Origin of the sequence: Pseudomonas sp. YH-1 (assembly GCF_051990045.1) — a bacterium.
GTDB lineage: Bacteria > Pseudomonadota > Gammaproteobacteria > Pseudomonadales > Pseudomonadaceae > Pseudomonas > Pseudomonas nicosulfuronedens.
Window position 1 is genome coordinate 5166754 of sequence record NZ_CP178184.1, and the last position, 113325, is coordinate 5280078.

Consider the following 113325-nt stretch of genomic DNA (forward strand, 5'->3'; position numbering starts at 1 on the left):
GCTGACGCCGGAGGAGCTGCAGCGCTACCGCCTGGGCGCAACACCCAGCCAGATCAGCGCCCGCTGACGTTCAGCGGCCACTGGTCGGCATCGATGTAGCCGAGCAGGCGCGGGCTCTTGTCCGTTTCGCTGAGCACGAACAGCGTCGAGGCGTAGTCCGGAGTCGCCGGGTCGTCCACGCTCACCGAGTGCTCCAGGTCCTCGATGCATTCGCTGTGGGTCACCAGGATCAGGTTGCGGTGCGCGATCTTGTGTTGCAGCGCCTGGCGCAACATCGATCCTTCACAGTTGTACAGCCACTCCTGCTCTTGCGGCGCCTGCCCGAACATCGAAGTGGCGGTCTGTACCGCACGCACCTGCTCACTGCTGAGGATGTCGGCATTGGCCAGGCCGAGGGCGGCGAAGTCCTGTCCGATGGCGTGGGCACTCAGGCCACCCCGCACGGTGATGCCGTCGACGTTGCCCAGGCAGGGGGCGCTGGAACGGTCACACCGTTCGGCATGGCGCACCAACACGATCAGGTCGCCGTTCTGCCAGTGCTCGCGCAGCTCGGCCTGGCGCTTGGCATCGCCGACCAGCGGTGCGGGACGGGAGAAGTCCAGCGGCAGGAAGCCACTGAGCAAGGCTATGAGAGGGAGGATCGCCAGCAACGACAGCCAGCCGCGAGGCAGGGAACGGAAGAACTTTGGGATGGGCATGGGCTCGGCCGTACTGCTGGTAGAAGGGAAAGCCCGACCCATCCCTGGGGTGACCATCGCACTGCGGGTTGTCAGATGGCGGGCAGGCAAACCCTATCGCCGCATTCGTGAAGAACCCGTTATGAATTGCTGAAGAAACCGTATCCGTCAGAAACGACCGTCTGTCGCCCCGCAGCCTTCGAGGTGCCAACTGGCGCGATTGGCCCGCTTTCGGTCATCGCACTGTGGTAGAACAAGGCACAGTGCCATCAGAGAGCCGCCGCCATGCCGTACGACGCCTCCCCGGAAAATCCCGTCTACCAGACCCTCCTCGAATCCACTCGCGCCATCCCGTGGAAAATCGACTGGCGATCCATGACCTTCGCCTACATCGGCCCGCAGATCGAAGACCTTCTAGGCTGGAGCCAGGCCAGCTGGGTCAGCGCCAACGACTGGGCCGAACGCATGCACCCGGAAGATCGCGACCGCGTGGTGAACTTCTGCGTGTCGCAGTCGCGCGAGGGCACCGACCACGAGGCGGACTACCGCGCCCTCACCTCCTCCGGTGACTACGTGTGGATCCGCGATGTGGTGCACGTGATGCGTGACGAGAACGGCGAAGTGGACTCGCTGGTCGGCTTCATGTTCGACATCAGCGAACGCAAGCGCGCCGAAGAGCAGCTGATCATGCTGCAGCGCCAGTTGGAGGAGTACTCGTACAAGGACGGCCTGACCGGCGTGGCCAACCGGCGCATGTTCGACTCGGTGCTGGACACCGAGTGGGGCAGCGCCCAGCGCAGCGGCCAACCGTTGTCCCTGGTGCTGCTGGATATCGACTACTTCAAGCAATTCAACGATCACTACGGGCACATCCAGGGCGACGACTGCCTGCGCACCGTCGGCAAGGCGCTGGCCGGCGCGCTGCACCGACCGCGGGACTTCATCGCCCGCTTCGGTGGCGAGGAGTTCGTGCTGGTGCTACCGGAGACCGACAGCGAGGCCGCGCGGCAGATCGCCGAGCGTTGCCGCAGCGTGCTGCGCGAGCAACAGATCAGCCACGAGAAGTCCAATGTCTCGTCGTTGCTGACCATCAGCCTGGGCGTCGGCACTGCCGTGCCCTCCTCCAGCGACCGTCCGCTGGACTTCGTCGCGGCGGTGGACCGCCTGCTCTACCAGGCCAAGCAGGCCGGGCGCGACCGCCTGGTGGCCGCACAGTGGAACCGTGGTGACGACCTGCGGCGTGATGCGGTGCGCTGAGGCGACTGCGACGTCCTGACTCGATATCCCGACGGGCACCGGCGCCAGAGCTGTCTAAGCTCTATAGCCACACGCGCGTGCCGGCGGCAGCGCGGCGGCCTCACGAGGGTCGCCGCCCACTGCGCCAACTCCATGAAACCCCTGGCCAGGAGCCGGCATTGCGTAGAGCCGACCCCGTAACCAGGACCCCTGACCATGCACGATATCGACCCCGTCGAAACCCAGGAATGGCTGGACGCGCTGGAATCCGTACTGGAGAAAGAAGGCGAAGACCGCGCCCACTACCTGATGACTCGCCTCGGCGAGCTGGCCAGTCGTACCGGCACGCAGCTGCCCTACGCCATCACCACGCCCTACCGCAACACTATTCCGGTAGGCCACGAGGCCCGCATGCCGGGCGATCTGTTCATGGAGCGACGCATCCGCTCACTGGTGCGCTGGAATGCGCTGGCCATGGTGATGCGCGCCAATCACAAGGACCCGTCGCTGGGCGGGCACATCTCCACCTTCGCCTCCTCGGCAACCCTCTATGACATCGGCTTCAACTACTTCTTCAACGGCCCCACCGAGGAACACGCCGGGGACCTGATCTACTTCCAGGGCCACGCCTCGCCCGGTATCTACGCCCGTGCCTACATCGAGGGGCTGCTCACGGATCAGCAGCTGGAGAACTTCCGCCAGGAGGTCGACGGCAAGGGCATTTCCTCCTACCCGCATCCACGGCTGATGCCGCACTTCTGGCAGTTCCCCACGGTGTCCATGGGCCTGGGGCCGATCCAGGCGATCTACCAGGCGCGCTTCATGAAGTACCTGGAAAGCCGTGGGTTCATCCCCGCCGGCAAGCAGAAGGTCTGGTGCTTCCTCGGCGATGGCGAGACCGATGAGCCCGAATCCCTCGGCGCCATCTCCCTGGCCGGGCGCGAGAAGCTCGACAACCTGATCTTCGTGGTCAACTGCAACCTGCAGCGCCTGGACGGTCCGGTGCGCGGCAACGGCAAGATCATCCAGGAGCTGGAAGGCGTGTTCCGCGGCGCCAACTGGAACGTCATCAAGGTGATCTGGGGGCGCTTCTGGGACCCGCTGTTCGCCAAGGACCACGCCGGCCTGCTGCAGGCGCGCATGGACGAAGCGGTGGACGGCGACTACCAGAACTACAAGGCCAAGGACGGCGCCTTCGTCCGCGAGCACTTCTTCGGCGCGCGACCGGAGTTGCTGGAGATGGTCAAGGACCTCTCCGACGAAGAAATCTGGAAGCTCAACCGAGGCGGGCATGACCCGTACAAGGTCTATGCCGCCTACCACGAAGCGGTGAACCACAAGGGCCAGCCCAGCGTGGTGCTGGCCAAGACCATCAAGGGCTACGGCACCGGCACCGGCGAGGCGAAGAATATCGCCCACAACATCCACGAGATCGACGTCGAAAGCCTGCGCGCCTTCCGCGATCGCTTCGACATCCCGATCAAGGACGCGGACCTGCCCAAACTGCCCTTCTACCGCCCTGACGAAGGCAGCGCCGAGGCACGCTACCTGAAAGAGCGGCGCGCCTCCCTGGGCGGCTTCATGCCTCATCGCCATGGCAACAGCCAGGCCATTCCCGCTCCGCCGCTGGAGACGCTGAAGGCCTTGCTGGACGGCTCGGGAGACCGCGAGATTTCCACCACCATGGCCTTCGTGCGGATCATCTCGCAACTGGTGAAGGACAAGGAACTGGGCCAGCGCATCGTGCCGATCATTCCCGACGAGGCCCGCACCTTCGGCATGGAAGGCATGTTCCGCCAGCTCGGCATCTACTCCTCGGTGGGCCAGCTGTACGAGCCGGTCGACAAGGAACAGCTGATGTTCTATCGCGAGGACAAGAAGGGCCAGATCCTCGAGGAAGGCATCACCGAGGCGGGCGCGATGTCCTCCTTCATCGCCGCCGGTACCGCCTACAGCAACTACCGCCAGCCGATGCTGCCGTTCTACATCTTTTATTCGATGTTCGGCTTCCAGCGCATCGGCGACCTCGCCTGGGCGGCCGGCGACAGCCTGACCCGCGGCTTCCTGCTCGGCGGCACCGCCGGGCGCACCACCCTCAACGGCGAAGGCCTGCAACACGAGGACGGCCAGAGCCATGTGCTGGCCTCGGTCATCCCCAATTGCCGCACCTACGACCCCACCTACTCTTATGAGCTGGCGGTGATCATCCAGGAGGGTGTCCGGCAGATGATGCAGGAGCAGCAGGACGTCTTCTACTACATCACCGTGATGAACGAGAACTACCCGCACCCTGCTCTGCCCCAGGGTGTCGAAGCCGGCATCATCAAGGGCATGTACCTGCTCTTCGAGGACCGCCGCGCTGCCTCGCACCACGTACAGCTGCTCGGCTCGGGCACCATCCTGCGCGAAGTCGAGGCCGCGGCGAAGATCCTGCGCGAGGACTTCGGTATCGGCGCCGACGTCTGGTCGGTGCCCAGCTTCAACGAACTGCGCCGCGACGGCCTGGCGGTGGAGCGCTGGAACCGTCTGCATCCGGGGCAGAAACCCCGGCAAAGTTACGTCGAGGAATGTCTGGGCGGTCGCAAGGGGCCGGTGATCGCGTCGACCGACTACATGAAGGTCTACGCCGAACAGATTCGCCAGTGGGTGCCGACCAAGGAATTCAAGGTGCTGGGCACCGATGGATTCGGCCGCAGCGACACGCGCGCAAAGCTGCGCCACTTCTTCGAAGTGGATCGTCACTGGGTCGTTCTCGCGGCGCTGGAGGCGCTGGCCGACCGCGGCGATATCGAACCCAAGGTCGTGGCCGAGGCCATCGCCCGGTTCGGCCTCGACCCGGAAAAAACCAACCCGCTGGACTGCTGAGGAGAGGCACCGTGAGCGAGACCATTCGCGTACCCGACATCGGCAACGGTCAGGGCGAAGTCATCGAACTGCTGGTCAAGGTCGGGGATCGTATCGAAGCCGAGCAGAGCCTGCTGACGCTGGAGTCCGACAAGGCCAGCATGGAAATCCCCGCGCCGAAAGCTGGCATCGTGAAGGCTATCAAGGTGAAGGTCGGCGACACCCTCAGGGAGGGTGATGACATCCTCGAACTGGAGACCGAAGGCGGCGCCGAGCAAACCAAGACTGAGGCAAAGGCCGAGTCGCCTGCCAAGACCGCCGCAGCAGAACCCGCACCGGTCGCTGCGCCTGCGCCACAACCTGCACCGCCTAGCAGTGGCGGAGTGGAAACCATCAAGGTGCCGGACATTGGCAACGGCCAGGGTGAGATCATCGAGCTGATGGTCAAGGTGGGCGACCGCATCGAAGCCGACCAGAGCTTGCTGACGCTCGAGTCCGACAAGGCCAGCATGGAGATTCCCGCGCCCAAGGCCGGCGTGGTGAAGGCCATCAAGGTGAAGATCGGCGACACGCTCAAGGAAGGCGATGACATCCTCGAGCTGGAGGTCGTCGGCGGTGCTGCTGCGCCGCAGGCCACGGCCGAGAAGTCCGCAGCCGCCCCGGCGGCACAAGTCGAACCTGCCAGGGGCTCGGAAGCCACGCCCGTGGGCGCGCCCAGCCGCGACGGCACCCGGGTGCACGCCGGGCCCGCCGTGCGCATGGTTGCCCGTGAGTTCGGCGTCGACCTGGCGCAGGTCACCGGCACCGGGCCCAAGGGCCGCATCCTCAAGGAGGACGTGCAGCTGTTCGTGAAGGAGCAATTGCAACACGGCAAGTCCGGCGCGACGGCAAGCGGCAGTGCGGGCATTCCGCCGATCCCGGAGATCGACTTCAGCAAGTTCGGCGAAACCGAAGAAGTGACGATGACCCGCCTGATGCAGGTCGGCGCTGCCAACCTGCATCGCAGCTGGCTGAACGTGCCTCACGTGACCCAGTTCGAGTCCGCCGACATCACCGAGGTGGAAGCCTTCCGCGTGGCGCAGAAGGCGGTGGCGGAGAAAGCCGGGACCAAGCTGACCATCCTGCCGATCCTGCTCAAGGCCTGTGCCCACCTGCTGCGCGAACTGCCCGACTTCAACAGCTCACTCGCTCCCAGCGGCAAGGCGCTGATCCGCAAGCAATACGTGCACATCGGCTTCGCCGTGGATACACCGGACGGTCTGCTGGTACCGGTGATCCGCGACGTGGACAAGAAAGGCCTGCTGCAACTTGCCGCCGAAGCCGCTGAGTTGGCGGAGAAAGCCCGCACCAAGAAGCTCAGCGCCGACGCCATGCAGGGCGCCTGTTTCACCATCTCCAGCCTGGGGCATATCGGCGGCACCGGCTTCACCCCCATCGTCAACGCACCGGAGGTGGCCATTCTGGGCGTGAGCAAGGCAGCGATTCAGCCAGTGTGGGATGGCAAGGCCTTCCAGCCGAGGTTGATGCTGCCGTTGTCGCTGTCTTACGACCATCGCGTAATCAACGGCGCGGCGGCGGCTCGCTTTACCAAAAGGCTGGGTGAAGTGCTGGGGGAGATTCGAAGTCTTTTGCTGTAGTTGCTTTTCTGGAAACCACTATATTGCCCGGCACACCTCGCGCTGCCGGGCAATATACCCTCACTGAAACTGAACACTCCACAAATAGAATTCAACCACTCAGAAAGCGAGACAAAACAACAAAAACTCGCATCTAAATAATAGGTATCAAGCATACCCTCATGCCATTAAGCCAAATCATTCACACCCCTTAACCGATGGGAAATCGCCTACTCGTCAAGTCGCCATATCATAATTGATCTCTTCAGGGACCATTCCCAAGAATCCAGTCGACTTCCGTTCCCCGAACCAATCCGGAGCCTCTAGGCAGAGGCTTTCATCAACAAGGGAACACCACGGAAGTCCTGCCGGAACGTATTTCGGCAGACATCTGCTGACAGGATTCAACAATGAAAAAATCAAGAAAATTCAGCCGCAACAAAATCTCACTGGCCATTTCGTTCGCTGTCGCCAGCGCACCTCTCTACGCCCAGGAGACACGCACTTCTTATAACCAACAAGGAACCGCTGTATTCGAGACCCGTTTTTTCGATATCGGTGACGGCCCCTATATGGGGGACACGGAGGAACCGGAATACTCGACGTGGAACCTGAGCGCTGAACAGAAGGACAAGATAGGAAAAGCGATCGACTATTGGGCAACCGTCATTCAACCATCCACGGGAGTCAGTGCTGCCATCGTAAACGTAGGAACCTACAACGGTGCCAATGCATCAGGTTCTAGCGCTCCCGTCATGATCGACGTGAAGCGATACGAGACTGCATTACAGGTAATTCTCTCCGGAGAATACATTCTACCCCCCGAATTATTGACCTTTGGGTCACACGCGCAATTCCGTATGGGGAGCGGCCTCAGCTACGACACCATTCCATACGTACCCTCCCAAATACCTCGCGCCTCAACTGGAATGGATATCAATGCTACGGCCCTGCACGAACTGGCGCATGGATTGGGCATTACCACCTATGTTAGCGACAAGGATGGAAAAGGTAGCAATACCCCCTACTTCCCTAAGTCTGGCCTCTCTGAATGGGATCAGCATCTTCGCGATGACAATGGCAACCCCGCAAAGGCGGGGCAGGCCGTGCTCTGCACCGACTGCAGCAATGCCTATGATCCTGACGGATTCGACTTGCGCAAGGACCAGGGCTACTTCACCGGCGATAATGTAACCGAAGTTCTGGACGGCGCCATGCCGGGCGTTCCGGTGAAAATCCTGGGCGTGGAAGGCTATGTGGACACCAACTACATGTCTCACAGCGAGTTGAAGAACAGCCTGATGAGCCATCAGAACTACCGCAACTACACCACCTTCATGGAGGCCGAGCTGGCGGTACTACAGGACATGGGCTATGAGATCGACCGGCGCAACTTCTTTGGTTTTTCGGTGTACGGTAACGGCCAAACGCTCTACAACCAGAACGGCTATTTCAAGCGCGACGAAACCGGTACCGCTTACCTTACCGGCGCCTACAACGAAACGTCTCTTGGCGTCGGCCTGCACGTCTACGGCAGCGACAACCTGATCTACCAGCAGGCCGACCTCCTCACCCGCGGAGCAGGAGCCGTCGGCGTCCGCGTCGATGGTGAGGGTAACACCCTGGTGATTGATCCCGGCACCCGTATCCACGCCGACGGCCTGAACGGCCAGGGCATCCTGTTCGCCTACGGCAAGGACCACGATCTCGTGCTGCGCGGCGATGTGCAGGCCATGGGAGAAAGCGGCGTCGGCGCCCGGTTCAGCTTCGGCCAGAACCTGCTGGGCAGCTTTGGAGACAGCGTACTCGGCACGGAGTATCGCGGCTCCTACTTCCAGATCAAGAACAATGAGGTACAGGACAACCCCCTGCCGGAGCTCATGGGCGCCCTGGTCGACACGGTCAACATCAGCGGCCGTCTGGCCGGCTCGGCGGCGGCGATCCAGATCGACGACTCCGCACTGGTCAACCAGATCAATATCCTGGCCGGGGCCCAGTTGGAAGGCGGCATCTACTCGGACTACAACCGATGGGAAGGGGGTGGCATCGAGAAACGCTTCACGCAGCTGAACTTCGGCTTGCTGAACGATGGCCAGGGCCGCGCCCTGGACCAGGCCGACCCGAACTTCCGCATGACCTACAACGGCGATATCCAGGGTATCCGCAGCCTGGTGCTGAACCTGCGGGGCGGCGAAACCAGCCTCAACAGCCAGAACAACCAGCTCTACGCAGTGAACGTCGAAGAAGGCGCCACCCTGCGTGGCAACGGCCAGTTCCAGCTCAACCCCAACGGCGAATTCGTCAACCGCGGTACCGTCGCGCCGGGCAACTCGCTGGGTAGCATCACCGTCGACGGCGACTATCGCCAGACCGATACCGGCCAGTTGCTGGTGGAGGTGAACGACAAGCGCCAACACGACAGCCTGCTGGTCACCGGCAACGCCGATCTCGCCGGCCGCCTGACCGTGGCGCCCGCACGCGGCTGGTACTCGCCGCAGTGGACGGTCAGCTCCAGCCAGTTGCTCAAGAGCGCCAGCACCACCGGCAGCTTCGACGCGGTAGAAAGCCTGCCGGTTTCGCCGACCCTGTCCCTGCTGGCTACTCCGAAGGCCGACGGCAGCTACCTGCTGAAGTTCGAACGCAGCAGCGATGCCTACGCCCAGTACGCCCTGAGCCAGAACGGCCGCGAAGTGGGCGAGGCCCTGAGCGAAACCGCCTCCGAGGTCAAAGCCGGCGACACCGACCGCCAGAAGCTCTACACCGCCCTGGACTTCTCCGCAGCGGACGGCAGCACCATCGGTCGCGCCCTCGAACAGCTCTCGCCCTCGGCCTACAGCGCCATGCTGGCCAGCTCGTTGCAGCGCGAGCAGCAGGTCGCTGACGCCATCAGCGCCCGCGAGCCCGGCAAGCTGCGCGACGATGAGTGGCAAGCCTTCATCCAGCCCTTCGGCGGCAACACCCGGCAGAACAGCGACAGCCACACCGTCGGGTTCAACAGCGACAGTTCCGGTGTGATCTTCGGCGCCGAGACCGCCGCCACCAGCGACGGCAACCTGATCGTCGGCCTGCACGGTGCGGCCAGCAAGCAGAAGGTCAACCTGAAGGACCCGCTGCACGGCGACGGCAATACCACGGCCCTGGAACTGGGTGTGCACGCCCGCTATGCAGCAGATCCGATGGCCGGCAGCTACATGCTCGGCAGCGCCCGTATCGGCTACGAAACCGGTGAACTCAAGCGCAAGCTCGACTTCGCCGACTACTCCGCCGAGAACAAGGCTGACTGGACCGGCAAGAGCGCGTCCCTGGTCGGTGGTGGCGGCTACCGCTTCAAGCTGAACGAAAACGTCAGCCTGGGCCCGATCGCCACCCTCACCTACACCAGCCTGTGGCGCGACGGCACCCACGAGAAAGGCGCCGATGGCTCCACCCTGAAGCTGAAGTCCCAGCAGTTCGATTCACTGCGCTCCAGCATCGGCCTGAACAGCGCCATGAAGTTCCCGCTCGACGGTGGCAAGGCCATCAAGGCGGAGGGCCAGATCACCTGGAACCACGAGCTGCTCGACACCGACCTGATCCAGGACGCGACCTTCGCCAACTACCAAGGCGTGAAGTTCAAGAGCAAGAACACCGTCATGGACCGCGACTCCATGGGCCTGCGCGGCAGCGTGCGTTACCAGCTCAGCGAAAACGTGGACATTGGCGCAGGGGTAGCAAGCGACCTGTTCCGCACCGGCTACAACTCGGTGTCGGGCAACCTGTCGCTGGACTGGCGTTTCTGATCCACCCTCCCCGCGCCTGGCGTGGGGAATCCCCATTCATCCGTATTAGCCGCCCCATGGGGCGGCTTCTTTACATCTGGTCCAGCGGTATCCGCAGATAGCGCACGCCGTTCTCCTCTACCGCAGGCAATACACCACCGCGCATGTTGACCTGAATCGACGGCCAGATGAGGGCAGGAGCCTGGAGGGTCGCATCGCGCTTGTTACGCATGAGGACGAAGGCATCCTCCGCCACCCCTTCATGCACATGCACGTTGGCCTTTCGCTCCTGCGCCACGCTGGTCTCGTGCTGATGCTCCTCGCGGTCCGCCGTCAGGTAGTCATGGCAGAGGAACAGACGCGTCGTCTCTGGTAGTGCGAACAGGCGCTGGATGGAGCGGTACAGCTGTCGCGCATCGCCGCCAGGAAAGTCACAACGGGCGGTGCCGTAGTCGGGCATGAACAGGGTGTCCCCGACAAAGGCGGCGTCGCCGACGAGGTAGGTCATGCAGGCCGGCGTATGGCCGGGTGTGTGCAGCGCCTCGGCCTGCAGTTCGCCGATGCAGAAGTGCTCGCCGTCAGAGAACAGGTGGTCGAACTGGCTACCGTCGCAGGGAAAGCCCTCCCCCAGGTTGAGTATCCCGGCAAAAGTGCGCTGCACCTGGGCAATGCTCGAACCAATGGCCAGGCGCCCGCCCAGCTCGGTCTTGAGCCAGGCAGAAGCAGACAGGTGGTCGGCGTGCAGGTGCGTCTCCAACAGCCACTCCACCGTCAGGCCCTGTTCGCGCACATAGTCGACGATGCGCCGAGCGCTCTCGTGGCCGATACGGCCGGCAGCGGCATCGTAGTCCAGCACGGGGTCGACAATGGCGCAGCGTCGGCTCGCCGGGTCGGCAACCACGTAGCTATAGGTGAACGTAGCGGTATCGAAGAAGTGCTGGATGCGGGCGGTCATGCCAGGTTCCTTTCTGTCTGCACCGGGGTACCGAGGGTTTTCTCGTAGCGCCAGGCGTCGCTGCCGTCTTCGTAGAAGCCAGGGCTGCGGGCGAAGCGCAGGTAGCCGCTGCGCTCATAGAGACCGATGGCGCTGGCGTTGTCCAGGCGCACTTCCAGACGCAGCCGTTGGCAACCGCGCTCACGCGCCCACTGCTCGCAGCGCTCCAGTAGAGCGCCGCCCAGGCCCTGCCCTCGCCCCTGCCGGGAAACCGCCAGGGAGTATAGGCGGGCAATGTCGGAGCCCCTGCGCAGCAGCATCAACGCATAACCCAGCAACTCGTCCTCACGCTGTGCCACCAACAGGATGGCGCTGGCCGCGCCAATCAGTCGGCGAAAGCTGCGGGCACTGATGCGGTCCTGGTCGAAACACTCCTCCTCCAGCCTCGACAATCTTGGTAAATCGTCCGACGCGGCAAGGCGGTATAACAGCGGCATGGGTTCTCCGTAAAACTATCGTAATGAACCGGGACATTTCCTGAAGTTACTGCTTAATAGACACACGGCAACTTTCAGACAGGTCCGTGAACAATGTCTTCGCTACACACTAACTTTCATGAAAAGTTCAATGCAAGCGCGCTCCAGGTTGTCACCGACGCTTCTGGCGAGCCACCTTCAGCCCGCTCAAGCCAGGTTCTGATCATCGTCGAGCGCAAGGAAGACTGGGCGTCCTATATCCCCAGCGAGGATATGCTGAGTGCACGCGAATACCTGGAAGATTCTCATCAATTCGAATCGGGACAGCGCTTTCAGGTCATCAACCTGTGCCGGAATTATAAATACCTCGGCCACGGTTATTATTGTTCGCTGCTGGCCGAAGCACGTGGCCACAAGGTAATTCCGTCAGTACGCACGATCAGCGAACTGGCGAAGAAATCCCTCTATGGTCTCGCCCTGGACGGCCTGGAAAAGTCCCTGGAAAGGGCCCTTGCCCAACATCCCTGCGCCAGCACGGACGGCTTCACCCTGCGCCTGTACTTCGGCCACACCGATCTCGCGCCGCTGCAGCCCATCGCCCGTCAGCTGTTCGAGGCGTTCCCCTGCCCGATCCTGCTGGTGGACTTCCGCCGCACCGATGCCTGGCACATCGCCGGCGTGCGCCCCGGCGCCCTGCACAAGCTGCGGGAAAATCAGGAAGACCAGTTCGCCGAAGCCCTTGACCGCTTCAGCCGGCGCGTCTGGCGCCAACCCAATTCACGACGCCTGGCGCGCTACGACCTGGCCATCCTGCACAACCCGGCCGAGAGCCTGCCGCCGTCCAACACCGGCGCGCTGGCAAACTTCGTCCGCGTCGGCCGGCAACTGGGCCTCGATGTCGAGCTGATCGAGAAGAAGGACTACGCGCGTCTGGCCGAGTACGACGCCCTGCTGATCCGTGAGACCACCAGCGTCGACGACCACACCTACCGCTTCGCCAAAAAGGCAGAAAGCGAGGGGTTGATCGTGATGGACGATCCGGCCTCAATACTGCGCTGCACCAACAAGGTCTACCTGACCGACCTGCTGCGCAGCCAGGGCCTGGGCATGCCGGACACGGAAATTCTCTACAAGGACACTCCCCAGGAGCTGGAGCGCGTCGGCGTGCGGCTGGGCTTTCCGCTGGTGCTGAAGATTCCCGATGGCTGCTTCTCCCGTGGCGTCTACAAGGTCGAGGATGCCCAGCAGTTGCGCAGCGTCAGTGCCGAGCTGTTCGGGCATTCGGTGCTGTTGCTCGCCCAGGAGTATCTCTACACCGAGTACGACTGGCGCATCGGCATCCTCAATCGCAAGCCGGTGTTCGCCTGCCAGTACTTCATGTCCCGCGGGCACTGGCAGATCGTCGAGCACAGGGCCGGCGGCGAGGTGATCGGCGAATGCCGCACCTTGCCGGTGGAAAATGCGCCACCGGCCGTAGTGGAGCTGGCGCTGAAGACCGCCAACCTGATCGGCGACGGCCTCTACGGTGTGGACCTCAAGGAGGTGGACGGCGAAGTGGTGGTGATCGAGGTGAACGACAACCCCAACCTCGACGCCGGTATCGAGGACGCCTGCCTCAAGGACGATCTCTACCGCCTGGTGCTGGAGGAATTCATCCGTCGCCTGGAACTCAAGCGGCGCGGCCAGGCGCTGTGATCCATCCCCTCAAGGAGAACCCCATGGAAGCCACGCACATAGGCCTGACCATCCTGATCGCCATCGTCGTATTCGGCACCGCGATCAACTATTTCGATCGCCGCATGAAGCCACGCGAGGTGCGCGAACAGGCCAGGCGCAAGAATCAGCCAAAGCGCACGCAGTAGATCGGCGGCAGATTCATCGACAGGCACTGCCAATGATCGCCACCGTTCTCCGACAGCCACAGCCCGCCGGTGGTGGAGCCCATCGCCAGGCAAGCACCATCGTCGTCCACCGCCAGGCCGTGGCGGTACACCAGGTCGAAGGCCGCTCCCTGTGGCAAGCCGCTGTCCAGCACCTCGAAACTGGCGCCACCGTCGCGGGTACGGGTGACGACAAAACGGGCGTCCACCGGAATCCGGCAGACGTCCTTCACCGCCGGAACGAACCAGGCCGTGTCCGGCTGGGTCGGGTGGACGGCGACAGCGAACCCGAAGCTCGAGGGTTCGACCTGTACGTCGTTCCAGCGCGTGCCGCCGTCGGTCGAGGTGAAGATGCCGTTGTGATGCTGCACCCAGAGGCGATTCGGCTGTGCCGGGCAATGCAGCAGGCGGTGCGGGTCCTGGATGGCGCCCTCTTCACGCAGCTCCGGCGGCATGTAGTCGGCGTACATGCCGTTGGTGGTGACGCGCCAGCTGGCCCCGCCATCGTCACTCTGCCATACCCCACCACAGGACACTGCGACGGTCAGGTGCTGGCTGTCGCGCGGGTCGACGCTGACCGAGTGAATGCCCGGCCAGTCGTAACCGCCGCCCATCCAGCGCGAGCGCTCCGGGCGGTCCCAGAGCGAGCGATTGAGCTCCCAACTATCGCCACTGTCGGCGCTGCGGAACAGGCCACCGGGAATGGTGCCCGCCCAGAGCACGCCGGGCTCGGCGGCGCCGCCGGTCTCCAGGCACCAGATCTGTTGCAGGACCCAGGGCGCGGGCGGGGCTTCGTCCTCTTTAGGCTCGGGCAGAGGATCAGGCTGTGGCGGGTAGGTCGGCACGGCAATTTCCTGCCAGTCCTCACCGGAGCGCTGACGCCACAGCTTGCAGCCGAAATGGCCAAGGTTCAGGGCGGCGTAGAGGGTCTCATCGCGCGGGTCGGCGAGCACCGTGCTCAGCGGTTCGCCGATGAAATCCCGGCGGGTCTCCTGCCAGCCGTCGGCACTTCGCCGGAAGGTGAACAGGCCCTTGCGGGTCGCTACCAGCAGTCGATCATCCATTGTGCTCTCCTCGATTGCTGCCGGGTCCTCAACCGCCGCTCAGGGCCTGCACCACGTACACCTCGCTATCCGCCGCCAATGCATCGCTGAGGCGGGCACGGTCACGCAGGCGCAAACCGTCGATGAAGACCGTCAGGTGGCGGCGCAGGCCGCCCTGGTCATCCAGCAGGTAGCCACGCAGTTTCGGCGCTTCGATGAACACCGCCTCCAGGGCACCCGCCAGGGTATCGGCCGTCAGTTCGCGCTCCTCGATGGGAACGTGACGCTGGATCGACGGTGCGAAGACGATGCGGCACATGGAGCGGCCCATGACAGACACTGACTGCCCCAGTCTACGGCAGACGCGGCAGGCGCTCCGACTGGTTCGACGGGCTGCGTGAAGGCAGCTGGAACGGCTCTGGTGCGGCCTTCGCGGTCATCCGAGTGGCGCAATCAGTTTCGATCCAGCTAAACCAAAGGTCGTGAAAATCACATTTAACAAACCAATCCGCCGTGCGAGTCTCAGGAAATCGTCAGCCAAATCCTTCGACATGCACCTGCTCGTTTCGCCCGCACCGCTGGAACCCGTCGCCGCCCGCAAGGCCGGCAGCGCTGTCCGCCTGCCGCGCAAACATGCCCGCTGGCTCGAACTGCAACCGCTGACCCTGCCTCTGGAACTGGCCTTCTGGGCGCTCTGGCACTGCCGCCACGCGCGTCCACCGGATAGCACCTCTCGCTGACCGGGCACCCCGCCCGAATTCCTTCGACGGAACTACGCTCAGGATTGGCAAAACGCCAATCTCGAACAAGACGTAGCCCGTTGCATCGCTTGCCTGCCTTATACCCCCGTGCCCGTCGGCGCGGCCCTGGCCTGCAGGTCGTCAGCGCATCCGCCTGGATGCTAACGAGAGCCCCATGAATTTCGCCCCCGTGCAAGAAGCCCAGACTTTCCTGGCCAACAACCCCGATATCGAGATGGTCGAGCTGTTCATCCTCGACGCCAACGGCGTGCCGCGCGGCAAGCTGCTGCACCGCGAGGAGCTGCTGGCCGTGTACCAGTCCGGCCGGCCGCTGCCCAGCACCATCCTCGGCCTCACCGTGCACGGCGAGGATGTCGAGGATTCCGGCCTGGTCTGGGACGTGGGTGACATCGATTGCCGCGCCTATCCGCTGGAAAACAGCCTGGTGCGCCTGCCCTGGCGGCAGATTCCCACAGCGGCGGTGCAGGTCAGCATGCACCCAGTGGAAGGCAAGCCCGCCGACATCGCCGACCCGCGCCACGTGCTGATCCATGTGATCGATGGGCTCAAGGCCGATGGCTTCCACCCGGTGATGGCCTGCGAGCTGGAGTTCTATCTGCTGGATGCCAAGCGCGACGCCAATGGCCGCCCGCAGCCGGCGCTGGATGCAGACGGCGGTCGCCCGCGTGCCACGCAGGTTTATGGTCTGCGTGAGCTGGAGCAGATCGAGCCGTTCCTCGCCGACCTCTACGCAGCGTGCAAGGCTCAGGGCATTCCGGCGCGCACCGCCATTTCCGAGTACGCGCCCGGCCAGGTGGAAATCACCCTGGAACACGGCGACGCACTGCTCGCCATGGACCAGGCCGTACGCTACAAGCGCCTGGTGAAAGGCGTGGCACACAAGCACGGCATGCAGGCGTGCTTCATGGCCAAACCGTTCGATGACCTGGCCGGCACCGGCATGCACATGCACGTATCCCTGGCCGACGCCGAAGGCAACAACCTCTATGCCAGCGAAGACCCGGCAGGCACTCCGCTGCTGCGCCGGTCCGTAGGCGGCATGCTGAAAAGCCTGCTTGACTCGCTGCTGCTGTTCTGCCCCAACGCCAACTCCTACCGCCGTTTCCAGGCCAATAGCTACGCGCCGCTGGCGCCGACCTGGGGCTGCGACAACCGCACCGTGAGCCTGCGTGTGCCCGGCGGCCCGGCCCATACCCGCCACGTCGAGCACCGCATCTGCGGCGCCGACGCCAACCCCTACCTGGCCGCCGCCGCCATCCTCGCGGGCATCCATCGCGGCATCCGCGAGGAGATCGACCCGGGCGCGCCGGTGGAAGGCAACGGCTACGCCCAGGCCAAGGAGCTGCTGCCCACCGACTGGCTCACCTCGCTGCGTGCGCTGGAACGCTCCAGCTGGGCGCGCGATGCGCTGGGACATGAATTCCTCGGCGTCTACCTGAAGGTCAAGCAGGCCGAGTACCGCCAGTTCATGGGCGAAGTCGGCGAGCAGGACTGGCGCTGGTACCTGACGCAAGCGTGAAGTTGTGATGGAAGAACTGAAGAACCCCTCACCCCAGCCCTCTCCCAGAGGGAGTGGGGGCCGTTCGTGCCGAGATGAGCCTTTCGCTCACTGAAGCCATCGGCGGAAACCGAATTTTCAGCCCGCTCCAATCATCTCCCTCTCCCTTCAGGGAGAGGGCTGGGGAGAGGGAAAGCGAACAACAACAGGAACACCGAAATGAACGCTGCACTGAACCCCGTCACTCCCGCCCCCGAGCGCGCGAAGTCCTACTACTCCGCGAGCCTCAACGAAGAGACCCGCTACCCCACGTTGCAGGGCGAAGTGAACGTCGATATCGCCATCATCGGCGGCGGCTTCACCGGCGTCGCCACCGCCGTGGAACTGGCGGAGCGCGGCTACAAGGTCGCCATCGTCGAGACCAACAAGGTCGGCTGGGGTGCCAGCGGGCGCAACGGCGGGCAGGTCACCGGCAGCCTCTCCGGCGACTCCGCCATGGAAAAACAGATGCGCCAGTGGCTGGGCGACGACGTCGACGATTTCATCTGGCATCTGCGCTGGCGCGGCCACGAGATCATCAAGAGCCGCGTGGAGAAATACGGCATCCAGTGCGACCTGAAGTTCGGCCACCTGCATGCGGCGATGAAGCAGTCGCACATGGACGAGCTGAAGGCCACCTTCGATGACGCCAAGCGCCGTGGCATGGGCGACGAGATCACCCTGCTGGACGGCGCCGGCGTGCGCGCGCACCTGGAAAGCGACCTCTACTGCGGCGCCATCAAGAACACCCGCAACATGCACCTGCACCCGCTCAACCTGTGCATCGGCGAGGCCAAGGCCGCCGCCAGCCTGGGTGCGCTGATCTTCGAACACTCCGAAGTGCTGGACATCATCCACGGCCCGCGCCCGGCGGTAGTCACCGCAGGCGGGCGGATCAACGCCGCGCAGGTGATGCTGGCCGGCGACGTCTACCACAAACTGGAGCGCAAGCAGCTCAAGGGCATGATCTTCCCGGCCATGGGCGGCATCGTCACCACCAAGCCGCTGGGCGAACTGGCCAAGCGCATCAACCCGCAGGACCTGGCGGTCTATGACTGCCGTTTCGTACTCGACTACTACCGCATGACCGGCGACGGCCGCCTGCTGTTCGGCGGCGGCGCCAACTACTCCGGCCGCGACTCGCGCGACATCGCCGGCGAGCTGCGCCCGTGCATCGAGCGCACCTTCCCGGCGCTCAAGGGCGTGGACATCGAGTTCCAGTGGAGCTGCGCCATGGGCATCGTGATGAACCGCATCCCGCAGCTGGGCAAGCTGTCGGAGAACGTCTGGTACTGCCAGGGTTACTCCGGCCACGGCGTGGCGACCACCCACATCATGGGCGAGATCATGGCCACGGCGATGACTGGAGACCTGGAGAAGTTCGACACCTTCGCCCAGTGCAAGCACATCCGCGTGCCCATGGGCGACGTGTTCGGCAACCCGATGCTGGCGGCGGGCATGTGGTACTACCAGATGATGGAGAAGCTGCGCTGATAGGCGTCCGATGCGGAGATCGGCATAGGGCGGATGACGCGCCAGCGTTATCTGCCACATGAGCAGCGGCGAATAACCTGTTCCAGGTTATTCGCCCTACGGTCGGACAGACTCCGGCGCGAACTCTTCGTAGGACCGAGGGGGACGCCTGGTCCTTGCTCGCGAATAGCACTCTGCCGGCCCCCCGGCAAATGCCCATGTAGGATGGCGTGGAGCGCAGCGATACCCATCGATGACCGGGCACCGGCAGCATGGGTATCGCAAGCTCCACCCATCCTACATTTGTGCTTCGCCGTGATCTCGACGTAGGTGGGGAGTCCGACCGTAGATAAGAACAGCCCCTACAATCCGGCAGCGGTGCCAAGGGGAAACACCTCGAAACCCCCACCCGCTCCGCCCGTACCCGCAACCACTCGACACCACCGCCGCGCTCAGGGATAAAGGCTCCACTTCGCCGTTGGAGTGAGCCATGCGTTTCCCCTCGATGACCGCCCTGCGCGTGCTGGACGCCGTTGCCCGCCTGGGCAGCCTGTCCGGTGCGGCCAGCGAGCTGAGCCTGACCCGCAGTGCCGTCAGCCACCAGTTGCACAGCCTGGAAGACTGCCTGGGCATCCCTCTCACCGAGCGGGTCGGCCGTGGCATCGCGCTGACCTACCACGGCGAATGCTTCGCCCGCGAGACCCAGCGCGCGCTGGCGATCCTCAACGAGGCGCGACGCTTCGCCAATGCCGAGGAAGTCTCCGGCCGCCTGTGCGTGAGCTGCACGCCAGGCTTCGCCACCTACTGGCTGTGCCACCAGATCGGCAAGTTCCAGCGCGCCCACCCGCAGGTGGAGCTGAACCTGGTCTCGCCACGGGTACCCGACGACGTCAGCGACCGCGATGTCGACCTGTTCATCGCCTACGGCGTGGGCGACTGGACCGACCTGCACGTCGACCTGATCGCCACCCTGGACACCTTCCCGGTGTGCAGCCCCTCGCTGATCAACTCGGTGGGTGGTCTCGACTCCCCCGAGGACCTCTCCAGCCTGCCCTTCCTGCACATGGTCGATCACTCCGACTGGCTGCTGTGGACGGCCGCCGCCGGGGTGAAAAACCTCAACGTGCGCAACGGCATCGTCTTCTCCGATGCGCACCTGGTGCAATCGGCGGCCATCGCCGGTCAGGGCGTGGCCATGGGTGATGCGCTGGTGAGCGGCGACGCCATGGCCAAGGGGCAACTGGTGCGTCTGTTCAACGTCGCCATCGAGCCGCCCAACCGCTACTACTTCGTCACCGACCCGGCCAAGTCCGAGCGCCCCGACGTCCGGGCCTTCAAGGCCTGGATGAAAGCCGAACTGCGGATGTCCGAGCAATTCCGCCAGGGCTCGCGCCACGCACTGATTGGTGAGTGATTTCGAACAATGAGGGCAAAAAAACGCGATTGAAGCGGAGAGAGATTTGACAATACTGCGTTAAAAAAAGGCCGCTGATTTTTACCGGTTCCTCACCCGGCGGCTGCTCGAACAAGAACAAGAAATCGAGGTAAGTGCAGTGGAGCAACAGCCCCAACTCCGTGCCATCAGCATCGGCAAGAGCTACGGAAGTTTCAACGCGCTGGATGGCGTGAACATCGATATCCAGCAGGGTGAGTTCCTCACTCTTCTGGGCCCGTCGGGCTCCGGCAAGACCACCTTCCTGATGATCCTTGCCGGCTTCCAGGACCCGTCCCGTGGTCGCCTGGAGGAAGGCGGCGCCGACATCACCAAGCGCCCCGCCGAGAAGCGCAACTTCGGCATGGTGTTCCAGGGCTACGCCCTGTTCCCGCACATGAGCATCGAGGACAACGTCGCCTTCCCGCTGAAGATCCGTGGGGTGAAGGCCGAGGAGCGCAACCGCCGCGTGCGCCACATGCTCGACGTGGTAGGCCTCGGCGAGCATCTGGGCAAGCGCCCCGGCGAACTCTCCGGTGGACAGCAGCAACGCGTGGCCATCGCCCGCGCACTGGTGTTCGAACCGGACATGTTGCTGCTCGACGAACCGCTCTCGGCGCTGGACAAGAACCTGCGCGAACAGCTGCAGGCGGAACTGCAGCGCATCCACCGCCAGGTCGGCACTACCTTCGTCTTCGTCACCCATGACCAGAACGAAGCCCTCGCCCTGTCCACCCGCATCGCCATCTTCAACCGCGGCCAGCTGGCCCAGGTCGATGATCCACAGACCATCTACAACCAGCCAAACAACCGCTTCGTCGCTGAGTTCCTCGGCAAGATGAACCTGTTCCCGCTCAGCCAGGTGGGCCGTGCCGGCGAACTGGCCTGCGGACGCTTCGGCGAAGCCGAACTGCGTGCCGGCTACTCCCCGGCGATACAGGCCGACGCACCGCTGTTGGCCGTGCGCCCGGAACACATGCAGCTGCACAGCGCCCCGCCGCAGGTGAATGGCCACAACGTGGTGCAGGCCGTGCTCACCGCGAAGACCTACCAGGGCGCCAGCACCGAGCTGTGCCTGGGAGCCGGCGCCGAAGGCAAGTTGCCGATGAGCCTGGCCGTGCACGCCGACCATCAAGCCTCGCGCCTGGAGCACGGCTCGAAGGTCTGGCTGAGCTGGCCCATCGAGAAAAGCCTGCTGCTGGCCTGAACCACCGAATGCGTTAGTCCCCTTTTCGCCATCCCACCTGATCGGGAGCTGCCCCCATGTTCAATCCGAAAGAGTTCAATCCGCACCAGCAAGACTGCATCGAAGTCCTCATCGAAAAGACCCGTCGCGGCCAGATCGACCGCCGTACCTTCCTCAAGGGCATGGGCCTGATGGCCGCCCTGCCGCTGGCCCTGCGCAGCGGCGTGAGCTTTGCCGCAGGCGACAAGCCGCTGGTCGTCGTGAACTGGGGCGGCGACGCCATCAAGGCGTTCGGCAAGGCCTGGACCGAGGGCTTCTCCAAGGCCACCGGCATCCCCACCAAGATCGACGGCAGCGGCCCCACCGAGGGTGCCATCCGCACCCAACTGTCCAGCGGCCGGGTGAGCTGGGACGTGGTCGACGCGGAAAGCTCGATCCTGCAGAACCTGGGCAAGGAAGGCCTGGTGCAGCCCATCGACTACAACGTCGTATCCAAGGACAAGGTGCTGCCGGGCTTCGCCTACGAGTACGGTATCGCCGACTACATGCTCAGCTACGTGATCGCCTACGACAGCGAGCGCTTCGGCGACAAGGCGCCCAAGACCTGGGCGGACTTCTGGGACGTGAAGACCTTCCCTGGCAAGCGCACCCTCTACAAGTGGATGAACGGCATGCTCGAGGCCGCCCTGCTGGCCGACGGCGTGGCGCCGGACAAGCTCTACCCGCTGGACGTGCCGCGCGCGCTGAAGAAGATCGAAGAGCTGAAACCCCACGTGCTGGCCTTCTGGGGCTCGGGCGCGGAGACCCAGCAATTGCTGATCGAAGGCGAAGTGTCCATGGGCGCCATCTGGAACACTCGCGCCCAGGTGATTTCCGAGGACAGCGAAGACCGCATCAAGTGGACCTTCGACAACGCCCTGCTGGGCTGCAGCAACTGGGGCGTGCTCAAGGGCAACCCGGCCGGCACCGAGGCGGCCATGAAGTTCATTGCCTACGCCCAGGACCCGCAGTCCCAGGTCGAGCTGTTCAAGATGTTCGGCAACGGCCCGGCCAACCCCGCCGCCGCCGCGCTGATCCCGGACGACCGCAAGCACCTGAACTGCACCGACCCGGCGAACCTGCCCAAGCAGATCATGCTCAGCCACGAGTGGTACACCGACCACTACGCGGCGACCCTGGAGCAGTACCTGACCCACATTTCCAAGTGACGCGGAGCGCAGGTCATGGCCGATAACGCCCCCTCGCGGCTGAAGCTGGGCGCCCTGCTGCTGCCGCTGCCGCTGGTACTCTTCGTGTTCTACGTACTACCCTTCCTCGGTGTGCTCGGCTGGAGCGTGACCCTGCCGGAGCCGGGGATCGAGCAGTACCAGCGGATCATGACGGACCCGGCGATCCACGACGTGCTCTGGCGGACCTTCCGCCTTTGCACCACGGTCAGCGTGATCTCCCTGGTGATCGCCTACCTGATGGCCTACTGCTGGGTCTATAGCCCGCCGTTCTGGCAGCGCGTGGTGGAAATCTGCGTATTCATCCCGTTCTGGCTGTCGGTGCTGGTACGCGCCTTCGGCTGGCTGATCGCCTTGCGCAGCAACGGCCTGCTCAACGACTGGCTGCAGTACCTGGGCATCACCAACGAGCCTTTGCAGCTCACCCGCAACGAACTGGGCGTGGTGATCGGCATGGTCCACTTCATGGTGCCCTTCGCGCTGTTCCCGCTGGTCTCCACCATGCGCCGCCTCGACCCGCGCGTGCTGCTGGCCGCACGCGGCCTGGGTGCGGGACAGCTGCGTACGTTCTGGAGCATCTTCGTGCCGCAGACCATTCCCGGCATCCTCGGCGCCTTCATCATCGTCTTCGTGTTCTGCCTGGGCTTCTTCATCACCCCGGCGATCCTCGGTGGCGGGCAGACCGTGATGGTGGCCGAGTACGTCTACCTGCAGATGTTCCAGACCAGCAACTGGGGCCTGGGCGCGGCGCTATCGGTAGTGCTGCTGGCACTGGTGAGCGGGATGATCTGGGCGCTGCTGCGCATGACCCGCGTCGACAAGCTGGTGGGCTGAGGACTCAAGAATGAACGCACACGAAACCAAAGCCCCCAGCCGCCTGCTGGCGACCATGGCGATGATCTTCATGGTCTTCCCGCTGCTGGCGGTGATCCCGGTGTCCTTCACCAGCAAGCGCTTCCTGTCGATGCCCAACGGCAACTGGTCGCTGCGGCATTACCAGGCGCTGCTGGACAGCCCCGAATGGCTCTCGGCGATCGGCCAGAGCCTGATCGTGGCGACCGCCACCTGCATCATCGCCACCGCCCTGGCGGTGAGCTTCAGCCTGGGCATCTGGTACCTGCGCTCGCGCCTGGCAACCCTGCTGATCGGCCTGGTGCTGCTGCCCATGGCGATCCCGCCGATGATCTCGGCGATGGTCCTGTACTTCATGGAGACCAAGGTCAGCCAGTTCGCCCCAGGCATGGGCTACGACACCCTGGTCGGCCTGACCATCGCGCACATCGTGATGGTCGTGCCCTACGGCGTGGTGACCATGCTGGTGGCGCTGAGCCAACTGGACCGGCGCATCGAACTGGCCGCGCGCAACCTCGGTGCGAGCCTGGGCCAGACCACCTTCATGGTGGTGCTGCCGAACCTCAAGCTGGGCGTGGCGAGCACGGCGCTGCTGTGCTTCGCACTGAGCTGGGAAGAAATCGCAGTGACCCTGTTCGTCACCAGCACCGAGGTGAACACCTTGCCCCGGCAGATCTGGTCCGGCCTGCGCGACAACATCGACCCGGCCGTGGCGGCCATCTCGGTGGTGCTGATCGCCCTGACCTTCGTCGCGCTGATCGGGCGGATGGTTGCCCAGAAGATTGCAGCACGACCGGCAGGCAGCTGAAGCCGCACTGTCGGCGTGACCAGCTTGCACCACCGTAGGATGGCGTGGAGCGCAGCGATACCCATCGATGCCGTGCACGAACAGCATGGGTATCGCTGCGCACCACCCATCCTACATAGCGCTCTTCCGGCGAAAGCGGTGCAAGCGAATCACTCCGCCTTCTTGCGAATCCAGTACAGGTAAGTCCCCGCTTCTTCCTGCTGCTCCACCAGCTCGTGGCCGAGGAAGACGCAGAACTTGGGGATGTCGCGGCGGGTGGAAGGGTCGGTGGCGATCACCTTGAGCAGGCCGCCGGCCGGCAGGTCACGCACCTTGTTGTGCAGCATCATGACCGGCTCGGGGCAGTTCAGGCCGGTGGCGTCGAGGATTGCGTCGACAGGCTGGGACATCACGTCGCTCCAGAAAAACAATGGCGCATTGTCGCGCAAAGGGCACCATGCGGTCACCCCGCGTCCGTCCGGGTCACCGAACCTTGGTTGGGGGTAGGCGCTGCGGGCGCCGGGCATGCTGGCGCATCCGCCCAGCCCCTGATCGACAGGAATGACGATGCGCGCCCTCCTCTGCCTATGCCTCGCGCTGCTCGCCGGCTGCGCCGCTCGCGACCAGGTCCCCGACTTCAACGCCAGCATCGGCCAGGACCTGCCGGCCACCTGGTTCGAGGCGGTGATCACCGCCCGCGACGGCACCAAGCTTTCCGCCACCGTGTTCCAACCCGCTCTGAAGGCTGGCGAAACAGCGCCACTGATCGTCCACACCCACGGCTGGGGCGGCTGGCGGGTCACCGGGCCGGGTGGTTACTACGGCAAGAACATGATGTCCGGACGTGCCGCGCTGCGTGCCTGGAAAGCCGGCTTCTGGGTGGTCAGCTACGACCAGCGCGGCTGGGGCGGCAGCGACGGACGCATCGAGATGATGAACCCGCAGTTCGAGGTGCGGGACGCCAGTGCAGTGATCGACTGGGCCGCCACGCACCTGACCCGGCTGGACATGGACGGCCCGAACGACCCGCGCGTGGGTATGCTCGGCGAAAGCTACGGCGGCGCCGTGCAGCTGCTGGCCTCGGCGGAAGACCCGCGCATCGACGCCATCGTCCCCATCGCCACCTGGTATGACCTCGCCGCCGCCCTGGCGCCGGACGGCCAGCTGAAGATCGGCTGGGGCGGCGTGCTGGTGAGCCTGGGACTGGCCACTGGCTACGACCTGGGCAAATTCGTCCAGGCCGACTACCTGCATACCGCCGGCGGACGCATGGCCGCACCGGTGCAGGCCGAGTTGCACGCCAACAGCCTTGCCAGCTATTGCGCGGCGGGTCGCCTGCCCCACGCCGACACCCTGCTGATCCAGGGCCTGCGCGACACGCTGTTCCCGCTGGACCAGGGCCTGCAGATCCGCCAGTGCCTCAAGCAGGGCCCCGCCGACGTGCGCCTGCTAGGCATGCAGGGCGGGCATATCCTGCCGCCGCCGTTGCAGGCCTGGAGCGGGCTGCCGCCGTTCAACAACGAGCCGGTGATCCATTGTGGTTCGCGGGCGATCAACCTCTACACCGGCATAGTCGCCTGGTACGAGGAAAAGCTGCGCAAGCGCCCCGGCGCCGCCGACGGCGTGCCGGACCTGTGTATCAGCCTCGATCTCGACCAGGGCGTGGCACTGGACGAGCTGCCACCACCCGGCCCGACCGTGACACTGCCTGCCACATCCATTCGCCCGGCGGTGAGTGGACTGGTGCAGCCTTCGCGATTCCTCGGCTTGCAACGGGTGAGCGAGCCCAGCGCCCTGCTGGGCAGTGCCGAGGTGCGCCTGACCCAACCGCTGACGGAACGCCCCGACGCACAGGTATTCGCGGCCCTGGCAATCCGCAGCGCCGATGGCCGCTTGCGCCGCCTGGATGAACAGGTGAAACCGCTGGCGAACCGGGGTAACACTCGTCTGAACGCCGTCAGCACCAGCCTTGCACCAGGGGATGAGATCGGCCTGCTGCTCAGCGGCTTCAGCGACCAGTACCTGTTCAACAGTTCCTGGCGGATGGCGCCAGTAGAATTGCAGGGTGAGGTGCAATTGCCGAGCCTGGTGCCGTTGCAGCCTCGCGTCGCCGAACTTCGGTAGGTACGTACCTATCGGCGAACCGTAGGATGGCGTGGAGCGAAGCGATACCCATCGACGAGTCGGCAAATCGCAAGCTCCACCCATCCTACGAAGAGCACTGTGCCGTGCGATTCGCGAGCAAGGACTAGGCCCCCCTCGGCCCTACGAAGGGCGAGCCAGTGCCAACCTGTAGGAGCGAGCTTGCTCGCGAACAGAGCCGCACCCACACTTCTCAGCAGAACGACTAGCGCAACGGGCCGTCCGGCGCCTCGTCCAGCTGTGCCAGCAACATCGGCTGGCCATCGCCCTCGGCGGACAGCAGCGCCCACTGCTCTTTCTTGCCCAGACGCCGATACACCTGCTTCACCTGGCTACCCAGGGGCAATGGCGCCTTGAAGTGCGCATCCAGGCGGACGTTCTCCGCGAGGCGGCGGCCGGTCAGGCTGCGTGCCAGGCCCCACATGCCGTGGGCAAAGGGCTTGCCGAATCCATAGTGCGAGGCCATCAGCCGAGACAAGTGCAGCGGGTTGAAGTCGCCGCTGAGCCCGGCATAGCGCCAGCCGACGATCTTCGGCACGCGCCATTGCACACCGGAGTGCGCCGGCGCCTCCAGGGTGTGCCACTGGGCACGCTCGGGCAATGGATCGGGCTCTCGCCCCTCATCGAGAAAGTCGCCACGACGCAGGTAGGTGGTGATCGACTGCCAATAGAGGATGTCGTGGTGCCAGGCCTCGGTGACCACATCCACCTCCAGGCCCAGCTCGCTGCGACGGCTGGTGAGAATGCGGCAGTCGAACTGCAGCGGCTCGTTCTCGTCGAGCAGACGGTAGCGCTGGATATGGCTGCGCAGGTGGATCAGCCCGACTACCGACAGTGGCATGCGCGAGCGGCTGAGCAGACGCAGGTGCAGCGGCAGGCTGATGACCTGCGGATAGAGCAGCGGCACGCCCAGCGCCGGATCGAGGCCGAAGTGCTGGCGATACGCGCGCAGGTGGCGCAGGTCGAATTTCAGGGTGCGGCTGTCCATCGCCAGGTAAGGCACGCGCTCATCACGGCCGAGGCCGCGGCGTGGCAGCAGCATGCGGCTGTAACTGCCCAGGAGGGAGGGCAACTTTCGCTTCACGAAGGTCTCCGGAGGATCTCGCGCCGCACAGCATGGGGCAATGCGCGGCGGCGCGGCAAGTCACCGAAGGTCGGGTGGCGCTACCAGGCGCCTGCAGGTCGCTAGCGCTCGCCCTTCTCGATGCGGCGCAGGTGGCAGGTCACTTCCTCGCGGTCGTGGTAGAGCTGCTTGCAGCCGATCTGCACCTTCAGGCCGCGTTCGCGGAAGGACTCCTCCAGGCGGTCGAGGATGCGCCGCACCTCGGCGTAGCGCTGTTTCATCGGCAGCTTGAGATTGACGATGGCCTCGCGGCACAGCCCTTCACCGATCCAGGTTTCGATCATCGCGCCGGTACGCGCGGGCTTCTCGACGATGTCGCAGACCATCCAGTCCATGCGCTGGCGCGGCCGGAAGGCGTAACCGTCGACGCGCTGGTGCTCGACCAGCCCGGAGTACATCAGGTTCTCCGCCATCGGCCCGTTGTCCACGGCGACGACACGCATCTCGCGGTTCACCAGCTGCCACGTCCAGCCGCCGGGCGATGCGCCCAGGTCCACGGCGAGCATGTCCGGCGCCAGGCGGCGGTCCCAATCGGCGCGGGGAATGAAGTGATGCCAGGCCTCTTCCAGCTTCAGCGTCGAACGGCTGGGCGCCTCGCGGGGGAACTTCAGGCGCGGGATACCCATGGGCCACATGGCGCAGTTGCGCGCCTCGGCCAGGCCAATGAATGCCTCGCGGCCGGAGCGGAAGGTCAGCAGCAGGCGCGGCAGGCTGGGGTCTTCCACCAGCTTGCCGGCTTTCACCAGCGCGGCACGCAGCGGCTTCTCGAACTTGCGGCAGAAGGTCGAGAGCTCCTTGCCATCGTTGGTGTCGAACACCTCCAGCCAGAGGCTACCGCATTGCGGAAAAGCGGCCAGGGCCTCGAGGATCGCGCCGATGCGGTCCGTCTCCGGCAGCGCGGTGAAGTCGTTACCACGTGCCCACTGGCGCGGGAAGATCAGCTCGGAGAAGCGCATCTGACGCATCAGGCGGTCAGCGCCGTCGGCGTCCATGCAGATGAATTCGGCGTAGGCGGTGGCCGGCTTGGCTCGGGCGTAGCCGGGGATGTCCAGGCGCGCGGCATGTTCGGACAGTTCGGCGCAGACCTCGTTCTCGAAGCCGGGACGGCAGTGTAGTAGCAGGGTATTCATCGGGGTGTCTCCTCGGCCGCGCACTATAGAGGCTGCCCGCGAAGGTTTCATGCAGATTCGCAGGAATAGTCCCACAGCCAGCGTCATTTGTTCTGAACCCACCCGCAAGACGAACGGTCCAGAACAGATGGCAAGACCCCGTCGGGCGGTCTAGCTTGAGTGTTCTGGCCTAACCGCCCAGAAGACTGCCCGATGATTGCCCTGCATGGCGAAGATGGCCGCCAATCGCGCTTTTTCTGCGATGGATCAGCTCGGTTGATCGCTCTTTCGCCAAGTATCGCGGGTGCACTCGCGTCACCGCCGTGCCGCCCTGTCGATCACGAGCAGAATCCAAGCCTGAGGAGAATGTCATGCCCGCAGTGGATAGCCTGAACAGCCTGCGCACCCTGGAGGTCGCCGGCAAGACCTATCACTACTACAGCCTGCCTGAAGCGGCGAAGAGTCTGGGGGACCTGGGCAAACTGCCCATGTCCCTGAAAGTCCTGCTGGAAAACCTGTTGCGCTGGGAGGACAACAACACCGTCACCGGCGACGACCTCAAAGCCCTGGCCGCCTGGCTGAAGACCCGCAGCTCCGAGCGCGAGATCCAGTATCGCCCCGCCCGCGTGCTGATGCAGGACTTCACCGGGGTACCAGCAGTGGTCGACCTCGCCGCCATGCGCGACGCCGTGGCCAAGGCTGGCGGCGACCCGCAGAAGATCAACCCGCTGTCTCCCGTCGACCTGGTCATCGACCACTCGGTGATGGTGGACAAGTTCGCCAGCCAGTCGGCCTTCGCCCAGAACGTCGAGATCGAGATGGAGCGCAACGGCGAGCGCTACGCCTTCCTGCGCTGGGGGCAGAACGCCTTCGACAACTTCCGCGTGGTGCCGCCGGGCACCGGCATCTGCCACCAGGTCAACCTGGAGTACCTGGGGCGCACCGTCTGGACCAAGGACGAGGACGGCCGCACCTACGCCTTCCCCGACACCCTGGTCGGTACCGATTCGCACACCACCATGATCAACGGTCTCGGCGTGCTCGGCTGGGGCGTGGGTGGCATCGAGGCGGAAGCAGCCATGCTCGGCCAGCCGGTGTCGATGCTGATTCCCGAGGTGATCGGCTTCAAGCTGACCGGCAAGTTGAAGGAGGGCATCACCGCCACCGACCTGGTGCTGACCGTCACTCAGATGCTGCGCAAGAAAGGCGTCGTGGGAAAATTCGTCGAGTTCTATGGCGACGGCCTCGCCGACCTGCCGCTGGCCGACCGTGCCACCATCGCCAACATGGCCCCGGAGTACGGCGCCACCTGCGGCTTCTTCCCGGTGGACGAGATCACCCTGGGCTACCTGCGCCTGTCCGGTCGCCCGGAAGATGCCGTCAAGCTGGTGGAGGCCTACAGCAAGGCCCAGGGCCTGTGGCGCGAGAAAGGCCACGAACCGGTGTTCACCGACTCCCTGCAACTGGACATGGGCGATGTCGAGGCCAGCCTCGCCGGGCCCAAGCGGCCCCAGGACCGCGTTGCCCTCGGCCATGTCAGCCAGGCCTTCGATGACTTCCTCGGCCTGCAGATCAAACCGGCCTCCACCGAGGAAGGCCGCCTGCTCAGTGAAGGTGGCGGCGGTGCGGCTGTCGGCGCCTCCCCTGCGTACGGTGAAGCGGATTACCAGCATGACGGCCACACCTACCGGCTGAAGAATGGCGCCGTGGTGATCGCTGCCATCACCTCCTGCACCAACACCTCCAACCCCAGCGTGATGATGGCCGCCGGCCTGCTGGCGAAGAAGGCGCTGGAAAAAGGCCTGCAGCGCAAACCCTGGGTAAAGAGCTCACTGGCGCCCGGCTCCAAGGTGGTGACCGATTATTTCCGCGCCGCCGGCCTGACCCGTTACCTGGACGAACTGGGCTTCGACCTGGTGGGCTATGGCTGCACCACCTGCATCGGCAACTCCGGCCCGCTGCTCGACCCCATCGAGAAGGCCATCCAGCAGGCGGACCTCACCGTCGCCTCGGTGCTCTCCGGCAACCGCAACTTCGAGGGCCGCGTGCATCCGCTGGTGAAAACCAACTGGCTGGCTTCACCGCCGCTGGTGGTCGCCTATGCGCTGGCCGGCACCGTGCGCACTGACCTGACCAGGGACCCGCTAGGCACCGGCAAGGACGGCAAACCGGTTTATCTGAAGGACATCTGGCCGACCCAGCAGGAAATCGCCGACGCCGTTCAGAAAGTCGACACGGCGATGTTCCACAAGGAGTACGCCGAAGTCTTCCAGGGCGACGAAAAATGGCGTGCAATCCAGGTGCCGGACGCCAAGACCTACACCTGGCAGGACGACTCCACCTACATCCAGCATCCGCCCTTCTTCGAGCACATCGCCGAGGCGCCGCCGAAGGTCGAGGACATCAATGGCGCCAGTATCCTCGCGGTACTGGGTGACTCAGTGACCACCGACCACATCTCCCCCGCCGGCAACATCAAGAAGGACAGTCCGGCCGGGCGCTACCTCAGCGAGCACGGCGTGGCCTACGCGGACTTCAACTCCTACGGTTCGCGCCGTGGCAACCATGAGGTGATGATGCGCGGCACCTTCGCCAACATCCGCATCAAGAACGAGATGCTCGGTGGCGAGGAAGGCGGCAACACGCTTTACGTCCCGACCGGCGACAAGCTGGCGATCTACGACGCCGCCATGCGCTACCAGCAGGACGACACCCCGCTGGTCATCGTCGCCGGCAAGGAATACGGCACCGGTTCGTCCCGCGACTGGGCGGCCAAGGGCACCAACCTGCTGGGTGTGAAAGCGGTGATCGCCGAGAGCTTCGAGCGCATCCACCGCTCCAACCTGGTAGGCATGGGTGTACTGCCGTTGCAGTTCAAGGACGGCCAGGACCGCAAGGCGCTGAAGCTGACCGGCAAGGAAGTGCTGAGCATCAGCGGGCTGTCCGGCGAGCTGAAGCCGCACATGAACCTCAAGGTGTCGGTGAAGCGCGAGGACGGCAGCCAGGACAGCTTCGAGGTGCTCTGCCGCATCGATACGCAGAACGAGGTCGAGTACTTCAAGGCCGGCGGCATCCTCCACTATGTGCTGCGCAGCCTGATCTGACGACTACCGCAAGACAGCGCGGCGGCCTGCAACGGGCCGCCGCCCGCTCCTTTCGTTTTATTTCGGTGACCAGTGGCGATACGCTATCGTCATTCTCTCGGCGTCACTCTTCTGACATTTTTCTGTGATCGCTATCAAATTTCCGATCCGGCGGCCGATAAGCTGGACAGATGTACCAATTCGTCTTTCTCCCGAGATCCGAGCCTGATGCGCAACAACCAGCCGATCACCCAGCGTGAACGCACCTTCCCCGCCGAACAGCGGCTGATCTCCACGACCAACGCCCGCGGTGTCATCAGCTACGTCAACGATGCCTTCAGCGCCATCAGCGGCTTTTCCCGTGAAGAGCTGGTGGGCGCGGCACACAACCTGGTACGCCATCCGGACGTGCCGCCGGCGGTGTTCGCGCACATGTGGACGACCCTGAAGAAGGGCCGCCCCTGGATGGGCATCGTCAAGAATCGCTGCAAGAACGGCGACCATTACTGGGTCAGTGCCTATGTCACGCCGATGTACGAGCACAACGAGATCGTCGGCTACGAATCGGTGCGGGTGAAGCCCACCGCGGAACAGGTGCGTCGCGCCGAGGCCCTGTATGCGCGGATCAACGCCGGCAAGTCGGCCATCCCCGCTCGCGACCGCTGGTTGCCGGTGCTGCTGGACTGGCTGCCGTTCATCCTGATCGGCCAGATCGGCTTCCTCATTGGCGCCTGGCTGAACTCCCACTGGGGCTTCCTGCTGGCCGCCCTGCTCTCGATCCCGCTGGGCCTCGCCGGCCTGGGCTGGCAGCAACGCGGGCTGAAGCGCCTGCTGCGTCTGGCCGAGCAGACCACCTCCGACCCGCTGATCGCACAGATGTACACCGACAGCCGAGGCGCCCAGGCACGCCTGGAAATGTCGATTCTCAGCCAGGAAGCACGGCTGAAAACCTGTCTGACCCGTTTGCAGGACACTGCTGAAACACTCACCGAGCAGGCCCGCGAGGCCGACTCTCTGGCCCACCACAGCTCCGCCGGGCTGGACCGCCAGCGCCAGGAAACCGAGCAGGTAGCCACCGCTGTCAACCAGATGGCTGCGACCACCCAGGAAGTGGCCGACAACGTGCAGCGCACCGCGGACGCCACCCGCCAGGCCAACAACCTGACCACCGAAGGCCGGCAGATCGCCGCCGAGACCCGCGAGGCCATGCAGCGTCTCTCCAGCTCCGTGGGCGAAACCGGTGAAGCGGTCAGCCAACTGGCCCGCGACAGCGAGCAGATCGGTGGCGTAGTGGATGTGATCAAGGGCATCGCCGACCAGACCAACCTGCTGGCCCTCAACGCCGCCATCGAAGCCGCCCGTGCCGGCGAGATGGGCCGCGGCTTCGCCGTGGTGGCCGACGAAGTGCGCCAACTGGCCCAGCGCACCGCCGAGTCCACCGGGCAGATTCACCAGCTCATCGCCAACCTGCAGAACACGGCCACCGAGGCGGTGCGTGCCATGGACTCCGGCCGTCGCCAAGCTGACGAGGGCGTCGAGCGCGTAATGCAGGCTGACAACGCGCTGGTGGGCATCAGCGACGCAGTGGCCAACATCACCGAAATGGCCACCCAGATCGCTGCCGCCGCGGAGGAACAGAGCGCTGTGGCCGAGGAGATCAACCGCAATATCAGCACCATCGCCAACCTGGCCGATGAGACCTCCGGCGAAGCCCAGCGCACGGCCCTGCTCAGCGAGGAGCTGACGCAGACCGCGCACCGCCAGTACTCACTGGTGGAGCGGTTCAACCGCTGAGGCCAGACAACGCGTAGGGCGGATATCGCGCCAGCGTTATCCGCTGTGACCTGAAACGACGAATAACCCGGAACGAGTTATTCGCCCTACGGCCCAGCGCAAAAGGCTTTTCGTAGGAGCGAGCTTGCTCGCGAACCGGGCCCCGCCGCGAAGCGGTTCGCGAGCAAGCTCGCTCCTACAGGTCCTGCCACCGCGTCAGACTACTTGAAGTCCCACTGCATCTGAGCCGGGATGCTGACATCCCGCGAGGACTGCACGCACACGTCCACGTAGTCGGTGAAGCGCGGCGGCGCGGCGATACCTTCGTCGAGCAGGCGCTGGTTGTCGAACAGGTAGTTGAGGTCGGCGAAACCGCTGTACAGACGCAGCGCACGCAGCACCAGACGCGGGTTGGCCTTGCCGATACGGCTCTCGAAACTGCCGGCCAGCTCGCGCAGATCCTCCGAACTGACCTTGCGATAACGCTGGCCAACTGGCGCTTCGCCTCGGGCATCGGCATACGCCTGGTCGATTTCGCCAAAGGTGCAGGCGGAACCGTGGCCGGCGGAGATGTGGTAGAGGCTGTGGTTGAGCGTCGGCTTGAGTGCCAGCGCCACCAACGCTTCGGCGCAGTAGTCCACGGGGATCACGTCGATCTGCTCATCCAGGCTGCAGGTGAAGCTCTCCAGGGCAAAGCCCATGCGGAACACCCAGAAGATACTCCCCGAGGCGCGGCAACCCAGTTCACGATGCCCGACCACGATGGATGGCCGCGCCACCACCAGGGGCAGCGACGGCAGTTCCTCGCGCATACGCCGCTCGATCTCGGCCTTGGAGGCGGTGTAGTCCACCAGTTGCTCTTCACTGTCCGGGAAATCCCACGACTCGCGCACTGGCGACTCTCGCTGTGGCCCGCAGCACATGGCCGTGCCCACATGCAGGAAGCGCTTGAGATTGCGCGACTGGCTGAGCAATTTGGCGAAGGCGAAGGTGCCTTCGACGTTCACCGGCCAGATGCTCGGGTTCTTCGAGAACGAGGCCACCGCCGCGCAATTGATCACCTGCTCCACACGCATCAGACGGGCGCGCTCGCCGTGCATCCAGACAGTGTCGAGCAGGTCGCCGCAGAGGATCTGGCTTTCCTGAAGGCTCTCCAGCTCAGTCTCTGGCACGCAGTGAAGACGCAGGTTGTCGCGCAGCCGCTCCAGGCCCTGCTCAGGGAATTCTGCTCGGACCAGGAACAGCAACGCCGGACCGTGGCCGTCTGCGATCAGGTGGGCGGCAACGGAGCCGCCGAGGAAACCGGTGGCACCCGTCAGCAGCAGGCTTTGCGTAGAGCCGGGAGCGAATCGAGTGGTGGGAGGGGCAATACGATCAGCGTAGTGGGGATTCATGGCAGCCTTCGGCCTGTCCTCTGGAAACGGGGCGCCGACTTTAGGGAGCCGGCGCGGGCGAGAATAGGAAGGCAGCCTTAAGAGCCGCTTAGGGCAATAGGAATGTGACGATATTCTCCACGGCGCTTCGCAGATGCTGCTCGTGGGTCAGCCCGGACACCTTGAGCGGCTTGAGGTCGTGGTCGGCAGCCGCCAGCCAGCGCAACTGGATCGCAGGCGACAGCGAGTAACCCTCCACCGTGGGTCGATCACCCAGCGCATCACGCTCGCCCTGCACTATCAGGCTCGGCGTCCTCAACTCGGCGAGGTGAGCGACGCGTGGCTTCTCAGGTTTGCCGGCGGCATAGAACGGGTAGCCAAGACAGACCAGCGCATCGGCGCCCAGTTCGTCCGCCAGCAGGCTCGCCATTCGCCCACCCATGGACTTGCCGCCAATCGCCAGCTTGCCCGACACCTCGGCGCGAACCTGCGCGTAAACCTGCCGCCAGCACTCGAGCAACTGCTTCTGCGGGTTCGGCGGACGCCGCTTTCCGTCCGCGCGACGCATAGCCATATAGGGGAACTCGAAGCGCACCACCGAGATACCTCTATCGGCCAGGCGCAAGGCCATGTCGTCCATGAACGGACTGTCCATCGGCGCCCCTGCGCCATGCGCCAGAACCAGCGTCGCTGACAGTTCGCGCCGTGCCGGGTTCCGCAGCAGCGACAAAGGACCGCAGGCGCCCGCGACAGAGGTCTCAGGTGCCAATTGATCCGAATCAATATTCCGGGAAGTGCCTTTATCCATCCTTCACTCCGCTAATTCCGAATTAGTACCTATCCCAAGGGGGAGGGGCGGCATACGCCGTAAGCCGTAAAAAACCTTGCCGGGATGGGCATAGCCCATAACCGTGGATGGAAGCCCATAAATGAGCACAACCAATCAGACCGCTTATAACTATAAGGTGGTCCGCCAGTTCGCCATTATGACAGTGGTGTGGGGGATCGTCGGCATGGCCGTCGGTGTCCTGATCGCCGCGCAACTGGTGTGGCCGGACCTTAACCTCGGCTTACCGTGGACGAGCTTCGGCCGCCTGCGTCCGCTGCACACCAATGCGGTGATCTTCGCCTTCGGCGGCTGCGCACTGTTCGCCACCAGCTACTACTCGGTGCAGCGCACCTGCCAGACCCGCCTGTTCGCAGGCCCGCTCGCTTCCTTCACCTTCTGGGGTTGGCAGCTGGTGATCCTGCTGGCTGCCATCACCCTGCCGCTGGGCATGACCTCCTCCAAGGAGTACGCCGAGCTGGAATGGCCGATCGACATCCTGATCACCATCGTCTGGGTCTCCTATGCCATCGTCTTCTTTGGCACGCTGATGAAGCGCAAGACCAAGCACATCTATGTGGGCAACTGGTTCTTCGGCGGCTTCATCCTGACCGTGGCCATCCTGCACGTGGTCAACAACCTGGAAATCCCGGTCAGCCTGACCAAGTCCTACTCGCTGTACTCGGGCGCAACCGACGCCATGATCCAGTGGTGGTACGGCCACAACGCCGTGGGCTTCTTCCTGACCGCCGGTTTCCTGGGGATGATGTACTACTTCGTACCCAAGCAGGCCGAGCGTCCGGTCTACTCCTACCGCCTGTCCATCGTGCACTTCTGGGCGCTGATCGCCGTCTACATCTGGGCCGGTCCGCACCACCTGCACTACACCGCGCTGCCGGACTGGGCGCAGTCCCTGGGCATGGTGATGTCCCTGATCCTGCTGGCTCCGAGCTGGGGCGGCATGATCAACGGCATGATGACCCTCTCGGGCGCCTGGCATAAGCTGCGCACCGACCCGATCCTGCGCTTCCTGGTGGTCTCCCTGGCCTTCTACGGCATGTCCACCTTCGAGGGCCCGATGATGGCCATCAAGACCGTCAACGCGCTTTCGCACTACACCGACTGGACCATCGGCCACGTACACGCCGGCGCTCTGGGCTGGGTCGCCATGGTATCCATCGGTTCGCTCTACCACATGATCCCGAAAGTCTTCGGTCGCGAGCAGATGCACAGCGTAGGCCTGATCAACACCCACTTCTGGCTGGCCACCATCGGTACCGTTCTGTACATCGCCTCCATGTGGGTCAACGGCATCACCCAGGGCCTGATGTGGCGCGCAGTGAACTCCGACGGCACCCTCACCTACTCCTTCGTCGAAGCCCTGGCCGCCGGCCATCCCGGCTTCATCGTGCGGATGATCGGCGGTGCCATCTTCCTGCTGGGCATGCTGGTCATGGCCTACAACGTCTGGCGCACCGTAGCGGCCGCCAAGCCGGCTGAAATGCAAGCCGCGGCGCAGATGGCCTGAGGAGACCGACATGAAACACGAAGTACTCGAGAAAAACGTCGGCCTGCTGGCCATCTGCATGGCGGTTGCCGTGAGCATCGGTGGCCTGACCCAGATCGTTCCGCTGTTCTTCCAGGACGTCACCAACACCCCGGTGGAGGGCATGAAACCCTACACCGCCCTGCAACTGGAAGGCCGTGATGTGTACATCCGCGAAGGCTGCGTAGGCTGCCACTCGCAGATGATCCGTCCGTTCCGCGCCGAGACCGAGCGCTACGGCCACTACTCCGTCGCCGGAGAAAGCGTCTGGGACCACCCGTTCCTGTGGGGTTCCAAACGTACCGGCCCGGACCTGGCCCGTGTCGGCGGCCGCTACTCGGACGACTGGCACCGCGCGCACCTCTACAACCCGCGCAACGTGGTGCCGGAATCGAAGATGCCCGCCTACCCCTGGCTGGTCGAGAACAAGCTCGATGGCAAGGACACGGCAAAGAAACTGGAAGTGATGCGTGTCATGGGCGTGCCCTACACGGACGACGACATCGCTGGCGCCAGCGACGCCGTCAAAGGCAAGACCGAAATGGACGCGGTCGTCGCGTACCTGCAGGTCCTCGGCACCTCCATCAAGAACAAGCGGTGACAGCATGGATATCGGGACCATTCGCGGCCTCGGCACCGTCATCGTGATGGTGGCCTTCGTCGGCGTACTGCTCTGGGCTTACGGCGGCAAACGCAAGGAGCGCTTCGACGAAGACGCGCTACTGCCTTTCGCGGATGACCCGGCAGCCAAGCGTCACGCTGAGCAAGAGCAAGCTTCTAGGAGCAACAACGCATGACTACCTTCTGGAGTCTGTACATCACCGTTCTAACAGTCGGCTCGCTGATCGCCCTGCTGTGGCTGGTATTCGCCACCCGCAGCGGGCAATCGTCGAACACCACCGACCAGACCATGGGCCACGCCTTCGACGGCATCGAGGAATACGACAACCCGCTGCCCAAGTGGTGGTTCCTGCTGTTCGTCGGCACCATCGTGTTCGCCGCCGGCTACCTGGTCCTCTATCCGGGCCTGGGCAACTGGAAAGGCATCCTGCCGGGCTACGACGGCGGCTGGACCCAGGACAAGCAATGGGAACGTGAAGAGGCCCTGGCCAAGGAAAAATACGGCCCGATCTTCGCCAAATACGCTGCCATGCCCGTGGAAGAAGTAGCGAAAGACCCGCAAGCCATGAAAATGGGCGAGCGCCTCTTCGCCACCTACTGCTCCATCTGCCACGGCTCGGACGCCAAGGGTGCCGTCGGCTTCCCCAACCTGACCGACAGCGACTGGCGCTGGGGCGGCACCGCCCAGGACATCCAGGCCACCATCCTCGGTGGTCGCCACGCCGCCATGCCGGCCTGGGGTGAAGTGCTGGGCGACAAGGGCGTGCAGGACGTCGCCGCCTTCGTCACCGCCAATCTGGACGGCCGCAAGCTGCCCGAAGGCGTGACCGCCGAGAACGTGGACAACGGCAGCAAGCTGTTCGCCACCACCTGCGTCGCCTGTCACGGCCCGGAAGGCAAGGGCAACCCGATCATGGGCGCGCCTGACCTGACCCACCCGGCCGCGTTCATCTACGGCTCCAGCTACGCGCAACTGCAGCAGACCATCCGTCACGGCCGCCAGGGCCAGATGCCAGCGCAGGAGCAATACCTGGGTAAAGACAAGGTGCACATCCTCGCCGCTTACATCTACAACATTTCCGGCCAGGCGAAGTAAACTCCCCGCCCCAACTCGCGCCCACTAAAACGGGCGCGAGTTTCTTACCTCCGCAATATCGCGACGAAGTGTCGCACCCTCTCTATCTCCTTTCTTCACACCCTCCCCGTTCGCGTCTAAGCTGGATTCCATTCGCAAACCTGCAATACGACTAACCTGACCCACTTCCCAGGTTGGTGCGAGCGAGCCGAAACGATCGGTAAGCGGCGGCGCAAAGCGCTCCAAAGCAGGCGTCAAACCGGCATCGCGCCACGGCCCGGCGCGTTGCAATGGCCACCTGCTTTCTCCATACTTGCCGCCGTTTTTTTGACCATAAAATCCAAAAACCGTGGAACCTTAGAATGAGCACAGCAATCAGTCCGACTGCTTATAACTATAAGGTCGTCCGCCAGTTCGCCATCATGACGGTGGTCTGGGGGATACTTGGAATGGGGGTCGGTGTTTACATCGCCTCACAGTTGGTTTGGCCCCAGTTGAACCTGGACCTTCCCTGGACCAGTTTCGGGCGCCTGCGTCCGCTGCACACCAACCTGGTGATCTTCGCCTTCGGCGGCTGTGCTCTCTTTGCAACTTCCTACTACGTCGTACAGCGCACCTGCCAGACCCGCCTGGTCTCTGACAGCCTCGCGGCCTTCACCTTCTGGGGTTGGCAAGCGGTAATCGTGCTGGCCGGCATCACCCTGCCGCTGGGCTACACCTCCTCCAAGGAGTACGCCGAGCTGGAATGGCCGATCGACATCCTGCTGGCCATCGTCTGGGTCACCTACGCACTGGTGTTCTTCGGCACCGTGATGAAGCGCAAGACCAAGCACATCTACGTGGGCAACTGGTTCTACGGTGCGTTCATCCTCGTTACCGCCATGCTGCACATCGTCAACAGCGCGGAACTGCCGGTCACCTGGTTCAAGTCCTACTCGGTCTACGCCGGCGCCACCGACGCGATGATCCAGTGGTGGTACGGCCACAACGCCGTGGGCTTCTTCCTGACCACCGGCTTCCTCGGCATGATGTACTACTTCGTACCCAAGCAGGCCGAGCGTCCGATCTACTCCTATCGCCTGTCCATCGTGCACTTCTGGGCGCTGATCACCCTGTACATCTGGGCCGGCCCGCACCACCTGCACTACACCGCTCTGCCGGACTGGGCCCAGTCGCTGGGCATGGTGATGTCCCTGATTCTGCTGGCTCCGAGCTGGGGTGGCATGATCAACGGCATGATGACCCTGTCGGGCGCCTGGCATAAGCTGCGCACCGACCCGATCCTGCGCTTCCTGGTGGTCTCCCTCGCCTTCTACGGCATGTCCACCTTCGAAGGCCCGATGATGGCGATCAAGACCGTCAACTCCCTGTCGCACTACACCGACTGGACCATCGGCCACGTACACGCCGGCGCTCTGGGCTGGGTTGCGATGATCTCCATCGGCTCCCTGTACCACCTGATTCCGAAGGTCTTCGGCCGCGAGCAGATGCACAGCGTGGGCCTGATCAACGCCCACTTCTGGCTGGCCACCATCGGTACCGTGCTGTACATCGCCTCCATGTGGGTCAACGGCATCACCCAGGGCCTGATGTGGCGTGCGATCAACGCCGACGGCACCCTCACCTACTCCTTCGTGGAAGCCCTGCAGGCCAGCCACCCGGGCTTCATCGTCCGTGCACTGGGCGGCGCCTTCTTCGCCTCCGGCATGCTGCTGATGGCCTACAACACCTTCCGTACTGTGCGCGGTTTCAAACAGGCTGATGCCGATGCCGCTGCCCAGATCCCCGCTGTAGGAGCTCACTGATGAAGCACGAAGTAGTCGAGAAGAATATCGGCCTTCTGGCCTTCTTCATGGTCATTGCGGTGAGCATCGGCGGTCTGACCCAGATCGTTCCGCTGTTCTTCCAGGACGTCACCAACAAGCCGGTCGAAGGCATGAAGCCGCGCACCGCGCTGGAACTGGAAGGCCGTGACATCTACATCCGCGAAGGCTGCGTAGGCTGCCACTCGCAGATGGTCCGTCCGTTCCGCGCCGAGACCGAGCGCTACGGCCACTACTCCGTCGCCGGCGAAAGCGTCTGGGACCACCCGTTCCTGTGGGGCTCCAAGCGTACCGGTCCGGACCTGGCCCGCGTCGGCGGCCGCTACTCCGACGACTGGCACCGCGCGCACCTGTACAACCCGCGCAACGTAGTGCCGGAATCGAAGATGCCCTCCTACCCCTGGCTGGTGGAGAACAAGCTCGACGGCAAGGACACGGCGAAGAAAATGGAAGCCCTGCGTACGCTGGGCGTGCCTTACACCGACGAAGACATCGCCGGTGCCCGTGACGCCGTCAAAGGCAAGACCGAGATGGACGCTGTCGTCGCCTACCTGCAAGGCCTCGGCACCATCATCAAGAGCAAACGGTGACAGTGATGGATATCGGGACCATTCGCGGTATCGGCACTGTAGTAGTCATGGTCGCCTTCGTCGGCGTCCTGCTCTGGGCCTATGGCGGCAAACGCAAGGAGCGCTTCGACGAAGACGCCCTGCTGCCCTTCGCGGATGACCCGGTCGCCAAAAAGCACGTCGAGCAAGAGCAAGCTTCTAGGAGCAACAAAGAATGACAACCTTCTGGAGTCTGTACGTCACCGTACTTACCCTGGGCACCATCTTCGCCCTCGCGTGGCTGCTGTTCGCCACCCGTCGCGGTCAGCGCAACGAAGCCACCGATGAAACCGTCGGCCATGCCTTCGACGGCATCGAGGAGTACGACAACCCGCTGCCGAAGTGGTGGTTCATGCTGTTCGTGGCCACCTTCATCTTCGCCCTCGCCTACCTGGCCCTGTACCCGGGCCTGGGCAACTGGAAGGGCCTGCTGCCGGGCTACCAGGACAAGGCCGAATTCGCCAACGGCGAAAAAGGCTGGACCGGTGTGCACCAGTGGGAAAAGGAAATGGCCAAGGCCGATGAGAAGTACGGCCCGCTGTACGCCAAGTTCGGCGCCATGCCGATCGAGGACGTGGCCAAGGACGAGCAGGCCCTGAAAATGGGTAACCGCCTGTTCGCTTCCAACTGCTCCGTCTGCCACGGCTCCGATGCCAAGGGTGCCCACGGCTTCCCGAACCTGACCGACGCCGACTGGCGCTGGGGTGGCGAGCCGAAAGACATCATCGCCACCATCGAAGGCGGTCGCCACGCGGCCATGCCGGCCTGGGGCGAAGTCATCGGCGATCAGGGCGTCCACGACGTCGCAGCATTCGTCACATCCAAGCTGGACGGCCGCAAGCTGCCCGAAGGCGTGACTGACGAACAGGTTGCCAACGGCCAGAAAGTCTTCGCGACCACTTGCGTGGCTTGCCACGGAGCGGAAGGCAAAGGCACCGCTGCCATGGGCGCACCGAACCTGACCCACCCGGCCGCGTTCATCTACGGCTCGAGCTTCGCTCAGCTGCAGCAGACCATCCGCTATGGCCGCCAGGGCCAGATGCCGGCTCAGCTGGAGCGTCTGGGCAAAGACCAGGTTCACCTGCTCGCTGCCTACGTGTACAGCCTGTCCCATGGCGAAGGCGAGAAGAGCGCCGAATAAGCCTCTCTTTCCTACACCCATAGCGACACCCAGCGGCGCCGGTTTCTACACCGGCGCCGCTCTATTTCTGGGTCCATAATTCCTTGCGCGACCAACTGTCGCACGGTTGCAACACCCACCACGCCGTATCATTGTTAGGCGTGCAAGCATATTTCTGACCCTCTCGGCATGTATCGACAGGGCGCCCTCCCGCTGCCGTGGAATGCACTGATGAGCAAACAAATTCCGGTCCAGGACGTCACTCCGCCCACCAAGGGCAAGGGTGAAAGCGTCGACCTTTATGCCTCCCGGGAAAAGATCTACACCCGAGCCTTTACCGGGTTCTTCCGCAACCTCCGCATGGCCGGGGGCGCCCTCCTCTTCCTCCTCTACTTCGGCACCGTGTGGCTGACCTGGAATGGTCGCCAGGCGGTTCTCTGGGACCTGCCCGAGCGCAAGTTCTACATCTTCGGCGCGACCTTCTGGCCGCAGGACTTCATCCTCCTCTCCGGCCTGCTGATCATCAGCGCGTTCGGCCTGTTCTTCATCACTGTGTTCGCCGGCCGAGTCTGGTGCGGCTACACCTGCCCGCAGAGCGTGTGGACCTGGATCTTCATGTGGTGCGAGAAGGTCACCGAGGGTGACCGCAACCAGCGCATGAAACTCGACAAGGCGCCCATGAGCGGCAACAAGCTGCTGCGCCGGTTCGCCAAGCACAGCCTCTGGTTGCTGATCGGCCTGGTCACCGGCCTGACCTTCGTCGGCTATTTCGCCCCGATCCGCGATCTGCTCAGCGATCTGGTCACCGGCCAGGCCGACGGCTGGGCCTACTTCTGGGTCGGATTCTTCACCCTCGCCACCTACGGCAACGCCGGCTGGCTGCGCGAGCAGGTGTGCATCTACATGTGCCCCTACGCGCGCTTCCAGAGCGTGATGTTCGACAAGGACACGTTGATCGTCTCCTACGACCCGCGTCGTGGAGAGGGCCGGGGCCCGCGCAAGAAAGGCGCCGACTACAAGGCCCAGGGGCTGGGCGACTGCATCGACTGCACCATGTGCGTCCAGGTGTGCCCGACCGGCATCGATATCCGTGATGGCCTGCAGATCGAGTGCATCGGCTGTGCCGCCTGCATCGACGCCTGCGACAGCATCATGGACAAGATGAACTACCCGCGCGGCCTGATCAGCTACACCACCGAGCACAACCTGTCCGGGCAGAAGACCCATCTGGTGCGTCCGCGCCTGATCGGCTATGCCATTGCACTGTGCATCATGATCGGCCTGCTGATCACCGCTATCTTCCTGCGCCCACTGGTGGGCTTCGATGTCAGCAAGGATCGCGTGCTCTACCGTGAAAACGCCGAGGGTCGCATCGAGAACGTGTACAGCCTGAAGGTCATGAACAAGGACCAGAAGGACCATACCTATGTGCTCAGCGCCAAGGGCATGGACGGCCTGATCCTGGAAGGCAAGAAGGAAATCTCGGTCGCGGCCGGTGACATCTTCACCATGCCGGTGGAACTGTCCATCGACCCGGAGAAGCTGCCCTCCACCACCAACGAGATCAGTTTCACCATCCAATCGGTAGACGACCCGTCGATCAGCAAGGAATCCGCCAGCCGCTTCATCGGCCCGCGTATTCGTTGAACCCAAGCTGAACGAATTGGCACCCCATGTTGCGCATGGGGTGCCAGTACCGACCGAAGCACGTAGAATTTGCCCGCCCCTTCACCGGGCAGCGCCCCTGGCGGCGCTGCCAGCGAGAGAAAAGAGACCATGCAATCGGCCATGAAGACACCCGTGGAACCCTGGTACAAGCACCTCTGGCCGTGGATCATCATCGCCATGCTGGCCACCTCGATCTTCCTCAGCCTCACGATGGTCAACATCGCCGTGAACAACCAGGACTCCCTGGTCAGCGACAACTATTACGAGGCTGGCAAGGGCATCAACCGCTCCCTCGACCGCGAGCACCTCGCCCAGGAACTCAAGCTGCGCGCCAAGATCAGCTTCGACGAGCTGACTGGCGAAGTGGACCTGCGCCTCACTGGCAACAGCCGCCCTGCCACGCTCACCCTCAACCTGCTCTCCCCTACCCTGGAGTCCCAGGACAAGCATCTGGAGCTGCGCGCTGCCCCTGCCGAGCCAGGCCGTTACACCGCCAGCCTGGACGCCGCCGTGAAGGGTCGCCGCTTCGTTGAGCTGCTCGGCGAGGAGAACGGCAAGACCTGGCGTCTGTTCGAGGAAGAGAAGGTCGCCCCGGGCGGTTCCTTCGACCTCGGCGACGAGCCCCTCAGCGGAGATGAAGCCGAGCGCCCATGAGCGCCCCGCTGCTCTGTTACCACTGCGCGCTGCCGGTTCCACCCGGCAGCCGCTTCGTTGCGCCCGTCCTGGGCGAATCCCGCGAATTCTGCTGCCCCGGCTGCCAGGCCGTGGCCGAAGCCATCGTCGCCGGCGGCCTGGAAGGCTATTACCGCCACCGCACCGAAGCCGCGCCCAACCCGGATGCCCTGCCCGAACAGCTCGCCGATGAGCTGAAGCTGTTCGACCGCCCCGACGTGCAGCAGCCCTTCGTCCAGCACCAGGGCGAACTGGCCGAGACCACGCTGATCATGGAAGGCATCAGCTGCGCCGCCTGCGGCTGGCTGATCGAAAAGCATCTGAAGGGCCTGCCTGCCGTCACCGAGGCCGGCCTCAACCTGTCCAACCACCGCCTGCACGTGCGCTGGTCCGACAGCGATCTGCCGCTGAGCGAACTGCTCGCCGAGCTGCGCAAGATCGGCTACGCCGCCCATCCCTTCCAGCCCGACCGCGCTGCCGAGCAGCTGCACCAGGAAAATCGAAAGTCCCTGCGCCAGCTGGGCGTCGCCGGCCTGCTGTGGTTCCAGGCGATGATGGCGACCATGGCCACCTGGCCGGAATTCAACATCGACCTGAGCCCCGAACTGCACGAGATCCTGCGCTGGGTGGCGATGTTCCTCACCACACCCATCGTCTTCTACTCCTGCCAGCCGTTCTTCCGTGGCGCCATACGCGACCTGCGCACCCGCCACCTGACCATGGATGTCTCGGTCTCCCTGGCCATCGGCGGCGCCTATCTGGCCGGCATCTGGACCGCCATTACCGGCCATGGCGATCTGTACTTCGACGCCGTGGGCATGTTCGCCCTGTTCCTGCTCGCCGGCCGCTACCTCGAACGCCGCGCCCGCGAACGAACCGCCGCAGCGACCGCACAACTGGTCAACCTGCTGCCCGCGTCCTGCCTGCGCCTGGACGACAGCGGCCAGAGCAGCCGCGTACTGCTCAGCGAACTGAACATCGGCGACCGCGTGCTTGTGCAACCCGGCGCCGTAGTTCCCGCCGACGGTCTGATTCTCGAAGGTCAGTCCAGCGTCGACGAGTCCCTGCTCACCGGCGAATACCTGCCGCAACCGCGCCAGAGCGGCGACAGCGTCACCGGCGGCACCCTGAATGTCGAAGGCCCGCTGACCGTGCAGGTCAAGGCGCTGGGCGGTGACAGTCGCCTGTCCGCCATCGTCCGCCTGCTCGAACGCGCCCAGTCGGATAAACCGCGCCTCGCCGAGCTCGCCGACAAGGCCGCGCAGTGGTTCCTCATTGCCCTGCTGGTGCTCGCTGCCTTGGTCGGCCTGTTCTGGTGGCAACACGACGCCTCCCGCGCCTTCTGGGTGGTCCTGGCGATGCTGGTGGCAACATGCCCATGCGCGCTGTCCCTGGCCACGCCGACCGCACTGACCGCCGCCACCGGTAGCCTGCACAAGCTCGGCCTGCTGGTAACCCGCGGCCACGTGCTGGAGGGCCTGAACCATATCGACACGGTGATCTTCGACAAGACCGGCACTCTCACTGAAGGCCGCCTGACGCTGCGTGCAGTCCGGCCGCTGGGCGCGCTGGACAGCGATGCCTGCCTGGCCCTCGCCGCCGCTCTGGAGAACCGCTCCGAACACCCCATCGCCCGCGCCTTCGGCCGCGCACCGCAACCGGCGGAAAACGTTGAGAGCCATCCCGGCCTGGGCCTGGAAGGCCGCGTTGGCGAGCACCGCCTGCGGATCGGCGAGCCGTCCTTCGTCTGCGTCCTGGGCGGCAGCGAAGCGCCACAGCATCCGCAGGAGCCCGGACAGTGGCTGCTGCTGGGTGATGAAAGCGGCCCCCTCGCCTGGCTGGTGCTGGACGACCGCATCCGCGAGGATGCTGCCGACCTCCTCGATGCCTGTCGCGCCCGAGGCTGGCGCACCTTGTTGCTCTCCGGCGACAGTTCACCCATGGTCGGCCGCGTCGCCGCCGAGCTGGGCATCGACGACTGCCGCGGCGGCCTGCGCCCGGACGACAAGCTGGAAGTCCTCCGTCAGCTGCACCAACAAGGCCACCGCGTGCTGATGCTGGGTGACGGCGTGAATGACGTTCCCGTGCTGGCCGCCGCCGACATCAGCGTCGCCATGGGTTCGGCCACGGACCTCGCCAAGACCAGCGCCGACGCTGTGCTGCTGTCCAACCGCCTGGACAGCGTGGTGCAGGCCTTCGGCCTGGCCCGGCGCACGCGCCGGGTAATCATCGAGAATCTGATCTGGGCGGGGCTGTACAATGGGCTGATGTTGCCCTTCGCCGCCCTGGGCTGGATCACGCCCGTGTGGGCTGCGGTGGGCATGTCGATCAGTTCGCTGACCGTGGTGCTCAACGCCCTGCGCCTGACCCGGCTGCCAAAGGGCGCCGGCGCCCCGCCAGCAACCACCGCCCTGCCCGCCGCCCCACAAGCGGCACAAGCGCTGCCACGGAGTTGAAATGCCCGCTCTCTACATCATGATTCCGGTCGCGGTGGTGATCGTCGGCATCTGCATCGCGATCTTCTTCTGGGCAGTGAACAGCGGCCAGTACGACGACATGGACGGGCCCGCCCACAGCATCCTGTTCGACGACGAAGACCCCAAGCACCAGGCCGGCATCGACGAAGCCGAGGGTGACGACGCGCGCACCAGCCAGAAGCAGGACAAGCGCGATGCCTGATCTGGCGCCGCTACTGGCGTCGGCGCTGATCCTCGGCCTGCTTGGCGGCGGTCACTGCCTGGGCATGTGCGGCGGCCTGATGGGCGCACTGACCATGGCCATTCCACCGGAGCAGCGCGCCCGCCGCCTGCGCCTGCTGCTGGCCTACAACCTCGGACGCATCCTCAGCTACGCCTGCGCCGGCCTGCTGCTCGGCATCGCCGGCTGGGCTGTGGCGCGTACGCCCTTCGCTTCGGCGCTGCGGGTGATCGCCGGCCTGCTGCTGATCGCCATGGGCCTGTACCTGGCCGGCTGGTGGAGCGGCCTGACCCGCATCGAAGCCCTGGGCCGCGGTCTGTGGAAGCACATCCAGCCCTTCGCCAGCCGCCTGCTGCCGGTCGCCACGGTGCCGCGCGCACTGCTGCTGGGCGCGCTCTGGGGCTGGCTGCCCTGCGGGCTGGTCTATAGCACCCTGCTCTGGGCCACCAGCCAGGGTTCGGCGGTGGACAGCGCGCTGCTGATGCTCGCCTTCGGCCTGGGCACCTGGCCGGTACTGCTCGCCACGGGGCTCGCCGCCGAGCGCATCACCGCCCTGCTGCGCAAGCGCAGCGTACGCATGGCCGGCGGCATCCTGGTGATCCTCTTCGGCCTTTGGACCCTGCCTGGCCCGCACCAGGCCTGGATCATGGGCCACGATATGCACGCCAGTGCCGCGCAAGCACACCATAAAGCCGCTTGATACAGGTCAACAGGCCTCTGTCGGACTCTCCCTAGACTGCGCAGGAAAAGCTCGCCACCGGGGAACATCGGCATGCTCGACAATATTCGCTGGGACGCAGATCTGATACGCCGATACGATCTGTCCGGCCCGCGCTACACCTCCTATCCCACAGCCGTGCAGTTCCACGAAGGAGTCGGACCCTTCGACCTGCTGCACGCGCTGCGCGATAGCCAGAAGGCGCAACGGCCGCTCTCGCTCTACGTGCACGTCCCGTTCTGCGCGAACATCTGTTACTACTGCGCCTGCAACAAGGTCATCACCAAGGATCGTGGCCGCAGCGCCCCCTACCTCGCCCGTCTCATCCACGAAATCGAGATCGTCAGCCGTCACCTGGGCCGCCAGCAGCCAGTCGAGCAACTGCATTTCGGCGGAGGTACCCCGACCTTCCTGAGCCCTGGCCAGCTACGCGAACTGATGGCGCAACTGCGCACTCACTTCCATTTCGTCGAGGGCGACTTCGGCGACTACGGTATCGAGATCGACCCGCGCGAGGCCGACTGGTCGACCATGGGCCTGCTCCGCGAGCTGGGCTTCAACCGCGCCAGCATCGGCGTGCAGGACTTCAACCTGGAAGTGCAGCAGGCGATCAACCGCCTGCAGAGCCTCGACGAGACCCGCGCCATCATCGACGCGGCGCGCACGCTGCAATTCCGCTCGATCAACATCGACCTGATCTACGGCCTGCCCCGGCAGACCCCGGACACCTTCGCCCGCACCGTCGAGCAGGTCATCGCTCTGCAGCCCAACCGGTTGTCCGTGTTCAACTACGCGCACCTCCCCGAGCGCTTTCCACCCCAGCGGCGGATCAAGGCCGAGGACCTGCCCTCCCCCGGACAGAAGCTGGAGATGCTGCAACGCACCACCGAGCAACTGGAAGCCGCCGGGTACCGCTACATCGGCATGGACCACTTCGCCCTGCCGGACGACGAGCTGGCGATGGCCCAGGAAGACGGCACCCTGCAGCGCAACTTCCAGGGCTACACCACCCACGGTCACTGCGACCTGGTCGGCCTTGGGGTGTCCTCGATCAGCCAGATCGGCGACCTCTACTGCCAGAACAGCAATGACATCGCGGACTACCAGAACACCCTCGACCAGGGCCAGCTCGCCACCCGGCGCGGCCTGCACTGCAACAAGGACGACCTGATCCGCCGCGCGGTGATCCAGCAGCTGATCTGCCACTTCCAGCTGGACTTCGAGGACATCGAGGATCTCTACAACATCGACTTCCGCGGCTACTTCGCGGAAATCTGGGACGACCTCGAACGCTTCGCCCGAGACGGCCTGATCACCCTCGGCCCACGCGGTATCGACGTCAGCGCTTCCGGCCGGTTGCTGGTGCGCTCGCTGTGCATGCTGTTCGACCGTTACCTGCCGATGCAGAACCTGCAACGCTTCTCGCGGGTCATCTGACCCGCAGGTTCCCCTCCGCACGACCGACGGTACAGGGCCAACTGTCGCACCCTTTGCTACAGGATATGTCCCTGGTCCCCGAGTGTAGAAACAGCCCTGAACCGGTACTTTTCGAAAGGATTCGAGACCGCTACAACCCCTACGAAACCCTCATCCCCATCGCTGGAAGCAGCGATTCAGACAGGTCGCCAACTGGCGCGCGACTTGCGGTCTGCGGTACCCTTGGTTTTTGTGTGCCATCCCACTCAAGGAACACTCATGGCCGAAACCATCAAAGTGCGCGCCCTGCCCCAGGCGCACTGCAAGGATTGCAGCCTGGCTCCCCTCTGCCTGCCCCTGTCGCTGAACCACAGCGACATGGACGCCCTCGATGAAATCGTCAAACGAGGCCGACCGCTGAAGAAAGGCGAATTCCTGTTCCGCCAGGGCGATGCCTTCGGCTCCGTCTTCGCCGTGCGCTCGGGCGCGCTGAAGACCTTCAGCATCACCGACGGCGGCGAAGAGCAGATCACCGGCTTCCACCTGCCCAGCGAGCTGGTCGGTCTGTCCGGCATGGACACCGAGAGCTACCCGGTTTCGGCCCAGGCCCTGGAAACCACCTCGGTCTGCGAGATTCCCTTCGAACGCCTGGACGAGCTGTCCGAGCAACTGCCGCAACTGCGCCGCCAGCTGCTGCGAGTGATGAGCCGCGAGATCCGCGATGACCAGCAGATGATGATGCTGCTGTCGAAGAAGACCGCCGACGAGCGCATCGCCACCTTCCTGGTAAACCTCTCCGCGCGCTTCCGCGCCCGTGGCTTCTCCGCCCAGCAATTCCGCCTGGCCATGTCGCGCAACGAGATCGGCAACTACCTGGGCCTGGCGGTGGAAACCGTCTCCCGCGTGTTCACCCGTTTCCAGCAGAACGGCCTGATCGCCGCCGAAGGCAAGGAAGTGCACATCCTCGACTCCATCGAGCTGTGCGCGCTGGCGGGCGGCCAGCTGGAAAGCTGACAGACACGAAAGCTGACCAACAGGTTGACTTTCCGGTCATCGAAAACGGGCTCGCCACACGGCGGGCCCGTTATACTTTGGCCTCTGCAAAAACTGCATCAGGTGCACATCCAGCATGATCCTCAACCAACTCGACCTGAAGTCCGTGATCCGTGCCGTTCCCGACTTTCCCAAGCCCGGCGTCATGTTCCGCGACATCACCCCGCTGTTCCAGTCGCCGCGAGCCCTGCGTTTCGTCGCCGACAGCTTCATCCAGCGCTATGTCGAGGCCGATTTCACCCACATTGGCGCCATGGATGCGCGCGGCTTCCTGATCGGTTCGATCATCGCCTACGAGCTGAACAAGCCCCTGGTGCTGTTCCGCAAGCGCGGCAAGCTGCCGGCCGACGTGCTGGCCCAGGCCTACGAGACCGAGTACGGCGAAGCCCTGCTGGAAGTCCACGCCGACAGCCTGTGCGAGGGTGACAGCGTGCTGATCTTCGATGACCTGATCGCCACCGGCGGTACCCTGCTGGCTGCAGCCCAATTGGTGCGCCGCATGGGCGCCAGCGTATTCGAGGCTGCCGCAATCATCGACCTGCCGGAGCTGGGCGGTTCGACCAAGCTCAATGACGCACAGATCCCCACTTACAGCCTGACTGCCTTCGCCCTCGACGAAGCCTGATCGGCGCTGTTCCAGACAACGGGCGCTGCGGCGCCCGTTTTCGTTTCCGGCGTTCGCGGCAACGCCCCATCCAATGACTGGTCGCCCCCCCTTTGGCCTGATCCGACCCAGGTACGGCCGGAAATGACCTGGCGATTGTCCGACAAGACTCCGAACATGACATCAACCGATGACACAGTCGAAGGTGGCATCGAGCACTAACGACAGGGCTTGCCGGGTCAGCGCACCTGCCGCGCACCGTTCGCCCGCACAACAACAAGGAGTTAGTCATGAACGCCAGCACCACGCCGATTCGCGCCAACTTCCCGGTCCGCCGCATGGATTTCAGCTTCAGTGAAACGCCGAAATACTGGTGGGACGGGCAGCCCTTCATGACCCACTTCATGAACAACCTGTCCTCGTTGTTCCCCTACGGCGAGAAGTTCTTCGTCGACAGCGTGCGCGCCGTGCGCGAGCGCATCCAGGACCCGCAACTGCAGAAGGACGTCAGCGCCTTCATCGGCCAGGAAGCCATGCACTCCAAGGAGCACGCGGCCTACAACGAGTACGCCGACGAGCACGGCATCGACCTGGAGACCCTGGAACTGCGCATCAAGGTGCTGCTCGAGTCCATCAGCAAGGTCACCACCAAGAAACACCAGCTGGCGATCACCTGCGCCCTGGAACACTTCACCGCGACCATGGCCGAGCAGTTGCTCAAGCGTGAAGACCTGAGCAGCCAGATGAAGTCGGACAAGATGTACAAGCTGTGGATGTGGCACGCCGTCGAGGAGAACGAGCACAAGGCGGTGGCCTACGACGTCTACCAGCAGGTCTATGGTGGCTACTTCACCCGTACCGCAGTGATGCTGCTGACCACCGGGATTTTCCTCGGCGTCATCGCCGGCTTCCAGATCAACCTGCTGCGCCGCGACGGCCAGCTGTTCAACTGGCGTAGCTGGAAACACGGCCTGGGCGTGCTGCTGCATCCCCGCCGCGGTTACTTCGTCAACCTGATCCGCCCGTGGCTGGACTACTTCCGACCCGGCTTCCATCCCTTCGACCACGACACCAAGGCGCTGGAATCCCGCTGGAAAGAGCAGTTGGACTTCGCCGGCTGAACCCCGCCAAACCTCGCTCAATTTCGGAAAACGCCAGGCATCGCCTGGCGTTTTTCATTTTTCACCGCGCGCCGCGACAACCAGTCACTACACTGAGCAGGGTTTCTGGAGCCCAATGGAACGCGCAGTTCAAGCAGAACCACGTCTCGAATTGCGAGCCAAGGAGGTTAGATGCCCGCCCAACCCCCCTCCCCGTGGAAGGTCCCGCTCGTCCGTGAGCTGGCCATCATCCTGCTGATCAAACTGGCCCTGTTGCTGGCCATCAAGGCCGTCTGGTTCGACCAACCCACCGTCCCTGCCGACGGCTCCCGCGTCACCAGCCAGCACCTGCTCGGCGACAACCGCCCGAGCGAAGCCGAGAAGGAGAGCGCCCGATGATTTCCGAAGCCGTGGTCGACCTGTCGCGCCTGCAGTTCGCGATGACCGCCATGTACCACTTCCTGTTCGTGCCGCTGACGCTTGGCCTGGCCTTCCTGCTGGCGATCATGGAGTCGGTCTACGTGATGACCGGCAAGCAGGTGTACAAGGACATGACCCAGTTCTGGGGCAAGCTGTTCGGCATCAACTTCGCGCTGGGGGTCACCACCGGGCTGACCATGGAGTTCCAGTTCGGTACCAACTGGGCTTATTACTCCCACTACGTCGGTGACATCTTTGGCGCGCCGCTGGCCATCGAAGGACTGATGGCGTTCTTCCTCGAGTCCACCTTCATCGGTCTGTTCTTCTTTGGCTGGGATCGGCTCTCGAAGGTCCAGCACCTGGCCGTCACCTGGCTGGTCGCGCTGGGCTCGAACCTGTCGGCGCTGTGGATCCTGATCGCCAACGGCTGGATGCAGAACCCGGTGGGCGCGGAGTTCAACTTCGAGACCATGCGTATGGAGCTGACCGACTTCGGCGCGCTGCTGTTCAACCCGGTAGCCCAGGTCAAGTTCGTCCACACCGTGGCCGCCGGTTATGTCACCGGCGCGATCTTCGTTCTCGCCATCTCCAGCTACTACCTGCTCAAGCGCCGCGACCAGGGCTTCGCTCGGCGCTCCTTCGCTATTGCTTCGGCCTTCGGCCTGGCGTCGATCCTTTCGGTAATCATCCTTGGCGACGAGTCGGGCTACGAGATCGGTGACGTGCAGAAGACCAAGCTGGCCGCCATCGAGGCCGAATGGGAAACCCACCCCGCTCCGGCCGGCTTCACCCTGATCGGCCTGCCCAACCAGGAGGAGCAGCGCACCGACTACGCGATCAAGATCCCCTATGTACTGGGCCTGATCGCCACCCGCTCGCTGGACAAGGAGGTCACCGGCATCAAGGACCTGCTGGTACAGCACGAGGCACGCATCCGCAACGGCATGGTCGCCTATTCGCTGCTGCAGAAGCTGCGTGGCGGCGACAAGTCCGAAGCCACCCTTTCCCAGTTCAACCAGGTAAAGAACGACCTCGGCTATGGCCTGCTCCTGAAGAAGTACACGCCTGACGTGGTGGACGCGAGCGAGGAGCAGATCCGCCTGGCCACCCTGGACACCATTCCCGATGTGTTCACCCTGTTCTTCAGCTTCCGCATCATGGTCGCTTGCGGCTTCCTCATGCTGGCTCTGTTCGCCTGTGCGTTCTATGCCTCGGCGCGCAAGAACGAAGAGCGCAAGCGCTGGCTGCTCAAGTGGGCACTGTGGAGCCTGCCGCTGCCCTGGCTCGCCGCGCAGACTGGCTGGTACGTCGCCGAGCACGGCCGACAGCCCTGGTCCATCGGTGAAGTGCTGCCGGTGCACCTGTCCGCCTCCAGTCTCAGCACGGGCGATGTATGGGGGTCGCTGCTGGCGCTGATCGCCTTCTACAGCCTGCTGCTGGTGGTGGAGATGTACCTGATGATCAAGTTTGCCCGCCTCGGCCCGTCCAGCCTGCACACCGGCCGCTACCACTTCGAGCAGGGCCATGCCGCCACCGGCACGGCCACGGCGTAAGGAGACGACCATGGACTACGAAACGCTGAAACTGACCTGGTGGGTGCTGATCGGCGTGCTGCTGATCGGCTTCGCCCTGACCGATGGCTTCGACATGGGCGCCATGGCGCTGATGCCCTTCGTGGCGAAGACCGACAGTGAACGCCGCGTGGCGATCAACACCATCGCCCCGCACTGGGACGGCAACCAGGTCTGGTTCATCACCGCCGGCGGTGCCCTCTTCGCCGCCTGGCCGATGGTCTACGCCACGGCCTTCTCCGGGTTGTACTGGGCGATGCTGCTGGTGCTCTTCGCCCTGTTCTGCCGCCCCGTCGGCTTCGACTACCGCAGCAAGCTGGAGAACCAGCGCTGGCGCAATGTCTGGGACTGGGCCCTGTTCGTCGGCGGCTTCGTCCCTGCGCTGGTATTCGGCGTAGCCTTCGGCAACCTGTTCCTGGGCCTGCCCTTCACCCTCGACGAGCTGATGCGACCGTCCTACCACGGCAGCTTCTTCGCTTTGCTCAACCCCTTCGCCCTGCTCGCCGGGGTGGTCAGCCTGAGTATGCTCTGCCTGCATGGCGGCGCCTGGCTGATGCTGCGCACCGACGGTGAACTGGCCGAGCGGGCGCGACGTGCAGCCCAACTGTGTGCACTGGTGTACCTGGTGAGCTTCATCGGCGCAGGGGTCTGGGTCAGCCTGGGCATGAACGGCTTCGCCCTGCTCTCGAGCATCGACGGCAATGCGGTCATGAACCCGCTGAACAAGGAGGTCGCGCTGTCCAACGCCGGCTGGTTGGCCAACTACCATGCTTATCCGGCGACCATCGCCGCCCCCATCGTCGGCATTCTCGGCGGCCTGCTGGCGCTGGCATCGGCCAGCGGCGGACGCGGCGGCCTGACCTTCCTGGGCAGCGCGCTGGCGATCATCGGCACCCTGTGTACAGCGGGCTTCGCACTGTTCCCCTTCATCTTCCCCTCCAGCGAGAACCCAGCGGCAAGCCTCACCGTGTGGGACGCGGTGTCCAGCCACAAGACCCTGGGCATCATGTTCGTCGTGGCCTGCATCTTCGTGCCGCTGATCCTCTGCTACACGCTGTGGGGCTACGTGAAGATGTGGGGCCGCCTGACCCGCAAGCACATCGAAGCCAACTCCCACGGCCTCTACTGAAGGAGCGACCGCATGTGGTATTTCACCTGGATTCTCGGCGTTCTGCTCGCCTGCAGCTTCGGCATCATCAACGCGCTGTGGCTGGAAACCACCCAGGACCTGGACAGTGACGACGACTGACGCCCCCTTGCTGCGCCATCCTGCCAGCCGCACGCTGTCGCTGCTGCTGGCGGCTCCCCTGGCGCTGGTCCTGCTGATCCACCCCGCCGCCATGCTCGACACCCAGGGCCGCTACAGCCACGGACTGCTGATGCTGGCGATGCTCGGCGTCAGCGCAGGCTTCGTGCATGGGGTCGGCTTCGACCCCCGCAGCCTGCCCTGGCGCTGGCTGTTCGGGCCGCTGTGCGGCTGGAGCTTGATGGCGCTGGGCTACGCCCTGCTGCTGAAGGCACAACTGGGCCTGTAGCGGCGGGCTCAACCCTCGGAACGACGCGGCAGGTCATCCACCGTGTCGAACCAGGACAACTGCGACGAGCACCACACATGGCACTGCGGCTTGATCAGCTCCGGCTCGTCCAGGGTCACGGTGTTGAGCCCCACCGTCTCGCCATCGCGCACACGGAACTCCATGGGCGTGCCGCACTTCACGCAGAAGCGGCGCTCACCCTCTTCGCTCGAACGCCACATCCCCAGCTCGCCAGTGATGTAAGCGAAGCCCGTCAGCGGAATCACGGCCCAGGGCACCGCTGGCGCGGCATTGGATTTCTGGCAGAGGCGGCAATGGCAATAGCCGGTCTCTTCCGGCTCGGCATCCACCCGGTAGCGCACCGCGCCACAGGCGCAGCCGCCGAAAAGGGGCAAAGACAACATGGCAGGCCTCCACTGAGCGGCAGAAGCATCACAGCCTAGCCAGCATGCCGAAGGTCTGCAGCACCGCGACGCCGGTGAAGAGCAACAGGATTTGTCGCTCGGCCAGGGCGCAGACTTCCCCGCGCTGCTCCGGCGGACGCTCCAGGTAATCCAGCGACTGCTGGAACAATTGCCGGCTGATCAGCCGCGACAGCTGGTTCAGCTCGTTCTCGTCAATGTCCGGCAGCAGGTGAAACTGGCGAATGTCCTCGGCCATGTCCTCGCCGAACTCATCCATCACCCGCGCCAACGCCTCGCGCAACACCGGCGACGGCCCATGCAGTTCGCGCACGCCAATGATGAAAGCCTGCGGGTTGCCTTCCACGAAGTCGAAGAACAGCCGCACCGTCTCCCGTGTCACCCGCTGGCCGCGCTCCAGGTCCAGGCCGAAAGGCACGCTGGCCGTGCCCTCCCCCGGTTGTGCACGCTCGGCCGCTTCTCGGCGCAGGTCACGAAGCGGCTGGCGCAGTTGGGTGGCGATGTCGCGGATGATCGCCAGCCCCAGATCGTCCACATCGCCGAAGTGCCGGTAGAAGGTATTCGGGTTCAGCCCCGCTTCCCGCGCCAGTTCCCGCAGCCCCAGGCTGCTCAGGCTGCGCCGGCTGGCCGCCAGGCGCAGCGCCGCATCGATCAGCGCGCGCTTGCCGGCGGCTTCCGTTGGCCGTTCTTCCTGTCCGATTTCCATGAGTGTGTTACCCGGCCCCACCTAAGGTTGGTTGTTCCTGCGGTATACAGATGTCTACATTTCACCACGTAGACAGTTGTATACGCCAGCAATAATCATAACAGGAGCGTGGCCATGAGTACGGTTGTGAGTACCCAACCAAAGACTGCCCCCAGACACTGCAAGGTCGCCATCATCGGCACCGGGTTTTCCGGGCTGGGCATGGCGATACGCCTGAAGCAGGAAGGCGAGAACGACTTCCTGCTGTTCGAGAAGGATGCCGGCGTCGGTGGCACCTGGCGGGTCAACAACTACCCGGGCTGCGCCTGCGACGTGCAATCCCACGTCTACTCCTTCTCCTTCGAGCCGAACCCGGACTGGACGCGCATGTTCGCCCGCCAGCCGGAAATCCGCGCGTACCTGGAGAAGTGCTGGGCGAAGTACCGCCTGGAAGACAAGACGCTGCTCAACACCGAGATGGCGCGCTTCGAATGGAACGACGAACAGCAGCTCTGGCACCTGTTCGACGCCGCCGGTAACCATTACACCGCCAAGGCCGTGGTCTCCGGCATGGGCGCCCTGTCGATCCCGTCGATCCCGGCGCTCAAGGGCCTGGAGAACTTCCAGGGCAAGGCCTTCCACTCGCAGCAGTGGGACCATGACTACGACCTCAAGGGCAAGCGCGTGGCGGTGATCGGCACCGGCGCCTCGGCCATCCAGTTCGTCCCGGAAATCCAGCCGCTGGTGGCCAAGCTCGACCTCTACCAGCGCACCGCGCCGTGGATCCTGCCCAAGCCGGACCGCGCCATCAGCGAGAAGGAACGCGCGCGCTTCCGCCACTTCCCGGCGGTACAGAAACTCTGGCGCGGCGCGCTCTACAGCATGCTCGAAGGCCGCGTACTGGGCTTCACCTTCGCGCCCTGGGCGATGAAACTGGTGGGCAAACTGGCCGAGCGCTTCATCCGCCAGCAGGTGAAGGACCCGGACCTGCGCCGCAAGCTGACCCCGGACTACACCATCGGCTGCAAGCGCGTGCTCATGTCGCACAACTATTATCCAGCGCTGGCGTCTTCCAACGCCTCGGTGATCGTCGACGGCATCCGCGAGATCAAGGCCAGCAGCATCATCACCAGCGATGGCCGCGAGCGCCAGGTGGACGCCATCATCTTCGGCACCGGCTTCACCGCCAACGACCCGATCCCCCGCGGCGTGGTGTTCGGCAAGGGTGGCGTGGACCTGCTCGACACCTGGAAGAATGGCCCGGAAGCCTACAAGGGCACCATGACCCGTGGCTTCCCCAACCTGTTCTTCCTCATGGGCCCGAACACCGGCCTGGGCCACAACTCGATGGTCTACATGATCGAATCGCAGATCGCCTACGTGCTGGGCGCCATCAAGCTGATGGACCGCCGCGAGCTGCAGAGCGTCGAAGTGAAGCAGGAAGTGCAGGAGCGCTGGAACGAGAAGCTGCAGCGCGGCCTCAACCACAGCGTGTGGAACACTGGCGGCTGCAAGAGCTGGTACCTGCACCCCGTGAGCGGGCGCAACTGCACCCTGTGGCCAGGCTTCACCTGGCGCTTCCGGGCGCTGACCAGCCAGTTCGACCCCAGCGCCTATCATTTGAAGTCCAAGCCGCTGTCCAGCCCTGTCGTCCAACCCCAACGCCACGCAGAAGAGGTGCCGGCATGAAGAACTTCGAGAACAAGGTCGCCGCCATCACCGGCGCAGGCTCCGGCATCGGCCGCGCACTCGCCGTGGAGCTGGCCTCCCGTGGCTGCCACCTGGCCCTGGCGGACGTGAATGCCGCCGGCCTGGAAGAAACCCGCCAGCTGCTCTCCTCCACCGGCGTGCGCGTCTCCATCGATACGGTGAACGTCGCCGACCGCGAGCAGGTGCACGCCTGGGCCGACAAGGCCGCCCGCGAGCACGGCAAGGTCAACCTGGTGTTCAACAATGCCGGCGTCGCCCATGCCGGCACCGTGGAAGCCAGCGACTACGAAGAGTACGAGTGGATCACCAACATCAACTTCTGGGGCGTGGTCTACGGCACCAAGGCCTTCCTGCCGCACCTGAAGGCTTCCGGTGACGGCCACATCGTCAACGTATCCAGCGTGTTCGGCCTGTTCTCCCAGCCGGGGATGAGCGCCTACAACGCCACCAAGTTCGCCGTGCGCGGCTTCACCGAGTCGCTGCGCCAGGAACTGGACATGGAACGCGGCGGCGTCTCCGCCAGTTGCGTGCACCCCGGCGGGATCAAGACCAACATCGCCAAGACTGCGCGGATGAACGACAGCATGGTCAAGGTCACCGGGCAGAACGCGGAAGCTGCCCGCACCCAGTTCAACGACCAGCTGCTGCGCACCACCCCGCAGAAGGCCGCGCAGGTGATCATCCGCGGCGTGGAACGCGATTCGCGGCGCATCCTGATCGGTCCGGATGCCCACGCCATCGACGTGATGCTGCGCCTGCTGCCAGTCTGGTACCAGAAGGTGGTCACCGGCAGCATGAAGCTGGCCAAGCGCTTTGCGCCCAAACCCAAGCGCAAGCCGGGCGCGGAGGGTTACGAGGCCAAGTAACGCTCTGCCACAACGAGTCCCTTTTTCCCTGTCGGGCCGGCGCCCATCCCCCTTACCCCCGGATGGGCGCCGTTTTTTTCTTGCCGATTTTCAACTAGCGGCGGACCGCCACCACCTCCAGGTATTCACTGGGGATCACCAGCGACGCCGGACCGGCACGGTTGCTACGCTCCAGCAACTGCGTGAGGTCACGCTCCAGCGCTGCCGCATCCGCCTCAGGCAACGAGGCAAACGCCTTGTGTACCGGCCCGTACCAGGTGCGGAACACTTCCAGGAAGTGTGCCGCCGAGCGATAGCGGAAGTTGAAGGTCTGCCGGGTTGCGCGCAACTCGCTGACCGAGTCGCCGAACAGTTCGTGCAGGTACTCCTCGCGCCCCCAGCCCGATGGTGGACGCACACCTGACGCTGGCGGGATGTAACCCGACAACACCTTGAACACCTGGCCGATGAAGCCTTCCGGCGTCCAGTTGGCCAGGCCTATGCGGCCTCCAGCACGGCAGACCCGCGCGAGTTCACCCGCCGCCTTGGGTTGATCCGGGGTAAACATAACGCCGAAGGTGGAAACCACCGCATCGAAACTGCCGGGCTCGAAAGGCAACGCCTCGGCATCGGCCTCGCGGAATTCCACGGCCAGGTGTTCAGCACGGGCCCGCTCGGCACCCAGTTCCAGCAGGCGCGGCACGTAGTCCGTGGAAACGACCCGGCAACCTCGGCGGGCCGCCGCCAGGGTGGCATTGCCATTGCCGGCGGCCACATCCAGCACGCGCTCATCGCAGCGCAGGTCGCAAGCCTCGGCCAGGCGTTCGCCGACGATCTGCAGGGTGGTACCGATCACGGCGTAGTCGCCGCTGGCCCAGGTGGCCATCTGGCGTTGTTTCAGGGCATCGAAGTCAACAGGGGCATTCATCTTGTTGTTCTCCAGGCGTCGAGGCGCCTTATTCGGCGGTGGTCGGATCCAGGGTGGTGACAACCTGCGACACCCGGTTGGCCGGGAAGCCGCCCAGGCGGGCGTGCTCGCGCACGGCGGCCTCATCGGGGGCGATGTACAGGCAGTAGATGCGATCAGCGAGCACGTAGCTGTGCAGCCACTGCACCTGGGGACTCAACTGGCTCAGCACCTGGCAGGACTTCTGCGCGACGGCCTTGAAATCGCGTTCGGACAGGGCTCCGACGCCGGGGATCTCGCGCTCGATAACGAACTTCGGCATGACACTCTCCATAGGGTGGGATAGTGCGGGTACCGCGACATCCCGCACCTTCATGCTGCTCCTGGCGCCTGAGGACGTCCTGCTCCAGCGTCGGCGTTCCCTGCCCGATCGTCCGGCCGGCGCTTGCCGCCTCGCTTTCGCGCGCAAAATCCGAGAAATGCCCGCCCGGAGGGATCGGCCATGAGCTCGGAAAGCATCCTCGCCGCCCAGCAGCGTCTGACTCGCCTGGTACAGCAGCGACCCGGCGTTGCCCTGGTGGAGGAAACCCCCGCCATCGCGCAATGGGAAGGCGCGGGCAAGACCCACACCCGACACCCGGACGGCAACGTCATCCACACCGATCTGCCCCGTGAACTGGGCGGCGACGGCGAGCGGGTCAGCCCCGGCTGGCTGCTGCGCGCCGCCATGGCCTCCTGCGCGGTGACGCGCATCGCCATGCTGGCCAACGAGACCGGTGTCGCACTGCAGAAGCTGGAAGCCGAGGTCGGTTCCATCACCGACGTGCATGGCCTGCTGGGGCTCAGCCGGGAGGATGGCCAGCCCGCCTCGCCGGGTCCCACGCAAGCCCGTCTGCAGGTGCGAATCGCCGCGGCGCAGGTGCCGGACGAACAGCTGCGGGAACTGGTCAGCGAGGCCATTCGCCTGTCGCCGATGGTCGCCGCCTTTCGCGACGCCATACCGGTCCAACTGGACATCGACACCGGTCCTGCCTGATGGACGCACTCTCCGAAACCCTGCGGGTGGTGCGGCTGGTCGGTGCGATCTTCATCAATGCGCGCTTCACTGCGCCCTGGTGCTACCAGTCGCCGCGCGCCGATTCGGTGGTCGGCCTGCTGGAGCCGGGCGCCGAGCAGGTGGTGATCTTCCACCTGATTACCGAGGGTGAATGCTTCGTCGAGATGGGCAAGGCCGAGCCAGTGAAACTGATCGCCGGTGACGCGGTGATCTTTCCCCAGGGCCACGCCCACCGCATGACTTCGAAGCCCGGCGTCCCACCCGCCACCGGCGCGCGGCTGGATGCCGTCCTGGCCCGTCGCCCGCGCCAGCTGGCCTATGGCGGAGGTGGCGCGACGACTCGCCTGGTGTGCGGCTACCTTGCCTGCGACGCACGCCTGGCAAGGCTCCTGCTTGCGGGACTGCCAGCGCTGGTGAAGGTCAACGTGCGGGGTTCGGCGGCCGGCGCCTGGCTCGAGTCCTCGGTGCGCTACGCGCTGGCCGAGGCGCGCTCGCCGCGCCCTGGCGGCGCGGGCGTACTGGCCAAGCTGGCAGAGGTGTTGTTCATCGAAGTATTGCGTCTGTACATGGAGGAGCAAGGTGAGGAGCGCAGCGGATGGCTGGCCGGGCTGCACGACCGCATCGTCGGCAATGCCCTCGGCGCCCTGCACCAGTCACCCGCTCACGCCTGGAGCCTGGAAGAGCTGGCACGCTGCTCGGGCACCTCGCGCTCGGTGCTGGCCGAGCGTTTTCAGCAATTCGTCGGCTGCCCGCCGATGCAGTACCTCACCCAGTGGCGCATGCTGCTGGCCGCCAATCTGCTGCGCGGCAGCAACGCTCCGCTGGCGCGGATTGCCGAAGACGTCGGCTATCAGACGGACACCGCCTTCAGCCGCGCCTTTCGCCGTGAATACGGCTGCCCGCCAGCGGCCTGGCGGCGCGGCCAGGCCGCCACCGCCCGCCCCGGCTATTCGTAGGAGCGAGCTTGCTCGCGAACCCACTTGACACTGGAATCGCGGGAAAGCGTTCGCGAGCAAGCTCGCTCCTACAAAAAAACTTCCCGCCAGCGCAGCTACAACCCCATCTGCTTGGCGATGATCTCGTTCATGATCTCTCGCGTGCCGCCGCCGATGGAGAGGATGCGATTGTCGCGGTACAGCCGTTCCACCAGGCTCTCGCGCATGTAGCCCATGCCGCCCAGCACCTGCACCGCGTCGTAGGTCACCCGGTCGGCCACGTCGGTGGCGAAGTTCTTGGCCATGGAGATTTCCTTGATCACGCTCTTGCCCGCCGCCATCTTCGCCGCCTGGCGGTAGGTGAACTCGCGGGACACTTCCACCTGGGTGGCCATCTCCGCCAGCCGGTGCTTGAGCACCTGGAACTTGCCGACGGGCTTGCCGAAGGCTTCACGCTCGCGACTCCAGGCCAGCGCCTCGTCCAACGCCAGCTGCGCGGTCATGTTGGCCATGATTGCCAGCGCCAGACGCTCGCTCTGGAAGTTCGCCATGATGCAGGCAAACCCCATGTTCTCCGCGCCGATAAGGTTCTCCACCGGCACCTTGCAGTCATCGAAGAACAGCTCGGCGGTGTCGGATGCCCACCAGCCCATCTTCTTCAGCTTGCGGCTCACGGTGAAACCGGGCGTGCCCTTCTCCACCAGCAGCAGGCTGACGCCACCGAAGCCATCGCCGCCGGTGCGCACGGCGACGGTGTAGTAGTCGGCGCGTACACCGCTGGTGATGAAGGTTTTGCTGCCGCTCACGCGGTAGTGGTCGCCGTCGCGCACGGCCCGAGTCTTCAGGCTGGCTACGTCGGAGCCGCCGGACGGCTCGGTGACCGCCAGCGCCATGATCTTCTCGCCGGTCAGCACCTGCGGTGCGATGCGCTCGCGCAGCTCCGGGCGGCCCCACTTGATCAGTGGCGGCAGGCCGATATCCAGCGAGCCCAACCCGGCCACAAGACCGCCGGAACCGCAGCGCATCAGTTCTTCGCTGGCCGCTACCTTGGCAAACAGGTCGCCTTCATGGCTGCCGCCCAGCGCCTCGGGATAGCCGATGCCGAGGATGCCGGCCTCGCCCGCCTTGCGGTACAGCTCGCGGGGAAACTCCTCGGCCTCCTCCCAATCGGCGACGTGGGGGAGGATTTCACGCTCGACGAAGCGTCGCACGCTGTCGCGAACCAGGCGGTGGCTGTCATCGAAGTACTCGGCGAACACGGACATGGCAAGGCTCCAGATGATTTGACTGAAACTTACCGAGCGCTTGCTTGGTTTTCAAGGCGAGACACCTGCCATCGGCTAGGACAGATGCGCCGTCCCGAACCGCTCGCGGTACGCCGAAGGCGCCACGCCCGCCGCACCCCGGAAGGCATTGCGGAAGCTTTCCACGGTGCCGAAGCCGCATTGCTCGGCTATCCGCTCCACACTGTCGGCGCTGCTTTCCAGCAATTCGCGGGCGCGCAGCATGCGCTCGTGCTGCAACCAGGCCTTGGGCGTCATCCCCGTCGCCTCGCTGAAACGGCGCAGGAAGGTGCGCTCGCTCATGGCCATGCGGCTCGCCAGCTCACCGACGGCGATCGACCGGTGCAGCCGTTGCCGGGCCCAATCCAGCAGCCCCGCGAGGTCATGCCTGGGCGCCTGCGCCACCGGTGCGGGGATGAACTGCGCCTGACCGCCGCCGCGCTGCGGCGACATCACCAGCCGCCGCGCCACGGTATTGGCCACCTGCGCGCCGAAGTCCCGCGCCACCAGGTGCAGGCAGGCATCGATGCCGGCTGCGCTGCCGGCAGAGGTGATCAGTTGCCCGACATCCACATAGAGCACCTGGGCATCGACTTCGATGGCCGGGAAGCGCGTCGCCAGCTCCTCGGCGTAGCGCCAGTGCGTGGTCGCCCGCTGGCCATCCAGTAATCCCGTGGCGGCGAGGACGAAGACCCCGGAGCAGATCGACAGTAACCGTGCGCCTTCGTCATGGGCCTTGCGCAACGCCTGCACCAGCTCTGCGGACGGCGCCTCGTCGCGGTCACGCCAGCCCGGCACGATGACGGTGCCCGCCGTGTCGAGTGACTCCACCCCACCGTCGGCCAGCACGCGGATGCCACCCAATGCCCGCATCGGTCCGTCGTCCACGGCAACGACCCGGTGGCTGTACCAGGGGAATTCGAACTCGGGGCGCGGCAGGCCGAAGATCTCCACGGCGATGCCGAATTCGAAGGTGCACAGGCCGTCGTAGGCGAGAACGGCGACTTCCAGGGGATTGCGCGGCATTTGGCAGAAAACTTCCGATCACTGTCCAGGCCGCCACTGTAGCCGGCTTTTGCCCCGCCTTACAGTAGCCCTGTCTTCCACAGGAGCCCCAGCATGCCCAGCCTCGTCAGCCAGTTCCCCGCCGCCCTGCCCGCCGACGCCCTTGCCCACTTCAGCCATCGCCTGGCCTTCGAGACCGACTGCTCGGATGTGAACGACGCCCTGCAGCACGGCGAACAGGATTTCGTCCTGCTCGATGTGCGAAACGCCGCCGCCTTCGCCCGCGGCCATGTGCCCGGCGCGCTGAACCTGCCGACACGGGAGATCGACGCGCGGCGTATGGCGCAGTTCCTACCGGGCACCCTGTTCGTCGTCTACTGCGCCGGGCCGCACTGCAACGGTGTGCACCGTGCTGCTGCGAAGCTCGCGGCACTGGGTTTGCCGGTGAAGGAAATGATTGGCGGAGTGGCCGGCTGGCTGGATGAGGGGCTGGTGCTGGTCGGTGCGACGGGTGAAGCGCTGCGGACTGACGGAACAGGTCTTTTTTGCGCCTGTTGATCGCAGAAACAACAAGGCCGGAATGTCTCCGGCCTTGCTCGAATCCTTCTGGTTGGCCTGTCAGCTGCTGATAGGCCGACGCCCCGCCAGGGCGTGGGCCAGCGTGCCGCCATCCACCAGTTCAAGCTCGCCGCCCAACGGCACGCCATGGGCGATGCGCGACAGCACCAGATCGCCGCCGCCGAGCAACTGAGCGATGTAGTGGGCCGTCGCCTCACCCTCCACCGTGGGGTTGGTGGCCAGGATGATCTCGCTGAAATGGCCGGCCTTGATCCGCGCTTCCAGCTCGGGAATGCCGATGGCTTCCGGCCCGAGGCCGTCCAGCGGCGACAGGTGTCCCTTGAGCACGAAGTAGCGGCCGCGGTAGCCGGTCTGCTCGACGGCGAACACGTCCAGCGGGCCTTCCACCACGCACAGCAGGCTGTCATCGCGGCGCGGATCGGTGCATTGCGGGCAGAACTCGTCTTCCGACAGGGTGCGGCACTGCTTGCAATGTCCGACGCCCTCCATCGCCTGGGTCAGCGCCTGGGCCAGACGCAGACCGCCGCTGCGGTCGCGCTCCAGCAGCTGCAGCGCCATGCGCTGGGCACTCTTCTGTCCCACTCCGGGCAGGGTGCGCAGGGCATCGATCAGTTGGCGGATCAGCGGCGTGAAGCTCATGGGGCAGTCTCGGGTTTCGGGAGGGTTAGAACGACTGTAGGAGCGAGCCTGCCCGCGAAGCCCGCCCAGCCACCAGGGCCAGAAGAGCGTTCGCGAGCAAGCTCGCTCCTACAGGTCAGCAGGATGCCTGGATCAGAAAGGCATCTTGAAGCCGGGCGGGAGTTGCATACCGGCGGTCATGCCGGACATCTTGTCCTGGTTGTTCTGCTCGATCTTGCGCACGGCGTCGTTCACCGCGGCGGCGATCAGGTCTTCGAGGATTTCTTTGTCTTCCTGCATCAGGCTGTCATCCAGGGAGACACGCTTGACGTCGTGGCGACCGGTCATCACCACGCTCACCAGGCCGGCGCCGGATTGACCGGTCACTTCGGCGTTGGCCAGCTCTTCCTGCATCTTCTGCATCTTTTCCTGCATCTGCTGGGCCTGCTTCATCAGGCCGGCCATGCCACCTTTCATCATCTCGAGTTCCTCGATTCGTTCAGTCGTCGGCCAAGGCTCAAGCCTTGGCCTCCAGGGGTTCGATAGTACCGTCGCGGACCACCGCGGCGAACTGTTGCTTCATCTGTAGCACATACGGGTCGGCAGCAATCGACGCCTCGGCCTGGCGCTGACGCTCGGCGCGCTTGCGCGCGGCGGCCTGGGCCGGGGTTTCCTGCTCGGGCTTCTGCTGGGTGACCTGCAGCGTCAGAGTGCGCCCGTGGAACTGGTTCAGCGCATCGTTCAGGCGACGTTGCTGGGTCGCGTTGAACAGCGCGCTCTGGCCCGGGTCCAGGTGCAGGTGCCAGTTGTCGCCATCCACCGCCACCAGCGTGCAGTTGGCGCCGATGCTGGCGGTCAGGCCGGCCAGTCCCAGGCGCGGGAACAGGTCCAACCACTCGGCGGCAAGGCCGGTCGCGGGCATGGCGGCGGGCTCGGGCTCCGGTTCGGCCTGCTCCTGCGGCGCCTCGCTCTCGAGGTAGCCGTAGGACTCCATGTCGACTTCGTAGTAGTCCTCGGCGGGTGGCGGCTCTTCGTCGCGGTCATCGTCATCGGCCGGAGCTTCGGCCGCGACGGGTGCGGGAGCAGCCACCGGCACAGGAGTTGGCTCTGCCGCTACGGGCGCAGGTGCAGGTGCAGGTGCAGGTGCTGCAGGCTCGAGCGGTGCGGGAGCGGCGGCAACCGGTGCGGAGGGTTCGTCCCACGGCAGATCGACAGGCGCTTCGGCAACCGGCGACTGCGGCTCGATGGCCAGAGCAACAGGCTCTGCTGCGACAACCACTTCCGGCTGCGCTTCAACCGGCGCGGGAGCCACTTCAACGACCGGGGCAGGAGCGGCAACAGGCGCAGTCTCCACCACCGGAGCCGGAGCCGGAGCCAGAGCCGCCTGAGGCTGCGGCGCGGCAACGGTCGGGGCAACCTCGGCAACCGGAGCTACAGGTGCGGGCGTAACAGGCGGCGGAGCAATGGCTGCAACCGGCGCTGCAACGGCGGCGCCGGCCACTGGGTTAGGGTTGGAATCAGCCGTGGCCTTGCTGATCCCCAGGTCCTTTAGTGGCGATCTGGGCGCGCCGTCGGCATCGGCCGGGCGGAACGCCAGCATGCGCAGCAGCACCATCTCGAAACCACCACGGGGATCGGGCGCCAACGGCAGGTCGCGGCGGCCGATCAGGCCCATCTGGTAGTAGAACTGTACGTCCTCGGCCGGCAGCGCCTGGGCCAATGCCAGCACGCGGTCGCGGTCGCCCTGGCCGTTGTCCACCGCCTCGGGCAGCGCCTGGGCGATGGCCACACGGTGCAGCACATTGAGCATTTCAGCCAGCACGCCGCCCCAGTCCGGGCCTTGCTCGGCCAGGTGGCGGACGGCTTCCAGCAGCGCGCGTGCATCGCCTTCCAGCAGTGCGTGAAGCACGCCGTAGACCTGCCCGTGATCCAGGGTACCGAGCATGGCGCGCACGTCGGCGGCCAGCACCTTGCCTTCGCCGAAGGCAATGGCTTGGTCGGTGAGGCTCATGGCATCACGCATGGAACCGTCGGCGGCGCGGCCGAGCAGCCACAGAGCATCGTCCTCGAACGGCACGTTCTCGGCGTCCAGAACGTGGGTGAGATGCTCTACCACGCGCTCCGGCGGCATGTTCTTCAGCGAGAACTGCAGGCAGCGCGAGAGAATGGTCACCGGAAGTTTCTGCGGGTCAGTGGTGGCCAGCAGGAATTTCACGTGGGGCGGCGGCTCCTCCAGGGTCTTCAACAGGGCGTTGAAGCTGTGGCTGGAGAGCATGTGCACTTCGTCGATCAGGTAGACCTTGTAGCGTCCGCGGGTCGGCGAGTACTGCACGTTGTCGAGCAGCTCGCGGGTGTCCTCGACCTTGGTGCGGCTGGCGGCGTCCACTTCGATGAGGTCGACGAAGCGACCCTCATCGATCTCTCGGCACACCGAACACTGCCCGCAGGGAGTCGAGCTGACACCGGTCTCGCAGTTCAGGCACTTGGCGAGGATGCGCGCGATGGTGGTCTTGCCCACGCCACGGGTACCGGTGAACAGATAGGCGTGGTGCAGGCGCTGGTTGTCCAGCGCATTGATCAGGGCCTTGAGCACATGGGTCTGGCCGACCATTTCGCGGAACGAGCGCGGACGCCATTTGCGAGCAAGAACCTGATAACTCATTGAAATCCATCGCGACGGGTAAGCAGAAGTGCGCTAATCCTAGCGAAGCGGACCGTAAATTGCACCCGATGTCCGCACCGGTCGCTATCGCATCTTGGCAAGGGCCGGGCTACACGGCATTGTGTTGTCCTTCTGCCATCAACGGAGTCTTGATGCGCTTCCTCGCCACCGCCCTGCTGCTGACCGCCACCCTCGCCCAGGCCGACGACCGTCCCCTGCGCTTTTCGGTGGTCGACAGCTGGGCAATGCCGCTGGCGCAGATCGAGAACGGCGAACTGACCGGCGGCATCATGTTCGAGCTGTTCAAGGAAACGGCGCGCGAACTGGGCCGGCCCGCTGCCTTCCATATCGTGCCCCGTGCTCGTATCGAACAGGCACTGCTCAGCCATTCAGTGGACGTACGCTGCTATGTCTCGCGCACCTGGATCGAGCATGAATTCAATGACTACCGCTGGACCGCGCCGCTGATGGTGCAGCGCGACCTGCTGGTCGTCCGCGACGCCCCGGCCGACAAGCTGGAAACCCTGCCCAGCCAATCCGTCGGCACCGTGCTGGGCTATCACTACCCGCGCCTGCAGCCACTGCTGGACAGCCATTGGCTGAGCCGCGACGACGCGCGCAACCAGGAACTGGTGCTGAAGAAGCTGCGCATCGGCCGCTATCAGTACGCGATCAGCAGCGAGTTTGCGCTGAACTGGTTCAACCGCGAACTACCCGAAGCGGAACGTCTGAGAATCGCCAGCGTGATCGAGGAAACGCCGCTGTCGTGCATGGTGCTGGATGCGCCCGAAGTCCGTGCCGACGAGGTGCTCTCGGTACTGGCGAAAATCAAGGCGTCGGGGAAGATCGAGCAGATCCTGGATCACTACCGCTGAGGCGGCGGATGCATCAACAGGATGGGGGCCACGAATTTTACTGACCCCGAAATGGAGGCGGCCCCGCCAGCCACACCCCGGCACACAATGTCCCCGCCTTGGCTGCTTCCTTCCGGACCTGACCAGGTAAGCGAGTAATCGTTGCGGGGGGACCGACAGGGCCACCATCGCGAGAGCTCGCCAGATCAGCGAGCCGCGCCATTGTAGCGGCTTGAGCGCAAGTTACAAGTACTTCAAGCACTTAGCGACGTTCCCCAAGCAATTCCCGACCTTCATCACGAATTTGCGTTTTCATTAAGGGAATTGCCTTACAGCCAGTTCAGAAAATTCCAATGGTGCCGACGCTTAGGGGTGAACCCGTCGCTCAAAGACGGGCCATGACCGAGCGAGGAATGCCAGCATGTTCGTAGCACTGCGATCCACTACTCTCGTTGTCCTGCTCTTCTCGCCCCCACTGATGGCTTACGATGGCGTCATCCACTTCAGCGGGGCCGTGGTCGAGCCAACCTGCCAGGTCGGGCTGATCGACGTGACGGCCCGCAGCGCACGCGTGCAGCTGAGCGCGTGCAACAAGGCCATGACAATGATGCTGAACGAGCCGCGCGGCGCGATGCCCAGTGTGAGCTACCGGCTGACCGATGCGCGCGGCAAGGCGCTGGGGAAAGGCATCAAGACCACCGGCGATACCGACAGCGTCATCCGCGAGGTAGTCGACGGCGACCTACCCGCGGACCAGCGCAATGTGGTGCTGGTGGCAGAGTACCTGTAACGGGCGTCACTGTCCCTGGAGCAATCCTTCGGGCCGAGGCTGGGTGGAGACTTCCAGGTTCGGCCCGATGAACAGATCCATCTTGCTGTAGCCCGGACGGGTACTGAAGGTGGAGTAGCGCTCCGCCCCCTGGTGGAACTGGAAGGCCACGCGGTACTCGCCCGAACGCAGCAGACGCAGCGGGAAGGCGCGTGCTTCGCCTGGCTTGATTTCGCCCGCGAGACTCTCCTCGCCGTTTTCCTTGAAGCTGTAGCTCACCGCCGGCCCGCCCACGCCTTCATAGTGAAGGACGATCTGCGGGCGCTCGGTCCAGGCCACGTAAGCCCCGAACAGCACTACCAGTGCCCCGACGCCGAGCAGGCGCTGCTTTCTTGCCTTGTCCATCTTGCTCTCCGTCAACCGATGGCCCGCCCCGCTCTGCTTTGCAACACACAGGTCGGAACAGGCCTGCCGATCAGTTCAGGCTGTCGACCAGGGCCTTGGCAGGCACCAGGCGCACAGCCTTCTTCGCGGCGATCTCGATGGTCTTGCCGGTCTGCGGGTTGCGGCCGGTACGGGCAGCGCGTTCGGTGACCTTGAGCTTGCCGATACCCGGCAGGGTCAGCTCACCGTCATTCTCCAGAGCGTCCTGGGCGATCTGCGCCAGTTGCTCGAACACGCCGCGCACGGCGGCCTGGGTCAGGTCGAGGGATTCGGCGATATCGCGAACCAGTTGGTCCTTGGTCATGGGCATAAAGTGACTCCTTGATGCGTTGATCTTGATTCTTTGATCGGAAGAAAGGCTTGTCAGGCGCCGATGCCGTGATCGGCCAGCAGCTTGATCAGCTGCTCTTCGTCCATCACGGCGACGCCAAGTTCCTGGGCCTTGGCCAACTTTGAACCCGCTCCCGGTCCGGCGACGACGCAGTGGGTCTTGGCCGAGACAGAGCCGGCCACCTTGGCGCCGAGGCTTTCGAGTTTTTCCTTGGCGATGTCGCGGCTCATGGCTTCCAGGGTGCCGGTGAGCACCCAGGTCTGGCCGGCCAGCGGCAGGCCTTCGACGACCTTGCGCTCGCTGCGCCAGTGCATGCCGAACTCCGCCAACTGCGCTTCGACGGCCTTGGCGCGCTCGACACGAGCAGCATCGGCGAAGTACTCGCGCACCGACTGCTTGGCCTTCTCGTTCACGCCCTTGAGGGTGCTGAGGTCCAGCCAGTCCTGGCTGAGGGTGATGAGTGCGTCGAGGCTGCCGGTGCGATCAGCCAGCTTTTCGGCGCCCGTGGCGGCGATGAAAGGGATGTTCAGCTTGTCGATGAAGCCCGCCAGCGTCGCGACAGCGGCGAACTCGGCGGACACCCCACCTTCGTCCTGCAGTTCGATACCGCGCTCCAGCAATTGCTGGATCACGCTGCGGTTGTGCTCGTCATCGAAGAAGTTGTGGATCTCGTAGGCCACTTCGCCACCGACGTCCGGCAGGTAAGTGAGCACTTCCGGCAGCGCCTTCTGGATGCGTACCAGGGAGCCCAGGGAGCGCGCCAGCAGCTTGGCGGTTTCCTCACCCACATCCGGAATGCCCAGAGCGAAGACGAAACGCGCCAGCGCCGGCTTGCGACTCTCCGCGATGGCGGCGAGCAGGTTGCGCGTGGAGACTTCGGCGAACCCCTCCAGCTCGATGACTTGCTCGAAGGTCAGGGTGTAGAGGTCGGCCGGGGATTTCACCAGCCCCTTATCCACCAGTTGCTCGACGATCTTGTCGCCAAGGCCGTCGATGTCCATGGCGCGGCGCGAGACGAAGTGGATGATTGCCTGCTTGAGCTGCGCCTGGCAGAAAAGCCGGCCGACACAGCGGTAGATGGCACCTTCGCTGACCGACTCCCTGCCCTTGCTTCGCTTGACCAGCTGGGTGCGCTCGACTTGCGAGCCGCAGACCGGGCACTGGGTGGGGATCGCCACCGGACGCGCATCCGCCGGGCGCCGCTCGGTGACGACCTGCATGACCTGTGGAATCACGTCGCCGGCACGGCGGATGATCACGGTATCGCCGATCATCAGGCCCAGGCGGGCGACCTCGTCCATGTTGTGCAGCGTGGCGTTGGACACCGTTACGCCAGCCACCTGGACCGGCTTGAGGCGCGCCACGGGCGTTACCGCGCCGGTGCGGCCGACCTGGAATTCCACGTCCAGCAATTCGGTCAACTCTTCGCGAGCCGGGAACTTGTGAGCGATGGCCCAGCGCGGCTCGCGGGCACGGAAGCCCAGCTCACGCTGGAAGTCGATGCGGTTGACCTTGAACACTACGCCGTCGATTTCGTAGGCAAGGCTGTCGCGGCGGGCACCGATGTCTTCGTAATAAGCGCGACAACCTTCGACGCCCTTGGCGAGCTTCAGCTCGCGGCTGATCGGGATGCCCCAGCCCTTGAGGGCTTCGAGGATATTGACCTGAGTGCCGGGCAGCGCGCCACCCTCGACACGGCCGAAACCGTAGCAGCAGAACTCCAGCGGGCGGCTGGCGGTGATCTTCGAATCCAGCTGGCGCAGGCTGCCGGCCGCGGCATTGCGCGGGTTGGCGAAGGTCTTGCCGCCGGCTTCCATCTGCCGCTCGTTGAGCGCCTCGAAGCCAGCCTTGGACATGAAGACCTCGCCGCGCACTTCCAGCACCGCCGGCCAGCCCTCGCCCTTCAGGCGCAGCGGCACATTGCGGATGGTGCGTACGTTGACACTGATGTCCTCTCCGGTGGTGCCGTCGCCGCGCGTAGCGCCACGGGTCAGCACGCCGTTCTCGTACAGCAGGCTGACCGCCAGACCATCAAGCTTGGGCTCGCAGCTGTACTCCACCTCCGCGCCGCCACCGAACAGGTCCGATGCCGGCAACTGGTCCGCCAGCCCCTCACGCACTCGGCGGTCGAAATCGTTGAGGTCCTGCTCTTCGAAGGCGTTGCCCAGGCTGAGCATCGGCACTTCGTGACGCACTTCGCCGAATGCGGAGGCAGCCGCACCGCCGACCCGCTGGGTCGGCGACTCGGGAGTGATCAGTTCAGGATGCTCGGCTTCCAGCGCCTTCAGCTCGCGGAACAGACGGTCGTACTCGGCGTCCGGCACGCTCGGCTCGTCGAGCACGTAGTAGCGGTAGTTGTGGTCGTCGAGCTCGCTGCGCAGCTGGGCAATGCGTTCGGCAGCGATCTGGGAGTCGGTCATGCGGGAATCTCGGGCGGCAATAGGTTGCGGCTAGAAATGCAAAGCCCCAAGGGTCGCTTGGGGCTTCATTTGCAGCGTGCGGAAAGCTTAGCGCTTCTGGGTCAGGGCGCGTCGCTCGAAATCGATGATGCGCTGACGGTAGTGCTCGATGGTCTGTGCAGTCATCACGCTGCGCTGCTCGTCCTTCAGCTCGCCATTGAGCTCCTGGGCCAGCTTGCGGGCGGCGGCGATCATCACGTCGAACGCCTGCTTGGGATGGCGCGGGCCCGGCAGGCCGAGGAAGAAGCTCACCGCGCGGGTGCTGAACTGGTCGATGTTGTCCAGATCGAAGGTACCCGGCTTGACCGCGTTGGCCATGGAGAACAGCACTTCACCGTTGCCGGCCATGCTCTCGTGGCGGTGGAAGATGTCCATCTCGCCATAGCGCAGGCCGCTTTCGAGGATGTTCTGCAGCAGCGCCGGGCCCTTGAAGCCGTTCTCGTCGCGGCTGATGACGTTGATGATCAGCACTTCATCAACCGGTGCCTGGGGCGCCGACGGAGCCGCAGCGGCGGGAGCAGCGCGCTCCTTGTCCTTCTTGCGGTCCTTCTTCGCCTTGTCCTTCTCTGCCGGCACGTCGTCCAGCGGATTGGGGAAATCCTCTTCGTCCAATGGGCCGAGCAGGTTCGGCGCCGGGTCGTCCAGGTTCAGGTCGCCCTGGCGCGGCTCGCCGCGGCGCTTGCCACGGGACTCCTTGGCACTGACCTTGGGCAGGTCTTCCTCGTCGAGCTCCGGCTCGCGATGGTCGACTACCCGGGAAGGCCCGAGCAATTCCGGGTTGGTTTCGTCCCCGTCATCGGGCTGGTTGGCAAACTGGCGATCCAGTTTGAAACGCAACTTGCCCTTGCCACCCCGCATGCGACGCCAACCGTCGAACAGAATGCCGGCGATGACGATGAGCCCAATGACGATCAGCCATTCGCGCAGACCGATATCCATCTAATCCCGTAGCCCCTGAACAAAAAATGATGATGAAGAAAAGGACATCCTATCCCTTGAAAACGTGGAGCCAACTTCATGTTCTGACTGATGTTTTCCACGCGATACAAAAGTGGGCGTTAAGCTAACACGCTCTCACATAACTTTACACTGCCTGAGGCGACACTCCGCCGCACTCTTTGCAACTTTTCATAGCGGCTGCCGCTTGAGTGCCTCAGCCGAATCCTACCCCAATCAAATCAATGCCTTAGGCTTGAAACAAAGCATCTTGCCAGCATAGCTCAAGTTCGCCTGATCGATCACGCTTCAGCGAGCGCAACAGCCTCTTCCACATCCACCGCCACCAGACGCGAACATCCCGGTTCGTGCATGGTCACGCCCATCAATTGATCGGCCATCTCCATGGCGATCTTGTTGTGGGTGATATAGATGAACTGCACTTTCTCCGACATCTCCTTCACCAGCCGCGCATAACGGCCGACGTTGGCATCGTCCAGCGGCGCGTCGACTTCGTCGAGCATGCAGAACGGTGCCGGGTTCAGCTGGAAGATCGCAAACACCAGCGCCAGAGCGGTCAGGGCCTTCTCGCCACCGGACAGAAGATGGATGGTGCTGTTCTTCTTGCCCGGCGGCCTCGCCATGATCGCCACCCCGGTATCGAGTAGATCCTCGCCGGTAAGTTCCAGATAGGCGTGACCGCCGCCGAAAACCTTGGGGAACAATGCCTGAAGGCCAGCATTGATCTGGTCGAAGGTTTCCTTGAAGCGGTTGCGGGTTTCCTTGTCGATCTTGCGGATGACGTTTTCCAGGGTATCCAGCGCCTCCACCAGGTCGTCGTTCTGGTCATCCAGGTAGCGTTTACGCTCGGATTGCTGCTGGTATTCCTCGATGGCCGCGAGGTTGATCGGCCCCAGGCGACCGATGCGCGCAGCCAGTTCTTCCAGGCGGGTTTCCCAGACCTTCTCGGCAGCGTCAACGGGCAAGGTGCCCAGCACGCCGTGCAGGTCATAGCCATCCTCATGGAGCTGTTCCTGCAGTGACTTGCGTCGCACGCTCAGGGCCTGCCATTCCATGCGCTGCTGCTCCAGTTGGCCGCGCAACAGCTGCGACTGCTGCTCGGCCTGGGTGCGGCGCTTCTCGGCGTCGCGCAGTTGGCGGTCGGCATCTTCCAGCGCCAGACGCGCGTGCTTGAGTTCGTCCTCCACCGCCATGCGCCGGTCAAGCAACTCTTCCAGGCGCATGCGCAGTTCTTCCAGCGGCGCGGCGCCCTCCTCCAGATTGAGGTTTAGCTGCTCGCAACGCTCGACCAGTCGCACGGCCTGGCTGTCCAGGCGCTCCAGCGCTTGGCGGGTGGATTCGTGCTGGGCGCGCAGGGAGCCCACGCGCACAGCCAACTGATGGGCGTGGTCCTTGTGCTGGCGGGACTCCTGGCGAATGCGGTCGAGCTTCTCGCGCATGCCGTCGCGCTCGGCGAGCAGCGATTCGCGACGCTCGGTGTCCACGGCCATGGCGTCCAGCGCTTCCTGCAGGCTCAGGCGCGCTTCGCCCAGCTGCTCCTGCTCGACGGCATGCTGTTCGGCCAGCTCTGCCAGCTCTTCGTCCAGACGTCGACGGCGCAGAGTCAGCTGCTCGACCTTGGCCTGCTGCGCGGACAGCTGCGCCTTCAGCTCACCCTGGCGGCGACCTTCGTCCTGCAGGCGGCGACGCACCTGATCACGACCTTCCTCAGCCTGACGCTGCTCGTCACGCAGGCGCGCCAGTTGTTCGTCGATCTCGGCGAGGCGCTGCTCCAGCGTTTCGCGCTCGGCGTAAAGGCGCTCCAGCTCCTGGCCACGCGCCAGCACACCGCCATCGGCGGACTCACCACGGCGCACGCGCAGGAAGTTCCGGCCCACCCAGTAGCCGTCGCGGCTGATCAGGCTTTCGCCATCACCTAGCGAAGCGCGCTGGGCCAGCGCCTGCTCCAGGGTTTCGACCGGGCGCACGCGACCCAGCCAGTAGCTCAGGTCGACATTCGTCTCGACCTTGTCCAGCAGGCTGCCAGGCCGCGAAACGGCACCAGCAGCCAGATCGAGCAGGCGCAGTTCGCCTTTCTCCAACGCGTCGAATGGCAGCCCTTTCACGTCGTCCAGCAGCACGCCGTGCAGGTCGGCACCGAGCACGGTTTCCACCGCCAGTTCCCAGCCCGCCTGTACGCGCAGGCCTTCAGCGAGGCGCGGCCGCTGTTCCAGCCCTTGCTGACGCAGCCATTGCGCGGTGCCGTCGCCCGGATCGAGCGCGGCTTGCTGCAGCGCCTCCAGCGAGGCAATGCGGCCATTCAGACGCTGTAGCTCGCCCTGCGCCTGGTGCTGCGCGGCGGTGCTTTCCTGCAGGAACTGGCGCACGCGCTCCAGGCGCTCGGCCAGCTCCTGCTCTTCGATCTGCGACTCCTCCAGCAGCAATTCGATGGCGGCGACCTGCTCGCCCAGCTCGAGGATCGCGGCGTCTTCCGGATCGGCGGCCAGTTGCGTGCGCTCGTCGCTCAGGCGGCGCTGACGCTCGCCCTGGCGCTCCAGGCTCTGCTCCAGGTGCTGGATGCGCGACTGCTGAACTTCCGCCTCGCGACGCGGTTCGGCGCTCTGCTGGTTGAAGGCATCCCAGCGCTGTTGCCAGTCGTGCATGCGCTGCTCGGCGTCTTCCAGCCCGACGGTAGCCTCCTCGGCGGCAGCGGCGCTGATTTCCTGTTCCGGGGCGAGACGCTCCAGCTCCTCGCCCAGGGTGGCGAGCAGGGTGCGGTCGTGGCCCAGGTGGGACTCGGTTTCCTGGCGGGTCTTGTCGGCCTCGCGCAGGTCGTCCTGCAACTGGCGCAGGCGCTGCTGGCCATGCTGGATGCTCTGCTCGACGCGGGCGATGTCGCCCCCCACGGAATAGAAACGACCCTGCACCTGGTTGAAGGTTTCCGACAGCTCATGGTGGCCGTCGCGCAGGCGCTCGATGCTGGCGTCGGCGCTACGCTGCTCGGCCACCAACGCCTCGAAGGCCACTTCCTGGTCGCCGATCACCTTTTCCTTCTGCCCGACCTGCTCGTTCAGGTCGCGCCAGCGCAAGGCGCCGAGCTGTGCCTTGAGGGTGCGCTCCTCGGCCTTGAATTCCTGGTATTTCTCCGCCGACTGGGCCTGGCGGTGCAGGCGCTCCAGCTGGCGCTCCAGTTCTTCGCGCAGGTCGGTCAGACGCGCAAGGTTTTCCTGGGTGCGGCGGATGCGGTTCTCGGTCTCGCGGCGGCGCTCCTTGTACTTGGAGATGCCGGCGGCTTCCTCGATGAAGTTGCGCAAATCCTCGGGCTTGGCTTCGATCAGCTTGGAGATCATGCCCTGTTCGATGATCGAGTAGCTGCGCGGCCCAAGGCCGGTGCCGAGGAAGATGTCGGTGATATCACGGCGCCGGCACTTGGTGCCGTTGAGAAAATAGGTGTTCTGGCCGTCGCGGGTCACGCGGCGGCGGATGGAAATCTCGGCATAGCTGGCGTATTCGCCGAGCAGGGTCTGGTCGGAGTTGTCGAACACCAGTTCGATGGATGCCTGGGTCACCGGCTTGCGCGTGTTGGAGCCATTGAAGATGACGTCGGTCATCGACTCGCCACGGAGGTTCTTCGCCGAACTCTCACCCATTACCCAACGAACGGCGTCGATGATGTTGGACTTTCCGCAACCGTTGGGGCCGACGACGGCCGCCATGTTGCTCGGGAAATTGACCGTCGTCGGGTCGACGAAGGACTTGAAGCCTGCCAGCTTGATGCACTTGAGCCGCATGAGCCCTCTTCCCCCGTCCGTCTCTTATTGAGAGCTTATCGTTCTGCCAGTGCAGCCAGAACCAGCTGGCTGTTGTGCCGACCGTAGTCGAGCAGGACCTCGCGGATACCCGCCTCGTCGCGGCCCACCACCGCGCGCAGCAGGTTTTCGAAGCTGCCGATGAACTGACTCATCTCGCCTTTGCGGCGCTCCAGGGCCAGATGATAGGTGCGACTGATGGCCGGCAGGAGATTTTCCACGGTTTCCTGCAGGTAGGGATTGGCGGCGAACGGGAAGGCAGCGCGCATGATGTCGAAGCTGGATTCGACGAAGGCATTGATGTCGCCGCGCTCGAGCTCGTCCAGCAGGCGCCGCTGTATCGCCATGAAGGGTGCCAGGTCAGCTTCTTCGCGCCAGGTCCGCGCCACGCTGCTGGCGAGCATGATGTACAGCTCCATCACCAGCGAGTAGAGGCTTTCCACGTGCGCTGCGGACAGCTCGGACACCTGCGCCCCCCGGCGCGGCAGGATCACCACCAGGTGGCGGCGCTCGAGGATCAGCAGCGCCTCGCGGACCGAGCCGCGGCTGACGTTGAGGGTCTGGGTGACCTTCTGTTCCTGGATGCGCTCGCGCTCCTTGAGTTCGCCCCGGATGATGCGTTCGGCAAGGTGATGCGCGATCTGCTCAGCCAGGCTGTCCGGGGCCTTGAACGTCATGGTTGTCCTTAAGAATCGGGGCGCTTTCGAGGGGCTACTGCGGACGCGAAGTGTAACACAGGGTGTTACCCCGCCATCCCCCGCCCAGGAGGGACGACAGAACAAAGGTTGGTGCATCCATCGGGAGGAACAGGCGCAGGATTGTCTGACAATCCTACACAAGAGACGTATCGGGAGTCGTCCATGTTCGCTTTGTTCCTTTCCCCTGCCTGGATGTTGCGTCTCAAGAAAGCCGGCTACTGGATCTGGCTGGTCCCGGTCTTCGGCATTCCCGTCAGCTACTGGTGGTCGTTCGGTAGCGATTATCCCAACGCCTGGGCCTGGCTGGTCATCACCGTGGTGTTCGGGGTGATCCCGCTGCTGGACTTCGTGGTCGGCCGCGACCCGGCCAACCCTGACGAGGTGGAGGAAGTCCCGCCCATGGAGCGCGAGGGCTACTACCGCTTCCTCAGCCTGCTGACCGTGCCGCTGTTGCTGGGCATGCTGGTCTACGGCGGCTGGGTGCTGGCCACCTATGACGCCTGGAACTGGGTTGGCCAGCTCGGCTGGATCCTTTCCGTGGGCACCGTCATGGGCGCCATCGGCATCACCGTCTCCCACGAGCTGATCCACAAGGACCCGCAACTGGAGCAGAACGCCGGCGGCCTGCTGCTGGCAGCGGTGTGCTACGCAGGCTTCAAGGTAGAACACGTACGCGGCCACCACGTGCATGTCTCAACGCCGGAGGACGCCTCGTCCTCGCGCTACGGCCAGAGTCTCTACGCCTTCCTGCCCCACGCCTACAAGCACAACTTCCTCAACGCCTGGAAGCTGGAGAGCGAGCGCCTCAAGCGCAAGGGCCTGCCGGCGCTGCACTGGCGCAACGAGCTGATCTGGTGGTACGTGATCAGTGCGCTGTTCCTGGTCGGCTTCAGCGTCGCCTTCGGCTGGATCGGCGCGCTGTACTTCATCGGCCAGTCGGTGATGGCCTTCACCCTGCTGGAAATCGTCAACTACGTGGAGCACTACGGACTGCACCGTCGCCGCCTGGACACAGGGCGCTACGAGCGAACCACCCACGAGCACTCCTGGAACAGCAACTTCCTGCTGACCAACCTGTTCCTCTTCCACCTGCAGCGCCATTCCGACCACCACGCCAATGCCAAGCGCCGCTATCAGGTGCTGCGCCACTTCGATGAGAGCCCGCAGTTGCCCAACGGCTACGCCGGAATGATCGTCCTGGCGCTATTCCCACCACTCTGGCGCGCGGTGATGGACCGCCGCGTACGCGCCTACTACGCCGGCGAGGAATACCAGCTGAGCGCTACCCAGCAGGCCTGATCGAAGAGTTCCACGCCTTGGCGGCAAGCCCTACCCCGGCTTGCCGCCTTTTTTCTTTCTGCTGTCCGGCACCGGGCCGCTCTTCGCAGGATGGCGTGGAGCGCAACGATACCCATCACTCCCGCGTGAAGACAGCATGGGTATCGCTTAGGCTCCACCCATCCTACCGGGCTAGCACGGTGCAGACCGGCCATATCGGTAGTTCACGAGCAAGCTCGTTCCTACAAAAAACAGTCCCGCTCGCGCCGTCTATCACCTGCGGAAAAACTTTCTGACCATTCGGACAGAAATTTTATTGACTCAAAAGTCAGCTTTCCATAAATTCGCCTCCAGTGCCCTACCAAAAACAAGAATCAGCCTGGAGGCAAGCCTTGATCAGGTTCCTGCTCAATCGCGAGCTGCGCGTCGAAGACCGCCTCGATCCCAATCTCACCGTGCTCAACTACCTGCGCCAGACCCTGGGCAAGACCGGCACCAAGGAGGGTTGCGCCTCCGGTGACTGCGGCGCCTGCACGGTGGTCGTCGGCGAACTGGTGGGCGAAGAAGGTGCCGAGCGTATCCGCTACCGCACCCTCAACTCCTGCCTGACGTTCGTTTCCTCGTTGCATGGCAAGCAGCTGATCAGCGTCGATGACCTCAAGCACCGCGGTGAACTGCATGGTGTGCAGCAAGCCATGGTCGATTGCCACGGCTCGCAGTGCGGCTTCTGCACCCCTGGCTTCGTCATGTCGCTGTTCGCCCTGCAGAAGAACACCGCCGGCGAGACCACCGAAGAGCGCAAGGCCGAGGCCCATGAAGCGCTGGCCGGCAACCTCTGCCGCTGCACCGGCTACCGCCCGATCCTCGACGCCGCCGAGCAATCCTGCTGCCAGAAGCAGCCCGACCAGTTCGACGTCGCGCAGCCCGAGATCATCGCCCAGCTCAAGGCCATCGCCCCACGCGAGACCGCCGAACTCAACAGCGGCGACAAGCGCTGCCTGCTGCCGCTGACCATCGCCGATCTGGCCGACATCTATACCGCCAACCCGCAGGCGCGCCTGTTGGCCGGTGGCACCGACCTGGCCCTGGAAGTCACCCAGTTCCACCGCGAACTGCCGGTGATGATCTACGTCGGCCATGTCGAGGAAATGAAGCGCGTCGAGGTCTTCGACGACCGCATCGAGATCGGCGCCGCGACCCCGCTGACCGACTGCTACGAAGCGCTGTCCCGCGACTATCCGGACTTCGGCGAGCTGCTGCACCGCTTCGCCTCGCTGCAGATCCGCAACCAGGGCACCCTGGGCGGCAACATCGGCAATGCCTCTCCCATCGGCGACTCGCCGCCGCTGCTGATCGCCCTGGGTGCGCGCCTGGTGCTGCGCAAGGGCAGCGAACGCCGTGAGTTGCCGATCGACGAGTACTTCATCGACTACAAGGTCACTGCGCGCCAGGAAGGCGAGTTCATCGAACAGGTGATCATCCCGCGCCCGCAGAGCAGCCAGGCGTTCCGCGCCTATAAGGTCTCCAAGCGACTGGACGACGATATCTCCGCCGTCTGCGCCGCCTTCAACCTGACGGTCGAGAACTGCAAGATCACCGCCGTGCGCACTGGCTTCGGTGGCATGGCCGCCATCCCGAAACGCGCCAAGGCCTGTGAAGCCGTCCTGCTCGGCCAGACCTTCAACAGCGCCACCTTCGAACGCGCCGCGCTGGCACTGAGCGAGGACTTCGCGCCGCTCACCGACTTCCGTGCGAGCAAGGAATACCGCCTGCTCACCGCGCAGAACCTGCTGCGCAAGTGCTTCCTGGAGCTGGAAGCCCCTCAGGCCGTAACCCGGGTGACCCACTATGCATAAGCCGCAGAAAAGCCAGGAAGAACTCACCGCACTGTTCCGCGCCGACCTCACCACCGGCGTTGGCCGCAGCGTCAAGCACGAGAGCGCGCCCAAGCACGTCAGCGGCGAAGCGCAGTACATCGACGACCGCCTGGAATTCCCCAACCAGTTGCACGTCTACGCCCGCATGAGCGACCGCGCCCACGCACGCATCACCAGGCTGGACGTCAGCCCCTGCTACCAGTTCCCCGGCGTGGCGATCGCCATCACCAAGGATGACGTGCCCGGCCAGCTGGACATCGGCCCGGTGGTCGCCGGCGACCCACTGCTGGCGGACGGCAAGGTCGAGTACGTCGGCCAGATGGTCATCGCCGTCGCCGCCGACAGCCTGGAAACCGCACGCAAGGCGGCCATGGCCGCGATCATCGAGTATGAAGACCTGGAGCCGGTACTCGACGTCGTCGAAGCACTGCGCAAGAAGCACTTCGTGCTGGACAGCCACCAGCACAAGATCGGCGATTCCGAGGCCAAGCTGGCCACTGCGCCGAACCGCATCCAGGGCACCCTGCACATCGGCGGCCAGGAACACTTCTACCTGGAAACGCAGATTTCCTCGGTGATGCCCACCGAAGACGGCGGCGTGATCGTCTACACCTCCACCCAGAACCCCACCGAAGTGCAGAAGCTGGTGGCTGAAGTGCTGGGCATCTCCTTCAACAAGGTGGTCATCGACATGCGCCGCATGGGCGGCGGCTTCGGCGGCAAGGAAACCCAGGCCGCTGCGCCTGCCTGCCTGTGCGCCGTCGTCGCACGCCTCACCGGGCGCCCGGCGAAGATGCGCCTGCCGCGCGTCGAAGACATGCAGATGACCGGCAAGCGCCACCCCTTCTACGTCGAGTACGACGTGGGCTTCGAGGACGACGGCCTGCTGCACGGCATCAACATCGAGCTGGCCGGCAACTGCGGCTACTCGCCGGACCTCTCCGGTTCCATCGTCGACCGCGCGATGTTCCACTCCGACAACGCCTACTTCCTCGGCAACGCCACGGTGAACGGTCACCGCTGCAAGACCAACACCGCGTCGAACACCGCCTACCGCGGCTTCGGCGGCCCGCAGGGCATGGTCGCCATCGAGGAGATCATGGACGCGGTCGCGCGCCACCTGGGCAAGGACCCGCTGGACGTGCGCAAGCGCAACTACTACGGCAAGGATGAGCGCAACGTCACCCATTACTACCAGCAGGTGGAACACAACCTGCTGGAGGAGATGACCGAGGAGCTGGAAGCCAGCGCTGAGTACGCCAAGCGCCGCGCCGAAATCCGCGCCTTCAACGCCAACAGCCCGGTACTGAAGAAAGGCCTGTCGCTGACTCCGGTGAAATTCGGCATCAGCTTCACCGCCACCTTCCTCAACCAGGCCGGCGCGCTCATCCACATCTACACCGACGGCAGCATCCACCTGAACCACGGTGGCACCGAGATGGGCCAGGGCCTGAACACCAAGGTCGCCCAGGTGGTGGCTGAGGTCTTCCAGGTCGACATCGACCGCGTGCAGATCACCGCCACCAACACCGACAAGGTGCCCAACACCTCGCCGACCGCCGCCTCGTCGGGCGCCGACCTGAACGGCAAGGCCGCGCAGAATGCCGCCGAGATCATCAAGCAGCGCCTGGTGGAGTTCGCTGCCAGGCACTGGAAGGTCACCGAGGACGACGTCGAGTTCCGCAACAACCAGGTACGCGTGCGTGACCTCATCCTGCCGTTCGAGGAGCTGATCCAGCAGGCCTACTTCGGCCAGGTGTCGCTCTCCTCCACCGGCTTCTACCGCACGCCGAAGATCTACTACGACCGCAGCCAGGCGCGCGGCCGGCCGTTCTACTACTTCGCCTACGGCGTGTCCTGCTCGGAGGTGATCGTCGACACCCTCACCGGCGAGTACAAGATGCTGCGCAGCGACATCCTCCACGACGTCGGCGCCTCGCTGAACCCCGCCATCGACATCGGCCAGGTCGAAGGCGGCTTCGTCCAGGGCATGGGCTGGCTGACCATGGAAGAGCTGGTGTGGAACGCCAAGGGCAAGCTGATGACCAACGGCCCGGCGAGCTACAAGATCCCGGCCATCGCCGACATGCCGATCGACCTGCGAGTGAAGCTGGTGGAAAACCGCAAGAATCCGGAACAGACGGTGTTCCACTCCAAGGCCGTCGGCGAGCCGCCGTTCATGCTGGGTATCTCGGTGTTCTGCGCGATCAAGGACGCCGTGGCCAGCCTGGCCGACTACCGCGCCCAGCCGCAGATCGACGCCCCCGCCACTCCCGAGCGCGTGCTCTGGGGCGTGGAGCAAATGCGCAAGCTGAAGGCCGCCCAGGCCGAAAAGGCACCGGCTCAGGTCGAGCCGGCGTGATGTGACCATGGGGCACCGCTGGCAGGGAGAGACGTCCCCACTTCCGTCCTCCACCCCGCCAGCGGCGCCCCACCCTAACTCCCAATTGTAGGAGCGAGGGGGACGCCTAGTCCTTGCTCGCGAACCGCCCAGCCATAGAGCTGCCGGGGAACTCGTTCGCGAGCAAGCTCGCTCCTACAAATAGAGCCCACCATCGAGGTTCGAAACGATGAACTGGATCAGTGCCCTCGCCGACCTGCAACAGCGCGCCGAAGCCAGCGTGCTGGTGACCATCATCGAAGAACGCGGCTCGACTCCACGCAATGCCGGCTCGAAGATGGTCGTCAGCGCCGACAAGCTCTACGACACCATCGGCGGTGGCCACCTCGAATTCAAGGCCATGGCCATCGCCCGCGAGATGCTGCAGAACCGCGAGCGCGAGCCGAAGCTTGAGCGCTTCAGCCTCGGTGCCAGCCTCGGCCAGTGCTGCGGCGGCGCCACCGTGCTGCTGTTCGAACCCATGGGCCAGCCCCAGGCGCACATCGCCGTGTTCGGCGCCGGCCACGTCGGCCGCGCGCTGGTGCCGTTGCTCGCCAGCCTGCCGTGCAAGGTGCGCTGGATCGACTCGCGGGAAGCCGAGTTTCCCGATTACATCCCCGAGGGCGTCACCCGCGCGATCAACGAGGATGTGATCGATGAGATCGACGAGATGCCCGCCGGCAGCTACTTCATCGTCATGACCCATAACCACGCGCTGGACCTGGAGCTGACGGCGAAGATCCTCGAGCGCAATGACTTCACCTACTTCGGCCTGATCGGCTCGGACACCAAGCGCGCCAAGTTCGAACACCGCCTGCGCGACCGTGGTTTCGCCGCCGACACTGTGCAGCGCATGCGCTGCCCCATGGGCATCAGCGAGGTGAAAGGCAAGCTGCCGGTGGAGATCGCCGTGTCCATCGCCGGCGAAGTGATTGCCACCTACAACGCCACCTTCGGTCAGGAGGCCAGCAAGGGCGAGAACACCGTGGCCAAACTGTTACCCACAAGCCGCCGCGCACGCACTGCCGAAAGCGGCGCCTGATTTCCAACATTCCGGCCTTCGTGATGGGTATCGCTTCGCTCCACCCATCCTACGGAGCGCCGGACAGATTTCGTAGGATGGGTGGAGCGAAGCAATACCCATCGACCAGCGTCCAACGACGCGTCAATTCCGATTTGCGAGAGATCGATGAGCACTCAAGCCAAAGCCTACCGCGCCAGCATCCTGCACAGCGTCGCCGACCCCGCCGAAGTCGGCATCGAAGCCTCCTATCAGTACTTCGAGGACGGCATCCTGCTGGTGGAAGACGGCAAGGTCGCCCGCCTCGGCCACGCCGCCGAGCTGCTGCCACAACTGGGTGGCGTCGAAGTGGTTCAATACCACGACGCGCTGATCACCCCCGGCTTCATCGACACCCACATCCACTACCCGCAGACCGGCATGATCGCCTCCTACGGCGAGCAGCTGCTGGACTGGCTGAATACCTACACCTTCCCCACCGAGAAGCAGTTCGCCGACCCGGCCCACGCCGCCGATGTCGCCGGCATCTTCCTCAAGGAGCTGCTGCGCGCCGGCACCACCACTGCGCTGGTGTTCGGCACCGTGCACCCGCAGTCGGTGGACGCGCTGTTCGGCGCGGCGCAGAAGCTCGACCTGCGCCTGATCGCCGGCAAGGTGATGATGGACCGCAACGCACCGGACTACCTGACCGACACCGCCGAAAGCAGCTACACCGACAGCAAGGCGCTGATCGAGCGTTGGCACGGCAAGGGCCGCCTGCTCTATGCGGTGACCCCGCGCTTCGCCCCGACCAGCACGCCTGAACAGCTCGACGCTGCCGGCCGTCTGCTCAAGGAGCATCCGGGCGTGTATATGCACACGCACCTCTCGGAGAACCTCAAGGAAATCGAGTGGGTCAAAGAGCTGTTCCCGGAGCGCAAGGGCTACCTGGACGTCTATGACCACCACGGCCTGCTCGGCCCGCGCTCGGTGTTCGCCCACGGCGTGCACCTCTGCGACGGCGAGTGCCAGCGCCTGTCGGAAACCGGCTCGGCCGTGGCCTTCTGCCCGACCTCCAACCTGTTCCTGGGCAGCGGCCTGTTCGACCTGAACAAGCTGGAAAAGCACAAGGTCAAGGTCGGCCTGGGCACTGACGTCGGCGCCGGCACCAGCTTCTCCCAGCTGCAATCGCTGAACGAGGCCTACAAGGTCATGCAGCTGCAAGGCAAGAAGCTCGACCCGTTCAAATCGCTGTACCTGGCCACCCTCGGCGGCGCCCGCGCGCTGGAGCTGCAGGACAAGGTCGGCAGCTTCGCCCAGGGCAACGAGGCCGACTTCGTGGTCCTCGACTACAAGGCCACCCCGCTGCTGGACTACCGCCTGCAGCAGGCGAAAACTCTGGAGGAGAAACTCTTCGCACTGGTCATCCTCGGCGACGACCGTACCGTGAAGGAAACCTTCGCGCACGGTCGCAACGTGCATCGCCGCGGCTGACCCCTTACGGCTTCGGCGCCGGGACCTCGCTCAGGACCAACCCGGCGCCGGGGCCGCTTTTCATTCCCAGCCCGCATGGCACGCATCACTTGTAGGAGCACGCCTTGCGCGCGATGGTTACCGGGCAATGCCTGTGCGTCTGCCCGGGTTCGCGAGCAAGCTCGCTCCTACAGGATCAAGCCGGGCGCTCTCCGTAGGAGCGAGCTTGCTCGAGAACCGCACGGCACAATGCCGGTGCGTGCACACGTTTACTCCCGCACCTCGACCAGCACCGGACACGGAGCCCGCTCGATCACCCGCTGCCCCACCGACGGGTCCAGCAACCGCTCGATACGCCCCAGGTGCCGGTGACCGATCACAATCAGATCGCACGCCAGCCGCTCTGACTCCCGCAGGATCGCCCGCGCCGGATCGCCCGCCACCACGGCACCCGACGCAACGCAGGGTTGCAACTGCATCACGGCATCATCCACCAGCGCCTGGGCCTCGTGTTGCTCCTGCTCCGCCGGCGGGTACTCCAGCGCATCCTCCCGCGGCATCGCGAAAGCGCGATCCACGACGCAGACCACATGCACCTCGGCGCCGTGATCACGCGCCAGCTCTCCCGCCGTGGCAACGATGCGCGCCGACTGCGCCGCACCGTCGATGGCCAGCAGAATCCGTTTGAACATGCCTTTCTCCTTCGTGAAACAAAATCCGCCGTCATTCTTCGGGGCGCGCGCCGGACCGTAAAGGCACGCCAAACGTAATGAACCATTGCATGAAACGCACGCTTGCCCAGCGAGCCCTTCGCAATGGAATATGAATAGCACTGCCCCACTGTCTTCGGAGTCGCCATGGCCCTGCCCGATCTCAATCTGCTGGTCGCCCTCAACATCCTGCTCGAAGAAGGCAGCGTGGTCGGTGCCGCGCGACGCATGCACCTCAGTGCACCCGCCATGAGCCGCACCCTGTCGCGCATTCGCGAAGCGGTGGGCGACCCGATCATGGTCCGCGCCGGGCGTAACCTGGTGCCGACACCTCGCGCCCTGCAATTGCGCGAAGAAGTCAGCGACCTGGTCGAACACGCCATGCGTCTGTTCAATGCCAAGGAAAACCTGCGCATGGACCAGCTCGAACGCTGCTTCGTGCTGCGCTCCAACAACGTGCTGGTCGGCGGGTTCGCCTCGCGCATGCTAGCGGTGATGAAAGAAGAAGCGCCCCGCTGCAGCTTGCGTATTGCCCCGGAAGCCGACTTCGACGACGAAGCCCTGCGACAGAACCGCATCGACCTGTACATCGGCGCCACCTCGACACTGGAGCCGGAAATCCGCACACAGACCCTGTTCACCACCAGCTTCGTCGGCCTGGCACGGCGCGACCATCCAATCTTCGACGACGAAATCACTGCCGAGCGCTTCGCCGCCTTTCCGCAGATCAGCGTTTCCCGACGCGGTCGCGCGCTCGGCCCGATCGACGAGGAACTGGCGAACCTGGGCCTGCGTCGGGAAATCCGCCTGACCGCACCGACCTTCCATTCCTCGATCTTCGCCCTGCTGGAGTCTGACCTCGTACTGCCCATTGCCGAGCATTCGCTGTGGCGCCTGGATCGCCTGGGCTTCGCCCTGCGCCAGTTCGACATCCCGCTGCCGCTGAAATCCGTGGTGATCCTCCAGGCCTGGCACCCGCGCTTCGACAACGACCCAGCGCACAGCTGGCTGCGACAGACGGTGAAGCGCGTGTGCATCGAGTTGCGGGAAAGTTCTGGCCTGCTGAGCTGACCACACAATCAGTGCACCAGACACACTGATTAGCTGCAATCATTTCAATTTTCACAATTCATGCCCTTCCCTAGACTCGGTCGCAAATACCCGAGTTGATTCCTATGCCTTGCACCGTACCGCCCAGCGGCGGCGGCATCGGCCATCCCCATGGAGGCCGGCCATGACCGCGCTCGCCCCGATTTCCGCCACCGCACCACAACCGTCCGAAGCAACCCCCAAACCCGTTGCGCAACCGTTCGGCCTGCGCATCGTGGTCGGCATGCTCGGCGTACTGATCGCCTCCCTCAGCGCCGGCCTCAACGAGAAGGTCACCGACCTGGCCATGACCGATGTGCGCGGCGCGCTGTCCATCGGCCACGACGAAGGCACCTGGCTGATCGCCCTGTACTCGGCGGCGCAGGTCGCCGCCATGGCCTTCGCCCCCTGGTTCTCGGTCACCGTTTCGCTGCGCCGCTTCACCCTCGGCGCCATTGCCGTATTCGCCCTGCTTGCGCTGCTCTGTCCGTTCGCGCCGAACGTCGAGACGCTCTACCTGCTGCGCCTGCTGCAGGGTTTCGCCGGTGGCTGCATGCCACCCATGCTGATGACCGTGGCGCTGCGCTTCCTGCCACCGGGGATCAAGCTCTACGGCCTGGGCGCCTACGCGCTGACGGCCACCTTCGCGCCCAACCTGGGCATGCCGCTGGCCGCGCTATGGACCGAGTTCGTCGGCTGGCAGTGGGTGTTCTGGCAGGTCATCCCGCTCTGCGCCGTAGCGCTGGCTGCTGTCGCCTGGGGTATCCCGCAGGACCCGCTGCGCCTGGAGCGCCTGCGCCAGTTCGACACCCTGGGCCTCGCCCTCGGCCTGCCGGGTATCCTGATGCTGGTGATGGGCCTGCTGCAGGGCGAACGCCTGGACTGGTTCGAATCCGATCTGGTCACCCTGCTGGTGGTCGGCGGCGCCGGGCTGCTGGTGGCGTTCTTCATCAACGAATGGACACACCCGCTGCCCTTCTACCGCCTGGACATCCTCAAGCGGCGCAACTTCACCCACGCACTGATCACCCTGGCGGGCGTGCTGGTGGTACTCGGCGCATGCTCCGGCGTACCGGCGTCCTACCTCGCCTCGGCCCATGGTTATCGCCCGTTGCAATCGGCGCCCATGGCGCTGCTGGTGGCGCTGCCGCAGCTCATTTCGCTGCCCCTGGTGGCCGCGCTGTGCAACATCCCGCGGGTCGACTGCCGCTGGGTGCTGGCCATCGGCATCAGCCTGTGCGGCCTGTCCGCTTTCGGCATGAGCCAGCTCACCAGCGAGTGGACGCGGGAGAACTTCTACTGGCTGCTGGCGTTGCAGATCATTGGCCAGCCGATGGCCATCGTGCCGCTGCTGATGTCCGCCACCAGCGTCGTCGCGCCCATCGAAGGGCCGTTCGCCTCGGCGTGGTTCAACAGCGTGCGCGGCTTCTCGGCGGTGCTCGGCAGCGCCGTGGTGTCGATCCTGATGACCTGGCGCGAGCACTACCACTCCAACCGTCTGGTCGATCACCTGGGCAGCGCCTCGCAAGCCCTGGACCTGCGCCTGGAGCAACTGGGCGGCGCCGAGAACATCGGCCGCCTGGCCAGCCAGGTGCGCGGCCAGGCCGGCGTGCTCGCTGCCTCCGACACGCTGCTGGCTATGTCCTGGCTGGCTGCCGCCCTGCTCGTCCTGATTCCCCTGATGCCGCTGCGGGTCTATCCGCCGCGCCCCGTCGTTCCTGCTAACTGAATTCCCGCTGATTGAAAGGTCTGCCCATGTCGAAATTAAGCTCCCGTCGCGGCAGTCTGGCCCTGGTTGCCGTGCTGCTGCTCGCCCTTGTCGTCTACCTGCTGCTGCGCCTGCTGAGCCCCGCCCGCGAGCAAAGCACCGATGACGCCTACATCCATGCCGACTTCACGCTGGTGGCGCCGAAGGTCGCCGGCTTCATCGAGGAAGTGCTGGTGGAAGACAACCAGTCGGTGAAGGCCGGCCAGGTCCTGGCGCGCATCGATGCCCGCGACTACCGCGCCGCGCTGGACGCCGCCGAAGCCGACGTGCTGGCCGCCGAGGCGCGTCACCACCATGTTGCCGCCGACCTCGAACGCCAGCAGGCGGTGATTGCCCAGAGCGCCGCCCAGGTGCAGGCCGACCAGGCTGCGCTGACCTTTGCCGCGCAGGAACTGAACCGCTACCAGCACCTCGCCACCCAGGGCGCCGGCACGTTGCAGAATGCCCAGCAGGCGCGCTCGCGCGTCGACTCGGCGAAGGCCGTCCTGGACAAGGACAAGGCCGCCGCGCTGGCCGCGCGCAAGCAGCTCGACGTGCTGCTGGCCCAGCAGGCCGAGGCCCTGGGCGCACTGAAGCGGGGGCAGGCGCAGCTGCAGCAGGCGCAACTGAACCTGTCGTACACCGAGATCCGCGCCCCCTTCGACGGCATGGTCGGCCGCCGCGCCGTGCGTGTCGGTGCCTACACCACGCCGGGCAATGCGCTGCTTGCGGTAGTACCGCTGCAGAACGCCTACGTGGTTGGCAACTTCCAGGAAACCCAGCTGACCGAAGTACAACCTGGCCAGGCCGTAGAGATCAGCATCGACACCTTCCCCGGCGAGAAACTGCGCGGCCACGTCGACAGCATCGCGCCGGCCACCGGCCTGAGCTTCGCGCCCATCGCCCCGGACAACGCCACCGGCAACTTCACCAAGATCGTCCAGCGCATCCCGGTGAAGATCGTCCTCGACGCCGACCAGCCGCTGCGCGAAAAACTGCGCGTGGGCATGTCGGTGATCGCGCGGATCGACACCGGCACGCACGCCAGCAACGAGCAGAAGGTGGCCGTGCAATGATCGTCGCCCGCACGCCCCCGTTCGTCCTGGCTGGCCTTGCCCTGCTCGCGCTCGGCGCCTGCAGCGTAGGTCCGGACTTCAAGCGTCCTGATGACACCGACGCGGTGAACTGGTCCGCCCAACGCGGGGATGCACCGAGCCAGGCGCTCAACGCCCCCATGGAAGCGCAATGGTGGACGCTGCTCGGCGACCCACAGCTGGATGACCTTCAGCGCCGCGTGGCCGCCGCCAACCTCGACCTGCGCGAAGCCGATGCGCGGCTGCAGCAGAGCCGGGCTATCCGCCAGGCGCTGGGTGGCGATGCCGTGCCCAACGTCGGCGCGGACCTGGGCTACCAGCGCAAGCGCAACAGCGAAGTGGGCCTGAACGACCCGTCGGGCAAATCCGGCAAGGACAGCTTCAACCAGCTCGACGGCGGCTTCGACCTGTCCTGGGAGCTGGACTTCTGGGGCCGCGTGCGCCGCGAGCTGGAGGCTGCCGATGCGAACGTCCAGGCCTCCGAAGAAAGCCGCCGCGACGTACTGGTCTCGGTGCTCGCCGAAACCGCGCGCAACTACCTGCAGCTGCGCGCCGAGCAGGACCTGGAAGCCATCATTCGCAGCAATCTGGAGATCGCCCAGCGCAGCCTGGAGCTGACCCGCCTGCGTCGCGCCGATGGCGTCGCCACCGAACTGGACGTGGCCGAAGCCCTGACCCAGGTCGCCAGTATCGAAGCGCGTCTGCCCGACAGCCAGAAGCGCCAGGCACGGCTGATCAACGCCCTGGGCTATCTGCTCGGCGAGGCTCCCGGCGCGCTGCAGACCGAACTCGCCCAGGCCAAACCCGTGCCGCAGCCGCCCCGTGGCGTGCCGGTCGGACTGCCTTCGGAGCTGGCCCAGCGTCGTCCGGATATCCGCCGTGCCGAGGCTACCCTGCACGCCGCTACCGCCAGCATTGGCGTTGCCAAGGCGGACTTCTATCCGCGCATCAGCCTCAACGGCAGCTTCGGCTTCCAGGCCCTGCAACTGTCCAACTTTGGCGACTGGAACAGCCGTACCTTCGGTATCGGCCCGAGCCTGTCGCTGCCGATCTTCGAGGGCGGCCGCCTGAAAGGCATGCTCGCCCTGCGCGAAGCGCAGCAACAGGAATCGGCCATCGCCTACCGCCGTACCGTGCTCAACGCCTGGCGCGAGGTGGACGATGCACTCACCGACTACGCTGCCGACCAGCGCCGCCTGGCCAGCCTCGACACCGCCGCCGAACACGGCCGAACCGCTCTCGCCAACGCCCGCGAACAGTACAAGGCCGGCGCCGTAGACTTCCTCAACGTGCTCAGTGCCCAGCGCGAACTGCTGGCTACCGAGGAACAGCAGGTGCGCAGCCGCGAGGCCGTGGCGACCACACTGGTGCTGCTCTACAAGTCCCTGGGTGGTGGCTGGCAGCAGGCCGAAGAGCGCGCGCAGAACTTGTAGGAGCGAGCTTGCTCGCGAACCGCATCACGCCGGCACCTAAAGGTGCAATGCATTCGCGAGCAAGCTCGCTCCTACGAAAAGCGCGCAGTGTCAGGACGATTACGAAAAGCGACCCAGGCAGAAATGAAAAAGCCCCGCAGATGCGGGGCTTTTTTCTGGCTCGGCGATCAGGCCGCCGAGTCGGCGTCGGCCTTGCTGCGGCGCGGCTTCTTCTTGCCGGCCAGCAGGTGCGAGAACACCGCGTGCAGGTCACCCGAGGCACCATCCACATCCAGGTTCAGCTTGTCGTCGATGTGCGCCATGTGGTGCATCATCAGGGTCACAGCCTTTTCCTTGTCGCCCTTCTCGATGGCGTCGAGGATCTCGTTGTGCTCGTCGAACGAACAGTGCGAACGACCACCGCTTTCGTACTGGGCGATGATCAGCGAAGTCTGCGATACCAGGCTGCGCTGGAACACCACCAGCGGGGCATTCTTCGCCATTTCGGCAAGCTTCAGGTGGAACTCGCCGGAAAGGCGGATGCCGGCGCCACGGTCACCGCGAGCGAAGCTGGATTGCTCCTGTTTCACCATGTCGCGCAGTTCGGCGAGGGTATCGCTGCTGGCGTTGTCCACGGCCAGCTCGGTGATCGCGCGCTCGACAGTGCGGCGGGCGAAGAGAATCTGCCGGGCTTCGTCGATGCTCGGGCTGGCGACCACGGCGCCACGGTTGGGGCGCAGCAGGACTACCTGTTCGTGGGCCAGGCGCGACAGGGCGCGACGGATGATGGTGCGACTGACACCGAAGATTTCACCGAGGGCCTCTTCGCTCAGCTTGGTGCCGGGCGCCAGGCGTTGTTCGAGGATGGCGTCAAAGATGTGCGCGTAGACGATCTCGTCCTGAGTGCCGCTGCGCGCCTTGCCATTGCGCGGCTGCTTCCTGATCTGTTGCAACTGGTCGGTCATCGGAGTCGAACCCTGCTCAGCCGGGTTGAACCGGCGCGAAATCCGTGGGGGCATGAGTGAAGCTGGCCGCGGGCCAGGCATGGGGCACAGTGTACACAAAGTGGCCACTATCGTGCAGCCGTCGCGAGCGACTCGCCATCAACCCCGAGGCCGCACGGCGCAGGAGCTTGGCGAAGGTCAGCGTGCGACCATTCCGACGCTTTGCTTGTAAAAATCTTTCAGCAAGACACTAAACATTATTTGAACTTTTTGTACACAACTGCATAATTGCGGCGTGACTTCCTGACCCAAAGGTCAACATTCACACCCTCACAACTCTTTCCGTTAGCGCAAGGGACGCAGGTGAACCAGCCGACGGCAAGGGACCAACAACAAGAGCGTTGAGGAGTACCGCTGTGGAAAGCACCAAACAAGAACAACAAGCCTTTGCATCCAGTCCCCCCGCCACCGGCCTGCTCGAACGCCTGTTCAAGCTCAGCCAGCATGGCACCACCGTGAAGACCGAACTCGCCGCGGGTCTCACGACCTTCATCACCATGGCGTACATCATCTTCGTTAACCCCAACATCATGGCCGACGCCGGTATCGACCATGGTGCCGCCTTCGTCGCGACCTGCCTTGCCGCAGCGCTCGGCTGCTTCCTGATGGGCCTGTACGCCAACTGGCCGGTCGGCCTGGCGCCGGGCATGGGCCTCAACGCCTTCTTCACCTACACCGTGGTCAAGACCATGAACTACAGCTGGGAGATCGCGCTGGGCGCGGTGTTCATCTCCGGCATCGCCTTCATGATCCTGACCTTCTCGCGCATCCGCGAATGGCTGCTCAACAGCATCCCGGTCAGCCTGCGCTTCGCCATGGGCGCCGGCGTCGGCCTGTTCCTCGGGCTGATCGGCCTGAAGACCGCTGGTATCGTCGTCGCCAGCCCCGCCACCCTGGTCCACCTGGGTGACCTGACAAGCCCCGGCCCGCTGCTGGCCGCGATCTGCTTCCTGATGATCGCGGTGCTGGAATACCGCCGCGTGTTCGGCGGTATCCTGATCAGCATCCTCACTGTCACCGTGGCCGGCATCGCCCTGGGTATCGTGCAGTTTGGCGGCGTGTTCTCCATGCCACCGAGCCTGGCGCCGACCTTCCTGGCGATGGATATTTCCGGCGCGTTCAACGTGACCATGATCAGCGTCATCCTGGCCTTCCTCTTCGTACACATGTTCGACACCGCCGGCACCCTGATGGGCGTCGCGCAACGTGCTCACCTGGTCCGTGAAGACGGCCGCATCGAGAACCTGTCGAAGGCGATGAAAGCCGACAGCACCTCCAGCGCTTTCGGCGCGGTGCTGGGCGTTCCGCCGGTAACCAGCTATGTGGAAAGTGCCGCGGGTGTTGCCGCCGGTGGCCGCACCGGCCTGACCGCCGTAGTGGTGGGCGTGCTGTTCGTCGCCGCGATGTTCTTTGCCCCGCTGGCCGGCATGATCCCCGCCTACGCCACCGCCGGTGCGCTGATCTACGTCGCCATGCTGATGATGGGCGGCATGGCCCACATCGACTGGAATGAGCACACCGAAACCATCCCGGCCATTGTCACCGTGATCATGATGCCGCTGACCTTCTCGGTCGCCGACGGTATCGCCCTGGGCTTCGTCACCTACGTGGCGATGAAGGTCTTCACCGGCCGCCACAAGGACGTGACCATCAGCCTGTATGCACTGTGCGCGATCTTCGTGGCGAAGTTCATCTTCCTCTGATCACGGCGAAGCGCGCAAAAAATGGCCCCGGCGATTGCCGGGGCCTTTTCCTTTTCGCGGTCAACGTCATCCGGCGAAAAGCGCCTTTCACGAGCGGATCAGTCACATCAAGTCGCAGCGCTCGCCAGCAAGACCTTGAAACTGATCTCGGTGCCGACACCCAGTCGGCTGACCGCACCTATCTCGCCGTCCATCAACTCCACCAGACTGCGGCACAGTGCCAATCCCAGACCGGTACCGCCACTCTCGATGCGCTCCCCGTCCAGACTGAACGCGAAAGGTTCGAACAGCGTCGCCAACTCGGCTTCGCCTATGCCGAAGCCGCTGTCGATGACATCCACCTGAACCTCGACTAACCCTTTGCCGCACCCCCGTGCGCACAACCGCACGCGTATCGAACCGTTGTCGGTGAACTTCAGCGCGTTATCCAGGAGGTTCTGCAGGATCTGCCGCAAACGCAGCGGGTCGCCCCAGACGTTCGGCTCCAGCGCCAGGTCAAGATCCACGTCCAGCTTCAGCCCCTTGGCCGCGGCTGCCTCCCGCACCATGGACACCTGGCGCTCCACCAGCGCCCGCAAGTCGACCGGCTCCTCGGCCAGGGGAAGTCTGCCTGTCTTGGCGCGGCTCAGCAGGTTCAGGTCATCGAGAATATGCAGCAGGTTCTGCGCCACGGAGCGCGCCACGTTCAGCGGTTCACGGCGACGCTGGGGATCCTCCTGGTTCAAGGCCAGATCGATCATCGCGACGATATTCTGCAGGGGCCCCTGCATCTGTCCCCCCATACCGGCCAGGAACTGGGTTTTTCCGCGACTGATCGTTTCGATGCGCGCGTTGGCGTTGCGCAGGGCCCGTACCAGGTCGTCCTGGTCGGTGATATTGATCGCGCCGCAGACCGCCCCGAGCAGGTTTCCATCCACGTCCCGATAAGGCCGCCCCCAGTGGTGATAGACCCTGCGCCCATTCACCGTATGGATTTCGACGTCAGCGTCATAAGGCTCGCCGCTGCCGATGGAATCAATCAGGCTTTTACGAATCAGCTCTTCTTCCCCGGAATCCGCGAATACGCCGAGTTCGCCTATCCGCTTCCCCACGACCGCCTCCTGGGGTAGCCCGAGGATATCCAGTACAGCCTGATTGCAGAACTGCACGCGAGCATCCGTTCCACGAATCGTCGTCGGAAAAGGCAGCGAACCAATCACATGACGCAAGGATTCCAGTTCGCGCTGCTGCTCCTGGGTCAACAGTACCTCGGCAGACTCCGACTGCTCCGGTGCACCACCTTCCACCAGGCCGTGCCGGCGCCCGATGTCGATCAGCTCCACCAGCGACTTGGCATGCAGCTTCTGCATCAGGCGCACCTTGTAGGTGCTGACGGTCTTGTCGCTGATCGAGAGCTGATCGGCGATCGCGATATTGCTCATGCCCCGCGCCAGCAGCTGCAGAACGCTCAACTCACGTACCGACAAGCCCTTGAGCAGATCACCATGCCCCGCCTCCTCGGCTGCACTGACGCTGCCCAGGGCGTGACTGGGGAAATAGCTGTGGCCCTGGGCAATCGCACGCACCGCCTCGCGCACGGCCTGCGGATCCTCCTGCTTGCTGACGAATCCGGCGGCGCCGGCTGTCAGGCAACGTCCGGCGAAGTACTCGGAATCCTGCGACGTAAGCACCAGCACCTTCACCGGCGACTCCTGTGCCACCAGTCGCTGCAGGACTTCCAACCCACCCAGGCGCGGAATCGACAATTCGAGAATCATCAGGTCAGGTTTGCACTGCCGCACCTGGTGCAGGGCGTCAGGGCCGTTATCCGCCTCCCCGACGACTTCATGACGATCGGCCTCCATCATCAGGCGCAAGGCGTGCCGCGTTACCGGTTGTTCTTCGACGATCAGAATTCTACTCATGGGGCTCTCGGACAAGGTGGTTCCAGATAGTTCTAGACCAGCCCCGCCGAGCCTGCTGCCCGAAGAAATCCCAGGCAAAAAAAAGCCCGCAGTGTGGGCGGGCTGAGGAAGACTCCACGAAGAGTCCGGGGGGAAGACCTACGGGCGGGGACTAGCTACCGCGATAGGTCGAATAGCTGTAGGGAGAAATCAGCAGCGGCACATGGTAGTGGTCGCTTTCCGAGGCGATACCGAAGCGCAGCACGACCTGGTCGAGGAACGCCGGCTGGGGCAGCTCGACGCCACGGGCGCGGTAGTAGTCGCCGGCATTGAACAGCAACTGGTAGACGCCGGCGCGGAAGTCCTCACCCTGCAGCAGCGGCTCGTCGCAGCGGCCATCGTCGTTGGTCACGCGGGTGGTGATCAGTTCCAGCTGCTGGCCTTCGACGCGGTACAGCTCGATCTTGATGCCGTGGCCAGGGCAGCCGTGGGCGGAATCCAGTACGTGAGTGGTCAGGCGTCCCATGGGCTTATCGGTGTCCTGCGGCGGAGCCGGCCGACACCTTCCTCCTCTGTCTTGTTGATGCGAATGAGCGAGCCGCCAGTGGAGCAGCTCGCCAGGGTGTTTGGGTGAAGCGAATATACCCATCCGCACATTTGATTGTATACAAAAAAGTAATTCAACCCGGCAAAAACCCTCTGCTGCACCGTCCGGCCCCGAGACCGAAAACCACTCGCAAAGCCAGCGCAGCCCGCGCCGGAACAGAGCACGCCATGCATTCTGGTCCCTCCGAATGCTGACGAACGGAATGAAACGACCGTTGCGCAGATTGTATTTACAGACCGCTCAACATTTTGTATACAATGCACCCATCAACGGCAGCGCACAGTCCACCGACCCGGCGCCGACCGCCAACCACAAGAAGGAACACTGCAGTGAGCGCTGACTACCCACGCGACCTGATCGGTTACGGCAACAACATCCCCCATCCGCACTGGCCGAACGATGCGCGCATCGCCCTGTCCTTCGTCCTCAACTATGAGGAAGGCGGCGAGCGCAACATCCTGCATGGTGATGCCGAATCCGAAGCTTTCCTGTCCGAAATGGTGGCCGCCCAGCCGCTCAAGGGCGAGCGCAACATGTGCATGGAATCGCTGTACGAGTACGGCAGCCGTGCCGGCGTGTGGCGCCTGCTCAAGCTGTTCCGGAAGTACGACCTGCCGCTGACCGTATTCGCCGTCGCCATGGCCGCCCAGCGCCATCCGGAAGCGATTCGCCAGATGGTCGCAGACGGCCATGAGATCTGCAGCCACGGCTACCGCTGGATCGACTACCAGTACATGGACCCGGAGCAGGAGCGCGAGCACATGTTCGAAGCCGTGCGCATCCTCACCGAACTGACCGGCCAGCGCCCGCAAGGCTGGTACACCGGACGCCTGGGCCCGAACACCCGCCGCATCGTGCGTGAGGACGGCAACTTCCTCTATGACTCCGACACCTACGACGACGACCTGCCCTACTGGGACCCGGCGAGCACTGCCGAGAAGCCGCACCTGGTGATCCCTTACACCCTGGACACCAACGACATGCGCTTCACCCAGGTGCAGGGCTTCAACAAGGGCGACGACTTCTTCGAATACCTGAAAGACGCCTTCGACGTGCTCTATGCCGAGGGTGCCGAGGGCGCACCGAAGATGCTCTCCATCGGCATGCACTGCCGCTTGCTGGGCCGTCCGGCGCGCATGGCCTCGCTGGAGCGTTTCATCCAGTACGTTAAGGGTCACGAGAAGGTGTGGATCACCCGCCGCGTCGACATCGCCAAGCACTGGCACGAGAACCACCCGTTCAAAGCGCAGGAGAACCTGGCATGAGCCGCTTCCAGACCCTGACCCCGGCCAGCCTCGACCGCGCCGCCTTCGTCGCCACCTTTGCCGACATCTACGAGCATTCGCCGTGGGTTGCCGAGAAAGCGTATGACCTGGGCGTCGACGACAGCCTCAACGACATCGAACTGCTGCAGCAGCGCATGGCCGACATCCTCCTGTCCGCCAGCCACGAAGCCCAACTGGCCTTGATCAACGCGCACCCGGACCTCGCTGGCAAGGCCGCGATCCGTGGTGAGCTGACCGCTTCCAGCACCGCCGAACAGGCCGGCGCCGGCATCCAGGATTGCACTGCCGAAGAGTTCGCCCGCTTCACCGAACTCAACGACGCGTACAAGGCCAAGTTCGGCTTCCCCTTCATCAAGGCGGTGAAGGGCAGCAACCGCCACCAGATCCTGGCTGCGTTCGAAGAGCGCATCCACAACACGCCGGAGCAGGAATTCCAGACCGCCCTGGCGGAGATCAACAAGATCGCGATGTTCCGCCTGCAGCAACTCTGAGCGAGCGGACCTTCACTCCCTTTCCCACTGGAAGGGGTCCATGCGAACAACGAAATAAGAAGACCAGCCATGCGTACCCTGAAGATCGAGCCGTTGACCAAGGAAGCCTTCGCACCGTTCGGTGATGTCATCGAAACCGAAGGCAGTGACTTCTTCATGATCAACAACGGCTCCACCCGCCGTTATCACAAGCTCGCCACCGTCGAAACGGCGCAGCCCGATGACAAGGCCATCATCAGCATCTTCAGCGCCGAGTCCCTGGAGATGCCTTTGCGCATCCGCATGCTGGAACGTCACCCGCAGGGCAGCCAGGCGTTCATTCCGCTGCTCGGCAATCCATTTCTGATCGTGGTCGCGCCCCTTGGCGATGCACCTGTATCGGGCCTCGCCCGCGCTTTCCTGTCCAACGGCAAGCAGGGCGTCAATTACCACCGCGGCGTCTGGCACCACCCGGTGCTGACGATCGAAAAGCGGGATGACTTCCTGGTGGTCGATCGCAGCGGTTCTGGCAACAACTGCGACGAGCATTTCTTCACCGAGGACGAACAGCTCCTCCTCGACCCCCAAGCGAACTAATAAGAGAGGCCCGCCTGCCGCGACGGCGGCACCCGGGCAAGAGGTAAAAAACTGTGGAAGCACATCTCATCGAATGGCTGAACCTGCTGGTCCGCTGGATCCACATGATCGTGGGTATCGCGTGGATCGGCGCCTCGTTCTACTTCGTCTGGCTGGAAAACAATCTCAACCGCGCCAACCCGCGCGAGGGACTTTCCGGTGACCTCTGGGCGATCCACGGTGGCGGCATCTACCACCTGGAGAAGTACAAGCTCGCCCCGCCGAAAATGCCGGACAACCTGCACTGGTTCAAATGGGAGGCCTACTCCACCTGGATGTCGGGTGTCTGCCTGCTGACCATCGTGTTCTACCTGAACCCGACGCTGTACCTGATCGCTCCGGGCAGCGACCTGGCTCCGGCCGCCGCCGTGGCTATCGGCATCGGCTCGCTGATCGCCGGCTGGTTCGTCTACAGCACCCTGTGCGACTCCCCGCTGGGCAAGAAACCCGCCCTGCTCGGCGCCATCCTGTTCGGCCTGCTGGTCCTCGCCGCCTATCTGCTCAGCCAGGTGTTCAGCGGTCGCGGTGCGTACCTGCACGTCGGCGCCATCATCGGCACCATCATGGTGGGCAACGTGTTCCGTGTGATCATGCCGGCCCAGCGCGCCCTGGTTAAGGCAATCGAAGAAGGCCGCGAGCCCGACCCGGTGCTGCCGGCCAAGGGCCTGCTGCGCTCGCGCCACAACAACTACTTCACCCTGCCGGTGCTGTTCATCATGATCAGCAACCACTTCCCGAGCACCTACGGCAGCCACTACAACTGGCTGATCCTGACCTGCATCGCGGCGCTGGCAGTGATCGTGCGTCACTACTTCAACACCCGCCACGAAGGCAACGGCATGGCCTGGGCCCTGCCCGCCGGCGCCGTCGGCATGATTGCCCTGGCCTTTGTCACCGGCCCGAACTGGCCGAGCAGCGACACCTCCTCCAGCACCGCGCAGGCGCCGAAGGTCGAGTACCAGCCGCTGCCGGAAACTGCCATCGGCGGCAAGACCCCGGCCGAACGCGCCAAGGACGAGGAAGCCGCCAAGGCCGCCGCTGCCCAGCAGGCTCAGGCCGCTCCGGCCCAGGCGTCCACCGGCGCGGGTTCGACCGAAGGCTTCGACAAGGTCCACCACGTCATCCAGGAACGCTGCGCCGTGTGCCACTCGGCCAAACCGACCAGCAACCTGTTCAGCACCGCGCCGGCTGGCGTGATGTTCGACACCCCGCAGCAGATCCAGCAACTCGCCCCGCGCATCCAGGCGCAGGCCGTGGCTTCGCAGGTGATGCCGCTGGGCAACATCACCCAGATGACCCCGGAGGAGCGCAAGCTCGTTGGAGACTGGATCTCCAAGGGCGCCCAGGTTAATTGAGCCTGCGGCACGGCCAGAGAAACCGCACCCTCGGGTGCGGTTTTTTTATGCCCTCGAAATGCCCGACCTCCCCTGTAGGAGCGAGCTTGCTCGCGAACAGAACCTCCCGACGCACCGGAGCGACAGGGAGCGCTTCCATTCGCGAGCAAGCTCGCTCCTACGAAAAGCGCCCTCTGAAACAAAAAATGTAGTCCACTCGACCAATGGCTACAGAATTGCTGAAGCCAGGAAACATGCGGCCTAGAGCCATGCAGCACTATGGAGACAGAACGTGACCGGCGAGTTGTATACAAAAATCGATTGAACGTAATACACATCGCGTTTATAAAGTCCCGCACCGCTTCACCCGCTCGGCCCCGGGGGTGAGATCGGCCAGTACTTCCCGGTTGTCGTGCCCGTCCGGCAACCAGCGACTGACAACAATAAAAACCGAGGTGTTGCATGTCCGTGGTAACTGAGCGCTCCCATACCGGCTCGCCCGTCGACCAGCGTTTGCCCTTGCTGCAGCTGCTGCTGGTCGGCTTCCAGCACGTTCTACTGATGTATGGCGGCGCCGTCGCCGTCCCCCTGATCGTCGGCCAGGCCGCCGGTCTATCCCGTGAAGAAATCGCCTTCCTGATCAACGCCGACCTGCTGGTCGCCGGCATCGCCACGCTGGTGCAATCGCTCGGCATCGGCCCGGTGGGCATCCGCATGCCGGTGATGATGGGCGCCAGCTTCGCCGCCGTGGGCAGCATGGTCGCCATGGCCGGCATGCCCGGCGTCGGCATGACTGGCATCTTCGGCGCCACCATCGCCGCGGGCTTCTTCGGCATGCTCATCGCACCGTTCATGAGCCGCATCGTGCGCTTCTTCCCGCCGCTGGTGACCGGCACCGTAATCACCTCGATCGGCATGTGCCTGTTCCCGGTGGCGATCAACTGGGCCGGCGGCGGCAAGGCGGCCGCCAACTTCGGCGCCATCGAATACCTCGCCCTGTCGTCCTTCGTGCTGGCGGTGATCCTGCTGATCAACCGTTTCCTGAAAGGTTTCTGGGTCAACGTCTCGGTGCTGATCGGCATGCTGCTGGGCTACATCATCGGCGCCAGCATGGGCATGGTCAGTCTGGACGGCATCGAGCAGCGCCCGTGGTTCGACGTGGTCACCCCGCTGCACTTCGGCACGCCGGAGTTCCATCTCGCCCCGGTCCTGTCCATGTGCCTGGTGGTGGTGATCATCTTCGTCGAGTCCACCGGCATGTTCCTCGCCCTGGGCAAGATCACCGAGACCGAAATCTGCCCCAACCGCCTGCGCCGCGGCTTGCTGTGCGATGCCGGCGCATCATTCATCGCCGGCTTCATGAACACCTTCACCCATTCCTCGTTCGCCCAGAACATCGGCCTGGTGCAGATGACCGGCGTGCGCAGCCGCTACGTCACCGCCGCCGCCGCGCTATTCCTGATTGCCCTGTCGTTGCTGCCCAAGGCCGCCTTCCTGGTCGCCTCGATTCCGCCAGCGGTGCTGGGCGGAGCTGGTATCGCCATGTTCGGCATGGTCGCCGCCAGCGGTATCCGCATCCTCCACGAAGCGGACATCGTCGACCGCCGCAACCAGCTGCTGGTGGCGGTGAGCATTGGCATGGGGATGGTGCCGGTGGTGCGCCCGGACTTCTTCGCCGCCCTGCCCCAGTGGATGGAGCCGATCACCCACAGTGGCATCGCAATGACCGCGATCTGGGCCGTGGTGCTGAACATCCTCTTCAACATCCTTGGCGAACAAGGCCGCGACGCCCTCTGCGGGCATCACTGAAACCCTTTCGCGGGCGTCTCCCGGACGCCCGCACCCAGCCGCGTATACTCCTTCGCGGCTTTTTTTCGCCTGCGGCTCTTAGCAGGAGCGGGCCAGCCCCTGGGGCTCAGGCCTCCGGACGGTAGCCCAGGCGCAGTCCACCCCACTGGCGTCCACGCACATAGATCGGCACCGAAAGATCGTGCATCAACTCGCCGGTATCACGGCAGTAGGTCTGCAGCAGCATTGGCTGATTGTGGCTGCCACAGCGCACGCCGGTGCGGTCGTTGAACAGGCGCTTGCTACGGCTCTTGAGCATGTCCACCTGCAGGTCGCCGCTCGGCGGATGGCTGAACGCCTGGTTGTGCGTCGGCACATAACCCTCGGCGGTACAGGCAATGGCGAACACCAGCCCTTCGTGGCGTTGCAGCAGGTCTTCCTGGATGCGCGGCAGCACCTCGTCGGTATAGCGGTCGAAACGCGTGCGGAACTTCTGTGGGCGGGTGCCGGGCAGCGGCTGGTAATCGCGGTCGAACAGGTCGTCCTGGCCGATGCGCCCGGTGTCGATATCCGTCTCGAAACGAGCACCAATAGCCTGCGCACCAGCACGGGCCAGGTCATAGATGCGCTGGTGGTAATCGTCCAGCGCGACCTCGGCCAGGCGCTCGCTGATCATTTCCGCCTGGGTTTCCAGCTGGACCGCTGCATCCGCCAGTCGGTGCGTCTGCTCATCGCTGACGCGCAGATCGCCGCGTACCTGCTCGACGGCAGCGAACAGGCTGTCCAGCTGGTTGCGGTTGATCTCCGCACCCTCGGCGATCTCGGTGATCTGGGTCTCCACGGTCGCGGCCAGCCCGGCGATATCCTGCAACTGACGGCCGGTGCTCTCTACCTGGTTGACGCCCAGGCCCAGATCGTCCGTAAGCTGGCGGATCTGCTCCACCACCTCCCCTGTCTGGCGCTGGATAACCTCGATCATCTGCCCCACTTCGTCAGTGGCCTCGGCAGTGCGCCCGGCCAGGCCGCGCACTTCCTCCGCCACCACGGCGAAGCCACGGCCGTGCTCGCCCGCCCGCGCCGCCTCGATGGCTGCGTTGAGGGCCAGCAGGTTGGTCTGGCTGGCGATGGACTGGATCACCTGGGTGACACGCTGGATGTCCTCGCTGCGCGCACTGAGCGTCTCGATCAGCGCACGGCTGGCGCTGGCGCGCTGGCTCAACTGGCGCATGCAATCGATGGCGGTCTGCAACTCGCTGCGCCCGGCGTCGCTACCTGCACGAGCCAGGGTCGCAGCCTCCTTCGCCTGACGGGCCAGGTTCGAAGTGGCGCGCTCGGTGTGGATCATCACCTCGGCGCTGCCGACGATCTGCTCAGCGGCCACCACCTGGGACTCCAGCTTTTCCACCAGACGCTGTACCGAGAAGGACACCCCGGCAGCGGACAGCGCATTGCGGCTGGTGCCCTGAGACAGCTCGCGGGTCAGCTCGGCGACATCCGGCAGTACCGCCAGCGCTCCGGCCGGCACAGCACGCTCGGGGATGAACCACGGCCCCCAAAGCAGCAAGGCAGTCAGCAGCAGGCACAACGACAATGACCAGCCGCCCAGCGCCTGGGCGATGAACAGCAGCACGAGGCCGCAAGTCTGCAGGGTAAGGATGAGGACGATACGCGGACGCGCGATATCCATGGCGGCAGCTCTCTTCTGGCGGGCCCTGCCGCTGCGCAACGCGGGCGCGCTGCCGGGGAGCCCGATTATTCTTGTCAGAGCCATTAGGCCGCCTGCTGCACCGGGCGGCTATCGTTCCTTAGTGGTAGACGAGGCGCTGCTTGAGTCGCTAAAGGCAACTGCGCGCCGCCTGTGTAATCAGATCGTCCGGGCTCGGTGCGTTGCGGCGGTAGAGCACCACATCACTGCCCCTGTCCGCTGCCGTCACCTCCAGCAGTTCCTCGGTGGTATCGTCCGAGGCGGCCGGCACCAGCAGCCGGTAGCCAAAGCGGATTTCCTTCACCGCCGACGCGGGACGTATTGCCCGCCATTTCGGCAGCAGGCAGGTCATGTAGACCGAGGGCGACTTGCCGCTCTCCAGCCGCAATGCCGGCGCCTCCTCCTTCAGCTTGCCCGGCGAGGAACAGGCAGCCAGCAGGATCAGCGGCAGCGTCAACATTAGGGGTTTCATCGAGTGAGATCCTTCTGTCAGGAATCCAGAGGGTAGCAGCTGAGCTCGTGCTGACCGCCCTATCAGGTCAATCCCGACCTCGACCGCCTGCCGGTTTCCGTGCGCTGCGCCGGCAACCCCGGTAAAATCACCGCCCTTTCCGTCAGCGCGAGCGATTTCGCGCCCCTTGCGAAGCCAGATATTCAGTCACCATGAGCACAGCCGCGACCACTGCAGCACCGACCGCCACCGCCCGCCCCGAGCCCTCCCGCCGCTTCAGTGTGGCTCCGATGATGGATTGGACTGACCGCCACTGTCGGTACTTCCTGCGCCAGCTCTCCAGCCACGCGCTGCTCTACACGGAGATGGTCACGACCGGCGCCGTGCTGCACGGCGATGCCGCGCGCTTCCTGCGCCACGACGAGTGCGAGCACCCGCTGGCGCTGCAACTGGGCGGCAGCAACCCGGCGGACCTGGCGGCGGCGGCAAAGCTGGCCGAGCAGGCCGGCTACGACGAAGTGAACCTGAATGTCGGTTGCCCCAGCGACCGTGTGCAGAACAACATGATCGGCGCTTGCCTGATGGGCCACCCGGCACTGGTGGCGGATTGCGTGAAGGCCATGCGCGACGCCGTGTCGATCCCGGTGACGGTCAAGCACCGCATCGGCATCAACGGCCGCGACAGCTACGAAGAGCTCTGCGACTTCGTCGGCCAGGTCCGCGACGCCGGCTGCCGCAGCTTCACCGTGCATGCACGTATCGCCATCCTCGAAGGCCTGTCGCCCAAGGAAAACCGTGAGATCCCGCCGCTGCGCTACGACATTGCCGCGCAGCTCAAGCGCGACTTCTCGGAGCTGGAAATCGTCCTCAATGGCGGCATCAAGACCCTGGAAGAATGCCGTGAGCACCTGCAGGTGTTCGACGGCGTGATGCTCGGCCGCGAGGCGTACCACAATCCCTACCTGCTGGCCCAGGTCGATGCCGCATTGTATGGTTCGCAGGAACCGGCCATCACCCGCGCCGAAGCCCTGGCGCGGATGCGCCCGTACATCGAGCGACACATCGCCGAGGGCGGCGCGATGCACCACGTGACCCGCCATGTCCTGGGCCTGGCCCAGGGATTCCCGGGGGCACGACGCTTCCGCCAGTTGCTCTCGGTGGACGTTCACAAGACCAAGGATTCCCTCGCACTGCTCGATCAGGCCGGAGAACTTCTCGCCGGTCACTGAGTCCCGTTGAGTGGCGCATCGGCCTCGGGTAAGGTCGATGCACTCTCTACGGAAGACGCGCCATGACCTCCAAGCTGGAACAACTCAAGCAGTACACCACGGTTGTCGCCGATACCGGCGATTTCGACGCCATTGCCCGCCTGAAGCCGGTGGATGCCACCACCAATCCCTCGCTGCTACTGAAGGCCGCCGCACTGCCGCGCTATACCGAGCATCTGGCCCGCGCCACCGAAGGTGCGCAGGGCGACGCCGGTCTCGCCTGCGACCGCTTCGCCGTCGCCGTGGGCAAGGACATCCTGGGCGTTATTCCGGGGCGCATCTCCACCGAAGTGGACGCCCGTCTGTCCTTCGATACCGAAGCGACGCTGCAGCGCGCGCACCGCCTGATCGAGCTGTATGACCAACAGGGCATCGGCCGCGACCGCGTGCTGATCAAGATCGCCTCCACCTGGGAAGGCATCCGCGCCGCCGAGCAACTGGAGCGCGAAGGCATCCAGACCAACCTGACCCTGCTGTTCTCCTTCGCCCAGGCTGCGGCCTGCGCCGACGCCGGCGTGTTCCTGATCTCACCCTTCGTCGGGCGCATCTACGACTGGTACAAGAAGGCCAACAACCGCGACTACGTGGGTGCGGAAGATCCGGGCGTGCAGTCCGTTTCGCGCATCTACCGCTACTACAAGGCCAACGGCTACGAGACCGTGGTGATGGGTGCCAGCTTCCGCAACCTCGGCCAGATCGAACAGCTCGCCGGCTGCGATCGCCTGACCATCAGCCCGGACCTGCTGCAACAGCTGGCCGACGCCCAGGGCGAGCTGCCGCGCGCACTGCAACCCGGTGGCGGCGAGGCGCGCCAGGTGTTGGACGAGAGCGCCTTCCGCTGGCAGATGAATGAAGACGCCATGGGCACCGAGAAGCTGGCCGAGGGCATCCGCCTGTTCGCCCGCGACCAGGAGAAGCTCGAGACGCTGCTCGCCGGCCGCTGAAAGCTGAGGACGAGCAAAAGCAAACCGGCGCCCCAGGGCGCCGGTTTGCATTGGGGCTCATCGAATCAGTGGCGCTCTAGCGCGCTCACCAGATCGTGGAAGGCCTCGCGGTTGGTCTCGTTCAGGCCCATCAGGATACGGTGGGCTTCGAGCACCTTGCCGCGCACCACCTCCTCGGACTGGTCCTGGGGAGGCAGATCGGTCAGGCAATCCGAACACGGAACCGGGCGATCAACAATGTTGAACACCTGGTCGAAGCCCATCGACTGCAGCAGCCGGGTGATGTCCGCGTTGGTGGTAACCAGCGTGGGCAACAGGCCGACCTTCTGCCGCGAGAGAATCGACAACTTCGCCAGGAGGCCCAGCGTGGTGCTGTCGATGCTCTGGGTTTCCGTGAGATCGATGATGATCGCCGAGAAATTCAACGCGGCGAAGATTTTTTCAATGGTGGCATCCAGCGCCGAACACAGGGTCAGTCGGACTTCGCCCACAAACTTCAGGACAAATGAGCCATCCTGCTCGGCGAACTGGATTTTACCGGTACTCATGCAAGGTTCCTGCTCAACACCAGCAAGGCAATATCATCCGGCATCTCGGACAACTTGGCCAGTCCGAAGACTTGACGCAGGCCGTCCAGGGTTCCGCCGGCGGCGACGACCTGCTCGGGCAGGGCCGTCTCCTTTTCCTTCAGCGTAGCTCCCGGAAGGACGTCGAGAATTCCGTCCGAGAACAGGGAAAGGCTGAAGGACTTGGGAAGATCGAGGACATGATCCTCGTAAGTCGCTTCGTCGAACAGCCCCACCGGCAGGCCACGGCCTTCCAGGTAACGGGCTTCGCCGTCGACATAAAGCACAGGCAAAGGCAGGTGACCGCCGATGCTGTAGGTCAGACGGTCGGTATCCAGGTCGATCACGCCACCGAGCATGGTCACGTGCTTGCCCAGGTTGCAGTTGATCAGCCCACGGTTGATGTGGCCGAGAACGTCCGACGGCTTGAATTCCGGCAACATGTCGTTGCGCTTGGATTCGTACAGCAGCCGCGTGGTCATGAACTTCAACAGCACGGTGACGAACGCCGACGAAGCGCCGTGGCCGGAGACGTCGGCCAGGTAGAAGCCGATGCGGCGAGCATCCACGCGGAAGTAGTCGACGAAGTCACCCGACAGGTACAGCGACGGGATGATCTGGTGGGAGAAGGCCAGGCCTTCGGACTCCCACGGCGTCTCCGGCAGCATGTTCATCTGTACCTGGCGACCGGCGTTCTGGTCTTCCTGGAGCAGGTTGAGGCTGGCCTGCAGCTCGCGGTTGGCGGTTTCCAGCTTCTCGCGGTAGCGGCGGTTTTCCGAGCGCAGGAAGGCGCGATCCAGGGCACGGCGTACCGAGTGTTCCAGGACGGCGAGGTCTTCCAGCGGCTTGATCAGGTAGTCAGCGGCGCCCAGGCGCAGCGCTTCGACGGCGTCGCTCATGACGCCGGCGCCGGACAGCACGATCACCGGGGTTTCCACCGCCATCTCGCTGACCCGACGGATCAGCTCGAGGCCGTCCATCTGCGGCATGCGCAGATCGCAGATCACCAGGTCGGGGAGTTCGTGCTCGAAGACTTTCAGGCCTTCCAGGCCGTTGGTGGCCTGTGTGACCTTGAATCCGCTGTCTTCCAGGTAGGCGGCGAGGCTTTCGCGGACGACGTCGTCGTCATCGATAATCAGCAGCGAGGCACTGGCTTTGTGCATGGGTCATCCAGGCAAACGGCGCCGGGGTTGTGGTTTGGCGCTCATTCTAGGGAACAGCGGCGCGGGTCGGTCGCGACAAGGCGCAGACACTACTCCCATCCGCTCAAGGGTTCAAGCAGACACCGCCCGCGCCACGATTGGCGCGGGCTGGAGGACAGGAAAGGTCTGCCGGCCAGGAGGATCAGAAGTCGTCTTCGACCTCGCCATCCTTGACCTTGAACTCGCGGTTCTGCAGGTAGGCGTTGCGGATGAAGGTGTACTTATCGCCGCTGATCAGCTTCTCGGACTTGAGCAGGTCGGCGCGGGTATCGACCACGTTGACACCGCGCAGGCTGTTACGCACCGATACATTATCGATATAGGGATACGGGCCGGTGTAGGCGTCCGGGATCAGCGAAGGTGCATCGCGCAGGGTGCTCGGGCCCAGCAGCGGCAGCATCACGTAGGGGCCGCTGCCCACGCCGTAATGGCCGAGGGTCTGGCCAAAGTCTTCGTCGTTGCGGCGCAGCCCCATGTGGGTGGCCACGTCGATGAAGCCCGCCAGGCCGAAGGTGGTGTTGAACAGCAGGCGGCTGGTGTCGACGCCAGCGTCGCGGAATTTCAGCTGCAGCAGGTCGTTGACCAGGTTCTTCACGTCACCGATGTTGCCGAAGAAGTTGTGCACGCCGTCCTGTACGACGTTCGGGGTGACGTACTGGTAACCCTGGGCCAGCGGTTTGAGCGCGTAGGTGTCGAGGGTGTCGTTGAAGGTGAAGATCGGGCGGTTGATGCTTTCCCACGGATCATCTTCGCTGGCGGCCTGGGCCACGAAAGGGAGGGTGGCAAGGCCAGCGGCGGCGAGCAGGCTGAAGCAGCGTTTCGTCCATTGGACGCCTAGTGGGCGCATCGGGAGTTCTCCAGTGAATGTCTATCGGGCCAGCCATGGCGGCCCCGCTATGCGGGCAGATTATATAGAGGCGCAACGGATTTGCAGACCCGGAACGATCTCGCAGGATTTCGATTCGGAGTCACGCACTGCCGTTTCGCTGGCTTCCAGTTGAAAGCATAGTGCCACTTCAGTCGGGATACCGTGCGTCGATGACAATTTCCAGCGCATCGGAGCGCCAGAACTCCTGGTCCCACTCCACCAGCCGGCCGTCCTCGACATAGCTGGCGCGTTCCACATACAGCCCAGGCGAGCCCGGCGTCAGTTGCAGTGGAGTCGCTCGCGCCGCCACCAGCGCCGTGGAATGCATAGCCAGCTCGGAGCGCGACAGGCTCAGCCCTAGCGCCTCACGCAATACACGAGTGAGCGAGGTATCCAGCCTGTGGTCGAGCAGACCTGGGCACCAGCTGGCATCCAGGGTGATTTCCTCGAGCATCACCGGCCGCTCATCGACCCAGCGTCGGCGCAGGATGTGGAAGACCTCGGCCTCTTCATCCAGCCCCATGCGGCGTCCGAGTGCCGGCCCAGCGGCGCGGCGTTCAGCAGCCAGGACCTCAGTACGCGGGACGCGCCCCTGAGCCTCCACGTAATCCATGAAGCCGGTGGTGCGCGTCGGGTTGTAGCGGATGCGCGGTGGCGAGACGAACCAGCCGCGGCGGTTCTCGCGGTACAGCAAGCCTTCGGTCTCCAGCTGCTGCAACGCTTCGCGCAGGGTCACGCGGGTGCAGCAGAAGCGCTCGGCCAGCTCGCGTTCGGCAGGCAGTCGCTGGCTCAGGGAGGTGTTGGCGATGTCCTGCGCCAGCTGGTCGCGAATGCGCAGGTAATGGGGCATGGGTTCGACCGGCATGGGCGTCTTCCGCAAAAAGGCGCGGCGATTATAACGGCATGCGGAGGACTTCATCGGACCGTCACATTGGCCCGCTAGTCTGGCCTAGACCAATTATCAGAAAAGCCCACCATGCCTGCGACTGCCGACCTTCCGCGTTTCACTACCCTGCTGTTCGGACTGTCGGGCGACCTGGTGGATTTCGGCGCAAGGACGCTGCCGGTAGCCCTGCAACGTACCTGCCCCGATTGTCCACCGGAACGCCTGACCAATGCCCTCACCCTGCCCCCGCAGGATGCCCTGGACCTTGCCCTGGGCCGCCGTGCCGATACCCAGGAGCGCAGCCGCTTCCAGTCCGCCCTGAACGATGCTGCCCAGGCCCACGCCGAGGCCACTCCAGGGGCCCTGGACGCCCTGCAGACGCTGCACCAGCGCGGCGTACCCTGCGCCTGGCTCGATGAGCTGCCCAACGCCGCCGCGCAGCACCTGGCCGGGGCCCTGGACGATCACCTGGCGACCGGCCTCGAGATTGCTGGCCGCCAATGGCCTGCGCCGGACTCCTGCTGGCAGGCACTGATGCAGTTGGACAGCCCACATCTGGACGGCTGCGTGCTGGTCAGCGGCCAGCCGCGCCTGCTCCAGGCGGGCCTCAACGCCGGCCTTTGGACCATCGGCCTGGCCGCCAGCGGCCCCCTGTGCGGTCACGCACCGGGAGACTGGGACGCCCTGGGCAACCTCGACCGCGACCGCCTGCGCGCCCAGGCCACTCTGGGTTTGTATCGCCTGGGCGTGCACTCGGTCATCGATCACCTGGGCGAGCTGGACTCCTGCCTGCAGGACATCGCCGGCCGCCGCCTGAAAGGAGAAAAACCATGAAGCACGAACGCCACCGCTTCCTCGACGAGCTGGCCGAACGCTTCGCCAGCCACGGCGCCGAACCTTACGGCGAGGCCGTCAGCCAAGGCGAGCACGCATTGCAGTGCGCCACCCTGGCCGAGCGCGCCGGTTGTTCCGACAGCCTGGTGATCGCCGCCCTGCTCCACGACATTGGCCACCTGTATGAAGACCCGACGCTGATCGAGGAACACGACCAGCGCCACGAAGAGTTCGGCGCCAACCTGCTGCGCGAGCTGCTGCCCGAATCCGTCTGGCAGCCGATCCGCCTGCACGTGGCTGCCAAGCGCTATCTCTGCGCAGTGGATCCGGCCTACCACGCGGGACTTTCCTGGGCCTCGCGGCAGAGCCTGGCGCTGCAGGGCGGGCCGTTCGACGAGCGCGGCGCCAGCGCCTTCCTCAACGCCCCCTTCTCCCAGGACGCGCTGACCCTGCGCCGGCTGGACGACCTGGGCAAGGACCCGGCGATGCGCACGCCGGAGCTGGAGCACTTCTTCCCGCTGCTCGAACGTCTCCTGCGAGTTGATCGGCATCAGGCAAGGGTGCGCGCGGCGAGTTAAGCTCAAAGACATGGCGATGGACCTTTTCCCTGCCGGGCGAGGTCCATCTTTGGGTACGTACCGCAGAAGGACACCACCATGCCGACACAACGCCTCCAGGAAGAACTCCAGGCCCTGCGCGAGCAGCTGGAGCGCCAGCCGCCGCTGAACGCGGAAGAGCGCGAATCGCTGCAGGCCCTGATCAAGGACATCGAGATGCAGCTGGCCAACGAGGAGGCGCTGGCCGACGAGACCCTGATGGACAACGTCAACCTGGCCGTGGAGCGCTTCGAGGCGAGCCATCCGACGCTGGCCGGGACGCTCCGCTCCATTGTGCAGAGCCTCGCCAACATGGGCATCTAGACCTGCCTGTCATGAAAAAACCCGGCCTTGGCCGGTTTTTTTTGTATCTGCGATTTACTGACGCAGTGAGCCTTACTGGCGCACCAGCCGGCGATTGTCCGGCTGCACCGCATCGCTGCTTCGGTAGGGGTTGATGTCCAACCCGCCACGGCGCACATAGCGCGCATAGACGGTCAGGCGAGTCGGCTGCAGCAGACGCTGAAGGTCGAGGTAGATCCGCTCGACGCACTGCTCGTGGAAGTCCTGGTGCTGGCGGAAGGATACGACGTAGGCCAGCAGGCTCGCTGCATCCAGCGCCGGCCCCGTGTATTCCACAACCAGGGTGCCCCAATCCGGCTGGCCGGTGACCGGGCAGTTGGATTTGAGCAGGTGGCTGTAGAGCACTTCATCGACACGGCGAGTGTCGTCGCAACGCAGCAGCTCCGGGCGTGGGTGGTCATAGCTCTGCACCACGACGTCCAGGTCATCGACGCAGGTGCCTTCGATGACGGCAACGCCCTCCCCAGCC

The 113325-nt window shown here is 64.6% G+C and carries 102 protein-coding genes, 1 other RNA gene and 2 pseudogenes (2 of these 105 cut by a window edge); 67 read left to right on the forward strand and 38 right to left on the reverse strand.

The window, feature by feature from the left end:
* Positions 1-67: the end of a hypothetical protein gene (locus ACKI1H_RS23490; RefSeq protein WP_138521621.1), read on the forward strand. It extends 521 nt beyond the left edge of the window; 67 of the gene's 588 nt are visible here — the last part of the coding sequence; its start codon lies off the left edge, out of view; it ends in the stop codon at positions 65-67.
* Here the strand turns inward: ACKI1H_RS23490 and ACKI1H_RS23495 are convergent.
* Positions 54-698: a histidine phosphatase family protein gene (locus tag ACKI1H_RS23495; RefSeq protein WP_440466542.1), complete on the reverse strand. Its 645-nt coding sequence runs from the start codon at positions 696-698 to the stop codon at positions 54-56. The genes ACKI1H_RS23490 and ACKI1H_RS23495 overlap by 14 nt on opposite strands.
* A 264-nt stretch (positions 699-962) precedes the next feature.
* On the opposite strand from ACKI1H_RS23495, the gene ACKI1H_RS23500 reads away from it, so the two are divergent.
* The 4 genes from ACKI1H_RS23500 (at position 963) to ACKI1H_RS23515 (ending at position 10152) form a co-directional block, all read left to right on the forward strand.
* A complete protein-coding gene (locus ACKI1H_RS23500; RefSeq protein WP_138521625.1) occupies positions 963-1934 on the forward strand; it encodes a sensor domain-containing diguanylate cyclase in 972 nt (323 codons plus the stop codon).
* Between the two features lie 195 nt (positions 1935-2129).
* Positions 2130-4778, forward strand: coding sequence for a pyruvate dehydrogenase (acetyl-transferring), homodimeric type (gene aceE, locus ACKI1H_RS23505; protein ID WP_440466543.1), 2649 nt, complete (start codon positions 2130-2132; stop codon positions 4776-4778).
* A gap of 11 nt (positions 4779-4789) precedes the next feature.
* Positions 4790-6394, forward strand: a complete 1605-nt coding sequence (aceF, locus tag ACKI1H_RS23510) for a dihydrolipoyllysine-residue acetyltransferase (RefSeq protein WP_440466544.1) — start codon at positions 4790-4792, stop codon at positions 6392-6394.
* Between the two features lie 1085 nt (positions 6395-7479).
* A complete protein-coding gene (locus ACKI1H_RS23515) occupies positions 7480-10152 on the forward strand; it encodes an autotransporter outer membrane beta-barrel domain-containing protein (protein ID WP_440466545.1) in 2673 nt (890 codons plus the stop codon).
* Positions 10153-10222: 70 nt separating this feature from the next.
* On the opposite strand, the gene ACKI1H_RS23520 is transcribed toward ACKI1H_RS23515, so the two are convergent.
* The gene (locus tag ACKI1H_RS23520) at positions 10223-11086 is read right to left on the reverse strand and encodes an MBL fold metallo-hydrolase (protein WP_440466546.1); all 864 of its coding nucleotides are present in this window, start codon (positions 11084-11086) and stop codon (positions 10223-10225) included.
* Positions 11083-11562 carry a GNAT family N-acetyltransferase gene (locus ACKI1H_RS23525; protein WP_138521635.1) on the reverse strand — a complete coding sequence of 160 codons (480 nt, stop codon included), beginning with the start codon at positions 11560-11562 and terminating at the stop codon, positions 11083-11085. The genes ACKI1H_RS23520 and ACKI1H_RS23525 overlap by 4 nt, the downstream gene beginning before the upstream one ends.
* Before the next feature lie 93 nt (positions 11563-11655).
* On the opposite strand from ACKI1H_RS23525, the gene ACKI1H_RS23530 reads away from it, so the two are divergent.
* Together ACKI1H_RS23530 and ACKI1H_RS23535 are read left to right on the forward strand one after the other, a co-directional pair.
* On the forward strand, positions 11656-13236 hold the full coding sequence (locus ACKI1H_RS23530) for a RimK family protein (protein WP_440466547.1): 1581 nt from the start codon (positions 11656-11658) through the stop codon (positions 13234-13236).
* Between the two features lie 23 nt (positions 13237-13259).
* Positions 13260-13403, forward strand: a complete 144-nt coding sequence (locus tag ACKI1H_RS23535; protein WP_171049472.1) for a hypothetical protein — start codon at positions 13260-13262, stop codon at positions 13401-13403.
* Here ACKI1H_RS23535 and ACKI1H_RS23540 read toward each other — a convergent pair.
* Positions 13382-14485, reverse strand: coding sequence for a WD40/YVTN/BNR-like repeat-containing protein (locus ACKI1H_RS23540; protein ID WP_440466548.1), 1104 nt, complete (start codon positions 14483-14485; stop codon positions 13382-13384). The two genes, ACKI1H_RS23535 and ACKI1H_RS23540, sit on opposite strands and share 22 nt — an antisense overlap.
* A 28-nt stretch (positions 14486-14513) precedes the next feature.
* Entirely contained in the window at positions 14514-14783 is a 270-nt protein-coding gene (locus tag ACKI1H_RS23545) for a MoaD/ThiS family protein (RefSeq protein ID WP_138521960.1), read from the reverse strand.
* Positions 14784-15015: 232 nt separating this feature from the next.
* Between ACKI1H_RS23545 and ACKI1H_RS23550 the strand changes: the two genes are divergently transcribed.
* The 8 genes from ACKI1H_RS23550 (at position 15016) to ACKI1H_RS23585 (ending at position 23739) form a co-directional block, all read left to right on the forward strand.
* A complete protein-coding gene (locus ACKI1H_RS23550; RefSeq protein ID WP_138521641.1) occupies positions 15016-15204 on the forward strand; it encodes a hypothetical protein in 189 nt (62 codons plus the stop codon).
* Between the two features lie 175 nt (positions 15205-15379).
* Positions 15380-16744, forward strand: coding sequence for a glutamine synthetase family protein (locus tag ACKI1H_RS23555; protein WP_138521643.1), 1365 nt, complete (start codon positions 15380-15382; stop codon positions 16742-16744).
* Between the two features lie 198 nt (positions 16745-16942).
* Positions 16943-18256, forward strand: coding sequence for an NAD(P)/FAD-dependent oxidoreductase (locus ACKI1H_RS23560; RefSeq protein ID WP_138521645.1), 1314 nt, complete (start codon positions 16943-16945; stop codon positions 18254-18256).
* Positions 18257-18725: 469 nt separating this feature from the next.
* Positions 18726-19649 (forward strand): LysR substrate-binding domain-containing protein, encoded by a 924-nt coding sequence (locus ACKI1H_RS23565; RefSeq protein WP_138521647.1) that lies wholly within the window; start codon positions 18726-18728, stop codon positions 19647-19649.
* A gap of 139 nt (positions 19650-19788) precedes the next feature.
* Positions 19789-20874 (forward strand): ABC transporter ATP-binding protein, encoded by a 1086-nt coding sequence (locus ACKI1H_RS23570; RefSeq protein ID WP_138521649.1) that lies wholly within the window; start codon positions 19789-19791, stop codon positions 20872-20874.
* A gap of 56 nt (positions 20875-20930) precedes the next feature.
* A complete protein-coding gene (locus ACKI1H_RS23575; protein WP_138521651.1) occupies positions 20931-22061 on the forward strand; it encodes an ABC transporter substrate-binding protein in 1131 nt (376 codons plus the stop codon).
* A 15-nt stretch (positions 22062-22076) separates the two neighbouring features.
* Positions 22077-22913 carry an ABC transporter permease gene (locus ACKI1H_RS23580; RefSeq protein ID WP_440466549.1) on the forward strand — a complete coding sequence of 279 codons (837 nt, stop codon included), beginning with the start codon at positions 22077-22079 and terminating at the stop codon, positions 22911-22913.
* Positions 22914-22923: 10 nt separating this feature from the next.
* A complete protein-coding gene (locus tag ACKI1H_RS23585; RefSeq protein ID WP_138521655.1) occupies positions 22924-23739 on the forward strand; it encodes an ABC transporter permease in 816 nt (271 codons plus the stop codon).
* Positions 23740-23888: 149 nt separating this feature from the next.
* On the opposite strand, the gene tusA is transcribed toward ACKI1H_RS23585, so the two are convergent.
* Entirely contained in the window at positions 23889-24128 is a 240-nt protein-coding gene (gene tusA, locus ACKI1H_RS23590; RefSeq protein ID WP_015477744.1) for a sulfurtransferase TusA, read from the reverse strand.
* Between the two features lie 157 nt (positions 24129-24285).
* Here tusA and ACKI1H_RS23595 point away from each other — a divergent pair, with 157 nt between their 5' ends.
* Complete coding sequence (locus ACKI1H_RS23595) at positions 24286-25842, forward strand: alpha/beta hydrolase (RefSeq protein ID WP_440466550.1); 1557 nt, start codon at positions 24286-24288, stop codon at positions 25840-25842.
* A 223-nt stretch (positions 25843-26065) separates the two neighbouring features.
* Here the strand turns inward: ACKI1H_RS23595 and ACKI1H_RS23600 are convergent, their stop codons facing one another.
* A complete protein-coding gene (locus tag ACKI1H_RS23600) occupies positions 26066-26944 on the reverse strand; it encodes a MaoC family dehydratase (RefSeq protein WP_440466551.1) in 879 nt (292 codons plus the stop codon).
* A 101-nt stretch (positions 26945-27045) separates the two neighbouring features.
* Positions 27046-28113 carry a 23S rRNA (cytidine(2498)-2'-O)-methyltransferase RlmM gene (gene rlmM, locus ACKI1H_RS23605; RefSeq protein ID WP_440466552.1) on the reverse strand — a complete coding sequence of 356 codons (1068 nt, stop codon included), beginning with the start codon at positions 28111-28113 and terminating at the stop codon, positions 27046-27048.
* A 350-nt stretch (positions 28114-28463) separates the two neighbouring features.
* Here rlmM and acnA point away from each other — a divergent pair, with 350 nt between their 5' ends.
* On the forward strand, positions 28464-31196 hold the full coding sequence (gene acnA, locus ACKI1H_RS23610) for an aconitate hydratase AcnA (RefSeq protein WP_440466553.1): 2733 nt from the start codon (positions 28464-28466) through the stop codon (positions 31194-31196).
* A 207-nt stretch (positions 31197-31403) separates the two neighbouring features.
* On the forward strand, positions 31404-32969 hold the full coding sequence (locus ACKI1H_RS23615; RefSeq protein ID WP_138521665.1) for a methyl-accepting chemotaxis protein: 1566 nt from the start codon (positions 31404-31406) through the stop codon (positions 32967-32969).
* Between the two features lie 200 nt (positions 32970-33169).
* Here the strand turns inward: ACKI1H_RS23615 and cprA are convergent, their stop codons facing one another.
* Positions 33170-34342 carry a cationic peptide resistance protein CprA gene (gene cprA / locus ACKI1H_RS23620; RefSeq protein WP_440466554.1) on the reverse strand — a complete coding sequence of 391 codons (1173 nt, stop codon included), beginning with the start codon at positions 34340-34342 and terminating at the stop codon, positions 33170-33172.
* A gap of 88 nt (positions 34343-34430) precedes the next feature.
* Positions 34431-35129 carry an alpha/beta family hydrolase gene (locus tag ACKI1H_RS23625; RefSeq protein ID WP_440466555.1) on the reverse strand — a complete coding sequence of 233 codons (699 nt, stop codon included), beginning with the start codon at positions 35127-35129 and terminating at the stop codon, positions 34431-34433.
* Between the two features lie 121 nt (positions 35130-35250).
* Between ACKI1H_RS23625 and ccoN (ACKI1H_RS23630) the strand changes: the two genes are divergently transcribed.
* The 22 genes from ccoN (ACKI1H_RS23630) to ACKI1H_RS23735 all read left to right on the forward strand — a co-directional run bounded on the left by ccoN (ACKI1H_RS23630) (position 35251) and on the right by ACKI1H_RS23735 (position 55394).
* On the forward strand, positions 35251-36675 hold the full coding sequence (gene ccoN, locus ACKI1H_RS23630) for a cytochrome-c oxidase, cbb3-type subunit I (RefSeq protein WP_045209130.1): 1425 nt from the start codon (positions 35251-35253) through the stop codon (positions 36673-36675).
* Between the two features lie 10 nt (positions 36676-36685).
* The gene (ccoO, locus tag ACKI1H_RS23635; protein WP_138521667.1) at positions 36686-37294 is read left to right on the forward strand and encodes a cytochrome-c oxidase, cbb3-type subunit II; all 609 of its coding nucleotides are present in this window, start codon (positions 36686-36688) and stop codon (positions 37292-37294) included.
* A gap of 4 nt (positions 37295-37298) precedes the next feature.
* Positions 37299-37490 (forward strand): CcoQ/FixQ family Cbb3-type cytochrome c oxidase assembly chaperone, encoded by a 192-nt coding sequence (locus tag ACKI1H_RS23640; protein ID WP_017516305.1) that lies wholly within the window; start codon positions 37299-37301, stop codon positions 37488-37490.
* Positions 37487-38410 carry a cytochrome-c oxidase, cbb3-type subunit III gene (gene ccoP, locus ACKI1H_RS23645; RefSeq protein WP_138521671.1) on the forward strand — a complete coding sequence of 308 codons (924 nt, stop codon included), beginning with the start codon at positions 37487-37489 and terminating at the stop codon, positions 38408-38410. The genes ACKI1H_RS23640 and ccoP (ACKI1H_RS23645) overlap by 4 nt, the downstream gene beginning before the upstream one ends.
* Positions 38411-38751: 341 nt before the next feature.
* On the forward strand, positions 38752-40194 hold the full coding sequence (ccoN, locus tag ACKI1H_RS23650) for a cytochrome-c oxidase, cbb3-type subunit I (protein WP_045209126.1): 1443 nt from the start codon (positions 38752-38754) through the stop codon (positions 40192-40194).
* Positions 40194-40802, forward strand: coding sequence for a cytochrome-c oxidase, cbb3-type subunit II (ccoO, locus tag ACKI1H_RS23655; protein WP_017516817.1), 609 nt, complete (start codon positions 40194-40196; stop codon positions 40800-40802). Before ccoN (ACKI1H_RS23650) ends, ccoO (ACKI1H_RS23655) begins: the two co-directional genes overlap by 1 nt.
* A gap of 5 nt (positions 40803-40807) precedes the next feature.
* The gene (locus ACKI1H_RS23660; protein ID WP_024763940.1) at positions 40808-40999 is read left to right on the forward strand and encodes a cbb3-type cytochrome oxidase subunit 3; all 192 of its coding nucleotides are present in this window, start codon (positions 40808-40810) and stop codon (positions 40997-40999) included.
* On the forward strand, positions 40996-41961 hold the full coding sequence (gene ccoP, locus ACKI1H_RS23665) for a cytochrome-c oxidase, cbb3-type subunit III (RefSeq protein WP_138521673.1): 966 nt from the start codon (positions 40996-40998) through the stop codon (positions 41959-41961). Before ACKI1H_RS23660 ends, ccoP (ACKI1H_RS23665) begins: the two co-directional genes overlap by 4 nt.
* A gap of 210 nt (positions 41962-42171) precedes the next feature.
* On the forward strand, positions 42172-43587 hold the full coding sequence (gene ccoG / locus ACKI1H_RS23670; RefSeq protein WP_440466556.1) for a cytochrome c oxidase accessory protein CcoG: 1416 nt from the start codon (positions 42172-42174) through the stop codon (positions 43585-43587).
* Positions 43588-43716: 129 nt separating this feature from the next.
* Positions 43717-44262, forward strand: coding sequence for a FixH family protein (locus ACKI1H_RS23675; protein ID WP_138521677.1), 546 nt, complete (start codon positions 43717-43719; stop codon positions 44260-44262).
* Positions 44259-46736 (forward strand): heavy metal translocating P-type ATPase, encoded by a 2478-nt coding sequence (locus tag ACKI1H_RS23680; RefSeq protein ID WP_440466557.1) that lies wholly within the window; start codon positions 44259-44261, stop codon positions 46734-46736. The genes ACKI1H_RS23675 and ACKI1H_RS23680 overlap by 4 nt, the downstream gene beginning before the upstream one ends.
* 1 nt (position 46737) lies before the next feature.
* Positions 46738-46959, forward strand: coding sequence for a cbb3-type cytochrome oxidase assembly protein CcoS (gene ccoS / locus ACKI1H_RS23685; protein ID WP_138521681.1), 222 nt, complete (start codon positions 46738-46740; stop codon positions 46957-46959).
* Positions 46952-47677, forward strand: a complete 726-nt coding sequence (locus ACKI1H_RS23690) for a sulfite exporter TauE/SafE family protein (RefSeq protein ID WP_440466558.1) — start codon at positions 46952-46954, stop codon at positions 47675-47677. Before ccoS ends, ACKI1H_RS23690 begins: the two co-directional genes overlap by 8 nt.
* Positions 47678-47749: 72 nt before the next feature.
* The gene (hemN, locus tag ACKI1H_RS23695) at positions 47750-49132 is read left to right on the forward strand and encodes an oxygen-independent coproporphyrinogen III oxidase (protein ID WP_138521685.1); all 1383 of its coding nucleotides are present in this window, start codon (positions 47750-47752) and stop codon (positions 49130-49132) included.
* A gap of 258 nt (positions 49133-49390) precedes the next feature.
* Positions 49391-50125: a transcriptional regulator Anr gene (anr, locus tag ACKI1H_RS23700; protein WP_024763934.1), complete on the forward strand. Its 735-nt coding sequence runs from the start codon at positions 49391-49393 to the stop codon at positions 50123-50125.
* Positions 50126-50240: 115 nt separating this feature from the next.
* Entirely contained in the window at positions 50241-50789 is a 549-nt protein-coding gene (locus ACKI1H_RS23705; protein ID WP_138521687.1) for an adenine phosphoribosyltransferase, read from the forward strand.
* 269 nt (positions 50790-51058) lie between these two features.
* Positions 51059-51889, forward strand: coding sequence for a metal-dependent hydrolase (locus ACKI1H_RS23710; protein ID WP_138521689.1), 831 nt, complete (start codon positions 51059-51061; stop codon positions 51887-51889).
* 171 nt (positions 51890-52060) lie between these two features.
* Positions 52061-52267 (forward strand): cytochrome oxidase putative small subunit CydP, encoded by a 207-nt coding sequence (cydP, locus tag ACKI1H_RS23715; RefSeq protein WP_440466559.1) that lies wholly within the window; start codon positions 52061-52063, stop codon positions 52265-52267.
* Positions 52264-53841 carry a cytochrome ubiquinol oxidase subunit I gene (locus tag ACKI1H_RS23720; protein ID WP_440466560.1) on the forward strand — a complete coding sequence of 526 codons (1578 nt, stop codon included), beginning with the start codon at positions 52264-52266 and terminating at the stop codon, positions 53839-53841. The genes cydP and ACKI1H_RS23720 overlap by 4 nt, the downstream gene beginning before the upstream one ends.
* Before the next feature lie 10 nt (positions 53842-53851).
* Positions 53852-54988, forward strand: coding sequence for a cytochrome d ubiquinol oxidase subunit II (cydB, locus tag ACKI1H_RS23725; RefSeq protein WP_440466561.1), 1137 nt, complete (start codon positions 53852-53854; stop codon positions 54986-54988).
* A 12-nt stretch (positions 54989-55000) separates the two neighbouring features.
* Positions 55001-55108 carry a cytochrome bd-I oxidase subunit CydX gene (gene cydX / locus ACKI1H_RS23730; RefSeq protein ID WP_024763928.1) on the forward strand — a complete coding sequence of 36 codons (108 nt, stop codon included), beginning with the start codon at positions 55001-55003 and terminating at the stop codon, positions 55106-55108.
* Positions 55095-55394 (forward strand): cyd operon YbgE family protein, encoded by a 300-nt coding sequence (locus ACKI1H_RS23735; RefSeq protein ID WP_440466562.1) that lies wholly within the window; start codon positions 55095-55097, stop codon positions 55392-55394. The genes cydX and ACKI1H_RS23735 overlap by 14 nt, the downstream gene beginning before the upstream one ends.
* Before the next feature lie 8 nt (positions 55395-55402).
* On the opposite strand, the gene ACKI1H_RS23740 is transcribed toward ACKI1H_RS23735, so the two are convergent.
* Complete coding sequence (locus ACKI1H_RS23740) at positions 55403-55798, reverse strand: GFA family protein (RefSeq protein WP_440466563.1); 396 nt, start codon at positions 55796-55798, stop codon at positions 55403-55405.
* A 28-nt stretch (positions 55799-55826) separates the two neighbouring features.
* Positions 55827-56522, reverse strand: a complete 696-nt coding sequence (locus tag ACKI1H_RS23745; RefSeq protein ID WP_440466564.1) for a TetR family transcriptional regulator — start codon at positions 56520-56522, stop codon at positions 55827-55829.
* A 76-nt stretch (positions 56523-56598) separates the two neighbouring features.
* Between ACKI1H_RS23745 and ACKI1H_RS23750 the strand changes: the two are divergent.
* A pseudogene (locus ACKI1H_RS23750) lies at positions 56599-58190 on the forward strand (flavin-containing monooxygenase).
* Entirely contained in the window at positions 58187-59077 is an 891-nt protein-coding gene (locus ACKI1H_RS23755) for an SDR family NAD(P)-dependent oxidoreductase (protein ID WP_138521705.1), read from the forward strand. The pseudogene ACKI1H_RS23750 and the gene ACKI1H_RS23755 overlap by 4 nt, the downstream one beginning before the upstream one ends.
* 94 nt (positions 59078-59171) lie before the next feature.
* On the opposite strand, the gene ACKI1H_RS23760 is transcribed toward ACKI1H_RS23755, so the two are convergent.
* Entirely contained in the window at positions 59172-59984 is an 813-nt protein-coding gene (locus tag ACKI1H_RS23760) for a class I SAM-dependent methyltransferase (protein ID WP_440466565.1), read from the reverse strand.
* Between the two features lie 28 nt (positions 59985-60012).
* The gene (locus ACKI1H_RS23765) at positions 60013-60285 is read right to left on the reverse strand and encodes a DUF4242 domain-containing protein (RefSeq protein WP_440466566.1); all 273 of its coding nucleotides are present in this window, start codon (positions 60283-60285) and stop codon (positions 60013-60015) included.
* 180 nt (positions 60286-60465) lie between these two features.
* Between ACKI1H_RS23765 and ACKI1H_RS23770 the strand changes: the two genes are divergently transcribed.
* Together ACKI1H_RS23770 and ACKI1H_RS23775 are read left to right on the forward strand one after the other, a co-directional pair.
* Positions 60466-60999: an OsmC family protein gene (locus ACKI1H_RS23770; RefSeq protein WP_440466567.1), complete on the forward strand. Its 534-nt coding sequence runs from the start codon at positions 60466-60468 to the stop codon at positions 60997-60999.
* A complete protein-coding gene (locus ACKI1H_RS23775) occupies positions 60999-61976 on the forward strand; it encodes an AraC family transcriptional regulator (RefSeq protein ID WP_440466568.1) in 978 nt (325 codons plus the stop codon). Before ACKI1H_RS23770 ends, ACKI1H_RS23775 begins: the two co-directional genes overlap by 1 nt.
* Positions 61977-62071: 95 nt before the next feature.
* Here ACKI1H_RS23775 and ACKI1H_RS23780 read toward each other — a convergent pair whose 3' ends face one another.
* Positions 62072-63220 carry an acyl-CoA dehydrogenase family protein gene (locus tag ACKI1H_RS23780; protein WP_138521715.1) on the reverse strand — a complete coding sequence of 383 codons (1149 nt, stop codon included), beginning with the start codon at positions 63218-63220 and terminating at the stop codon, positions 62072-62074.
* A 75-nt stretch (positions 63221-63295) separates the two neighbouring features.
* Positions 63296-64264, reverse strand: a complete 969-nt coding sequence (ftrA, locus tag ACKI1H_RS23785) for a transcriptional regulator FtrA (RefSeq protein WP_138521717.1) — start codon at positions 64262-64264, stop codon at positions 63296-63298.
* A gap of 93 nt (positions 64265-64357) precedes the next feature.
* On the opposite strand from ftrA, the gene ACKI1H_RS23790 reads away from it, so the two are divergent.
* Positions 64358-64801, forward strand: a complete 444-nt coding sequence (locus ACKI1H_RS23790) for a rhodanese-like domain-containing protein (protein ID WP_440466569.1) — start codon at positions 64358-64360, stop codon at positions 64799-64801.
* Between the two features lie 60 nt (positions 64802-64861).
* Here ACKI1H_RS23790 and recR read toward each other — a convergent pair whose 3' ends face one another.
* The 3 genes from recR to dnaX all read right to left on the reverse strand — a co-directional run bounded on the left by recR (position 64862) and on the right by dnaX (position 68102).
* Positions 64862-65461 (reverse strand): recombination mediator RecR, encoded by a 600-nt coding sequence (gene recR / locus ACKI1H_RS23795; RefSeq protein WP_138521721.1) that lies wholly within the window; start codon positions 65459-65461, stop codon positions 64862-64864.
* A 132-nt stretch (positions 65462-65593) separates the two neighbouring features.
* Positions 65594-65920 (reverse strand): YbaB/EbfC family nucleoid-associated protein, encoded by a 327-nt coding sequence (locus tag ACKI1H_RS23800; RefSeq protein ID WP_045209089.1) that lies wholly within the window; start codon positions 65918-65920, stop codon positions 65594-65596.
* A 37-nt stretch (positions 65921-65957) separates the two neighbouring features.
* Positions 65958-68102 carry a DNA polymerase III subunit gamma/tau gene (gene dnaX, locus ACKI1H_RS23805; protein WP_440466570.1) on the reverse strand — a complete coding sequence of 715 codons (2145 nt, stop codon included), beginning with the start codon at positions 68100-68102 and terminating at the stop codon, positions 65958-65960.
* Between the two features lie 152 nt (positions 68103-68254).
* Between dnaX and ACKI1H_RS23810 the strand changes: the two genes are divergently transcribed.
* A complete protein-coding gene (locus ACKI1H_RS23810; protein ID WP_440466571.1) occupies positions 68255-68977 on the forward strand; it encodes a substrate-binding periplasmic protein in 723 nt (240 codons plus the stop codon).
* A 61-nt stretch (positions 68978-69038) separates the two neighbouring features.
* On the opposite strand, the gene ffs is transcribed toward ACKI1H_RS23810, so the two are convergent.
* Positions 69039-69135: signal recognition particle sRNA small type (gene ffs, locus ACKI1H_RS23815), an RNA gene on the reverse strand.
* A 242-nt stretch (positions 69136-69377) separates the two neighbouring features.
* Between ffs and ACKI1H_RS23820 the strand changes: the two genes are divergently transcribed.
* Positions 69378-69746 carry a hypothetical protein gene (locus ACKI1H_RS23820; RefSeq protein WP_440466572.1) on the forward strand — a complete coding sequence of 123 codons (369 nt, stop codon included), beginning with the start codon at positions 69378-69380 and terminating at the stop codon, positions 69744-69746.
* A gap of 6 nt (positions 69747-69752) precedes the next feature.
* Here ACKI1H_RS23820 and ACKI1H_RS23825 read toward each other — a convergent pair whose 3' ends face one another.
* From ACKI1H_RS23825 to ACKI1H_RS23850, 6 genes are all read right to left on the reverse strand, one after another.
* Complete coding sequence (locus ACKI1H_RS23825; protein WP_138521729.1) at positions 69753-70130, reverse strand: hypothetical protein; 378 nt, start codon at positions 70128-70130, stop codon at positions 69753-69755.
* Positions 70131-70200: 70 nt separating this feature from the next.
* Positions 70201-70503 carry an HU family DNA-binding protein gene (locus tag ACKI1H_RS23830; RefSeq protein WP_440468904.1) on the reverse strand — a complete coding sequence of 101 codons (303 nt, stop codon included), beginning with the start codon at positions 70501-70503 and terminating at the stop codon, positions 70201-70203.
* A 29-nt stretch (positions 70504-70532) separates the two neighbouring features.
* Entirely contained in the window at positions 70533-72920 is a 2388-nt protein-coding gene (gene ligA / locus ACKI1H_RS23835) for an NAD-dependent DNA ligase LigA (protein WP_440466573.1), read from the reverse strand.
* A gap of 87 nt (positions 72921-73007) precedes the next feature.
* Positions 73008-73898: a cell division protein ZipA gene (gene zipA / locus ACKI1H_RS23840; protein ID WP_138521735.1), complete on the reverse strand. Its 891-nt coding sequence runs from the start codon at positions 73896-73898 to the stop codon at positions 73008-73010.
* A gap of 299 nt (positions 73899-74197) precedes the next feature.
* Entirely contained in the window at positions 74198-77686 is a 3489-nt protein-coding gene (gene smc, locus ACKI1H_RS23845; RefSeq protein ID WP_440466574.1) for a chromosome segregation protein SMC, read from the reverse strand.
* Positions 77687-77721: 35 nt separating this feature from the next.
* Positions 77722-78381, reverse strand: a complete 660-nt coding sequence (locus ACKI1H_RS23850; RefSeq protein WP_138521739.1) for a GntR family transcriptional regulator — start codon at positions 78379-78381, stop codon at positions 77722-77724.
* 183 nt (positions 78382-78564) lie between these two features.
* Here ACKI1H_RS23850 and ACKI1H_RS23855 point away from each other — a divergent pair, with 183 nt between their 5' ends.
* From ACKI1H_RS23855 to guaD, 5 genes are all read left to right on the forward strand, one after another.
* On the forward strand, positions 78565-79701 hold the full coding sequence (locus ACKI1H_RS23855) for an alkane 1-monooxygenase (RefSeq protein ID WP_280055727.1): 1137 nt from the start codon (positions 78565-78567) through the stop codon (positions 79699-79701).
* A 371-nt stretch (positions 79702-80072) separates the two neighbouring features.
* Entirely contained in the window at positions 80073-81536 is a 1464-nt protein-coding gene (gene xdhA / locus ACKI1H_RS23860; protein ID WP_440466575.1) for a xanthine dehydrogenase small subunit, read from the forward strand.
* Positions 81529-83919, forward strand: a complete 2391-nt coding sequence (gene xdhB, locus ACKI1H_RS23865) for a xanthine dehydrogenase molybdopterin binding subunit (protein ID WP_138521745.1) — start codon at positions 81529-81531, stop codon at positions 83917-83919. The genes xdhA and xdhB overlap by 8 nt, the downstream gene beginning before the upstream one ends.
* A gap of 208 nt (positions 83920-84127) precedes the next feature.
* Positions 84128-84979, forward strand: coding sequence for a xanthine dehydrogenase accessory protein XdhC (xdhC, locus tag ACKI1H_RS23870; protein WP_138521747.1), 852 nt, complete (start codon positions 84128-84130; stop codon positions 84977-84979).
* Between the two features lie 147 nt (positions 84980-85126).
* Positions 85127-86431 carry a guanine deaminase gene (guaD, locus tag ACKI1H_RS23875; protein ID WP_440466576.1) on the forward strand — a complete coding sequence of 435 codons (1305 nt, stop codon included), beginning with the start codon at positions 85127-85129 and terminating at the stop codon, positions 86429-86431.
* A 248-nt stretch (positions 86432-86679) separates the two neighbouring features.
* Here guaD and ACKI1H_RS23880 read toward each other — a convergent pair whose 3' ends face one another.
* Positions 86680-87102 carry a universal stress protein gene (locus tag ACKI1H_RS23880; RefSeq protein WP_138521751.1) on the reverse strand — a complete coding sequence of 141 codons (423 nt, stop codon included), beginning with the start codon at positions 87100-87102 and terminating at the stop codon, positions 86680-86682.
* 165 nt (positions 87103-87267) lie between these two features.
* Here ACKI1H_RS23880 and ACKI1H_RS23885 point away from each other — a divergent pair, with 165 nt between their 5' ends.
* From ACKI1H_RS23885 to ACKI1H_RS23900, 4 genes are all read left to right on the forward strand, one after another.
* Complete coding sequence (locus tag ACKI1H_RS23885; protein WP_440466577.1) at positions 87268-88191, forward strand: LysR family transcriptional regulator; 924 nt, start codon at positions 87268-87270, stop codon at positions 88189-88191.
* Positions 88192-88354: 163 nt separating this feature from the next.
* Positions 88355-89938, forward strand: a complete 1584-nt coding sequence (locus ACKI1H_RS23890) for an MFS transporter (RefSeq protein ID WP_440466578.1) — start codon at positions 88355-88357, stop codon at positions 89936-89938.
* A 26-nt stretch (positions 89939-89964) separates the two neighbouring features.
* Complete coding sequence (locus ACKI1H_RS23895) at positions 89965-91032, forward strand: HlyD family secretion protein (protein ID WP_138521756.1); 1068 nt, start codon at positions 89965-89967, stop codon at positions 91030-91032.
* Positions 91029-92483 carry an efflux transporter outer membrane subunit gene (locus ACKI1H_RS23900; RefSeq protein ID WP_440466579.1) on the forward strand — a complete coding sequence of 485 codons (1455 nt, stop codon included), beginning with the start codon at positions 91029-91031 and terminating at the stop codon, positions 92481-92483. Before ACKI1H_RS23895 ends, ACKI1H_RS23900 begins: the two co-directional genes overlap by 4 nt.
* Before the next feature lie 167 nt (positions 92484-92650).
* Here the strand turns inward: ACKI1H_RS23900 and ACKI1H_RS23905 are convergent, their stop codons facing one another.
* On the reverse strand, positions 92651-93427 hold the full coding sequence (locus ACKI1H_RS23905) for a GntR family transcriptional regulator (protein WP_017517526.1): 777 nt from the start codon (positions 93425-93427) through the stop codon (positions 92651-92653).
* Between the two features lie 395 nt (positions 93428-93822).
* On the opposite strand from ACKI1H_RS23905, the gene ACKI1H_RS23910 reads away from it, so the two are divergent.
* Positions 93823-95169 (forward strand): NCS2 family permease, encoded by a 1347-nt coding sequence (locus ACKI1H_RS23910; RefSeq protein WP_348586734.1) that lies wholly within the window; start codon positions 93823-93825, stop codon positions 95167-95169.
* Between the two features lie 107 nt (positions 95170-95276).
* On the opposite strand, the gene ACKI1H_RS23915 is transcribed toward ACKI1H_RS23910, so the two are convergent.
* The 3 genes and pseudogenes from ACKI1H_RS23915 to uraH form a co-directional block, all read right to left on the reverse strand.
* Positions 95277-96455: a PAS domain-containing sensor histidine kinase gene (locus tag ACKI1H_RS23915; protein ID WP_246084858.1), complete on the reverse strand. Its 1179-nt coding sequence runs from the start codon at positions 96453-96455 to the stop codon at positions 95277-95279.
* Positions 96453-97073: pseudogene (locus tag ACKI1H_RS23920) on the reverse strand (response regulator); the annotation flags it as partial. The pseudogene ACKI1H_RS23920 and the gene ACKI1H_RS23915, both read right to left, overlap by 3 nt.
* Positions 97074-97224: 151 nt before the next feature.
* On the reverse strand, positions 97225-97578 hold the full coding sequence (uraH, locus tag ACKI1H_RS23925) for a hydroxyisourate hydrolase (RefSeq protein WP_045209039.1): 354 nt from the start codon (positions 97576-97578) through the stop codon (positions 97225-97227).
* A 410-nt stretch (positions 97579-97988) separates the two neighbouring features.
* Here uraH and puuE point away from each other — a divergent pair, with 410 nt between their 5' ends.
* The 5 genes from puuE (at position 97989) to ACKI1H_RS23950 (ending at position 103194) form a co-directional block, all read left to right on the forward strand.
* Positions 97989-98924: an allantoinase PuuE gene (gene puuE, locus ACKI1H_RS23930; RefSeq protein ID WP_138521765.1), complete on the forward strand. Its 936-nt coding sequence runs from the start codon at positions 97989-97991 to the stop codon at positions 98922-98924.
* Complete coding sequence (uraD, locus tag ACKI1H_RS23935) at positions 98921-99436, forward strand: 2-oxo-4-hydroxy-4-carboxy-5-ureidoimidazoline decarboxylase (RefSeq protein ID WP_015477806.1); 516 nt, start codon at positions 98921-98923, stop codon at positions 99434-99436. Before puuE ends, uraD begins: the two co-directional genes overlap by 4 nt.
* A gap of 69 nt (positions 99437-99505) precedes the next feature.
* Positions 99506-100012 (forward strand): ureidoglycolate lyase, encoded by a 507-nt coding sequence (locus ACKI1H_RS23940; protein ID WP_440466580.1) that lies wholly within the window; start codon positions 99506-99508, stop codon positions 100010-100012.
* Between the two features lie 53 nt (positions 100013-100065).
* A complete protein-coding gene (locus tag ACKI1H_RS23945) occupies positions 100066-101406 on the forward strand; it encodes a urate hydroxylase PuuD (protein WP_440466581.1) in 1341 nt (446 codons plus the stop codon).
* A gap of 441 nt (positions 101407-101847) precedes the next feature.
* Positions 101848-103194 (forward strand): nucleobase:cation symporter-2 family protein, encoded by a 1347-nt coding sequence (locus tag ACKI1H_RS23950; protein WP_138521773.1) that lies wholly within the window; start codon positions 101848-101850, stop codon positions 103192-103194.
* Between the two features lie 106 nt (positions 103195-103300).
* On the opposite strand, the gene ACKI1H_RS23955 is transcribed toward ACKI1H_RS23950, so the two are convergent.
* Both ACKI1H_RS23955 and ACKI1H_RS23960 read right to left on the reverse strand, forming a co-directional pair.
* Positions 103301-104944: a methyl-accepting chemotaxis protein gene (locus ACKI1H_RS23955; protein ID WP_440466582.1), complete on the reverse strand. Its 1644-nt coding sequence runs from the start codon at positions 104942-104944 to the stop codon at positions 103301-103303.
* Between the two features lie 64 nt (positions 104945-105008).
* On the reverse strand, positions 105009-105350 hold the full coding sequence (locus tag ACKI1H_RS23960) for a hypothetical protein (protein WP_440466583.1): 342 nt from the start codon (positions 105348-105350) through the stop codon (positions 105009-105011).
* Positions 105351-105541: 191 nt separating this feature from the next.
* On the opposite strand from ACKI1H_RS23960, the gene dusA reads away from it, so the two are divergent.
* Both dusA and tal read left to right on the forward strand, forming a co-directional pair.
* A complete protein-coding gene (gene dusA / locus ACKI1H_RS23965; protein ID WP_440466584.1) occupies positions 105542-106558 on the forward strand; it encodes a tRNA dihydrouridine(20/20a) synthase DusA in 1017 nt (338 codons plus the stop codon).
* Between the two features lie 62 nt (positions 106559-106620).
* Complete coding sequence (tal, locus tag ACKI1H_RS23970) at positions 106621-107541, forward strand: transaldolase (RefSeq protein WP_440466585.1); 921 nt, start codon at positions 106621-106623, stop codon at positions 107539-107541.
* A 65-nt stretch (positions 107542-107606) separates the two neighbouring features.
* Here tal and rssC read toward each other — a convergent pair whose 3' ends face one another.
* The 4 genes from rssC to ACKI1H_RS23990 all read right to left on the reverse strand — a co-directional run bounded on the left by rssC (position 107607) and on the right by ACKI1H_RS23990 (position 111042).
* Entirely contained in the window at positions 107607-108089 is a 483-nt protein-coding gene (rssC, locus tag ACKI1H_RS23975) for an anti-sigma factor antagonist RssC (protein WP_138521783.1), read from the reverse strand.
* Entirely contained in the window at positions 108086-109270 is a 1185-nt protein-coding gene (rssB, locus tag ACKI1H_RS23980) for a two-component system response regulator RssB (protein ID WP_045209020.1), read from the reverse strand. The genes rssC and rssB overlap by 4 nt, the downstream gene beginning before the upstream one ends.
* 181 nt (positions 109271-109451) lie before the next feature.
* Complete coding sequence (locus tag ACKI1H_RS23985; protein ID WP_138521785.1) at positions 109452-110156, reverse strand: MlaA family lipoprotein; 705 nt, start codon at positions 110154-110156, stop codon at positions 109452-109454.
* Positions 110157-110325: 169 nt separating this feature from the next.
* The gene (locus ACKI1H_RS23990) at positions 110326-111042 is read right to left on the reverse strand and encodes a UTRA domain-containing protein (protein ID WP_440466586.1); all 717 of its coding nucleotides are present in this window, start codon (positions 111040-111042) and stop codon (positions 110326-110328) included.
* Positions 111043-111153: 111 nt separating this feature from the next.
* Here ACKI1H_RS23990 and ACKI1H_RS23995 point away from each other — a divergent pair, with 111 nt between their 5' ends.
* The 3 genes from ACKI1H_RS23995 (at position 111154) to ACKI1H_RS24005 (ending at position 112817) form a co-directional block, all read left to right on the forward strand.
* Positions 111154-111897 (forward strand): HAD family phosphatase, encoded by a 744-nt coding sequence (locus ACKI1H_RS23995; protein WP_138521789.1) that lies wholly within the window; start codon positions 111154-111156, stop codon positions 111895-111897.
* Positions 111894-112475, forward strand: coding sequence for a phosphonate degradation HD-domain oxygenase (locus ACKI1H_RS24000; RefSeq protein WP_440466587.1), 582 nt, complete (start codon positions 111894-111896; stop codon positions 112473-112475). The genes ACKI1H_RS23995 and ACKI1H_RS24000 overlap by 4 nt, the downstream gene beginning before the upstream one ends.
* A 78-nt stretch (positions 112476-112553) precedes the next feature.
* Positions 112554-112817 (forward strand): DUF4404 family protein, encoded by a 264-nt coding sequence (locus ACKI1H_RS24005; RefSeq protein ID WP_138521793.1) that lies wholly within the window; start codon positions 112554-112556, stop codon positions 112815-112817.
* A gap of 72 nt (positions 112818-112889) precedes the next feature.
* Here ACKI1H_RS24005 and queF read toward each other — a convergent pair whose 3' ends face one another.
* Positions 112890-113325: the 3' portion of an NADPH-dependent 7-cyano-7-deazaguanine reductase QueF gene (gene queF, locus ACKI1H_RS24010; RefSeq protein ID WP_440466588.1), read on the reverse strand. Its footprint extends 395 nt past the window's final position; the window shows 436 of its 831 coding nt (coding positions 396-831); its start codon lies beyond the right edge, outside the window — the gene reads right to left on this strand; it ends in the stop codon at positions 112890-112892.

What these genes read in the sequence shown, in the direction of transcription:
- ACKI1H_RS23545 (WP_138521960.1), bottom strand. Translation starts at nt 14,783, where the DNA reads ATGTGCCGCATCGTCTTCGCACCGTCGATCCAGCGTCACGTTCCCATC.
- tusA (WP_015477744.1), bottom strand. Translation starts at nt 24,128, where the DNA reads ATGTCCCAGCCTGTCGACGCAATCCTCGACGCCACCGGCCTGAACTGC.
- ACKI1H_RS23625 (WP_440466555.1), bottom strand. Translation starts at nt 35,129, where the DNA reads ATGGATAAAGGCACTTCCCGGAATATTGATTCGGATCAATTGGCACCT.
- ACKI1H_RS23690 (WP_440466558.1), top strand. Translation starts at nt 46,952, where the DNA reads ATGCCTGATCTGGCGCCGCTACTGGCGTCGGCGCTGATCCTCGGCCTG.
- ACKI1H_RS23745 (WP_440466564.1), bottom strand. Translation starts at nt 56,522, where the DNA reads ATGGAAATCGGACAGGAAGAACGGCCAACGGAAGCCGCCGGCAAGCGC.
- ACKI1H_RS23950 (WP_138521773.1), top strand. Translation starts at nt 101,848, where the DNA reads ATGTCCGTGGTAACTGAGCGCTCCCATACCGGCTCGCCCGTCGACCAG.
- tal (WP_440466585.1), top strand. Translation starts at nt 106,621, where the DNA reads ATGACCTCCAAGCTGGAACAACTCAAGCAGTACACCACGGTTGTCGCC.
- guaD (WP_440466576.1), top strand. Translation starts at nt 85,127, where the DNA reads ATGAGCACTCAAGCCAAAGCCTACCGCGCCAGCATCCTGCACAGCGTC.
- smc (WP_440466574.1), bottom strand. Translation starts at nt 77,686, where the DNA reads ATGCGGCTCAAGTGCATCAAGCTGGCAGGCTTCAAGTCCTTCGTCGAC.
- rssB (WP_045209020.1), bottom strand. Translation starts at nt 109,270, where the DNA reads ATGCACAAAGCCAGTGCCTCGCTGCTGATTATCGATGACGACGACGTC.
- ACKI1H_RS23765 (WP_440466566.1), bottom strand. Translation starts at nt 60,285, where the DNA reads ATGCCGAAGTTCGTTATCGAGCGCGAGATCCCCGGCGTCGGAGCCCTG.
- ccoO (WP_138521667.1), top strand. Translation starts at nt 36,686, where the DNA reads ATGAAACACGAAGTACTCGAGAAAAACGTCGGCCTGCTGGCCATCTGC.
- uraD (WP_015477806.1), top strand. Translation starts at nt 98,921, where the DNA reads ATGAGCCGCTTCCAGACCCTGACCCCGGCCAGCCTCGACCGCGCCGCC.
- ACKI1H_RS23880 (WP_138521751.1), bottom strand. Translation starts at nt 87,102, where the DNA reads ATGTTCAAACGGATTCTGCTGGCCATCGACGGTGCGGCGCAGTCGGCG.
- ACKI1H_RS23615 (WP_138521665.1), top strand. Translation starts at nt 31,404, where the DNA reads ATGCGCAACAACCAGCCGATCACCCAGCGTGAACGCACCTTCCCCGCC.
- ACKI1H_RS23810 (WP_440466571.1), top strand. Translation starts at nt 68,255, where the DNA reads ATGCGCTTCCTCGCCACCGCCCTGCTGCTGACCGCCACCCTCGCCCAG.
- ACKI1H_RS24000 (WP_440466587.1), top strand. Translation starts at nt 111,894, where the DNA reads ATGAAGCACGAACGCCACCGCTTCCTCGACGAGCTGGCCGAACGCTTC.
- uraH (WP_045209039.1), bottom strand. Translation starts at nt 97,578, where the DNA reads ATGGGACGCCTGACCACTCACGTACTGGATTCCGCCCACGGCTGCCCT.
- ACKI1H_RS23495 (WP_440466542.1), bottom strand. Translation starts at nt 698, where the DNA reads ATGCCCATCCCAAAGTTCTTCCGTTCCCTGCCTCGCGGCTGGCTGTCG.
- ACKI1H_RS23680 (WP_440466557.1), top strand. Translation starts at nt 44,259, where the DNA reads ATGAGCGCCCCGCTGCTCTGTTACCACTGCGCGCTGCCGGTTCCACCC.
- ACKI1H_RS23900 (WP_440466579.1), top strand. Translation starts at nt 91,029, where the DNA reads ATGATCGTCGCCCGCACGCCCCCGTTCGTCCTGGCTGGCCTTGCCCTG.
- ACKI1H_RS23580 (WP_440466549.1), top strand. Translation starts at nt 22,077, where the DNA reads ATGGCCGATAACGCCCCCTCGCGGCTGAAGCTGGGCGCCCTGCTGCTG.
- ccoO (WP_017516817.1), top strand. Translation starts at nt 40,194, where the DNA reads ATGAAGCACGAAGTAGTCGAGAAGAATATCGGCCTTCTGGCCTTCTTC.
- ACKI1H_RS23585 (WP_138521655.1), top strand. Translation starts at nt 22,924, where the DNA reads ATGAACGCACACGAAACCAAAGCCCCCAGCCGCCTGCTGGCGACCATG.
- ACKI1H_RS23955 (WP_440466582.1), bottom strand. Translation starts at nt 104,944, where the DNA reads ATGGCTCTGACAAGAATAATCGGGCTCCCCGGCAGCGCGCCCGCGTTG.
- ACKI1H_RS23675 (WP_138521677.1), top strand. Translation starts at nt 43,717, where the DNA reads ATGCAATCGGCCATGAAGACACCCGTGGAACCCTGGTACAAGCACCTC.
- ACKI1H_RS23760 (WP_440466565.1), bottom strand. Translation starts at nt 59,984, where the DNA reads ATGAATGCCCCTGTTGACTTCGATGCCCTGAAACAACGCCAGATGGCC.
- xdhC (WP_138521747.1), top strand. Translation starts at nt 84,128, where the DNA reads ATGAACTGGATCAGTGCCCTCGCCGACCTGCAACAGCGCGCCGAAGCC.
- ACKI1H_RS23705 (WP_138521687.1), top strand. Translation starts at nt 50,241, where the DNA reads ATGATCCTCAACCAACTCGACCTGAAGTCCGTGATCCGTGCCGTTCCC.
- ACKI1H_RS23540 (WP_440466548.1), bottom strand. Translation starts at nt 14,485, where the DNA reads ATGGATGATCGACTGCTGGTAGCGACCCGCAAGGGCCTGTTCACCTTC.
- ccoG (WP_440466556.1), top strand. Translation starts at nt 42,172, where the DNA reads ATGAGCAAACAAATTCCGGTCCAGGACGTCACTCCGCCCACCAAGGGC.
- cydB (WP_440466561.1), top strand. Translation starts at nt 53,852, where the DNA reads ATGGACTACGAAACGCTGAAACTGACCTGGTGGGTGCTGATCGGCGTG.
- anr (WP_024763934.1), top strand. Translation starts at nt 49,391, where the DNA reads ATGGCCGAAACCATCAAAGTGCGCGCCCTGCCCCAGGCGCACTGCAAG.
- ACKI1H_RS23500 (WP_138521625.1), top strand. Translation starts at nt 963, where the DNA reads ATGCCGTACGACGCCTCCCCGGAAAATCCCGTCTACCAGACCCTCCTC.
- ACKI1H_RS23525 (WP_138521635.1), bottom strand. Translation starts at nt 11,562, where the DNA reads ATGCCGCTGTTATACCGCCTTGCCGCGTCGGACGATTTACCAAGATTG.
- ACKI1H_RS23530 (WP_440466547.1), top strand. Translation starts at nt 11,656, where the DNA reads ATGTCTTCGCTACACACTAACTTTCATGAAAAGTTCAATGCAAGCGCG.
- ACKI1H_RS23885 (WP_440466577.1), top strand. Translation starts at nt 87,268, where the DNA reads ATGGCCCTGCCCGATCTCAATCTGCTGGTCGCCCTCAACATCCTGCTC.
- ACKI1H_RS23555 (WP_138521643.1), top strand. Translation starts at nt 15,380, where the DNA reads ATGAATTTCGCCCCCGTGCAAGAAGCCCAGACTTTCCTGGCCAACAAC.
- ACKI1H_RS23575 (WP_138521651.1), top strand. Translation starts at nt 20,931, where the DNA reads ATGTTCAATCCGAAAGAGTTCAATCCGCACCAGCAAGACTGCATCGAA.
- ACKI1H_RS23565 (WP_138521647.1), top strand. Translation starts at nt 18,726, where the DNA reads ATGCGTTTCCCCTCGATGACCGCCCTGCGCGTGCTGGACGCCGTTGCC.
- xdhB (WP_138521745.1), top strand. Translation starts at nt 81,529, where the DNA reads ATGCATAAGCCGCAGAAAAGCCAGGAAGAACTCACCGCACTGTTCCGC.
- ftrA (WP_138521717.1), bottom strand. Translation starts at nt 64,264, where the DNA reads ATGCCGCGCAATCCCCTGGAAGTCGCCGTTCTCGCCTACGACGGCCTG.
- cprA (WP_440466554.1), bottom strand. Translation starts at nt 34,342, where the DNA reads ATGAATCCCCACTACGCTGATCGTATTGCCCCTCCCACCACTCGATTC.
- ccoP (WP_138521673.1), top strand. Translation starts at nt 40,996, where the DNA reads ATGACAACCTTCTGGAGTCTGTACGTCACCGTACTTACCCTGGGCACC.
- ACKI1H_RS23710 (WP_138521689.1), top strand. Translation starts at nt 51,059, where the DNA reads ATGAACGCCAGCACCACGCCGATTCGCGCCAACTTCCCGGTCCGCCGC.
- ACKI1H_RS23850 (WP_138521739.1), bottom strand. Translation starts at nt 78,381, where the DNA reads ATGACGTTCAAGGCCCCGGACAGCCTGGCTGAGCAGATCGCGCATCAC.
- ACKI1H_RS23940 (WP_440466580.1), top strand. Translation starts at nt 99,506, where the DNA reads ATGCGTACCCTGAAGATCGAGCCGTTGACCAAGGAAGCCTTCGCACCG.
- ACKI1H_RS23990 (WP_440466586.1), bottom strand. Translation starts at nt 111,042, where the DNA reads ATGCCGGTCGAACCCATGCCCCATTACCTGCGCATTCGCGACCAGCTG.
- ACKI1H_RS23770 (WP_440466567.1), top strand. Translation starts at nt 60,466, where the DNA reads ATGAGCTCGGAAAGCATCCTCGCCGCCCAGCAGCGTCTGACTCGCCTG.
- ACKI1H_RS23960 (WP_440466583.1), bottom strand. Translation starts at nt 105,350, where the DNA reads ATGAAACCCCTAATGTTGACGCTGCCGCTGATCCTGCTGGCTGCCTGT.
- ACKI1H_RS23550 (WP_138521641.1), top strand. Translation starts at nt 15,016, where the DNA reads ATGCACCTGCTCGTTTCGCCCGCACCGCTGGAACCCGTCGCCGCCCGC.
- ACKI1H_RS23520 (WP_440466546.1), bottom strand. Translation starts at nt 11,086, where the DNA reads ATGACCGCCCGCATCCAGCACTTCTTCGATACCGCTACGTTCACCTAT.
- ACKI1H_RS23825 (WP_138521729.1), bottom strand. Translation starts at nt 70,130, where the DNA reads ATGGACAAGGCAAGAAAGCAGCGCCTGCTCGGCGTCGGGGCACTGGTA.
- ACKI1H_RS23985 (WP_138521785.1), bottom strand. Translation starts at nt 110,156, where the DNA reads ATGCGCCCACTAGGCGTCCAATGGACGAAACGCTGCTTCAGCCTGCTC.
- ACKI1H_RS23755 (WP_138521705.1), top strand. Translation starts at nt 58,187, where the DNA reads ATGAAGAACTTCGAGAACAAGGTCGCCGCCATCACCGGCGCAGGCTCC.
- ACKI1H_RS23560 (WP_138521645.1), top strand. Translation starts at nt 16,943, where the DNA reads ATGAACGCTGCACTGAACCCCGTCACTCCCGCCCCCGAGCGCGCGAAG.
- ACKI1H_RS23720 (WP_440466560.1), top strand. Translation starts at nt 52,264, where the DNA reads ATGATTTCCGAAGCCGTGGTCGACCTGTCGCGCCTGCAGTTCGCGATG.
- rlmM (WP_440466552.1), bottom strand. Translation starts at nt 28,113, where the DNA reads ATGAATACCCTGCTACTACACTGCCGTCCCGGCTTCGAGAACGAGGTC.
- ACKI1H_RS23905 (WP_017517526.1), bottom strand. Translation starts at nt 93,427, where the DNA reads ATGACCGACCAGTTGCAACAGATCAGGAAGCAGCCGCGCAATGGCAAG.
- ligA (WP_440466573.1), bottom strand. Translation starts at nt 72,920, where the DNA reads ATGACCGACTCCCAGATCGCTGCCGAACGCATTGCCCAGCTGCGCAGC.
- dnaX (WP_440466570.1), bottom strand. Translation starts at nt 68,102, where the DNA reads ATGAGTTATCAGGTTCTTGCTCGCAAATGGCGTCCGCGCTCGTTCCGC.
- ACKI1H_RS23595 (WP_440466550.1), top strand. Translation starts at nt 24,286, where the DNA reads ATGCGCGCCCTCCTCTGCCTATGCCTCGCGCTGCTCGCCGGCTGCGCC.
- ACKI1H_RS24005 (WP_138521793.1), top strand. Translation starts at nt 112,554, where the DNA reads ATGCCGACACAACGCCTCCAGGAAGAACTCCAGGCCCTGCGCGAGCAG.
- ACKI1H_RS23790 (WP_440466569.1), top strand. Translation starts at nt 64,358, where the DNA reads ATGCCCAGCCTCGTCAGCCAGTTCCCCGCCGCCCTGCCCGCCGACGCC.
- ACKI1H_RS23535 (WP_171049472.1), top strand. Translation starts at nt 13,260, where the DNA reads ATGGAAGCCACGCACATAGGCCTGACCATCCTGATCGCCATCGTCGTA.
- recR (WP_138521721.1), bottom strand. Translation starts at nt 65,461, where the DNA reads ATGAGCTTCACGCCGCTGATCCGCCAACTGATCGATGCCCTGCGCACC.
- hemN (WP_138521685.1), top strand. Translation starts at nt 47,750, where the DNA reads ATGCTCGACAATATTCGCTGGGACGCAGATCTGATACGCCGATACGAT.
- dusA (WP_440466584.1), top strand. Translation starts at nt 105,542, where the DNA reads ATGAGCACAGCCGCGACCACTGCAGCACCGACCGCCACCGCCCGCCCC.
- cydX (WP_024763928.1), top strand. Translation starts at nt 55,001, where the DNA reads ATGTGGTATTTCACCTGGATTCTCGGCGTTCTGCTCGCCTGCAGCTTC.
- ACKI1H_RS23895 (WP_138521756.1), top strand. Translation starts at nt 89,965, where the DNA reads ATGTCGAAATTAAGCTCCCGTCGCGGCAGTCTGGCCCTGGTTGCCGTG.
- ccoN (WP_045209126.1), top strand. Translation starts at nt 38,752, where the DNA reads ATGAGCACAGCAATCAGTCCGACTGCTTATAACTATAAGGTCGTCCGC.
- ACKI1H_RS23800 (WP_045209089.1), bottom strand. Translation starts at nt 65,920, where the DNA reads ATGATGAAAGGTGGCATGGCCGGCCTGATGAAGCAGGCCCAGCAGATG.
- ACKI1H_RS23775 (WP_440466568.1), top strand. Translation starts at nt 60,999, where the DNA reads ATGGACGCACTCTCCGAAACCCTGCGGGTGGTGCGGCTGGTCGGTGCG.
- zipA (WP_138521735.1), bottom strand. Translation starts at nt 73,898, where the DNA reads ATGGATATCGGTCTGCGCGAATGGCTGATCGTCATTGGGCTCATCGTC.
- ACKI1H_RS23995 (WP_138521789.1), top strand. Translation starts at nt 111,154, where the DNA reads ATGCCTGCGACTGCCGACCTTCCGCGTTTCACTACCCTGCTGTTCGGA.
- ACKI1H_RS23780 (WP_138521715.1), bottom strand. Translation starts at nt 63,220, where the DNA reads ATGTCCGTGTTCGCCGAGTACTTCGATGACAGCCACCGCCTGGTTCGC.
- ccoS (WP_138521681.1), top strand. Translation starts at nt 46,738, where the DNA reads ATGCCCGCTCTCTACATCATGATTCCGGTCGCGGTGGTGATCGTCGGC.
- rssC (WP_138521783.1), bottom strand. Translation starts at nt 108,089, where the DNA reads ATGAGTACCGGTAAAATCCAGTTCGCCGAGCAGGATGGCTCATTTGTC.
- ACKI1H_RS23855 (WP_280055727.1), top strand. Translation starts at nt 78,565, where the DNA reads ATGTTCGCTTTGTTCCTTTCCCCTGCCTGGATGTTGCGTCTCAAGAAA.
- aceE (WP_440466543.1), top strand. Translation starts at nt 2,130, where the DNA reads ATGCACGATATCGACCCCGTCGAAACCCAGGAATGGCTGGACGCGCTG.
- ACKI1H_RS23740 (WP_440466563.1), bottom strand. Translation starts at nt 55,798, where the DNA reads ATGTTGTCTTTGCCCCTTTTCGGCGGCTGCGCCTGTGGCGCGGTGCGC.
- ccoN (WP_045209130.1), top strand. Translation starts at nt 35,251, where the DNA reads ATGAGCACAACCAATCAGACCGCTTATAACTATAAGGTGGTCCGCCAG.
- ACKI1H_RS23890 (WP_440466578.1), top strand. Translation starts at nt 88,355, where the DNA reads ATGACCGCGCTCGCCCCGATTTCCGCCACCGCACCACAACCGTCCGAA.
- ACKI1H_RS23820 (WP_440466572.1), top strand. Translation starts at nt 69,378, where the DNA reads ATGTTCGTAGCACTGCGATCCACTACTCTCGTTGTCCTGCTCTTCTCG.
- cydP (WP_440466559.1), top strand. Translation starts at nt 52,061, where the DNA reads ATGCCCGCCCAACCCCCCTCCCCGTGGAAGGTCCCGCTCGTCCGTGAG.
- ACKI1H_RS23660 (WP_024763940.1), top strand. Translation starts at nt 40,808, where the DNA reads ATGGATATCGGGACCATTCGCGGTATCGGCACTGTAGTAGTCATGGTC.
- acnA (WP_440466553.1), top strand. Translation starts at nt 28,464, where the DNA reads ATGCCCGCAGTGGATAGCCTGAACAGCCTGCGCACCCTGGAGGTCGCC.
- ccoP (WP_138521671.1), top strand. Translation starts at nt 37,487, where the DNA reads ATGACTACCTTCTGGAGTCTGTACATCACCGTTCTAACAGTCGGCTCG.
- ACKI1H_RS23640 (WP_017516305.1), top strand. Translation starts at nt 37,299, where the DNA reads ATGGATATCGGGACCATTCGCGGCCTCGGCACCGTCATCGTGATGGTG.